This is a genomic window from Bradyrhizobium sp. CCGUVB14 (assembly GCF_024199935.1).
Lineage (GTDB): Bacteria > Pseudomonadota > Alphaproteobacteria > Rhizobiales > Xanthobacteraceae > Bradyrhizobium.
The window spans coordinates 1-115,343 of sequence record NZ_JANADS010000001.1; the positions used below are offsets into that span (position 1 = coordinate 1).

At 65.2% G+C, this 115,343-nt stretch carries 100 protein-coding genes and 1 tRNA gene (1 of these 101 running past the window's edge); 66 read left to right on the top strand and 35 right to left on the bottom strand.

What is annotated here, in order from left to right; translation table 11 throughout:
* From dnaA to NLM32_RS00060, 12 genes are all read left to right on the top strand, one after another.
* Window positions 1-1,413: chromosomal replication initiator protein DnaA (gene dnaA, locus NLM32_RS00005; protein WP_254127079.1), on the top strand; the 1,413-nt coding region annotated here is incomplete at its 5' end.
* Between the two features lie 251 nt (window positions 1,414-1,664).
* The gene (dnaN, locus tag NLM32_RS00010; RefSeq protein ID WP_254127081.1) at window positions 1,665-2,783 is read left to right on the top strand and encodes a DNA polymerase III subunit beta; all 1,119 of its coding nucleotides are present in this window, start codon (window positions 1,665-1,667) and stop codon (window positions 2,781-2,783) included.
* Window positions 2,784-2,859: 76 nt separating this feature from the next.
* Window positions 2,860-3,996 (top strand): DNA replication/repair protein RecF, encoded by a 1,137-nt coding sequence (recF, locus tag NLM32_RS00015; RefSeq protein ID WP_254127082.1) that lies wholly within the window; start codon window positions 2,860-2,862, stop codon window positions 3,994-3,996.
* A 118-nt stretch (window positions 3,997-4,114) separates the two neighbouring features.
* Window positions 4,115-4,858, top strand: a complete 744-nt coding sequence (locus NLM32_RS00020) for a hypothetical protein (protein ID WP_254127083.1) — start codon at window positions 4,115-4,117, stop codon at window positions 4,856-4,858.
* Window positions 4,859-4,976: 118 nt separating this feature from the next.
* On the top strand, window positions 4,977-7,157 hold the full coding sequence (locus NLM32_RS00025) for a hypothetical protein (RefSeq protein ID WP_254127085.1): 2,181 nt from the start codon (window positions 4,977-4,979) through the stop codon (window positions 7,155-7,157).
* 34 nt (window positions 7,158-7,191) lie between these two features.
* A complete protein-coding gene (locus tag NLM32_RS00030) occupies window positions 7,192-7,887 on the top strand; it encodes a hypothetical protein (protein ID WP_254127087.1) in 696 nt (231 codons plus the stop codon).
* Between the two features lie 285 nt (window positions 7,888-8,172).
* Window positions 8,173-10,608: a DNA topoisomerase (ATP-hydrolyzing) subunit B gene (gene gyrB, locus NLM32_RS00035; protein WP_254127089.1), complete on the top strand. Its 2,436-nt coding sequence runs from the start codon at window positions 8,173-8,175 to the stop codon at window positions 10,606-10,608.
* A 142-nt stretch (window positions 10,609-10,750) separates the two neighbouring features.
* The gene (locus NLM32_RS00040) at window positions 10,751-11,215 is read left to right on the top strand and encodes a hypothetical protein (protein WP_254127091.1); all 465 of its coding nucleotides are present in this window, start codon (window positions 10,751-10,753) and stop codon (window positions 11,213-11,215) included.
* Between the two features lie 138 nt (window positions 11,216-11,353).
* Window positions 11,354-12,649 carry a UDP-N-acetylglucosamine 1-carboxyvinyltransferase gene (gene murA, locus NLM32_RS00045; protein ID WP_254127092.1) on the top strand — a complete coding sequence of 432 codons (1,296 nt, stop codon included), beginning with the start codon at window positions 11,354-11,356 and terminating at the stop codon, window positions 12,647-12,649.
* Between the two features lie 200 nt (window positions 12,650-12,849).
* Window positions 12,850-14,241 (top strand): MATE family efflux transporter, encoded by a 1,392-nt coding sequence (locus tag NLM32_RS00050; protein WP_254127093.1) that lies wholly within the window; start codon window positions 12,850-12,852, stop codon window positions 14,239-14,241.
* The gene (locus tag NLM32_RS00055; protein ID WP_254127094.1) at window positions 14,238-14,726 is read left to right on the top strand and encodes a DUF2867 domain-containing protein; all 489 of its coding nucleotides are present in this window, start codon (window positions 14,238-14,240) and stop codon (window positions 14,724-14,726) included. The genes NLM32_RS00050 and NLM32_RS00055 overlap by 4 nt, the downstream gene beginning before the upstream one ends.
* The gene (locus NLM32_RS00060) at window positions 14,723-15,373 is read left to right on the top strand and encodes a 2-hydroxychromene-2-carboxylate isomerase (RefSeq protein ID WP_254127095.1); all 651 of its coding nucleotides are present in this window, start codon (window positions 14,723-14,725) and stop codon (window positions 15,371-15,373) included. Before NLM32_RS00055 ends, NLM32_RS00060 begins: the two co-directional genes overlap by 4 nt.
* Before the next feature lies 1 nt (window position 15,374).
* Here the strand turns inward: NLM32_RS00060 and NLM32_RS00065 are convergent, their stop codons facing one another.
* Window positions 15,375-16,490, bottom strand: coding sequence for an aromatic acid exporter family protein (locus NLM32_RS00065; protein ID WP_254127096.1), 1,116 nt, complete (start codon window positions 16,488-16,490; stop codon window positions 15,375-15,377).
* Window positions 16,491-16,607: 117 nt separating this feature from the next.
* On the opposite strand from NLM32_RS00065, the gene NLM32_RS00070 reads away from it, so the two are divergent.
* The gene (locus NLM32_RS00070) at window positions 16,608-17,978 is read left to right on the top strand and encodes an MmgE/PrpD family protein (protein ID WP_254127097.1); all 1,371 of its coding nucleotides are present in this window, start codon (window positions 16,608-16,610) and stop codon (window positions 17,976-17,978) included.
* A 144-nt stretch (window positions 17,979-18,122) separates the two neighbouring features.
* Here the strand turns inward: NLM32_RS00070 and NLM32_RS00075 are convergent, their stop codons facing one another.
* The 3 genes from NLM32_RS00075 to NLM32_RS00085 all read right to left on the bottom strand — a co-directional run bounded on the left by NLM32_RS00075 (window position 18,123) and on the right by NLM32_RS00085 (window position 21,381).
* Window positions 18,123-19,550 carry a serine hydrolase gene (locus NLM32_RS00075; protein ID WP_254127098.1) on the bottom strand — a complete coding sequence of 476 codons (1,428 nt, stop codon included), beginning with the start codon at window positions 19,548-19,550 and terminating at the stop codon, window positions 18,123-18,125.
* 147 nt (window positions 19,551-19,697) lie between these two features.
* Window positions 19,698-20,759 carry a helix-turn-helix domain-containing protein gene (locus NLM32_RS00080; protein WP_254127099.1) on the bottom strand — a complete coding sequence of 354 codons (1,062 nt, stop codon included), beginning with the start codon at window positions 20,757-20,759 and terminating at the stop codon, window positions 19,698-19,700.
* A 52-nt stretch (window positions 20,760-20,811) separates the two neighbouring features.
* On the bottom strand, window positions 20,812-21,381 hold the full coding sequence (locus NLM32_RS00085; RefSeq protein WP_254127100.1) for a GNAT family N-acetyltransferase: 570 nt from the start codon (window positions 21,379-21,381) through the stop codon (window positions 20,812-20,814).
* 64 nt (window positions 21,382-21,445) lie between these two features.
* Between NLM32_RS00085 and NLM32_RS00090 the strand changes: the two genes are divergently transcribed.
* The 3 genes from NLM32_RS00090 (at window position 21,446) to NLM32_RS00100 (ending at window position 25,894) form a co-directional block, all read left to right on the top strand.
* Window positions 21,446-22,363 carry a pirin family protein gene (locus NLM32_RS00090; protein WP_254127101.1) on the top strand — a complete coding sequence of 306 codons (918 nt, stop codon included), beginning with the start codon at window positions 21,446-21,448 and terminating at the stop codon, window positions 22,361-22,363.
* A gap of 79 nt (window positions 22,364-22,442) precedes the next feature.
* The gene (locus tag NLM32_RS00095; RefSeq protein WP_254127102.1) at window positions 22,443-23,357 is read left to right on the top strand and encodes a phosphoribosylaminoimidazolesuccinocarboxamide synthase; all 915 of its coding nucleotides are present in this window, start codon (window positions 22,443-22,445) and stop codon (window positions 23,355-23,357) included.
* A 320-nt stretch (window positions 23,358-23,677) separates the two neighbouring features.
* Entirely contained in the window at window positions 23,678-25,894 is a 2,217-nt protein-coding gene (locus NLM32_RS00100) for an SLC26A/SulP transporter family protein (protein WP_254127103.1), read from the top strand.
* A gap of 127 nt (window positions 25,895-26,021) precedes the next feature.
* Here NLM32_RS00100 and NLM32_RS00105 read toward each other — a convergent pair whose 3' ends face one another.
* Together NLM32_RS00105 and NLM32_RS00110 are read right to left on the bottom strand one after the other, a co-directional pair.
* Window positions 26,022-26,897: an MBL fold metallo-hydrolase gene (locus tag NLM32_RS00105; RefSeq protein WP_254127104.1), complete on the bottom strand. Its 876-nt coding sequence runs from the start codon at window positions 26,895-26,897 to the stop codon at window positions 26,022-26,024.
* Window positions 26,898-26,907: 10 nt separating this feature from the next.
* On the bottom strand, window positions 26,908-27,789 hold the full coding sequence (locus tag NLM32_RS00110; protein ID WP_254127106.1) for an NAD(P)H-binding protein: 882 nt from the start codon (window positions 27,787-27,789) through the stop codon (window positions 26,908-26,910).
* A 118-nt stretch (window positions 27,790-27,907) separates the two neighbouring features.
* On the opposite strand from NLM32_RS00110, the gene NLM32_RS00115 reads away from it, so the two are divergent.
* Complete coding sequence (locus tag NLM32_RS00115) at window positions 27,908-28,720, top strand: AraC family transcriptional regulator (RefSeq protein WP_254127108.1); 813 nt, start codon at window positions 27,908-27,910, stop codon at window positions 28,718-28,720.
* 9 nt (window positions 28,721-28,729) lie between these two features.
* Here NLM32_RS00115 and NLM32_RS00120 read toward each other — a convergent pair whose 3' ends face one another.
* Window positions 28,730-30,223, bottom strand: coding sequence for an NAD-dependent succinate-semialdehyde dehydrogenase (locus tag NLM32_RS00120; protein ID WP_254127109.1), 1,494 nt, complete (start codon window positions 30,221-30,223; stop codon window positions 28,730-28,732).
* Window positions 30,224-30,344: 121 nt separating this feature from the next.
* Window positions 30,345-30,665, bottom strand: a complete 321-nt coding sequence (locus NLM32_RS00125; RefSeq protein ID WP_200470770.1) for a hypothetical protein — start codon at window positions 30,663-30,665, stop codon at window positions 30,345-30,347.
* Window positions 30,666-31,005: 340 nt separating this feature from the next.
* On the opposite strand from NLM32_RS00125, the gene NLM32_RS00130 reads away from it, so the two are divergent.
* Both NLM32_RS00130 and NLM32_RS00135 read left to right on the top strand, forming a co-directional pair.
* The gene (locus tag NLM32_RS00130; protein ID WP_254127110.1) at window positions 31,006-32,199 is read left to right on the top strand and encodes a serine hydrolase; all 1,194 of its coding nucleotides are present in this window, start codon (window positions 31,006-31,008) and stop codon (window positions 32,197-32,199) included.
* A gap of 107 nt (window positions 32,200-32,306) precedes the next feature.
* Window positions 32,307-34,013: an AMP-binding protein gene (locus NLM32_RS00135; protein ID WP_254127111.1), complete on the top strand. Its 1,707-nt coding sequence runs from the start codon at window positions 32,307-32,309 to the stop codon at window positions 34,011-34,013.
* Between the two features lie 137 nt (window positions 34,014-34,150).
* Here NLM32_RS00135 and NLM32_RS00140 read toward each other — a convergent pair whose 3' ends face one another.
* The gene (locus NLM32_RS00140) at window positions 34,151-35,152 is read right to left on the bottom strand and encodes an adenosine kinase (RefSeq protein ID WP_254127112.1); all 1,002 of its coding nucleotides are present in this window, start codon (window positions 35,150-35,152) and stop codon (window positions 34,151-34,153) included.
* Between the two features lie 5 nt (window positions 35,153-35,157).
* On the opposite strand from NLM32_RS00140, the gene murJ reads away from it, so the two are divergent.
* From murJ to NLM32_RS00160, 4 genes are all read left to right on the top strand, one after another.
* A complete protein-coding gene (murJ, locus tag NLM32_RS00145; RefSeq protein ID WP_375143509.1) occupies window positions 35,158-36,870 on the top strand; it encodes a murein biosynthesis integral membrane protein MurJ in 1,713 nt (570 codons plus the stop codon).
* Window positions 36,871-36,951: 81 nt separating this feature from the next.
* Window positions 36,952-38,004, top strand: coding sequence for a tryptophan--tRNA ligase (trpS, locus tag NLM32_RS00150; protein ID WP_254127115.1), 1,053 nt, complete (start codon window positions 36,952-36,954; stop codon window positions 38,002-38,004).
* A 108-nt stretch (window positions 38,005-38,112) separates the two neighbouring features.
* Window positions 38,113-38,607, top strand: a complete 495-nt coding sequence (locus NLM32_RS00155; RefSeq protein ID WP_254127117.1) for a universal stress protein — start codon at window positions 38,113-38,115, stop codon at window positions 38,605-38,607.
* 302 nt (window positions 38,608-38,909) lie between these two features.
* Window positions 38,910-39,476 (top strand): NifU family protein, encoded by a 567-nt coding sequence (locus NLM32_RS00160; RefSeq protein WP_254127124.1) that lies wholly within the window; start codon window positions 38,910-38,912, stop codon window positions 39,474-39,476.
* Between the two features lie 104 nt (window positions 39,477-39,580).
* Here NLM32_RS00160 and NLM32_RS00165 read toward each other — a convergent pair whose 3' ends face one another.
* Window positions 39,581-41,266, bottom strand: coding sequence for a PAS domain-containing methyl-accepting chemotaxis protein (locus NLM32_RS00165; RefSeq protein WP_254127125.1), 1,686 nt, complete (start codon window positions 41,264-41,266; stop codon window positions 39,581-39,583).
* Window positions 41,267-41,572: 306 nt separating this feature from the next.
* On the opposite strand from NLM32_RS00165, the gene tsaB reads away from it, so the two are divergent.
* The 12 genes from tsaB to trmB all read left to right on the top strand — a co-directional run bounded on the left by tsaB (window position 41,573) and on the right by trmB (window position 52,422).
* Window positions 41,573-42,268 carry a tRNA (adenosine(37)-N6)-threonylcarbamoyltransferase complex dimerization subunit type 1 TsaB gene (gene tsaB, locus NLM32_RS00170; RefSeq protein ID WP_254127126.1) on the top strand — a complete coding sequence of 232 codons (696 nt, stop codon included), beginning with the start codon at window positions 41,573-41,575 and terminating at the stop codon, window positions 42,266-42,268.
* Window positions 42,265-42,750, top strand: a complete 486-nt coding sequence (rimI, locus tag NLM32_RS00175; protein WP_254127127.1) for a ribosomal protein S18-alanine N-acetyltransferase — start codon at window positions 42,265-42,267, stop codon at window positions 42,748-42,750. Before tsaB ends, rimI begins: the two co-directional genes overlap by 4 nt.
* A gap of 38 nt (window positions 42,751-42,788) precedes the next feature.
* Complete coding sequence (locus NLM32_RS00180; RefSeq protein WP_057746941.1) at window positions 42,789-43,244, top strand: Fur family transcriptional regulator; 456 nt, start codon at window positions 42,789-42,791, stop codon at window positions 43,242-43,244.
* A 5-nt stretch (window positions 43,245-43,249) separates the two neighbouring features.
* Window positions 43,250-43,930 (top strand): HAD family hydrolase, encoded by a 681-nt coding sequence (locus NLM32_RS00185; RefSeq protein WP_254127128.1) that lies wholly within the window; start codon window positions 43,250-43,252, stop codon window positions 43,928-43,930.
* A gap of 138 nt (window positions 43,931-44,068) precedes the next feature.
* Window positions 44,069-45,466 carry a tRNA (N6-isopentenyl adenosine(37)-C2)-methylthiotransferase MiaB gene (gene miaB, locus NLM32_RS00190; RefSeq protein WP_254127129.1) on the top strand — a complete coding sequence of 466 codons (1,398 nt, stop codon included), beginning with the start codon at window positions 44,069-44,071 and terminating at the stop codon, window positions 45,464-45,466.
* A gap of 64 nt (window positions 45,467-45,530) precedes the next feature.
* The gene (locus tag NLM32_RS00195; protein WP_254127130.1) at window positions 45,531-46,526 is read left to right on the top strand and encodes a PhoH family protein; all 996 of its coding nucleotides are present in this window, start codon (window positions 45,531-45,533) and stop codon (window positions 46,524-46,526) included.
* 82 nt (window positions 46,527-46,608) lie between these two features.
* Window positions 46,609-47,097: an rRNA maturation RNase YbeY gene (gene ybeY, locus NLM32_RS00200; protein WP_254127131.1), complete on the top strand. Its 489-nt coding sequence runs from the start codon at window positions 46,609-46,611 to the stop codon at window positions 47,095-47,097.
* Window position 47,098: 1 nt separating this feature from the next.
* Window positions 47,099-48,217 (top strand): hemolysin family protein, encoded by a 1,119-nt coding sequence (locus NLM32_RS00205; RefSeq protein ID WP_254127132.1) that lies wholly within the window; start codon window positions 47,099-47,101, stop codon window positions 48,215-48,217.
* On the top strand, window positions 48,214-49,827 hold the full coding sequence (gene lnt, locus NLM32_RS00210) for an apolipoprotein N-acyltransferase (protein WP_254127133.1): 1,614 nt from the start codon (window positions 48,214-48,216) through the stop codon (window positions 49,825-49,827). Before NLM32_RS00205 ends, lnt begins: the two co-directional genes overlap by 4 nt.
* Window positions 49,828-50,058: 231 nt before the next feature.
* Window positions 50,059-50,472, top strand: coding sequence for a helix-turn-helix domain-containing protein (locus NLM32_RS00215; protein ID WP_057746952.1), 414 nt, complete (start codon window positions 50,059-50,061; stop codon window positions 50,470-50,472).
* 85 nt (window positions 50,473-50,557) lie between these two features.
* Window positions 50,558-51,715: a M20 family metallopeptidase gene (locus NLM32_RS00220; protein WP_254127141.1), complete on the top strand. Its 1,158-nt coding sequence runs from the start codon at window positions 50,558-50,560 to the stop codon at window positions 51,713-51,715.
* The gene (gene trmB, locus NLM32_RS00225; protein ID WP_254127143.1) at window positions 51,712-52,422 is read left to right on the top strand and encodes a tRNA (guanosine(46)-N7)-methyltransferase TrmB; all 711 of its coding nucleotides are present in this window, start codon (window positions 51,712-51,714) and stop codon (window positions 52,420-52,422) included. The genes NLM32_RS00220 and trmB overlap by 4 nt, the downstream gene beginning before the upstream one ends.
* Here trmB and NLM32_RS00230 read toward each other — a convergent pair.
* The gene (locus NLM32_RS00230) at window positions 52,419-53,501 is read right to left on the bottom strand and encodes a DUF2336 domain-containing protein (protein ID WP_254127145.1); all 1,083 of its coding nucleotides are present in this window, start codon (window positions 53,499-53,501) and stop codon (window positions 52,419-52,421) included. The genes trmB and NLM32_RS00230 overlap by 4 nt on opposite strands.
* Before the next feature lie 392 nt (window positions 53,502-53,893).
* Between NLM32_RS00230 and rimP the strand changes: the two genes are divergently transcribed.
* The 8 genes from rimP to pnp all read left to right on the top strand — a co-directional run bounded on the left by rimP (window position 53,894) and on the right by pnp (window position 64,242).
* Window positions 53,894-54,655 (top strand): ribosome maturation factor RimP, encoded by a 762-nt coding sequence (gene rimP / locus NLM32_RS00235; protein ID WP_254127147.1) that lies wholly within the window; start codon window positions 53,894-53,896, stop codon window positions 54,653-54,655.
* 2 nt (window positions 54,656-54,657) lie between these two features.
* Window positions 54,658-56,268: a transcription termination factor NusA gene (gene nusA, locus NLM32_RS00240; protein ID WP_254127149.1), complete on the top strand. Its 1,611-nt coding sequence runs from the start codon at window positions 54,658-54,660 to the stop codon at window positions 56,266-56,268.
* Window positions 56,269-56,291: 23 nt separating this feature from the next.
* The gene (locus NLM32_RS00245; RefSeq protein WP_254127151.1) at window positions 56,292-56,975 is read left to right on the top strand and encodes an RNA-binding protein; all 684 of its coding nucleotides are present in this window, start codon (window positions 56,292-56,294) and stop codon (window positions 56,973-56,975) included.
* A gap of 69 nt (window positions 56,976-57,044) precedes the next feature.
* Entirely contained in the window at window positions 57,045-59,726 is a 2,682-nt protein-coding gene (gene infB, locus NLM32_RS00250; RefSeq protein WP_254127153.1) for a translation initiation factor IF-2, read from the top strand.
* A gap of 156 nt (window positions 59,727-59,882) precedes the next feature.
* Window positions 59,883-60,314 carry a 30S ribosome-binding factor RbfA gene (gene rbfA / locus NLM32_RS00255; protein WP_212328080.1) on the top strand — a complete coding sequence of 144 codons (432 nt, stop codon included), beginning with the start codon at window positions 59,883-59,885 and terminating at the stop codon, window positions 60,312-60,314.
* Window positions 60,311-61,429: a tRNA pseudouridine(55) synthase TruB gene (gene truB / locus NLM32_RS00260; RefSeq protein ID WP_254127155.1), complete on the top strand. Its 1,119-nt coding sequence runs from the start codon at window positions 60,311-60,313 to the stop codon at window positions 61,427-61,429. The genes rbfA and truB overlap by 4 nt, the downstream gene beginning before the upstream one ends.
* Window positions 61,430-61,431: 2 nt before the next feature.
* Window positions 61,432-61,701 carry a 30S ribosomal protein S15 gene (gene rpsO / locus NLM32_RS00265; RefSeq protein ID WP_018644188.1) on the top strand — a complete coding sequence of 90 codons (270 nt, stop codon included), beginning with the start codon at window positions 61,432-61,434 and terminating at the stop codon, window positions 61,699-61,701.
* A gap of 378 nt (window positions 61,702-62,079) precedes the next feature.
* Window positions 62,080-64,242 (top strand): polyribonucleotide nucleotidyltransferase, encoded by a 2,163-nt coding sequence (pnp, locus tag NLM32_RS00270; RefSeq protein ID WP_254127157.1) that lies wholly within the window; start codon window positions 62,080-62,082, stop codon window positions 64,240-64,242.
* 113 nt (window positions 64,243-64,355) lie between these two features.
* Here pnp and katG read toward each other — a convergent pair whose 3' ends face one another.
* Window positions 64,356-66,515, bottom strand: a complete 2,160-nt coding sequence (gene katG / locus NLM32_RS00275; protein WP_254127159.1) for a catalase/peroxidase HPI — start codon at window positions 66,513-66,515, stop codon at window positions 64,356-64,358.
* 114 nt (window positions 66,516-66,629) lie between these two features.
* On the opposite strand from katG, the gene NLM32_RS00280 reads away from it, so the two are divergent.
* From NLM32_RS00280 to NLM32_RS00290, 3 genes are all read left to right on the top strand, one after another.
* Window positions 66,630-67,556, top strand: coding sequence for a hydrogen peroxide-inducible genes activator (locus tag NLM32_RS00280; RefSeq protein WP_254127161.1), 927 nt, complete (start codon window positions 66,630-66,632; stop codon window positions 67,554-67,556).
* Between the two features lie 7 nt (window positions 67,557-67,563).
* Window positions 67,564-68,022 carry a GNAT family N-acetyltransferase gene (locus NLM32_RS00285; RefSeq protein ID WP_254127164.1) on the top strand — a complete coding sequence of 153 codons (459 nt, stop codon included), beginning with the start codon at window positions 67,564-67,566 and terminating at the stop codon, window positions 68,020-68,022.
* A gap of 144 nt (window positions 68,023-68,166) precedes the next feature.
* A complete protein-coding gene (locus NLM32_RS00290) occupies window positions 68,167-68,763 on the top strand; it encodes a glutathione S-transferase family protein (protein ID WP_254127166.1) in 597 nt (198 codons plus the stop codon).
* A gap of 113 nt (window positions 68,764-68,876) precedes the next feature.
* Here NLM32_RS00290 and fabI read toward each other — a convergent pair whose 3' ends face one another.
* The 3 genes from fabI to fabA form a co-directional block, all read right to left on the bottom strand.
* On the bottom strand, window positions 68,877-69,677 hold the full coding sequence (fabI, locus tag NLM32_RS00295) for an enoyl-ACP reductase FabI (RefSeq protein WP_254127168.1): 801 nt from the start codon (window positions 69,675-69,677) through the stop codon (window positions 68,877-68,879).
* A 174-nt stretch (window positions 69,678-69,851) separates the two neighbouring features.
* Window positions 69,852-71,075: a beta-ketoacyl-ACP synthase I gene (gene fabB / locus NLM32_RS00300; RefSeq protein ID WP_254127170.1), complete on the bottom strand. Its 1,224-nt coding sequence runs from the start codon at window positions 71,073-71,075 to the stop codon at window positions 69,852-69,854.
* 40 nt (window positions 71,076-71,115) lie between these two features.
* The gene (gene fabA, locus NLM32_RS00305) at window positions 71,116-71,637 is read right to left on the bottom strand and encodes a bifunctional 3-hydroxydecanoyl-ACP dehydratase/trans-2-decenoyl-ACP isomerase (protein WP_254135172.1); all 522 of its coding nucleotides are present in this window, start codon (window positions 71,635-71,637) and stop codon (window positions 71,116-71,118) included.
* Between the two features lie 347 nt (window positions 71,638-71,984).
* Between fabA and irrA the strand changes: the two genes are divergently transcribed.
* A complete protein-coding gene (gene irrA, locus NLM32_RS00310; RefSeq protein ID WP_283047396.1) occupies window positions 71,985-72,476 on the top strand; it encodes an iron response transcriptional regulator IrrA in 492 nt (163 codons plus the stop codon).
* A 68-nt stretch (window positions 72,477-72,544) separates the two neighbouring features.
* Here the strand turns inward: irrA and NLM32_RS00315 are convergent, their stop codons facing one another.
* On the bottom strand, window positions 72,545-73,078 hold the full coding sequence (locus NLM32_RS00315) for an SH3 domain-containing protein (RefSeq protein ID WP_254127171.1): 534 nt from the start codon (window positions 73,076-73,078) through the stop codon (window positions 72,545-72,547).
* Window positions 73,079-73,393: 315 nt separating this feature from the next.
* Here NLM32_RS00315 and NLM32_RS00320 point away from each other — a divergent pair, with 315 nt between their 5' ends.
* The gene (locus NLM32_RS00320; protein ID WP_254127172.1) at window positions 73,394-74,395 is read left to right on the top strand and encodes a D-glycerate dehydrogenase; all 1,002 of its coding nucleotides are present in this window, start codon (window positions 73,394-73,396) and stop codon (window positions 74,393-74,395) included.
* A 135-nt stretch (window positions 74,396-74,530) separates the two neighbouring features.
* Here the strand turns inward: NLM32_RS00320 and NLM32_RS00325 are convergent, their stop codons facing one another.
* Window positions 74,531-75,442, bottom strand: a complete 912-nt coding sequence (locus tag NLM32_RS00325; RefSeq protein WP_254127173.1) for a LysR family transcriptional regulator — start codon at window positions 75,440-75,442, stop codon at window positions 74,531-74,533.
* Window positions 75,443-75,559: 117 nt separating this feature from the next.
* Between NLM32_RS00325 and NLM32_RS00330 the strand changes: the two genes are divergently transcribed.
* On the top strand, window positions 75,560-76,567 hold the full coding sequence (locus tag NLM32_RS00330; protein WP_254127178.1) for an aldo/keto reductase: 1,008 nt from the start codon (window positions 75,560-75,562) through the stop codon (window positions 76,565-76,567).
* A gap of 6 nt (window positions 76,568-76,573) precedes the next feature.
* Here the strand turns inward: NLM32_RS00330 and NLM32_RS00335 are convergent, their stop codons facing one another.
* Entirely contained in the window at window positions 76,574-77,377 is an 804-nt protein-coding gene (locus NLM32_RS00335) for a molybdopterin-synthase adenylyltransferase MoeB (RefSeq protein ID WP_254127180.1), read from the bottom strand.
* Between the two features lie 214 nt (window positions 77,378-77,591).
* Between NLM32_RS00335 and NLM32_RS00340 the strand changes: the two genes are divergently transcribed.
* Entirely contained in the window at window positions 77,592-78,953 is a 1,362-nt protein-coding gene (locus tag NLM32_RS00340; protein WP_254127182.1) for a serine protease, read from the top strand.
* Window positions 78,954-79,115: 162 nt separating this feature from the next.
* On the opposite strand, the gene ggt is transcribed toward NLM32_RS00340, so the two are convergent.
* On the bottom strand, window positions 79,116-80,795 hold the full coding sequence (gene ggt / locus NLM32_RS00345) for a gamma-glutamyltransferase (RefSeq protein ID WP_254127184.1): 1,680 nt from the start codon (window positions 80,793-80,795) through the stop codon (window positions 79,116-79,118).
* A 243-nt stretch (window positions 80,796-81,038) separates the two neighbouring features.
* On the opposite strand from ggt, the gene NLM32_RS00350 reads away from it, so the two are divergent.
* Window positions 81,039-81,776, top strand: a complete 738-nt coding sequence (locus NLM32_RS00350) for a ParA family protein (RefSeq protein ID WP_254127186.1) — start codon at window positions 81,039-81,041, stop codon at window positions 81,774-81,776.
* A 309-nt stretch (window positions 81,777-82,085) separates the two neighbouring features.
* Here the strand turns inward: NLM32_RS00350 and NLM32_RS00355 are convergent, their stop codons facing one another.
* Window positions 82,086-82,643 carry a GNAT family N-acetyltransferase gene (locus NLM32_RS00355; RefSeq protein WP_254127188.1) on the bottom strand — a complete coding sequence of 186 codons (558 nt, stop codon included), beginning with the start codon at window positions 82,641-82,643 and terminating at the stop codon, window positions 82,086-82,088.
* A 6-nt stretch (window positions 82,644-82,649) separates the two neighbouring features.
* Window positions 82,650-83,531, bottom strand: a complete 882-nt coding sequence (gene mutM, locus NLM32_RS00360; RefSeq protein WP_254127192.1) for a bifunctional DNA-formamidopyrimidine glycosylase/DNA-(apurinic or apyrimidinic site) lyase — start codon at window positions 83,529-83,531, stop codon at window positions 82,650-82,652.
* An 81-nt stretch (window positions 83,532-83,612) separates the two neighbouring features.
* Between mutM and ubiE the strand changes: the two genes are divergently transcribed.
* The 11 genes from ubiE (at window position 83,613) to trxA (ending at window position 100,881) form a co-directional block, all read left to right on the top strand.
* Window positions 83,613-84,374 carry a bifunctional demethylmenaquinone methyltransferase/2-methoxy-6-polyprenyl-1,4-benzoquinol methylase UbiE gene (ubiE, locus tag NLM32_RS00365; RefSeq protein ID WP_254127194.1) on the top strand — a complete coding sequence of 254 codons (762 nt, stop codon included), beginning with the start codon at window positions 83,613-83,615 and terminating at the stop codon, window positions 84,372-84,374.
* Entirely contained in the window at window positions 84,371-85,945 is a 1,575-nt protein-coding gene (gene ubiB / locus NLM32_RS00370; RefSeq protein WP_254127202.1) for a 2-polyprenylphenol 6-hydroxylase, read from the top strand. Before ubiE ends, ubiB begins: the two co-directional genes overlap by 4 nt.
* Before the next feature lie 71 nt (window positions 85,946-86,016).
* Window positions 86,017-87,465: a bifunctional phosphopantothenoylcysteine decarboxylase/phosphopantothenate--cysteine ligase CoaBC gene (gene coaBC / locus NLM32_RS00375; RefSeq protein WP_254127205.1), complete on the top strand. Its 1,449-nt coding sequence runs from the start codon at window positions 86,017-86,019 to the stop codon at window positions 87,463-87,465.
* Window positions 87,462-87,920: a dUTP diphosphatase gene (gene dut / locus NLM32_RS00380; RefSeq protein WP_254127207.1), complete on the top strand. Its 459-nt coding sequence runs from the start codon at window positions 87,462-87,464 to the stop codon at window positions 87,918-87,920. Before coaBC ends, dut begins: the two co-directional genes overlap by 4 nt.
* A gap of 406 nt (window positions 87,921-88,326) precedes the next feature.
* A complete protein-coding gene (locus NLM32_RS00385) occupies window positions 88,327-90,831 on the top strand; it encodes a PAS domain-containing sensor histidine kinase (protein ID WP_254127209.1) in 2,505 nt (834 codons plus the stop codon).
* Window positions 90,828-92,348: a tRNA (adenosine(37)-N6)-threonylcarbamoyltransferase complex ATPase subunit type 1 TsaE gene (tsaE, locus tag NLM32_RS00390; RefSeq protein ID WP_254127211.1), complete on the top strand. Its 1,521-nt coding sequence runs from the start codon at window positions 90,828-90,830 to the stop codon at window positions 92,346-92,348. Before NLM32_RS00385 ends, tsaE begins: the two co-directional genes overlap by 4 nt.
* Window positions 92,349-92,435: 87 nt before the next feature.
* Window positions 92,436-92,750, top strand: coding sequence for a PilZ domain-containing protein (locus NLM32_RS00395; protein WP_254127213.1), 315 nt, complete (start codon window positions 92,436-92,438; stop codon window positions 92,748-92,750).
* Between the two features lie 126 nt (window positions 92,751-92,876).
* Window positions 92,877-93,599 carry a nucleotidyltransferase family protein gene (locus tag NLM32_RS00400; protein WP_254127215.1) on the top strand — a complete coding sequence of 241 codons (723 nt, stop codon included), beginning with the start codon at window positions 92,877-92,879 and terminating at the stop codon, window positions 93,597-93,599.
* 242 nt (window positions 93,600-93,841) lie between these two features.
* On the top strand, window positions 93,842-96,988 hold the full coding sequence (addB, locus tag NLM32_RS00405) for a double-strand break repair protein AddB (RefSeq protein WP_254127217.1): 3,147 nt from the start codon (window positions 93,842-93,844) through the stop codon (window positions 96,986-96,988).
* The gene (addA, locus tag NLM32_RS00410) at window positions 96,982-100,491 is read left to right on the top strand and encodes a double-strand break repair helicase AddA (RefSeq protein WP_254127219.1); all 3,510 of its coding nucleotides are present in this window, start codon (window positions 96,982-96,984) and stop codon (window positions 100,489-100,491) included. The genes addB and addA overlap by 7 nt, the downstream gene beginning before the upstream one ends.
* Window positions 100,492-100,560: 69 nt before the next feature.
* On the top strand, window positions 100,561-100,881 hold the full coding sequence (gene trxA / locus NLM32_RS00415; RefSeq protein ID WP_007598398.1) for a thioredoxin: 321 nt from the start codon (window positions 100,561-100,563) through the stop codon (window positions 100,879-100,881).
* An 81-nt stretch (window positions 100,882-100,962) separates the two neighbouring features.
* Here the strand turns inward: trxA and NLM32_RS00420 are convergent, their stop codons facing one another.
* From NLM32_RS00420 to aroA, 13 genes are all read right to left on the bottom strand, one after another.
* A complete protein-coding gene (locus NLM32_RS00420; protein ID WP_254127221.1) occupies window positions 100,963-101,376 on the bottom strand; it encodes an SRPBCC family protein in 414 nt (137 codons plus the stop codon).
* Between the two features lie 60 nt (window positions 101,377-101,436).
* Window positions 101,437-102,177: a metallophosphoesterase gene (locus NLM32_RS00425; protein ID WP_254127223.1), complete on the bottom strand. Its 741-nt coding sequence runs from the start codon at window positions 102,175-102,177 to the stop codon at window positions 101,437-101,439.
* A gap of 135 nt (window positions 102,178-102,312) precedes the next feature.
* Window positions 102,313-103,656, bottom strand: coding sequence for a Mur ligase family protein (locus NLM32_RS00430; RefSeq protein WP_254127225.1), 1,344 nt, complete (start codon window positions 103,654-103,656; stop codon window positions 102,313-102,315).
* A complete protein-coding gene (gene accD / locus NLM32_RS00435; protein WP_254127227.1) occupies window positions 103,653-104,594 on the bottom strand; it encodes an acetyl-CoA carboxylase, carboxyltransferase subunit beta in 942 nt (313 codons plus the stop codon). Before accD ends, NLM32_RS00430 begins: the two co-directional genes overlap by 4 nt.
* A gap of 110 nt (window positions 104,595-104,704) precedes the next feature.
* The gene (gene trpA, locus NLM32_RS00440) at window positions 104,705-105,541 is read right to left on the bottom strand and encodes a tryptophan synthase subunit alpha (RefSeq protein WP_254127230.1); all 837 of its coding nucleotides are present in this window, start codon (window positions 105,539-105,541) and stop codon (window positions 104,705-104,707) included.
* The gene (gene trpB / locus NLM32_RS00445; RefSeq protein WP_254127232.1) at window positions 105,538-106,755 is read right to left on the bottom strand and encodes a tryptophan synthase subunit beta; all 1,218 of its coding nucleotides are present in this window, start codon (window positions 106,753-106,755) and stop codon (window positions 105,538-105,540) included. The genes trpA and trpB overlap by 4 nt, the downstream gene beginning before the upstream one ends.
* Window positions 106,752-107,411, bottom strand: coding sequence for a phosphoribosylanthranilate isomerase (locus NLM32_RS00450; RefSeq protein ID WP_254127241.1), 660 nt, complete (start codon window positions 107,409-107,411; stop codon window positions 106,752-106,754). The genes trpB and NLM32_RS00450 overlap by 4 nt, the downstream gene beginning before the upstream one ends.
* A 65-nt stretch (window positions 107,412-107,476) precedes the next feature.
* Window positions 107,477-107,869, bottom strand: coding sequence for a lipopolysaccharide assembly protein LapA domain-containing protein (locus NLM32_RS00455; RefSeq protein WP_254127243.1), 393 nt, complete (start codon window positions 107,867-107,869; stop codon window positions 107,477-107,479).
* Between the two features lie 71 nt (window positions 107,870-107,940).
* On the bottom strand, window positions 107,941-108,246 hold the full coding sequence (locus NLM32_RS00460; protein ID WP_007598410.1) for an integration host factor subunit beta: 306 nt from the start codon (window positions 108,244-108,246) through the stop codon (window positions 107,941-107,943).
* 183 nt (window positions 108,247-108,429) lie between these two features.
* Window positions 108,430-109,410 (bottom strand): signal peptide peptidase SppA, encoded by a 981-nt coding sequence (gene sppA, locus NLM32_RS00465; protein ID WP_254127245.1) that lies wholly within the window; start codon window positions 109,408-109,410, stop codon window positions 108,430-108,432.
* A 191-nt stretch (window positions 109,411-109,601) separates the two neighbouring features.
* Window positions 109,602-111,308: a 30S ribosomal protein S1 gene (gene rpsA / locus NLM32_RS00470; RefSeq protein ID WP_254127247.1), complete on the bottom strand. Its 1,707-nt coding sequence runs from the start codon at window positions 111,306-111,308 to the stop codon at window positions 109,602-109,604.
* A gap of 266 nt (window positions 111,309-111,574) precedes the next feature.
* On the bottom strand, window positions 111,575-112,213 hold the full coding sequence (cmk, locus tag NLM32_RS00475; protein ID WP_254127249.1) for a (d)CMP kinase: 639 nt from the start codon (window positions 112,211-112,213) through the stop codon (window positions 111,575-111,577).
* Entirely contained in the window at window positions 112,210-113,547 is a 1,338-nt protein-coding gene (gene aroA / locus NLM32_RS00480) for a 3-phosphoshikimate 1-carboxyvinyltransferase (protein WP_254127251.1), read from the bottom strand. The genes cmk and aroA overlap by 4 nt, the downstream gene beginning before the upstream one ends.
* A 159-nt stretch (window positions 113,548-113,706) precedes the next feature.
* On the opposite strand from aroA, the gene NLM32_RS00485 reads away from it, so the two are divergent.
* The 3 genes from NLM32_RS00485 to NLM32_RS00495 all read left to right on the top strand — a co-directional run bounded on the left by NLM32_RS00485 (window position 113,707) and on the right by NLM32_RS00495 (window position 114,663).
* The gene (locus tag NLM32_RS00485) at window positions 113,707-114,114 is read left to right on the top strand and encodes a TIGR02300 family protein (protein WP_234682465.1); all 408 of its coding nucleotides are present in this window, start codon (window positions 113,707-113,709) and stop codon (window positions 114,112-114,114) included.
* Window positions 114,115-114,205: 91 nt separating this feature from the next.
* A tRNA-Ala gene (locus NLM32_RS00490) sits at window positions 114,206-114,281 on the top strand.
* Between the two features lie 139 nt (window positions 114,282-114,420).
* A complete protein-coding gene (locus tag NLM32_RS00495) occupies window positions 114,421-114,663 on the top strand; it encodes a GIY-YIG nuclease family protein (RefSeq protein WP_254127253.1) in 243 nt (80 codons plus the stop codon).
* Window positions 114,664-114,672: 9 nt separating this feature from the next.
* On the opposite strand, the gene NLM32_RS00500 is transcribed toward NLM32_RS00495, so the two are convergent.
* Window positions 114,673-115,131 (bottom strand): MarR family winged helix-turn-helix transcriptional regulator, encoded by a 459-nt coding sequence (locus NLM32_RS00500; RefSeq protein ID WP_254127255.1) that lies wholly within the window; start codon window positions 115,129-115,131, stop codon window positions 114,673-114,675.
* A 157-nt stretch (window positions 115,132-115,288) separates the two neighbouring features.
* Here NLM32_RS00500 and NLM32_RS00505 point away from each other — a divergent pair, with 157 nt between their 5' ends.
* Window positions 115,289-115,343, top strand: partial view of an organic hydroperoxide resistance protein gene (locus tag NLM32_RS00505; protein WP_254127257.1) — the 5' end (the start) only. Its footprint extends 371 nt past the window's final position; 55 of the gene's 426 nt are visible here — the first part of the coding sequence; it begins with the start codon at window positions 115,289-115,291; its stop codon lies beyond the right edge, outside the window.

Genomic DNA, 115,343 nt, shown 5'->3' on the forward strand with positions numbered 1-115,343 from the left:
ATGACGACATCGGAACAGGATCGCTGGTCACGCGTGAAGAGCCGGCTGCGCTCGAACGTCGGCGAAGACGTCTACACGAGCTGGTTTGCGCGCATGGATCTCGAAGGCGTGCAGGAAGAGAGCGTGCGTCTCTCGGTGCCGACCCGCTTCCTGAAGAGCTGGATCCAGGCCCATTATGCCGAGCGCGTGCTGTCGTGCTGGCAGGCCGAGATGCCGGAGGTGCATCGCATCGATCTCACCGTTCGCTCCGCGGTGCGCCCCGTGGTGCAGCCGAAGGAAGCGCCCGCGCCGGTCGAAGCACGCCGCGCGCCGGCACCCGAGCTGCGCTCGACCGCGACCGCGCCGGTCTCGGCCAATCATGATGCGCTCGGCGGCTCGCCGCTCGATCCGCGCCTGACCTTTGCGAGCTTCGTCGTCGGCCGCTCCAACACGCTGGCGCATGCCGCCGCGCGTCAGGTCGCCGAAGGTCGCCGCGGCGACCCCGTGATGTTCAACCCGCTCTACATCCATGCCGGCGTCGGCCTCGGCAAGACGCATCTCTTGCAGGCCGTGACCTGGGCCGGCAATTCCGGCAACGAGCGCAAGGTGCTCTATCTCACTGCGGAAAAATTCATGTACGGCTTCGTCGCCGCGCTGAAGACGCAGACGGCGCTCGCCTTCAAGGAAGCGCTGCGCGGCATCGACGTGCTGGTCATCGACGACCTGCAGTTCCTGCAGGGCAAGTCGACGCAGGCCGAGTTCTGTCACACGCTGAATGCGCTGATCGATGCCGGCCGTCAGGTCGTGATCGCGGCCGACCGTCCGCCGTCCGATCTGGAAAGCCTGGATGACCGCGTCCGCTCGCGCCTGGCCGGCGGCCTCGTGGTCGAGATGGCCTCGCTCGGCGAAGAGCTGCGCCACGGCATTCTCAAGTCGCGCGTCGCAGCCGCCCGTGCCCATCATGCGACCTTCGACGTGCCGGAAGAGGTGCTGCACTATCTGGCGCGCACCATCACCCATAACGGCCGCGACCTCGAAGGCGCGATCAACCGCCTGCTGGCGCACTCGAAGCTCAACAACCAGCCGGTGACGCTGGAGATGGCCGAGCGCGAGGTGCGCGACCTGATCCGGCCGCAGGAGCCGAAGCGGATCAAGATCGAGGACATCCAGCGCGTGGTGGCACGGCAGTATAATGTCAGCCGCTCCGACCTCCTGTCGTCGCGCCGGACCGCCAATGTGGTGCGTCCGCGCCAGGTGGCGATGTACCTCGCCAAGACGCTGACCCTGCGCTCGCTGCCCGAGATCGGCCGGCGCTTCGGGGGCCGCGACCACACCACGGTGCTGCACGCCGTGCGCAAGATCGAGGCACTGGTTTCCAAGGACAATGCGCTGTCCGAGGAGGTCGAGTCGCTCAAGCGCCAGCTTCAGGAATAAACGCCTAGGCGATCTCCTGCCATTCTCCCGCCCCCCGGCCCCGCCCGGGCGGCGGTCGCGTTTCTGCGGGTAAATCGTGGGGAACTGGCTCCCGATCCCTTGAATCCCCCGTCCATCCGCGCCACCTTGCGCGACCCTGACGGCTTTGGTCATATCGGCTGGATGATCCGGCTTTCCGGGGTCTTCGGTGCCGCGGCGCACTTTCCTCCGCCCGGCTTTTTCCATCTTTTGGGGATCGGGCGAGTAGTGCAATGAAGGTTACGGTCGAACGCGCGCAACTCCTGAAGTCGCTGGGCCATGTCCACCGCGTGGTCGAGCGCCGCAACACGATTCCGATCCTGGGCAACGTGCTGGTGCGCGCCGAGAACGCGAAATTGTCGCTGAAGGCGACCGACCTCGACCTCGAGGTGACCGAGACGCTGCCGGCGGAAACCGCCACGGCAGGCTCCACCACCGTGCCGGCGCACATGTTCTACGACATCGTGCGCAAGCTGCCCGACGGATCGCAGATCGTGCTGGAAGCCGACGGCGACCGCGCCGTGCTGGCGATCCGCGCCGGCCGTTCGCGCTTCACGCTGCAGACCCTGCCCGAGAACGATTTCCCGGATCTCGCCGCCGGCGATTTGTCGCATTCGTTCTCGCTCGCCGCCAAGGACGTCAAGCGGCTGATCGACCGCACCCAGTTCGCGATCTCGACCGAAGAGACCCGCTACTACCTCAACGGCATCTATCTGCATGCGGCCGGCACGGCGAAGGCCGCGACGCTACGCGGCGTCGCCACCGACGGCCACCGCCTCGCCCAGCTCGACCTGGTCCAGCCCAAGGGGGCCGAGGGCATGCCCGGCGTGATCGTGCCGCGCAAGACCGTCGGCGAGGTGCAGCGCCTGATCGAGGACAACGAGGCCGAGGTCACGATCGAGCTGTCGCAGGCCAAGATCCGCTTCACCCTCGGCAATGTGGTGCTGACCTCGAAACTGATCGACGGCACCTTCCCCGATTACGGCCGCGTCATTCCGCAAGGCAACGACAAGGAGCTCGTCGTCGACAAGAAGGATTTTGAGAACGCGGTCGACCGCGTCTCGACGATTTCGAGCGAACGCGGCCGCGCGGTAAAACTGTCGCTGTCGCCGGGCAAGCTGGTGCTGTCGGTGACCAATCCGGATTCCGGCAGCGCCACCGAAGAGATCGAGGTCGAGTACGCCTCCGACGCGCTCGATATCGGCTTCAACTCCCGCTACCTGCTCGACATCGCCGCCCAGATCGAAGGCGACGTCGCGACGTTGAAGCTCGCCGACCCCGGCTCGCCGACCCTGGTGCAGGACAAGGACGACAAGAGCGCGCTCTACGTGCTGATGCCGATGCGGGTGTGAGGGGCTACCGGCGTCCCTCCGCATCGACTACATCCGTCCTTGCCGGGCGCAGAGGCCCGGCGATGACAAAGACAGCATGACCCCCTCCCGCATTCACCGCCTGACGCTGACGCATTTTCGGAACTATCGGGCGGCGGGGCTCGAGACGGCGGCTGACATGGTGGCGCTGGTCGGGCCGAACGGGGCGGGCAAGACCAATTGCATCGAGGCGATCTCGTTCCTGTCGCTCGGACGGGGCTTGCGGCGCGCCACGCTGGAGGACGTCGCCGACAACCAGGGCGACGGCTCCTGGGCCGTGTCCGCGCAGGTCGAGGGCGCTTTGGGCTTGGCCACGCTCGGCACCGGCATCGAGCCGCCGCGCGCGGATACCGCCGTCAACCGCCGCTGCCGCATCGACCGCGAGCCGGTGACTTCCGCGGCGGCCTTCGGCGATCACATCCGCATGGTGTGGCTGACGCCGGCGATGGACGGGCTGTTCATGGGCGCGGCCTCCGAGCGGCGGCGCTTCTTCGACCGCCTGGTGCTCGCGATCGACAGCGAGCATTCCAGCCGCATCAACGCGCTCGAACGTTCGCTGCGCTCACGCAACCGCCTGCTCGAGACGCGCAATTACGACGACCATTGGTGCGACGCGATCGAGCGCGAGACCGCCGAGCTCGCGGTGGCCGTCGCCGCCACGCGCGGCCAGACCGCGGCGCGGCTCACCGGCATGCTCAACACGCGCGCACAGCAGTCCGCATTTCCCTCGGCGCAGATCGCGCTCGACGGCTGGATGGAGAACGCGCTGCTGACCGAGACCGCGACCTCGGTCGAGGACCGCTACCGCCAGATCCTGCGTGACAACCGCCCGCGCGATGCCATTGCCGGCCGCACCACCGACGGTCCGCATCTCACCGATCTGCAGGTGATCTACGCGCCGAAGAGCATGCCCGCGCGCGATGCCTCGACCGGCGAGCAGAAGGCGCTCCTGATCGGTCTCGTGCTGGCGCATGCGACGCTGGTCGCCGAGATGACCGGCATCGTGCCGCTGCTGCTGCTCGACGAGGTCGTCGCGCATCTCGATCCGAACAGGCGCGCCGCGTTGTTCGACGAGCTGCGCAAGCTCGGCGCGCAGGTGTGGCTGACCGGCGCGGACCCGGCCGCGTTTGCCGAGATCGGCGCGGGCGGCGAAGTCTTTGACGTCGAGAGCGGACGCGTTTCCGCCCGGCGATAGAGCCGTCGTTGAACCCGGTCATTTCCAGTCGCGACTAGCTCCCTGAGGCCGCGCCGACGGTGTCGCAGCCGTTGCAATCGCGGCGATCTCACATCGCGCGATGTCCTGAGGAGTGACCATGCGGACGGTAAGGCTCGGAGCGAAAGCTCCGGCACGATGGCGAGCGTTTGTGTGCGGCCTCGCCCTCCTCGCAGGCTGCACGCTCGCGGCCACTGCCGGCGTCTGGATGCCGCATCTCGCGACGCTGGTCTCGCCTACGCTGACACCGGATCCGGAGGCAACTCTGCCCGCGCCAACCCGGTACAGCTTCAGAGGGATCCACACCACCATCATCCGCGGCGTTGAAGCGCCGCTCCGCACCACGCTGGAGGCCACCATTCCCGCGGAGCTCAGCGACGTCCTCGCTTTCTATCGCACCGAGCTCGGAAAGCGCGGCTGGCAGGAGACGCCGGATGGTCGCGTGGTCGCCGCCGACCATGCCCACGTCGCCTTCGTCTCCCCGCTGGGGCCGGGAATGCTCGAGCTCGGCCGCAGGAACAGCAGCACCATCGTCAATCTCGTCCAGCGCAACCGCGATGTCGCGATCCAGGGCAACGTCCTGCCCGAGCCCGGCCAGGCGATGCTGGTGTTCTCCAATATCAGCGAGACCGACGCCGCGCTCACGATCAACGATCGAACCATCAAGCGCGCCGCCGGCACCCGTGCCGTGTCGCTGGATCTGCCACCCGGCAAATATTCCTACGAGCTGAGCGTGCCGGGCCATCCGGCCACCACCCATGTCCTTGAGTTCGCCGCCGGCGATACCTGGGAGCTCACGGTCGGGCGCGACGGCGAGGCCTGGTCGCCCCTCCTGCTGTACTGAGCCGATTTGAACCTCACGGGTTCCCGCCGCGACTAGTCGTCTGAGGCCGCGTCGACGGTGTCGCAGCCTGCAATTGCGCGATGGATCAAGGCCCGCGCAAAACCCAGGAGTTTTCACGATGTCGACGATCAAGCGCGGGGCGCAGGTCCCGGCCCGCTGGCGGCTGCTTGCCTGCGGCCTTCTGCTGATGGCGAGCGCTTCGTTGCCCGCGCGCGCCGATGATGGCTACGTCGACGTTCACACCCTGCCGCAGCTCGAGGGCGCGGTGGACGATCCGTCACTCAAAAATCGCGACCGCGTCGAATATCGTATGCCGACGCCGGAAACCGTGACCGCGCCGGCCGTGAAGAAACTCCTCAGCGCGGACGGCTGGGTGCCCTATGTGCGACCGCTGGAGGAAAAGAGCGACACGCTGAATTTCAAGAAGGGCCGGCAAGGCCTGTCCGTCCATTTCACGCAGGCCCTCGGCCGGCCCGACCAATCCGTGGTGTACTACACGCCCGACCGGATCTATGGAAACGTGCCGTTCCCCGACGGCGCGCTCGGCATCGTGTTCGATGGCACCAGGCCCTATCTCGGCTGCATCGCGCCGACGGTGCTCGAGGCGACGCTTGATTTCTACACCAGAGAAATGGCCGCAATCGGCTGGCAGAAGCTCACGCCGGAAACGGCCTCGCGCTGGACCAATGCCGGCCTCGACGATGCCGTTCCGAACGGCGTGCGCGTCTACTACGAGCATCCCGACAGCGAAGTGACCGGCTTCTACAGGCAGAAGCCCGTGATGCTGACGATGACACGCCGCGACGACGGCAAGACCAATGTCGAGATCCGGACGGCCGTCTTCGCCCTGCCCGCCGAGCTCAAGCTCGACGGCGATTCCGCAGGCTTTCCGCGACCGGACGCGACAAAGACGTCCATGGGCAAGGGCAACGCCACCACCGCCAAGCGCGAAATGTCGGCCGCCGTGATGGCCAATCTGCCTGCCGTGCTCGCCTTCTACCATCGCGAGCTCGCCGCACGCGGCTGGCACGAGGATGGCAACGCGCCGCTTGCCGCCGGCGACGAGGTGGCGATCAAGGTTTCCACGGCGGAGGAGACCGGCGTGCTGCGGCTCGGCCGCAAATATGATTTCACCATGGTCAGCCTGGCCACGCAGCTGACGGACACGGCGATCGCGGCACGGATCAAGGCCAAGAAGGATGCCGACGAAAAGTTCATGAAGGACGCCGAGGCGATGGCAAAACAGGTCATCGCCGCCGACGAAACCCGTCGCAAGGTGCAGGCCGCCGCGCTCTCCGATGCGCCGCTGCAGGCGCTCGCCGACAGCAAGACGCCGGTGCCGCTGCCCGAGAACGCGCAGGAGGTGACGTTCAACGGCGACGACGGCCGGCTCGAATTCAATGCCGCCTCCAGCGTCAAGGCGCTGACGGCTTTCTACCGGGCCTCGCTGAAGCCCGCAGGCTGGAAGGAGCAGCCCTCGGTGATCAACCAGCCGAACATGGCGGTGATGGAGTTTTCGAAGGGCGGCAAGTCGATCTCGATGACCGTGATGCAGATGGGTCCGAAGGTGAATGTCAGCGCCGACGGCTCGGGCCTCAAGATGGCTGCGGCCAATCCTGCGTCCAAAGCCAGGCCGGCTGGCAACGATCCTGCCGTCGCCCAGGCCAAAGCGTCCGCCCCGCTGGAAGCGGATCCGGACTCAGCGCTGCCCGTGCCGAAGCAGCGCACATCGACCTCACTTGGCACGGCGAAACTGCCTGGAGTTGAGGCGCCGTTCCGCCGAGAGCTCGAGGCCAGCGTACCTGCCGCACTTAGCGACGTGCTGGCGTTCTATCGCAGCGAGCTGACCAAGCTCGGCTGGCAGGAGAAGCCGGACGGCGCGGCCGTCAGCGCCGATCGCGTCCAGCTCGCCTTCACGTCCGCTCAGGGACCGGCCGTGTTGAAGCTCGGCCGCGCCAATGGCGAGACGTCGGTCAATCTGGTGCAGAAGAACCCGGATGCCGCGACCAAGGCGGACATCATGCCCAAGCCCGGCCAGGCCAAGCTGCTGTTCGGCAACATGGGCTCCCAGGACGCGCAGCTCACGATCAACAAGCAGACCATCAAGGTTGCGGCCGGTGCCGGTGGCCCTCAATCCCCGAAGGGGCCGATGCTCGATCTGCCGCCGGGCAAATACCAGTACTCGCTTAAAATGGCAGGTCGCCCGGCCCGCAACGACACCCTGGACATCGCCGCGGGCGATGCCTGGGGCCTGATGGTGGGGCCGACCGGCGACGTGCTGCCGCTGCAAATGTATTGATCCGATCGCCAAACCCTTGATGCGGAGAGCAAGCATGACGACGGTCAGGCACGGGACGAAGGTCCCGGCACGGTGGTGGCTGCTGGTGTGCGGCCTCACGCTTCTTGCGGGCTGTTCGCAGGAGCCGCTGACCGCAGCGGATCCCCACGCCGATATGCCCGTGCCGACGCGAGCCAGCCACTCGAGCTTCAGCACCTCGCACGCGTCCGGCATCGAAGTCCCGTTCCGGGTCGAGCTCGAAGCCCAGGTGCCCGCAGAGCTCAACGACGTCTTGGCCTTCTACCGTGCGGAACTCGGAAAGCGCGGCTGGCAGGAAAAGGCGGAGGGCGCGACGGTCGCCGCCGATCGCGCGCGGCTCGTGTTCGCTTCCCCGAAGGGACCGGGCACGCTGACGCTCGACCGTGCCAAGGGCGAGACCACGATCGACCTAGTCCAGCGAAACACGGAGGTCGCGGCCAAGGCCAACTTCCTGCCCGCATCAGGACAGGCGCGGCTGATCTTCGGCTATCTTGTACCTGATGTGGCCTCGCTCGCGATCAACGATGAGGTCATCGAGATCGCGGGCGGCGTCAACCATCCACAAATGCTGGATCTGCCGCCCGGCACGTATGCCTATACGCTGCTCGTATCGGGCCGTCGGGTCCGCACCGATAGCATCACCGTGGCCGCCGGCGAGACCTGGGGCCTCAGGTTGGATGACGGCGACAGGAAGTCGGACCGGATTTACTGAACTCGGGACGCCCGTCCCGCAGCCCCACGACGCCTTCCGAACAGGCCGCTGCACCCCCGCAAAATCCACGCCTTCAGGGGTCAAAAACAGGGCCTCGAATCGGGCTTTTCGAGGAGCCCGGAATCGGCCCTCAAAAGCCTTGAAAACTCGTTGAAAAACCCTATCTGCTCAAAGGGTTGCCGGAGGATACTTTGCGCTAGGCGCAAGCGGTCTTTCATGGCACAAATAGCCTGCAAATCAGCGCCTTTTGCGCCGCTGATTCGGGCGACATTTCGAAGGCCTCTCATGACAGAACCTGCTCGGCAGACGCCTGCCGAAAACGAGCCCTCAAATCCGAGCGATTACGGGGCGGAATCGATCCGCGTGCTCAAGGGGCTCGATGCCGTTCGCAAGCGTCCGGGCATGTATATCGGCGACACCGATGACGGCTCGGGCTTGCATCACATGGTGTACGAAGTCGTCGACAACGCGATCGACGAAGCGCTGGCAGGACACGCCTCGCGCGTCGACGTCGTGCTCAACGCCGACAATTCCGTCACCGTGCGCGACGACGGCCGCGGCATTCCCGTCGACATCCACAAGGGCGAAGGCATTTCGGCGGCCGAGGTCATCATGACCCAGCTGCACGCCGGCGGAAAGTTCGACCAGAACTCCTACAAGGTCTCCGGCGGTCTGCACGGCGTCGGCGTCTCCGTCGTCAACGCGCTGTCGAGCAAGCTCGGCTTGCGCATCTGGCGCGACGACAAGGAACATTACATCGAGTTCGCCCATGGCGATGCGGTCGCACCGCTCAAGGTCGTCGGCGATGCGCCGGGCCGGCGTGGCACCGAGGTGACGTTCATGGCGTCCACCGAGACCTTCAAGAACGTCGAATATGATTTCGCCACGCTCGAGCATCGCCTGCGCGAGCTCGCCTTCCTCAATTCCGGCGTCAACATCGCGCTCTCCGACATGCGTCACGCGGTCGAGAAGCGCGAGGAGATGCATTATTCCGGCGGCGTCGAGGAGTTCGTCAAATATCTCGACCGCAACAAGAAAGCCCTGGTGCCCACGCCGATCATGGTGCGTGCCGAAGCCAACGGCATCGGCGTCGAGGCCGCCTTGTGGTGGAACGACAGCTACCATGAGAACGTGCTGTGCTTCACCAACAACATCCCGCAGCGTGACGGCGGCACCCATCTCGCCGGCTTCCGCGGCGCGCTGACGCGCCAGGTCAACGGCTATGCCGAAGCCAATGCGAAGAAGGAAAAGATCGCGCTGACCGGCGACGATTGCCGCGAAGGCTTGACGGCCGTGCTGTCGGTGAAGGTGCCGGACCCGAAGTTTTCGTCGCAGACCAAGGACAAGCTGGTGTCCTCGGAAGTGCGCCCCGTGGTCGAGAACGTGCTCAACGAGGCGCTCCAGGCCTGGTTCGAGGAGCACCCGTCCGAAGCCAAGATGATCGTCGGCAAGGTGATCCAGGCTGCGGCTGCCCGCGAAGCCGCGCGAAAGGCGCGCGAGCTGACGCGCAAGAGCCCGCTGTCGGTCTCCTCGCTGCCCGGCAAGCTCGCCGACTGCCAGGAAAAGGATCCGGCCAAGTCCGAACTCTTCATCGTCGAGGGTGACTCGGCAGGCGGCAGCGCCAAGCAGGGCCGCAACCGCGAATTCCAGGCCGTGCTGCCGCTGCGCGGCAAGATCCTCAACGTCGAACGCGTCCGCCCCGACAAGATGCTGGGCAGCGAGCAGATCGGCACGCTGATCACCGCGCTCGGCACCAGCATCGGCGACGAGTTCTCGGTCGAGAAACTGCGCTATCACAAGATCATCGTGATGACGGACGCCGACGTCGACGGCGCCCACATCCGCACGCTGCTGCTGACCTTCTTCTACCGGCAGATGCGCGACATCATCGACGGCGGCTATCTCTATATCGCCCAGCCGCCGCTCTATAAGGTCTCCCGCGGCAAGTCCGAGCAATATCTGAAGGACGAGCGCGCGCTGGAAGATTACCTGATCGACGCCGGTCTCGACGATTGCGTCTTCATTCCCGGCACCGGTGGCGACCGCACGGGGCGCGATCTGCGCGCGCTGGTCGACGACGCCCGCGTCGTCCGCAGCATCCTGCGCAACCTCCACAGCCGCTATAACCGGAAGGTGGTCGAGCAGGCTGCCATCACCGGCGTGCTGAACAAGTCGGTCTACGGCAACCCCGAGAACGCCGCAGCCGCCGCGCAGTACATCGCGACCCGGCTGGACAACCAGGCCGAGGAGGTCGAGCGCGGCTGGGTCGGACAATTCGTCGAAGGCCAGGGCTTCCTGTTCGAGCGCACCGTGCGCGGCGTCAAGGAAGCGGCAATCATCGACGATGCGCTGCTCGGCTCGGCCGAAGCCCGCAAGCTCGACGAGTACGCGCCCAAACTCCAGGACGTCTACGCCCGCTCCGGCAAGCTGCGCCGCAAGGACAGCGAGCATGTGGTGCACGGTCCGTCCGACCTGTTCGAGGCGGTGACCGAAGCCGGCCGCAAGGGCATCTCGCTGCAGCGCTACAAAGGCCTCGGCGAGATGAACCCGGAGCAGCTCTGGGAGACGACGCTCGACACCGACGTGCGCTCGCTGCTGCAGGTGAAGGTCAAGGAGGTCGACGAGGCCGACGACATCTTCACCAAGCTGATGGGCGACGTGGTCGAACCGCGCCGCGACTTCATCCAGGAGCATTCGCTCAGCGCGACGATCGATATCTAGCACTCGGCCCAAGCCCCGGGCGCAGGTCACCTCTCCCGCTGGGGAGAGGTGCACCGAGACCGAGCCCCTGAACCTCACCACCCATGACCACGACGAAGTAGCGTGAACCCATTGGCCAATTCCGGCCGGGAAACGCGATGCCATGAGTGCGCCTGCATTGAAGCCAGCTATTCCCTCCCGCCGGCTTGGCGTGATCGGGAGCCTCGTCGGCATGCTGGCCTTCATTGCGGCCGTGCTGCCGCACTGGGTCGTGCCGATGGTGTATCCGCCGCCACCGGCTGACCAGGTCATCGTCGACACCGGTCATCGCATCAAGGACCGCATCGTCGCGCGCGTGAAGGGCGTGGAGTATCAGGCCCCCAAGGTCGAAAAATCGGCTGGGAGAAGCTGGAGCGAAATTGCATCGGTCGCCGCAATCTCGCTCGGCCTGCTCGCCATCCTGTTCTCGGTCCTGTCGCTGATCTTCCGGGAAGAGCGCCTCCTGGCCGCCGTCGCCGCCACGCTCGGCACCGGTGCCATTGCGACTGAAATCTCCTTCGTCATGATCGGCGCACTGATCCTGATCGCGATCCTCTATGTGGTGGGAAATATCATCGGACTGTTTTGACGGGCACCTTTGGCAGCCTCCCCGGGACTGAAGGACGAGGCCCGAACGACGGCCAGCGCATTTGCTACCGCGCTCAATTCCCTATAGTTTCCGCCTCCAAAGCAGCCCGCCCCAACCCAACAGGACGGAGAGATCCAAGTGGCGCCCATCCAATACATCGTCGAGGGCGGTCACCGGCTCTCGGGCTCGATCGAGCCGGCCGGCAACAAGAATTCGGCGCTGCCGATCATCGCGGCCGCCCTGCTCACCGAGCATCCGGTGACGCTGGAGAACGTGCCGCGGATCCGCGACACCGAGACGCTGGTCGAGCTGGTCCGCTCCGTTGGTGCGTCCGCGGAATGGACCGCCCGCAACACGCTTCATATTCACGCCAAGAGCATTCGCGCCGCCGATCTCGATCCCGAGCTCTGCGTTCGCATCCGCGCCTCGATCCTGCTCGCCGGGCCCCTGCTCGCGCGCTGCGGCGAGGTGATGCTGCCGCCGCCCGGCGGCGACGTCATCGGCCGGCGCCGGCTCGACACCCATGTGCTCGCGCTGGAGCAACTCGGCGCCAAGGTCACCGCGACCGACCGGCTCGAATTCCGCGCGCCGAAGCTCACCGGCGCCGACGTGTTCCTCGACGAGCCGAGCGTCACCGCGACCGAGAATGCGCTGGTCGCGGCCGTCGCGGCCGACGGCGTCACCTATTTGCGCAACGTGGCCTCCGAGCCGCATGTGCAGGACCTCGCCAATTTCCTGGTCGCGCTGGGTGCCAGGATCGAGGGCATCGGCACCAACACCATGATCGTGCATGGACCGGCGACGCTGGGCGAAACGACCTACCGGATTCAGCCGGACCATATCGAGGTCGGCTCGCTGATCGGTCTCGCCGCCGTGACGCGCTCGCCGCTGCGCATCGTGGGCGCCGGCGTCGAGCATCTGCGCTCGATCCGCATGGGCTTCGAGCGGCTCGGCATCGTCTGTCGCGTCGAGGGCGACGACCTGATCGTGCCCTCGAACCAGACGCTGAAGATCCAGGATGATTTTGGCGGCCACGTGCCGAAGCTGGAAGACCAGCCCTGGCCGGCCTTCCCGGCCGACCTGATGTCGATCGCGATCGTCACTGCCACGCAGTGCGAAGGCGTGATCCTGATGTTCGAGAAGATGTTCGAGTCGCGGATGTTCTTCGTCGACAAGCTGATCGGGATGGGCGCGCGCATCGTGCTGTGCGATCCGCATCGTGCGATCATCGCTGGTCCCAGCCGGCTGCATGGCGCGACGCTGAGCTCGCCCGACATCCGCGCCGGCATGGCGATGCTGCTCGCCGCCGTCTGCGCCGAGGGCACCTCCACCATCAACAACGCCGACCAGATCGAGCGCGGCTACGAGCGCATCGACGAACGGCTGAACGCGCTGGGGGCGAAGATCCGGCGCGTGCCGGAACGGAAGGGGTGATCTTCGCCTCTCCCCGCTCGCGGGGAGAGGCCGGAATGCGCGCCCCGGCGCGCGTTCCGGGTGAGGGGGACTCTCCGCGAGTCCAACTCTCACCGTCCCCGCGGAGACTCCCCCTCACCCCGACCCTCTCCCCGCAAGCGGGGCGAGGGAGAAGACGCCCGAGCCATGTTTTCGTCGCCCTGCGATGATAATGGATAGCCATGCTCGACACCGTCGAACCACATCCGCAGCCGCAAACCGGCGTGCAAAGCCATCTCGCGCAGGAGTTCGGCGAGACGCTGCGGCTGGCCGTGCCGATGATGCTGACGCAGCTCGGGCAGATCGCGATGATCACGAGCGATCTCGCGTTGATCGGCAGGCTCGGCGAGGATTCGGTCGCCGCTGCGGCACTTGCGCACACCGTCTATTTCGTCAGCTTCACCTTCGGGCTTGGATTGATGGCTGCGGTATCGCCGCTGGCAGCCCAGGCATTCGGCGCCGGCGACGTCAGGCGCATCCGCCTGTCCTTGCGCGTCGGCCTCTGGGTCGCGCTGCTGATCTCGCTGCCGATGATGGCTTCGCCCCTCTATGGCGAGCACATCCTGATCGCGCTCGGACAGGCGCCGCATTCGGCCGCGCTCGCCCAGCGCTACCTGAATGGGCTGGCCTGGGGCATCGCGCCGGCGCTCGGCTTCATCGCGTTGCGCAGCATGATGAGCGCCGTGAACCGGCCGCAGGCGCCGCTGTGGATCACGCTCGCGGCGATCCCCGCGAATTTCGTGCTGGTCTACTGCCTGATCCATGGCCTGTTCGGCCTGCCCGAGCTCGGCCTGTTCGGCGCGGGACTGGCGACGACACTGGTCAATCTCGGCACCTTCATCGCTGCGCTCGCCATCGCAGGCCTGCGCAAGCCGTTCGCGGATTATCATCCGCTGGTCCAGCTATGGCGGATCGACTGGCCGTTGACGCGCCAGCTGATCGCGATCGGCGCGCCGATCTCGTTCTCCCTGCTGCTGGAATACGGCCTGTTCTCTTCGGCTGCGCTGTTGATGGGACTGATCTCGACGACCGCACTCGCCGCGCACCAGATCGCGCTCCAGGTCACGGCCATCCTGTTCATGGTCCCGCTCGGCATCGGCATGGCCGCGACGGTGCGGGTCGGCCACGCCTTCGGCCGTAACGACCCGGCGGGCGTCCGACGCGCGGGCCTCGTCGCGACGGTGCTCGGGATCGCGTTTGTCGCCGGCCTGACGGTTGCCATCGTCCTCGGCCGCTACGAGCTCGGACGGCTGTTCTTCGGCCGCAGCGAAGCCAGCGCGCCGACTGTCGAGCTCACCGCAACGCTTCTGCTGGTCGGCGCGACCTTCTTCATCGCCGATGCGCTGCAGACCATCATGGGCGGCGCGCTGCGCGGCATCAATGACACACAGATGACACTGGTGTTCGCCGCGATCGGCTATTGGTGCGTCGGCTTCCCGATCGCCTGGGCGCTGGCCTTCCACGCCGGTCTCGGCGCGGTCGGCGTCTGGATCGGACTGTCGATCGGATCGTTCGTCTATGCCGGACTCTTGATCTTGCGATTCCGGATGCTGACGCGCAAACTGGCGGGATGACCAGCCCAGTCCGTGAAGTCACCCCCAATGTCGATGCCGGCACGGTGCTATCAGGCGCGCAGTTCATCGACGCGTTTCGTGTCGATATCGGCCCAGCGGCGGTGAACGCCCGCGAGGCCTGCACCAGGATGGTGTTGAACGGGCCACGCTGGGTCGAGGCGCTGACACGCCTGCGCAACATTCTCGTGACGCCATTCGGCCTGAAGCAATCGGGCGAAGGCGCGCCTGCGCCCGGCGGCCTGATCGGCCTGTTTCCGGTGTTGAGCGAGACGCCGGAGCGGCTGATCGCCGGCTTCAATGATTCTCACCTCGATTTTCGCATCGTCGTCGACGTGGCCGGGGATGCGGCGAGCCGCCAGGTCACCTTGACCACCCTGGTGAAAACAAACAATTTCCTCGGGCGGACCTACCTCACGCTGATCACGCCGTTCCACAAGCTCGTGGCCCGCGGCATGATGGGGAGGATCGCGGAGCCGGTGCGATGACGCTGTCCGTCGACCTGTTCTTCTCGTTTCGCAGCCCCTTCAGCTATCTGGCGCTGCCGAAGACGCTGAAGCTGGTCGCGGACTATGATCTCGCGGTGAACCTGCGGCCGGTCTATCCGCTCGCGGTGCGCGTGCCAGGCTTCTTCAAGAAAGCGAGCCCGAATTTCATTCGCTATGTGGTGCTCGACAGCACGCGCGTGGCGCAACACGAAGGCATTCCGTTCCGCTTTCCGCGACCGGATCCGATCGTGCAGGACAAGACGACGTTCGATGTCGCGACGGAGCAGCCCTATATCCATCGCCTGACACGGCTCGGCGCCATGGCGCAGCTCGAAGGCCGCTCGCTCGCATTCACGGATGCGATCGCGCGCGTGCTCTGGGACGGTTCGGTCGCCGGCTGGAACGAGGGCGATCATCTCGCGCGCGCTGCGGGGGCTGCCGGCTTCGATCTCGCCGCGATGGACGCTGCGATCAGCGCCGATCCGGATCGCTACGAGCAGGTGATTGCCGAGAATGAGAAGGACCACGCCGCCTCCGGCCATTGGGGCGTGCCGACCTTCACGTTCGAGAACGAGCCGTTCTTCGGCCAGGACCGCATCGATCTGCTGATCTGGCGCCTGCAAAGCAAGGGCCTGACGAAACGATAGCTCACTCCGCGAGCTTCACCGGCCCATCGGCCGCGGCTTCCGACCATTCGCCGACGACGCGATCGAGATCGCAGAGATTCTGGTGCATCTGCTCCAGCGAGAAGCCGAGCGCGAAGAAGCGCTCAGCGGTATCGCCGGGATGGCCGCGGATCACGCCGTCCTGGCGCACGGCCGCGACCGCCTCGGCATAATGCTGAAGCGCGACGTGCACCGGATGGATCGGCGGCGCGCCGGCGCCCGCGCGGATGGCTTCGGCCGCCGACTTCAGGAAGCGCACGATTGCCGCGCTGACCTCCGCGAGAGGGCCGGCGAGCCTGACCTGCACCTCGACCGGCAGCGGCACCACCGTGGCGCGACCGATCATCACGACGTCATGGCGCAACCGCAGGATCGTGCGCAGCAGCGGGCCGGTGTCGGGACCGCTCGACAGCCGCGCCGAACGTTCACGCTCCGCCTCGGCACCGATGGTATTCATGCCCACCATGGCGGTGCCGATCCCATCCTGTATCCGATGCAGCGCATCGTTGTCGCGGCCACGGGTGAGACCCGCAAGCAATTCCGTGAACGCCTCCGCGATCAGCTCGAGCAGTTTCGCCGCGCTGGCGCGGATCTGGCGCACCGCGCGCGACGGCAGCACCAGGAACGAGACCAGGAGCCCGGTGATGGCGCCGACCGAAACCTCGCTGACGCGGTCGATCGCCGACGCCATCGGATCGGCGTGATGCATGCTCGGAAGCACCAGCACGATCACGGCCGTCACTGTTGCAGAGCTCAGGTTCGGATAGATCGACGAGAGAAAGGCAAGCGGCGCGACGGCCAGCACCAGCAAACCCAGAAGACCGAGTTCGCTGGAATAAGGGATCAGGATTGCGATGGCGCCACCATAGACCGCGCCGCCGATCGTGCCGAGCATGTAGTCGCGCGTCGCCTTCAGCGAGCGCCCGACGCTCATCTGGGTCACGATGATGGAGGTGAGGACGGCCCAGAGCGGCAGCAGCAGATGCAGAGCGGTGGCAAGCGCATAGGCCCCGGTGGCCGCGACCGTGACCCGGACCGCCAGCCCCAATTGCGTCTTGCGCGACCAGATCCAGTCGAACAGCTCCCTTGCGCCTGCCATCGTCGAATATCCCGATCCTCACAACCAGCCAAAAGCATAGCTGATGCCCGCGGCCCCAAGGCCGCTTGAAAGGCCAAATCACCCCGCCTAACTTGCCGGCCAAAACGAGGAAACACGATGGCTCACGAAACCGCAACGCTGGCTGCCTATGTCGCCAACCTGAAATTCGCAGATATTCCGGCGGAAGTGCTGGATCGCGCCAAGGTGCTGACGCTGGATTTCCTCGGCAGCGCCATCCGGGCGCGGAGCGAGGCGGAATCGACCCCGTCGCTGCTGAAGATGCTCGAAGCGCTCGCGCTCGACACCAAGGGCGACTCCACCGTGTTCGGCGATGCCAAGACCTGGACACCGGCGGTGGCCGCCCTGCTCAACGGGGCGCTCGGCCATTCCCTCGATTTCGACGACACGCACGCGGATTCCTCGCTGCATCCGAGCGCGCCGGTGGTTCCGGCCGCGTTTGCCGTCGGCGAGATGGTCGGCGCCTCCGGGCGCGACGTGCTGACCGCGATCGTGGCGGGCTATGAGGTGTGCTGCCGGCTCGGCAACGCGCTCGACCCGACCTCGCATTATGCGCGCGGCTTCCATCCGACCGCGACCGCCGGCACCTATGGCGCGGCCGCGGCGGCGGCAAAGCTGTTCGGCCTCTCCGAAGCACAGATCATCGCCGCCTTCGGCGTCGCCGGCAGCCAGGCCGCGGGCTCGCTGCAATTCCTGATGAACGGCGCCTGGAACAAGCGCTACCAGGTCGGCGCGGCCGCGATGAACGGCGTGATCGCCGCGACGCTGGCGCGCAACGATTTCGTCGGCGCGACGGAATCGGTCGAAGGCAAGCACGGCCTGCTCGCCGGCTACACCGACGACGCGCATCCCGACAAGGCGGTCGCCGGGCTCGGCAAGACCTATGAGACCATGAAGATCGGCGTCAAACCGTATCCGAGCTGCCGCTACACCCATGCCGCGATCGACGCGCTGATCGCGATGCGGCGCGAGCACAATCTGACGCCCGACCAGGTCAAGCGCGTCGAGATCGGCCTGCATCGCAACGGCATCACGCTGACGGGCGATGCCGCCACCAAGCGGCATCCGACCTCGATCGTCGGCGGCCAGTTCTCGATGTTCTTCACCGGCGCGCTCGCGCTCGACCAGGGCTCGTTCGGCTGGGACGATTACAACCGCTTGGGTGACGCCGCCATCGACGCGCTCGCCGACAAGTTCGACGTGGTGCAGGACGACCGGCTCGAGGTCGGCCGCACCCATCCGTTCGGCGCACGCGTGAGCATCACCACCGATGACGGCGTGCACGAGCGGCTCTATGCCGATCCCTCGGGCGAGCCGACCTCGTTCCCGGATGCGCAGGCGATGCAGCAGAAATTCCTGACGCTGGCGCGGCCCGTGCTGAACGCCCGGGCCGACAAATTCGCCGACGCGATCATGACGCTGGAGCGCTTCGATCGCGTCGCGAAGGCGACGGAGCTGGGGCGGCAGTAGGCCCTTCTTCTCCCTCTGCCCGTTCGGGGAGAGGGTTGGGGTGAGGGGCCTCTCTCCGCGGGTGAGACGGCCGTGAGACCTGTACCCCCTCACCCGGATCGCAAGGGCGATCCGACCTCTCCCCGCAGGCGGGGAGAGGTAAGACTAATTCGCGCCCGCCAGTTTCCCATTCTCGCGCGTGGTCGCCACGACGTCGCGCACGAGGTCGAACACGCCATCCACTTCCGGCGGCCAATTCAGTGTGCGGCCGAGGCGCACGATCACCAACTTCTCCGACGGGATCACGATCGTGTATTGCCCGATCGTGCCCTTGGCGAAGAAGGCATCGCGCGGCCAACCATGGTCGACGCGAAATTTCGCGCCGAAACTGTTGCCCTGGTTGGTCCAGAAGCCCGCACCGATGCCGACCCACGCGTGAGGCGTGGCCGTCGCGGAGTAGTTCACCCAGCCCTCGGGCAGGATGCGCTTGCCGCCGACGACACCGTCGTTGAGATAGAGCTGGCCGAACCGCGCCCAGTCGCGTGCGGACGCCATCATTTCGCCGGCGCCCTCGATCGTGCCGGCGCCATCAAGCTGAAGCGTGACGTCGTGCATGCCGAGCGGCGCGAACAATTCGCGGCGCGCGAAGGCGAGCGCATCGGCGGGCTTGCCGCCGGCGGCGTCACGCAACAGTTGCGCGAGGATGAGGAAATTGCCGTCGTGATAATTCCACACCGTGCCCGGCGCGGTTGCGAGCGGCGCGCGCTCGGCGAAGCCAGCCATATCGTCCTCGGCATATTTCATGGTGTTGACCGGCTCGAGCACGGAGCCAAGCTTGGCCTCCAGCGAGCTGCCGAGCGCGAGGCCTGCGGTATGACGCAGCAACTGGTCGACGGTGATGGCATGGCGCGGATCGTCCGGATTTTGCCAGGCGGCAATTGGCGCGGGCCCGTCCAGTCTCAACTTGCCCTGACGCACGAGAATGCCCGTCAGCGCTGACATCACCGACTTCGTCATGGAGAAGCCGAGCAGCCGCGTCTCCGGCCCGATACCGTCGGCATAACGCTCGGCGATGATACGGCCGGCCTTCATGACGACGATCGCGCGCGTGCGGCGGTAAGGCGGCTGCGCGGGCTCGGCGAAGGCACGGTCGAGCGCGGCGGACAGCCCCTCGCTTTGCGGAGCCACGAGTCCCGGGCCGGCGATCTCGGGCAACAATGCTGGCTGCTTGTCATCCGGCGGCAACGCGACGTCGGCGATCCCCCGGCCGTGCTCGAGCGAGCAACCGAGACCTTCGCGATAGACGGCATGGCTGCGGCCGATCCCGAACAGGGACACCGTGACATCCTTGCGCGTGCGATCGATCTGCAGATTCATTGCCCAGCTCAAGAGACCTGTGCCCGGCATCGCGTCGATGGTCTCGTTGAGATCGCGCATGGGATCGAGGCCGGAGACGAAGGTCTCCGAGCAGAGCGTGTGGGCGATGAAGCCGGTGGCAACCTTGGGCACGTCACGCGCCCGCGCCGCGCCGAGCGCGAGGCCGGCACAGGCGATGGCGGTGGTGAGGAGGACGATCTTACGGCGACGGGTCACGGGCTTTCTCCGGCTACGGGGCATGTGCGGGAGAGCAAGGCCGGATGCGGGCGAGACACGCTCGCCGGATTTGAAAATCGACCTCGTCGAAACTGATCGGGACTAGTCGATTTCGAAATTCATACGTGATTTCAGGTGCTTAAAAATCTAAGCCGCGTCGGCCTTGAGCCGCCGGTATTCCGTCGGGGTCACACCCGTGACCGCCTTGAAGGCGCGGTTGAACGGACCCAGCGACTGGAAGCCGGCGTCCATCGCGATGGTGATGACGGGAACCTCGGCCTGGGTGGGGTCGGCGAGCGCGGCCTTGGCCTCCTCGATCCGGTGGTTGTTCAGGAACACATTGAAGTTGCGGTAGCCGAGCCGCTGGTTGATCAGCCGACGCAACCGGTATTCCGGAATCTTCAACCGGCCCGCCAGCACGCCGATGGTGATGTTCTCCTGGCGGTAGATGCGCTCGTCCGCCATCAGACGCATCAGCGCATCGATCAGCTTTTGGTCGGCGGCAGCATCGGCCGCAGGCTGGCTGAAAACAGTCGGCGGTGCGGGCGCCACTGCTGCCGGAAACAGATCCGCGCCGTCAACGCGCATCATGGCATAGACGATCGCCGCGACGGTGCCGGTGAGCACACCGGCATTGATGGTTTCGGCGACAGCGCCGACGTGGTGGCCGGCGACGGCGATCTGGAGCACCGCGTTCAGCCCGCCATAGAGCGCGATGGCGCAGACGATGAAGACACGAACGCGGCGGCGGCGCTCGACCAGGTCAGTTGGCCAGGAGGCGATCATCTGCCCGACCGCAAGGGCGATGAAACCGAGCACGATCAGATTGACCACCGTCACCGAGAACCGCACATGGCCGCTGGGTGCAATCCAGACGCAGCCTGCGAAGCTGAAGGCCGCCACCAGCGCCCAGATCAAGCCGTGCCACCAGCGGAGGCGAAACTCGTCGTCGAACAGGGCGCGCGTGAACAGCCAGAACACCACGATGGTCCCGGTCGACAACGCGATCAGCGGTGCATGCCAGAGCGGGATCCGCGACGTGACATCCAACGAATAGCTCACGGCATGCGCAACCGTGCTGAGCACGAAGACGGCACCGAGGCGGGCAGCCAGTACATTGCGAAAATCAGAGAGTAGCGACGCCGCCAGCACCAGCAGCAGCGCGACGCTGGCGGCGCGAAAGGCAAGGTCGAGATTGGTCAGCAGCATCCCATCGATCCGGTCGTCGGCGCCGCGAACTTAAGTCAGATCGTCGATCGATTCAATTTCGCCGCCACGCGGCGCGCGTCGTGATCCAGGCGTCGGCGGGCTTGCCGAACAGATCGATCACGCGATCCTTCCGCGCACCCAGCCTGCGCGCCACCGCCTGCGACGGCGCATTCACGCTTTCGATACAGTGCATGATCTCGTCGACCTCAAAACTGTCGAACGCCCAGTCGATCGACGCGCGGGCCGCCTCCACCGCATAGCCCTTGCCGCGAAATTCCTTGGCAATGCCCCAGCCGACCTCGAAACCGGGCCAGCCCGGCGGACACCACGGGCCGACGCGGCCGACATAGTTGCCGCTCGACTTCTCCTCGACCACGAACATGCCGAAGCCGTAGAGCGCCCAGTGTCCGGAGATCACGGCTGCATTGCGCCAGCCGGCGATCGCGGTGGTGACCGGATTGCCGTCGGCCGCGATGAACCGCGCCGTGCCGGGGTCGCTCAGCATCGCGGCGTTGGGCGCGATGTCGCTGGCGCGCCATGGACGCAGGATAAGACGTTCCGTCTCGATTTCGGGGCCGGTGACCTCGAGCAGCCTGGCGCCTGGCTTGAGCGGCGGAATCATCTGTCTCCTCCCGTTCCCATCGATGTTCTGCTACGATCATACCAGCAAGAAACAGGAGTCCACCATGAGCTGGCAACCCTCCAACGATCCCGTGCTCGGCGATCCCATGTCCTGCGACGCGCTCGATCTCGTCATCGTGCCGCGCACCCGCGATCTCGGCGACGGATTCGTGGTGCGGCGCGCGCTGCCGCATGGCAAGCGGCAGATGGTCGGGCCGTTCATCTTCTTCGATCATTTCGGGCCGGTGCAATTCGTGTCCGGCAAGGGCATGGACGTGCGGCCGCATCCGCATATCGGGCTTGCCACCGTCACCTATCTGTTTGACGGATCGATCATGCATCGCGACAGCGAGGGCAATGTGCAGGAGATCGCGCCCGGCGCGATGAACTTGATGACCGCGGGCCGCGGCATCGCGCATTCCGAGCGCACGCCGGATGCCCAGCGCGCCTCGGGCCAGCAGATGCTCGGCCTGCAAAGCTGGATCGCGCTGCCGGCCGGCTCCGAAGAGATCGATCCCTCGTTCCAGCATTATGCGGCGGGCGATCTGCCGATGATCTCCGAGCGCGATTTCACCGCGCGCGTGATCGCCGGATCCGCCTTCGGCATCGCCTCGCCAGTGAAGATGGTCTCGCCCTGGTTCTACACCGAAGTCACTGCGGTCGCCGGCGCGACCGTGCCGCTCGACCCCGACCATGAGGAGCGTGCGATCTATGTCGTCGATGGCGAGGTCGAGATCGCGAACGAGCGCTACGAAGGGCCGCGGCTCCTGATCTTCCGGCCCGGCGACCGCATCACCGTGAAGGCGCTCAAGGCCACGCGGATGATGTTTCTCGGCGGCGATGCATTGGAGGGCCCGCGCCACATCTGGTGGAATTTCGTCTCCTCGAGCAAGGAGCGGATCGAGCAGGCCAAGCAGGACTGGAAAACCGGCCGCTTCGCCGCGGTTCCGCAGGAACATGAGTTCATTCCGCTGCCGGAATAGGCTAATCCGGCTTCCGGCCCGCGCCATCAGACGCGGCCGGACGCCCTGTCTTGAAGCCTTCTGCCTGAAAGCTCTGCCGATGACCGCCATGCTCTCCAGCGACCTGCCCCTGACCAAGATCGGCCGCGGCAAGGTGCGCGATATCTACGCCGTCGACGACGACCGCCTGCTGCTCCTCACCACCGACCGCATCAGCGCCTTCGACGTCGTGATGGGCGAGACCATCCCGATGAAAGGCGCGGTGCTGACCCAGATCAGCGCGTTCTGGTTCAACAAGCTCGAAGGCGTGGTGCCGCATCACATGATCAGCGCCGACACCGACGAGATCATCGCGGCCGTGCCGGCACTGAAGCCGCATCGCGCCGAGATCCTCGGTCGCGCCATGCTGTCCCGCCGCACCACCGTATTCCCGATCGAATGCGTGATCCGCGGTTATCTCTCGGGCTCGGCCTGGAAGGAATATGCCGGCTCCGGCACGCTGGCGGGCGAGAAACTGAAGGCCGGCCTCGTCGAGAGCGAGAAGCTCGAGCCCTCGATCTTCAGCCCCGCGACCAAGGCCGAGACCGGCCATGACGAGAACATCACCATTGCCAAGATGCGCGCGGTCGTCGGTGACGACGTCGCCTATACGCTTGAGAGCATGACGCGCGCGATCTACACGCTCGGCGAGGAGCTAGCGCGCGAGCAGGGCATCATCATCGCCGACACCAAGTTCGAATTCGGCCGCGACAAGGACGGCCGCATTATCCTGATCGACGAGGTCATGACGCCGGACAGCTCACGCTTCTGGGCCGTCGATGCCTACAAGCCCGGCCAGCCGCAGGCGAGCTTCGACAAGCAGCCCTTGCGCGACTATCTCGACGTCGAGCGCCGCGCCGGCCGCTGGAACGGCGACGCCCCGCCGCCGCCGCTGCCCGCGAGCGTGGTCGATGCGACCAGCAAGCGGTATCTGGAAGCGTATCGGCGCGTCACGGGGACGGAGCTGAAGATTTAGGCTGAGGATTGTCGTCCCGGCGAAGGCCGGGACCCATACCGCGGAATCTATCGTTTGCGGATGATAGGCGTACCGAACTCCTAGTCTTCGCCAAACTGCTCCCTGTGGTTAAGGGTCCCGGCCCCCGTGCGCAATTGCGCACTCGGCCGGGACGACACCGATGAGCGATTTCGGTTTTTCACATCAACCATATGGCTGACCGTTCACACGCGGAGCGCCGCAGAACTGTCGGATACTTCATATTTACAAGAATCCTGTTGCGCTAGGCTCGCACTCGTCTACCTCTCCGGGCGGGTATTTTCATGAGCGAGTGTCACGGCGTGACAGATCCTGCAATTGACTTCGATCCGGTCACCGGGGTCAGCCCGTCCGCCAAGCGTGCGCTGAATGATATGCTGGGTGGAGGTGCTGCGAGCATCCTCACCGTCACGTTCGGGCTGTCCTATTCGCTGCTCATCTTCGCCGGCCCGCTCTCACCCTATTTGTCCTACGGCATCGCTGCGACCTTCATCAGCTCGGCGGTGCTTGCGCTCGTGATCGGGCTCGGCAGCTCGCTTCCCTTTGCGATTGCCGCCCCCGACAGTTCGACGGCTGCGGTCACAGGAATTCTGGCGGCCTCGCTGGTCGAGCACATCGAATCGGCCAATCTTTCGGCGCCGCTGCTCTCGCCCGTTCTGATCACGCTCGGCCTGTCGACCGTGCTCACCGGCATCGTGCTGTGCGGGCTGGGCCTGACACGAATGGGCCGCGCCATCCGTTACGTGCCTTATCCCGTGGTCGGCGGCTTCCTCGGCGCCACCGGACTTCTCATCGCGCTGGGTGCGATCAGGGTCATCACCAATTACCCGGTACAGCTCGCGACATTGCCGCGCTTTGCCAACGGCACCACGCTGCTGGAGCTCGGCGCCGCCTGCGCCATGGCACTGGTGCTCTACCTGACCTGGCACCGCTCGCGGAATCCGTTCGGTCTGCCGATCATCCTGGTCGGCGGCGTGATCACAGCGCACCTGGCGTTCTGGATCTCGGGTGTTTCGCTCGACGAGGCTCGTAGCATGGGCTGGACATTTCAGCCTCCGCCGCAAGCCGCGTTCATGCTGCCCTGGCACACCGACGAACTCGCCCAATATCCCTGGTTTGCCGTGCCGGACCTGCTCGGCAATCTCGTCGCCGTCATCTTCGTCACGGCATCGAGCACGCTGTTCAACACCACCGGCATCGAAGTCGCCGTGCATCGCGAGGCCAATCTGGAGCGCGAGCTGAACGTCACGGGCGCCGCCAACATCCTGACCGGCGTGCTCGGCGGCTACACCGGCTGCAGCTCGATCAGCCGATCGATCCTCAATTTCTCCAGCGGCGGTCGTGGACGGCTGTCAGGCCTCACCGCTTCCGCACTATCGCTGCTGATGCTCGCGATCGCGCCCGAGCTGCTCGGCTTCATTCCAAAGTTCGTGCTCGGCGGCCTGCTGCTCTATCTCGGCGCCGACCAGCTGCACAAATGGATCATCGAGTCGCGCAAGCGGCTTTCGAAGCTCGAATATCTGTCGCTGGTCGCCATCATCGTCATCATCGTGGCCTGGGGGTTCGTGCCGGGCATCTTGATCGGCGTGATCATCGGCTGCGCGACCTTCGCCTTCAGCGCGGCACGGGTCGAATCGATCAAGTACAGTTTTGACGGCTCCGAATATCGCTCCTCGCTCGACCGCTCGCGCGACGACCAGGAGGTGCTGCTGGCTCATGGCGGCAAGATCCAGGGGCTCAATCTGCAGAGCTATCTGTTCTTCGGCTCCGCCAACCGACTCTATCAGCACGTCAAGCGGCTGCTCCAGGAGCGTCCGGAATGCCGCTATCTGCTGTTCGATTTCAAGCTCGTCACCGGCGTCGATTCCTCCGCGGCCTATAGCTTTGCGCAGATCAAGCGCAGCGCCGCCGACCTCGGCGTCGAGCTGATCCTGGTGCATCTGTCGGCGGCGGCCGAGAAGGTGCTGCGCTCCAGCGACTTCGTCGGCGACGGCGTCACCATCATTCCCGAGCTCGATCACGCGCTGGAATGGTGCGAGAACGAACTGATCTCGCAGCATCAGGGTCTGGCGCAGGAAGAAGCCAGCCTGCGCGACTGGTTCGCAAGCATCCTCGCCAGCGAGGACGACGCCGACGAGCTGATCCGCCGCTGCCAGCGCATCGAGGTCGAAGCCGGCGAGGTCATCGTGCAGGCCGGAGACCCCGCCGATTCCATGCACTTCATCCTCGACGGCCGCGTCGGCATCATGGTCCCCGCCGACGACGACCGCACCACGCGCGTCCGCAGCCTCGGCCGCTACACCACGATCGGCGAGATGGGCCTCGTATCGCACACACCGCGCAGCGCCACGATCCAGGCCGAGGTCGACAGCGTGCTCTACGTGCTCAACACGCACCAGTTCGACGAGATCAGGGAAGAAGACCCCGCGCTCAGCCACAAGCTGCTGACGTATTTCGTGTCTGTCATGGCGGAGCGGCTGACGTTTGCGAACAGGACGATCGCGGTGCTGCGGCGGTAGCAAGTCCGTAGCCCGGATGGAGCGCAGCGCAATCCGGGATCGTGCCACAGGCGACGAAGGCCCCGGATTTCGCTTCGCTCCATCCGGGCTACGAAACCCGCGCGACGCTCGCGGCAGAGACACTGCCTTAGACGAGCTCCGCTGACCAGGGCTCATGACGGATCTCGAACGATTGTCCTGTCTTCGACAACCGCGCGAATCCCGGGAAGTTCAGGTGCATTCCGGCGACGAGCTCTCCGGTCGCAGAGACCCTCTCCAGCACTTTCTTACGAGTTTCCGCGGCCGCCTTCTGATCCACGTCGAAGGCAATCGTCACGCCGGGTCTGGGTACCTGGATATCCGGATAGTGAACGATATCACCCCAGATCAGCAGGGACGCATCACCGCCATCGATCCGATAGCCGCTATGTCCCGGAGTGTGGCCGGGCAGGTGTTCGATCCCGATGCCGGGCGCAACTTCTCCCGCGCTGATCGTACGTCGCCGTGCGGCGTAGGCCACGAACGCGCTGCGGGCGCCCTGAAAGAACGGCTTCACCGCGTCTGGAGCCTGACTGAGGTTCGCATCATCCGACCAGAAGACAAATTCGGCGTCGTGCATCACGAGTTCGGCGTTCGGAAACTGGGGCGCCGACAAGGCTCCGACGAGACCTCCGATGTGATCCGGATGCGCATGGGTCAGCAGGATCTGGTCGATTGCGCGCGGGTCGACGTTGGCCGCCGCAAGCGAGGCGTGCAAACGCCCTCCCCAGCCACCGATGCCGCCACTCCCACCATCGACCAGGATGGTGCGGCCTTTCCCCTCGATCAGATAGGTGCTGACAGTTATCGCGGATGATGGACGACGTCCCGCCGCCACCGTCATGCTCATTGCCTCGTCGGGTCCTATTCCAGACAGAAGGTCGAACGGCGCGGCCACGATGCCATCGACAATCGCGGTGACGATGTAGTCGCCGATTTTCCGTCGGTTCAGGCCGGGAGCCTGCCAGTTGTTCGAGTTCGTCATTCCATCCCCATTAAGACAGTGTGTCACGCACCATCGCGTCCAGGCTGCTTGCGGTGACGCCCAGCAGCTTCTCCGTGTCGCCGGCGTCGAGCAGAAGCGGCTTTTCGAACAAGTAGGCCATCTCGACGGCCTCCCCGAAGCCGATGCCGTCGAGATCGGCCGAGGTGAGGCGCTGCAGGTTTGGAACGTCGATCCTCAGCGCGACTGCGAATCTCCGCACCAGCTCGCGCACAGACGCGGACTGCGACGGCACATGAAAGGCGCGGCCCCATTCTCCGGTGTAGCGCGATGCGGCAACCAGCGTCTTCGCGGTGTCCTTGGTGAAGGACCAGGCATGCGCGACGTCGGGATCGCCGAGGAAAGAGACCGGCTCGTTCTTGAGCAGCGATGGCAGCGCCAGCAGCGAGAAATACGCGACCGCACCCTTCCCCAGATAATCGCTTGCGCGAACCTCGATGGCAGGAACGTTCGACCGCAACGCGCGCTGCCACATGATGTGCCGGGTCGTACCCTTTCGACTGGTCGGGTCCGGCTCCATCTCCGGAGTGAGCGGGCTCGCAGCCCCCGCGCCGTAGCCATAGACATTCCCGGCGACGAGCAACCTTGCGCCAACCTGCTCGGCCGCCTTGACCGTTCCATCCATGATGGGAAAGAAATCGGTCGGCCATCGATGATAGGCCGCCATGGCGCACATGAAGATGGCGTCCGCGGCCTTGGCCAGTCCCGCGAGTTGCGCGGCGTCAGTGGCATCCGACGAAACCGCGCGCACGGATCCGGCATCGATCGACCCGGCATTTCTGCTGGTGAGGATGACGCTGTGTCCCTCCTCTGCCAGAAGACGAGCCGTCTCGCGTCCAACGGGACCGGCTCCAACGACCACGTAGTGGCTCACTCTGCACCCTCAAAGTTCAGGAAAACGACAGGTGAGCTCTTTGACGCCCGCGCCGTTGAAAATCGCGCAGGATGCGCCAAATACCGATCACATTCCGCCAAGACCTTGGAGCCCGGCCATGCCTGCGAGATCGAGTTCGGCCTCATCATCGGTCGGCAGCATCGCTGCAGGAACGCGAACGGAATCTGATCCGGTCGCACTCGAACCGATCGGCGATCACCGGATCATCATCCATCTCACACCCACCACGCGCTCACGTTGCCTCGCGACCGGTGAGGAGTTTTTGCGTCGCGCCGGCGATATCGATCTGATCCCCTCGGGCACGGCCGCAGGCTTCGTCGCAGAGACGCCCTATCAATCGTTTCAAATCCGGCTCGCACCCGGCATGCTCGATCATGCGGCGTCGAAAGCCGGACGATTGACGTCAGTCCGGCTTGGTACGCATCACATGCTGCGAAATGACCGCATCGTCCTGCTCGGACAAGCGCTCGAAAGCGACATCAGGGCGGGCTCGCCGCGCGGCCCGCTGTTCGCAGAGAATGTCGGAATGGCCCTGGCGGTCGAACTGCTGGGTCTGGCAGATGATGCGCCGCGTCAAACGACGCGCCTCTCCGACGCGCAACTGCTGAGGATCGCAGCCTATGTCGACGAGAATCTGGATCAGCCGCTCACCGTCGACATTCTCTGCCGCGAGGCCGGCGTCAGCAGCTCGCATTTGAGGACATGGTTCAAGGCGGCGACGGGCGTGACCGTGCACCGCTACGTCCTGCAGCGAAGGCTGGAGCACGCACGCGAGCTGCTCCTCCAGGGCGATCGCAAGCTCAGCGACATCGCCCTGGAGGCAGGTTTCTCGCATCAGTCGCACCTGGCCAAATGGATGCGCCGCGAATTCGGGCGCAGTCCCGGCGAGCTGCGCCGAAGCAGGAACTGATGGGGGGCCTTACACCCCCGCCATCATCACGTATTTGATCTCGACATATTCTTCCATGCCGTGACGCGAGCCTTCACGGCCGAGGCCGCTTTCCTTGACGCCGCCGAAGGGCGCGACTTCGGTGGTGATCAGGCCGGTGTTGACGCCGACCATGCCCGACTCCAGCGCTTCTGCGACACGCCAGACGCGGCCGAGATCGCGGGAGTAGAAGTAGGACGCGAGGCCGAACGGCGAAGCGTTGCACATCGCGATGACGTCGGCTTCGTCCTTGAAGCGGATCACCGGCGCGAGCGGGCCGAAGGTTTCCTCCTGCGACACCAGCGAGTCAGGCTTCACGTCAGAGAGCACGGTCGGCTCGAAGAAGGAGCGTCCGAGTTCGCTGCGCTTGCCCCCGGTGACGACCTTGGCGCCGCGCTTGACGGCATCGGCGATGTGGCGCTCGACCTTGTCGATCGCCTTCATGTTGATCAGCGGGCCCTGCGTGACGCCGCTCTCGGTGCCATCGCCGATCTTCATGGCCGCGACCTTCGCCGACAGCTTCTTGACGAACTCGTCGTAGATCTTGTCCTGGGCGTAGATGCGATTGGCGCAGACGCAGGTCTGGCCCATGTTGCGGTATTTCGAGACGATCGCGCCTTCCACCGCCGCGTCGATATCGGCGTCGTCGAACACCACGAACGGCGCGTTGCCGCCGAGCTCGAGGCCGAGCCGCTTCACGCCGACGGAGGCCTGCTGGTAGAGGATCTTGCCGACCGCGGTCGAACCGGTGAAGCCGACGAAGCGCACGGCCGGATGCTCGCACAGCACCTTGCCGATCGGCGGCGCGTCACCGGTGATGATGTTGAGCACACCCTTGGGGATGCCGGCCTTCTCGGCGAGCACGGCCAGCGCCAAAGCCGAGAGCGGCGTCTCGTTGGCGGGCTTCAGCACCACGGTGCAGCCCGCGGCCAGCGCCGGCGACACCTTGCGCGTGATCATGGAGTTCGGGAAGTTCCACGGGGTGATGGCGCCGCAGACGCCGATCGGCTGCTTGATCGCGAGCAGCCGCGCATCGGGCCGCTGCGACGGAATGGTCTCGCCATAGACGCGGCGGGCTTCCTCCGCAAAGAACTCGATATAGGCGGCGCCGATGTCGACCTCGCCGAGCGCCTCCGTCAGCGGCTTGCCCTGCTCGGAGGTCAGGATCAGCGCGAGGTCCTCGCGGTTGGCGGTGATCAGCTCGAACCATTTGCGCAAAATGTTGGAGCGCTGCTTGGCGGTGTGCTTGGCCCAGGCCGGGAAAGCGCGCTGGGCGGCTTCGACCGCCCTGGTGGTGTCGTCCGCGCCAAGCTGCGGGACCTTTGCAATCTCGACACCGGTCGCGGGATTGTTCACGGCAAAGACCGGCGTGCCGACCCAGGCGCCGTCGATGTAGCAGGCCTCCTTCAGGAGCGAAGGGTCCTTCAACCGGTCACGCAGGGTGGCGGTGGCGTGCTGGGCGCGTGCGGCGGCGGTCGGCGTCATGGCGTTGCTCCTCGGACGATCATTTGGGGGCGATCGGATCGGCCGGAATATAGGGACAGACGGCGCACAATGCACCGTCCCGCAACGCACAGCTGATCGGAATTAAGCTGAGATCGGCGCGTTACGCCGCGCCGCTCATATAGGTCTCGCGCCGGCCGATCATGCGCTCGGCGGCGGCCTTGGCATCGGCCTTCGAGGAGGTCGCACAGGTCCGATATTCGAGATCGGGCGCATCGGAGGTGTCGCGGCGACCGAACCAGGACTTCGAGCCGACCGGCAGCAGCGCCAGCGACTGCGCCAGATTGTCGACCGCACCGAAGGAATAGAGCGCACCGGTGCCGGCGATCCGGACCTCGTAAATGCCGGGCGAGATCGGCGCTTCGAGATTGTCGCCCCGTCCGGGACGGGGATAGCGCTTCCATTCGCTCCAGGTCGAAATCATCTGAGGTCCCCTCGCAGCCGGCTAAGCGGCCGCCAAATTTGTTTCAAGTCTTAACGTCAGCCGCCCACTGGGCCCAATTCCGAACGCCGCAACGCACAAAATGTTTCGAGTGCTTCAAACACTCGAAACATATCGCCTCAGCCCATCCATGGTCACGGCGAAGTGCGGCCATCCACCGCAGATTGTGAAGACGTGTTGCAAATCAGTCGTCCCGCGCCACGCCGGGACCGTCAAGTCACGACATCGCGACCGCAGGGTGCATATGGCCACGCTTGCCGTTCAGCGGATGCAGGAGGACAATCGATCGCTTCCAACAATAATCAAACCGGAGGAAATGCGTATGCAAAGCAAAGCCCAGATCGATGAGACTCTGCGCAAGACAAGCGACGCCAAGGAGATTCCCGGCGTTGTTGCGATCGCCGCCAGCGGCAAAGACGTGATCTATCAAGGTGCGTTCGGCAAGCGCGATCTGTCCAAGCCCGATGCAATGACGATGGATAGCGTGTTCTGGATCGCCTCGATGACGAAGGCGGTGACATCAGCCGGTGCGATGCAGCTGGTCGAGCAGGGCAAGCTGTCGCTCGATGCGCCGATCGGATCGCTGCTGCCCGATCTCGCCAAGCCGCAGGTGCTGGAAGGCTTTGATGCCAAGGGCGAACCAAAATTGCGGCCGGCGAAGAGCGCGATCACGCTGCGCCAACTGATGACCCACACCGCCGGCTTCGCCTACAACATGTGGAACGGCGATCTCGCGGTCTATCTTGAAAAGAAGGGCATCCCCGCGATCACCACCTGCCAGAATGCCGCGCTGAAGACGCCCGTCATGACCGATCCCGGCACGCGCTGGGAATATGGCACCAATATCGATTTCGTCGGCAAGGCCGTCGAAGCCGTCAGCGGCAAGCGGCTCGACGCTTATCTGCGCGACAATCTGTTTACGCCGCTCGGCATGAGCGACACCGGCTTCAAGATCACCGACGATATGCGCAAGCGCCTGGTCGGGATGCATGCGCGCGGCGAGGACGGCCAGCTCGCCGCGATTCCGTTCGAGCTCGAGCAGAACCCGGAATTCCACATGGGTGGCGGCGGCCTGTATTCGACCGCGGCCGACTATATCAGGTTCACCCAGATGATCCTGAACAAGGGCCGTGGCAACGGCAACCAGGTGCTGAAATCAGAGACGATCGCCATGATGGGACAGAACCAGATGGGCGATCTCAAGATGACCAAGATGACGACGGCGGCGCCGCCCTACACCAACGACGTCGATCTCTATCCGGATCAGGTGAAGAAATGGGGCCTCAGCTTCATGATCAACACCGCCAAGACCGCAGAGGGCCGTAGCGCCGGCAGCCTCGCCTGGGCCGGGCTTGCCAACACCTATTACTGGATCGACCCGGCGCGCGACGTCACCGGCGTGATCCTGATGCAGCTGTTGCCGTTTGCCGACGCGAAATGCCTGCAGGCGTTCGCGGGATTCGAGCGTGGCGTCTATGCCGGGCTCGATGCGGGCAGTGGCAAGAAGGCAGCCTAACCCCATAGTATGAGGCGCCCGGCATCGCGCGCCTCTCTGGCAACGGATAACCTCGTGCCGAAAGCCATCGGCTTCAGGCACGAGGCAACAATTTCGAGGAGACGAACTTGGCGGACGATCTTGCAGGCAAAGCCGACAGCTACGTTTGCGGCATTTCGGACACGCCGCTGCTCGGCGACACCATCGGTCGCAGCCTCGATCACGCCGTGCGGCGCTGGGGCAATCGCGAGGCGCTGGTCTCGCCCAGCCACGGCGTGCGATGGACCTGGAGCGAATTCGCCGAACGCGTCGACGCGCTTGCCGCGGGCTTTCTCGCGCTCGGTCTGGAACGCGGTGAGCGCATCGGCATCTGGTCGCTGAACCGGCCGGAATGGACGCTGACGCAGTTTGCGGCGGCCAAGGCCGGCCTGATCCTGGTCACGATCAATCCCGCCTATCGTCTCAGCGAACTGGAGTTCGCGCTGAAGAAAGTCGGCTGCGCCGCGATCGTCACCGCGACCGCGTTCAAGACCAGCCAATACATGGAGATGCTCAACACGCTGCTGCCGGAGCTGGCGAGCGCCACGCCGGGGAAGCTGCAGGCGGCGCGGCTGCCGGCCCTGCGGATGGTGATCCAGATCGGCGGACCTTCTGCGCCCGGGACGATCTCCTTCGAGAACGTCGCGCGCATGGGCGGGCCTGCGCATCGCGAGCAGCTTGCCGTGCTCGGCGCGGCGCTTCAATTCGACGATCCCGTCAACATCCAGTTCACCAGCGGCACCACGGGCTCGCCGAAGGGCGTGACGCTGACGCACCACAACATCCTCAACAACGGCTATTTCACCGGGCGTGCGATGCGCCTGACCGAGCAGGATCGGATCTGCATCCCCGTGCCGCTCTATCATTGCTTCGGCATGGTGATGGGCAACCTCGCTTCCGTCACGCTCGGCACGACCATGGTCTATCCCGGCGAGGGCTTTGATCCACTGGCGACGCTGCGCGCGGTCGAGCAGGAGAAATGCACCGCGCTCTATGGCGTGCCGACCATGTTCATCGCGGAGCTCGATCATCCCGAATTCGCGACGTTCAATCTGAAATCATTGCGCACCGGCATCATGGCGGGCGCGCCCTGCCCGATCGAGGTGATGAAGCGCGTCAACACCGAGATGAACATGCGCGAGGTCACCATCGCCTACGGCATGACCGAAACCAGCCCGGTCAGCTTCCAGAGCGCGACGGACGACCCGCTCGAGCGGCGCGTCTCTACTGTCGGGCGGATCCATCCGCATGTCGAGGTGAAGGTCGTCGACCTCGAAGGCAAGATCGTCAGCCGCGGCGAACGCGGCGAGCTCTGCACCCGCGGCTACAGCGTCATGCTGGGCTATTGGGAGGAGAGGGAAAAGACCGGCGACGTGCTCGACGCCAACGGCTGGATGCACACCGGCGATCTCGCCACCATCGACGACGCGGGCTATTGCAACATCGTCGGCCGCATCAAGGATCTGGTGATCCGCGGCGGCGAGAACCTCTATCCGCGCGAGATCGAGGAATTCCTGTACCGGCACCCCAAGATCCAGGACGTGCAGATTTTCGGCGTCGCCGACACCCGCTATGGCGAAGAGCTCTGCGCCTGGGTCCGCGTCAGGCCCGGCGAGACGCTGACGGCAGAGGAGGTTCGCGCCTTCTGCGACGGCCAGATCGCGCACAACAAGATCCCGCGCTACGTCGAGTTCGTCGACGAGTTCCCGATGACCGTGACCGGCAAGATCCAGAAATTCGTGATGCGCGATGCGGTCGAGCAGCGACTGGGGCTGAAGGCGGCGAAGACGGCGTGAAGCGCTGACGCTCTCACTCCACGACGACTGTCATTCCCGCGAAAGCGGGGAATCAAGTACGCCGTGGCCTCTCGATTAGATCACAATCGTCTCTGGAATACTGGGTCGCCCGGTCAAGCCGGGCGACGACAGCGGAGTTAAACCGTCAGCCCGCGCTGCTGCGCCAATTCCTTCAACGACACCTGCGGCCGCGCGCCGATGTGCTGGATCACTTCGGCGGCCGCGAGCGCGCCGAGCTCGCCGCACTGCTTGTGCGACAGATCACGCGAGAGGCCGTACAGGAAGCCGGCCGCGAACAGGTCGCCGGCGCCCGTGGTGTCGACCAGTTGCTTGATCGGGGAGGCCGGAGCTGCGACGGCGTCGGTCGGCGTCACCACCACGCAACCCTTCTCGCTGCGGGTGACCACGCCGAGCTTGACGTCGTTGCGCAGCTGCTTGAGCGCGGTGTCGAAGTCGGAGGTCTCGTAGAGCGAGTGCAGCTCGGATTCGTTGGCGAACACGATGTCGGCCGTGCCGTTGCGCATCAAGCCCAGGAACTCGTCGCGATAGCGGCCGACGCAGAAGGAGTCCGACAAGGTCAGCGCCACCTTGCGGCCGGCCTCGTGAGCGATCTTGGAGGCCTTCAGGAAGGCTTCCTTGGCGCCCGGCGGATCCCAGAGATAGCCTTCGAGATAGACGATCTTGGCGGCCGCGATCTCGGCCGGATCGATATCGGCGGGCGACAGATCCTGCGCGGCACCGAGATAGGTGTTCATGGTGCGCTCGCCGTCACCGGTCACCAGGATGTAGGAGCAGCCGGTGGCGGGGCCGTCCTTCGCAGGCGGCGTGTTGAAGGCAACGCCGGCGGCGCGGATGTCGTGGACATAGAGTTTGCCGATCTGGTCGTCCTTGACCTTGCCGACATAAGCGGCACGCGCCCCCAAACTGCCGACGCCGACGATGGTGTTGGCGGCCGAGCCACCCGAGACTTCCGTCGCCGGACCCATGTCGTTGTAAATGGCGGCGGCGCGCGCTTCGTCGATCAGGGACATGCTGCCCTTGGCCATGCCGTGCTTGACCAAAAAGGCTTCATCGGTCCGGACCAGCACGTCGAACAGCGCGTTGCCGATGCCGAGAACGTCATATTTCACGTCAGCCATTCACCTTGATCCTGTTTGCCGGATTGCGATTGCCGGGGAAATCAGCTTCCTGTCGGCCTGAAATCTGGCTCGCGGCCTATCACGACCGGGCCGCCACGGGCAAGCAACGAGAGGCTTCTTTTGACGCGTTTTCTTCACGCGAACCGGGACCACTTCGCTCGAAAACGCTATGGTATGTCGACCCGATGATCCGCTCCTTCCTGACAGTTTCGACGGGAACACTGGCCTCGCGGCTGCTGGGCTTTGCCCGCGATTCCCTGATCGCGGCGCTGCTCGGCACCGGCGCCGTGGCGGACGCCTTTCTGGCCGCGTTCCAGCTCGTCAATGTGGTGCGACGCCTGCTCAGCGAAGGGGCATTGAATGCGGCCCTGATCCCGGCCTGGCTGCGCGTCCGCGACCGCGATGGCGAAGCGGCCGCCTCCGCATTTGCGGGGCGCGTGCTCGGCACGGTCAGTGCGGCCTTGATCGTGATCTCGATCGGCATTGCCGTCGCGATGCCGCTGATCATCATGATCATCGCGCCGGGCTTCGTCGGCAGTCCCACGCTCGATCTCGCCGTCCAGAATGCGCGGCTCATGCTGCCCTATCTCGCCTTCGCCGGCCCGGTCACGGTGCTGATGGGGCTGCTGAACGCGCAAGGGCGATTTGCGCTCACGGCGTTCTCGCCGCTGCTGTTCAACATCGCGCTGATCGCAACAATCGCCGCGCTGCTGCTGTGGCACGCCGATGCGTCCTCGGCTGCGTGGATGCTGGCGGCGACCGTCGGCATTGCCGGCCTGCTGCAGCTCCTGATGCTGGTGTCGCAGCGGAGTGCGCATCTCGCGACACCGTTGCGCGCAAGATTCGACAAGGAGATGCGCGGCTTCTTCGCCAAGGCGATCCCCGGCATGATCGCAAGTTCCGGACCGCAATGGCTGATGGTGGCCGGCGCGATCATCGCGTCGGCGACGCCCTCCGCCGTATCCTGGCTCTATTTCGCCAACCGCCTGATCGAGCTGCCGCTCGGCATCGTCGGCGTCGCCATGGGCACGGTGCTGGTGCCGGAGCTGACACGCGCCGTCGGCGGCGGCGACCGCGACGCGGTGGCCCATGCGGAATCGCGCGCGCTCGAGCTTGCGACCGGGCTCGCCCTGCCCGCGACGCTCGGCCTTGCGGTGCTGGCCGAACCGATCGTGCGGCTGTTGTTCGAGCACGGCGCATTCGGCGCGGAAGACAGCACCGCGACTGCGCATGCACTGATGTGGCTGGCATTGGGCCTGCCCGCGCATGTGCTGATCAAGGCGCAGTCGCCGGCCTTCTTTGCCCGCAGCGACACGATGGCGCCGCTGCTCGCGACCGCCAAGGGTTTTATGGTCGCGATCGCCCTCGCCGTCCTGCTCGGCCACTTCTTCGGCGCAAGCGGGATTGCCGCGAGCATCGCGGCGGGCGCCTGGAGCAGCGCGCTCTCGCTGCTTCGGAGAGGCACGCGCGAGTTCGGCTTCTCGGTCGACGCCGCCGCGCGAAAACGGCTGCCGCGGATCGTGCTTGCCGCCGCCGCGATGGGCGCCCTGCTCTGGCTGACGACAGGGCTGATGCCGGTCGAGGCCCACGGCCTGATCCGCTTCGTCGCGCTGGGCCTGCAGATCACAGCCGGCATCGCCGTCTACGGCCTGCTCCTGCAGTTTCTCGGCGTTGTCGCCCTGCGCGAGGCGGTTAACGCCCTGAAACGGCCCGCCTGACCGCAAGGCCCTCGAATTGCCCTTGACGGGGCAGCGCCGCTGTTGGAAACGACGGCCGGCGACTTCTCAGGAAAACTGACCATGCCATTTGTTGAACGGGTTTTTTCGGGCGTCCAGCCGACGGGCAATCTGCACCTCGGCAATTACCTCGGCGCGATCGTCAACTTCGTGAAGATGCAGGAAACCCACAACTGCATTTATTGCGTCGTCGACATGCACGCGATCACGCAGGGCGTGGACGTCTGGGGTGGCCCGGCCGAGCTCGCACGCAACACCCGCGAGGTGACCGCGGCGTTCATCGCGAGCGGCATCGATCCCAAGAAGCACATCGTGTTCAACCAGAGCCAGGTCTCCGGCCACGCCGAGCTCGCCTGGATCTTCAACTGCGTCGCGCGCATGGGCTGGCTCGGCCGCATGACCCAGTTCAAGGAGAAGGCCGGCAAGGATCGCGAGAACGCCTCGGTCGGGCTGTTCGACTATCCCGTGCTGATGGCCGCCGACATTCTGCTCTACCGCGCCACCCACGTGCCGGTCGGCGAGGACCAGAAGCAGCATCTCGAGCTCTCCCGCGACATCGCACAGAAGTTCAACAATGACTTCGGCGATTCCATTCGCGCGCAGGGCGCCAATGACGGCCTGTTCTTCCCGCTGCCGGAACCCTTCATCACGGGGCCGGCGACGCGCGTGATGAGCTTGCGCGACGGCACCAAGAAGATGTCGAAGTCGGACGCTTCAGACAATTCGCGCATCAACCTGACCGACGACGCCGACACCATCGCGCAGAAGATCCGCAAGGCGAAGACCGATCCGGAGCCGCTGCCGAGCGAGGAGAAGGGCCTGGAGCCACGCCCCGAAGCCGACAACCTCGTCGGCATTTTCGCCGCGCTCTCCGACCGCTCCAAAGCCGACGTGCTGCGCGAGTTCGGCGGCGGCCAGTTCTCCAGCTTCAAGAACGCGCTGGCTGAGCTGTGCGTGACGAAGCTCGCCCCGATCGCGGGCGAGATGAAGCGCCTCGTCGCCGACCCCGGCCATATCGATGCGATCCTGAACGATGGTTCCGACCGGGCACGTGCGATCGCCGAGGAGACCATGAACCTCTCCAAGGACATCGTCGGCTTCATCCGCCGTCGCTGACGATTGCGATCGCGAACTTGGGCCTGCGCCACGGCGCGGGCCGCTTCGCCTCTCCCCAAGCGTGAGCGAGTGTGGCAGCATGCGCCCCGTGCACACTCCGGGATAGGCATGACCAGCAAGCGACTTTGCTTCGAGCCGGGTCACAAGCCCAAATGCCTCGTCATCGTCGACGACACCGCCGAATGGGATCGCGCGGTCTATTACGCCAGCCGCTGGGCGATCCGTGCCGGCGGCGGCGTGGTGATGCTGCGCATCATCGAGATCGAGGACCAGAACCAGCAATGGCTGGGTGTCGCCGACATCATGCGCGCCGAGGCGCATGAGGCGGCGGAAGCAGCACTGGACCGCGCCGCCGGCCGCGCCAACGGCATTGCAGCGATCACGCCGGAACGGCTCATCCGCGAGGGCGCCGCGATGGAGCAGCTGCTCGCGGTGATCGATGAAGACCCTGACATCGCCATGCTGGTGCTCGCCGCCAGCCCGGGCGCGGAAGGGCCGGGACCGTGGGTGGCGCTGCTCTCGCATGCGCTCGGCACGTTCCCGGTGCCGGTGACCATCATTTCCGGCGCGCTGAGCGACGGAAGCGTGGATTCGCTGGCGTAGCGACGCCGCCTCTTACCCTCCCCTGGAGGGGGAGGGTCGATCGCGCGCAGCGCGAGCGGGGTGGGGTGATCTCTCCCCACGGGCACTGTTCGAGGCGGATAGACCGTCACCCCACCCCGTCTCATGTCTCGCTTCGCTCAACATGAGCCGACCCTCCCCCTCCAGGGGAGGGTAAACGCAACCCAACCCTCTGAAAATCTTGAACTAATATCCCATTTCCCCTTGACCGTGCGTTCCGCGTCGCCATCTGCTAGTGGATAGCCCACGCGCCGGCCTTGAACCGGCGACGTCTGGAGAAAACCATGTTCATTCAAACCGAAGCCACCCCCAATCCCGCCACGCTGAAGTTCATTCCCGGCCGTGTCGTAGCCGACAGCCCGGTGGAATTTGCGAGCCGCGAATCCGCCACGCGTTCGCCGCTCGCGGAAAAGCTGTTCGAAGTGCCCGGCGTCACCGGCGTGTTCTACGGATCGGATTTCATCACCGTCACCAAGGCGAACGGTGAATGGCAGCAGCTCAAGCCCGCGATCCTCGGCGCCATCATGGAACACTACATGTCCGGCGCGCCGCTGCTCGCCGACGGCGCGGTGCAAGCCGATGCCGATCTCGATGACGAGGACGAGTTCTTCGACGAGGCCGACGCCGAGACGGTCGACATGATCAAGGACCTGATCGAGACGCGCGTGCGTCCGGCGGTCGCCAATGACGGCGGCGACATCACCTTCCGCGGCTTCAAGGACGGTATCGTCTATCTCAACATGAAGGGCGCCTGCTCCGGCTGCCCGTCATCGACCGCGACGCTCCAGCACGGCATTCAGAACCTGCTGAAGCATTTTGTGCCCGACGTGGTTGAAGTCCGGCCGATGTAAAAAGGTGCCGTAGGGTGGGCAAAGGCGCGAAGCGCCGTGCCCACCATACGTTCGCGGCGAGAGGTGGTGGGCACGCTTCGCTTTGCCCACCCTACGAGATCTCGCTACGCCGCCTGCCCGATGCTCGCGGCTTCCTCGGCCGCCTTGCGCATGCTCGCCGACATTTCCTGGGTGACCGTGCTCTGCTCCTCGACGGCGGCGGCCGTTGACGAGACATATTCGCTGACGCCCTGGATCGCGCTCTTGATCGCATCCAGCGCCCCGACGACGTCGACCGAGATGCCGTTGAGATTGCCGATCTCCTGCTCGATCCGGTCAGCCGCCTGCTTGGCCTGATTGGCGAGGTTCTTCACCTCGGATGCGACCACCGCGAAGCCACGACCGGCCTCGCCCGCACGCGCGGATTCGATCGTCGCATTGAGCGCCAGCAGATTGATCTGGCCGGTGATGTTGCCGATCAGCTGCACGATCATGCTCATCGACTCCGCCGCCTGCGTCAGCCGCTGCGCCTGCTGATCCGCCGCCTCGACCCGATCGACCGCGGTCGACGCGGTCTCGCGCGAACGCGTCATCGCTTCGGCGATCTCGCGCACCGAGGCATTCAGTTCCTCGGCCCCGGCGGCGACCGATTCCATCATGTCGCGCACCTTCTCGCTGCGCTTGCGCGCGATCACCTGCGCGGTCGTGTCGGAGGCGTATTTCACGACCTTGAACGGCTTGCCGTTGAGATCGCGGATCGGATTGTAAGAGGCCTGGATCCACACCTGCCGGCCGCCCTTGCCGACGCGCTGATATTCGCCGGACTGGAATTCACCGGCGTTCAGCCTGGCCCAGAAGGCGCGATAGGCGTCGCTGTCGCGCTCGCTGGAGTCCACGAACATGCTGTGATGCTTGCCGACGATCTCGGAGAGCCCATAGCCGAGCGCGCCGAGGAAGTTTTCGTTCGCGGTCAAAACCTTGCCGTCCATGTCGAACTCGATCACGGCCTGCGACTTGCCGATCGCCTCGATCTGGCCGGCGAAATTCGCGTTCGACAGCTTCTGCGCACTGACGTCGGTGGCGAACTTCACCACCTTGAACGGCTTGCCGGCGTCATCGAGGATCGGATTGTAGGACGCGAGGATCCAGACCTCCTTGCCGCCCTTGCCGAAGCGCTTGTATTCGCCGGCCTGGAATTCGCCGCGGCCAAGCCTTGCCCAGAACTCCCGATAGGCCGCGCTGTCGCGCTCGCCTGCGGCCACGAACAACTTGTGATGTTGGCCCTGGATCTCCTCGAGCCGGTAGCCGACGGTATCCAGGAAATTGTCGTTGGCGGTGATGATGGTGCCGTCGAGATTGAACTCGATCACGGCCTGAGCCCGGCCGATCGCGGAGATCTTTCCGGCATCCTCGAGGCTGCGAAACTTGCGCGCGGTGATGTCGGTGGCGAACTTGACGACCTTCACCGGCTTGCCGGCCTCGTCGATGATCGGATTGTAGGACGCCTGGATCCAGATCTCGCGGCCGCCCTTGCCGAGCCGCTTGTATTCGGCGGACTGATATTCGCCGCGGCCGAGGCGGACCCAGAACTCGCGATAGGCCGGGCTGCCGCGCTCTTCCGGCACGACGAACATGCCGTGGTGCTTGCCCGCAATCTCGTCGAGCCGGTAGCCCATCGCGTCGAGGAAATTCTGGTTGGCCGTGAGGATGGTGCCGTCGAGATTGAATTCGATGACCGCTTGCGACTTCCCAAGTGCAATGACCTGCGCCAAAGCCTCCCTAGCCGAAGAACCGCTTCGCCAAAAAGACATAAATGAACCTTTCCAAATGACCGAAACGGGCGCGGCTTGATCTGCCGAAACGCCCCGTCCGAGTCGTCGTTGACTCGCTCTCCCGCTCGTTGACGGTGTCACCGGTTTGCTAATGATTGATTAAAATGGCAATATTTCAAATACTTAGCTATCCGGGAGGTTGCAAATCGATGCACCCGCATCAAAAATGGGGCACGAAAATCCTGCCAGCTCCCGTACACGTAGAATTACGGGGATGATCGTGCGCCTGTCGAGAAATCAAACTTGGACTGGTTCGACCGCGGCGGGACCGACTAAGCTGATTCGATGCTGATCCTTGCCATCGATACCGCGCTGGAGGCGTGCGCGGCCGCCGTTCTCGACACCGACGCCGGCGAGCTCCTCGCGCAGGAGCAACAGCTCATGAAGCGCGGCCATGCCGAGGCGCTGATGCCGATGATCGCGCGCGTGATGCAGTCGGCCGATCTCGCATTCACGGCGCTCGACCGTATCGCGGTTACGGTCGGCCCCGGCAGCTTTACCGGCTTGCGCGTCGGCATTTCGGCGGCCCGCGGTCTTGCGCTCGCGGCCAAGCGGCCGGCCGTTGGCCTCACGACCCTCTCGGCCTATGCGGCCGCCATTGTCGGCCAGAGCGGCGTGGTGCCGGTGATTTCGGCAGTCGATGCGCGGCATGATCACGTCTATTTCCAGATCGTCGCCGGCGACGGCAGTCTGCTGGTACCGCCGGCCGTCGCTTCCATCGACGAGGCGATCGCGGCCTCGCAATTCGGCGCGCCGCATCTGGTCGGCAATGCCGCAAGGATTCTCGCCGAGCGCTGGCCGCAGGATGCGCCACAACCTGTTTCGGTCGACGCGCAGCCCGCGCCTGACATCAGCTGGGTCGCCTGGCTCGGCGCTGCGGCAAATCCCGACACCAATCCGGCGCGACCGTTTTATCTGAAGGCACCCGATGCAAAGCCGGCGGCCCAGCCGCTGTTCGCAGCTCAAGCCGCAACGTCATGATGAGTTGGTTTTCGGAATGGTGGCGCGGCGGCACCGCCGCCGTCGAACCCGCGTCGGCGCGCGACGCGGCACGGCTGGCACAGCTCCACGGCGCCTCCTTCGCACACGGCTGGGGCGAAAACGAGTTCGAGACCATGCTCACCGAGCGCAACACCCTGGTCCACCGCTTGCGGCTCGGTCGCAAGACGATCGGCTTTGCGGTGTCGCGGATCGGCGCGGACGAAGCCGAAATCCTCTCGGTCGCGGTCGACCAGTCCCATCGCGGCCGCGGCCTTTCCCGCACGCTGCTGATGACCCATCTCGGGCACCTCGCGGGGCGAGGCGTGCGCACGATATTTCTGGAGGTCGAGGAGAACAATCAGCCGGCACGGCGGCTCTATGACGGAGGCGGATTCGTGGTGGTCGGGCGCCGCGAACGCTACTATAAGCAGGCAAACGGGGAACAATTGAACGCACTTCTGATGCGGCGTGACTTGTCGTAATATTGATGGCAGAAAGCGCCCCCTCAGGCGGACACAATATGACTGGACTCAAACCTTCTTCCGCATCCAAGGCGACCGGCATCGAGGCGCGCTGTGCCGCCACCGGCATGCGCATGACCGAGCAGCGCCGCGTCATCGCGCGCGTGCTTGCTGAAGCGGTCGATCACCCCGATGTCGAGGAATTGTATCGGCGCTGTGTCGCGGTCGACGACAAGATCTCGATCTCGACCGTCTATCGCACCGTCAAATTGTTCGAGGATGCCGGCATCATCGAGCGTCACGATTTCCGCGAGGGCCGCGCGCGCTACGAGACGATGCGCGACAGCCATCACGACCACCTCATCAATCTGCGCGACGGCAAGGTGATCGAGTTCACCTCCGAGGAGATCGAGAAGCTTCAGGCGGAGATCGCCCGCAAGCTCGGCTACAAGCTGGTCGATCACCGGCTCGAGCTCTATTGCGTTCCGCTCGACGACGACAAGCCGACGTCTTAAGTCTCGTGGCGATAGACCTCATCATCTTCGATTGCGACGGCGTGCTCGTGGACAGCGAGGTAATCTCCTGTCGCGCGCATGCGAATGTGCTGACCCGGCACGGCTATCCGATCACGGCGGAGCAAGTGTCCGCGCGCTTCCTCGGCCGCGCCACGAAACAGGCCAATCTCGAGATCGAGACCGAGCTCGGCCGCAAGCTGCCCGAGGCCTATCACGACGAGCTGCAGGACGAGCTGTTTCGCGCATTCGAAGCCGACCTCGAAGCGATCCGCGGCATCCACGACGTGCTCGACGTCGTGACGCAACGTGTCTGCGTTGCCTCGAGCGGCACGCATCCGCGCATGCAAGTGAGCCTCGGAAGCACGGGGCTCTATGAACGCCTCGCGCCGAACATCTTCTCGTCCTCGCAAGTGACAAACGGCAAGCCCGCACCGGACCTGTTCCTGTTTGCTGCGAAGGAAATGGGCGTGCCGCCCGAGCGCTGTGTCGTGATCGAGGACAGCCTTGCCGGCATCGCCGGCGCGCGCGCGGCCGGAATGAAAGTATTCGGCTTTTACGGTGGTAGCCATTGCGGGGCCGGCCATGCCGAGACCCTGCGCCAGGCCGGTGCCGACCTGACCTTCTCGGACATGCATCAATTGCCTGAGCTGGTCCGGCGGGTCGCAGCCGACGCCCTGACGGGCTGAATCCGGCACCAAACCTCTCGATTCCGCCCTTTGCGGCTGCCTCGCCCCCAGGAACGCTGCTTTTCGGCCCCCAATCGCTGGATTTTCAGCCCCTCAGCCTATATTTGAGGGCCGTCCTCCACCTCAATTCCGGGTTCCATGACGCCGCCGCGCAAGCTGCACATCAAATCATATGGTTGCCAGATGAACGTCTACGATGCCCAGCGCATGGTGGACACGCTGGCTCCGGAAGGATTCGTGGAGACGGCCAACGCCGAGGACGCCGACCTCGTCATCCTCAACACCTGCCACATCCGCGAGAAGGCCTCCGAAAAGGTCTATTCCGAGCTCGGCCGGTTGCGCGTCGCCAAGGACGAGGCCGCGCGCGAGGGCCGCGCCATGCAGATCGCGGTGGCAGGCTGCGTCGCGCAGGCTGAAGGCGAGGAGATCGTGCGTCGCGCGCCCACGGTCGACGTCGTGGTCGGTCCGCAGAGCTATCATCATTTGCCCGAGCTGTTGAAGCGCGCCGGTCATGAAGGCCGCGCGATCGAGACCGAGTTTCCGGCGGCCGACAAATTCGGCTTCCTCGCCCAGCCCAGGCCCGATGCGATTCGCGCACGCGGCATTTCCGCTTTCGTCACGGTGCAGGAAGGCTGCGACAAGTTTTGCACGTTCTGTGTCGTGCCCTACACGCGGGGCTCGGAAGTCTCGCGCCCCGTGACGAAGATCGTCGACGACGTGAAGCGCCTCGCCGACAACGGCGTGCGCGAGCTCACGCTGATCGGCCAGAACGTCAACGCCTATCACGGCGACGGACCGGACGGGAAAAGCTGGGGACTCGGCCGATTGCTGGAGCGCCTGGCGCAGATTCCCGGCGTCGCGCGGTTGCGCTACTCGACCAGCCACCCCCGCGACGTCGACGACGGCCTGATTGCGGCCCATCGCGATCTCGATGCGCTGATGCCGTTCGTGCACCTGCCGGTGCAGTCGGGCTCGGACCGGATCCTGGCCGCCATGAACCGGAAACATACCGCCGATGATTATCGGCGAGTCATCGACCGTTTCCGGTCGGCGCGCCAAGACATTGCTTTTTCATCAGATTTTATCGTCGGCTTCCCCGGCGAGAGCGAGCAAGATTTTCTCGCCACACTCGCGCTTGTCACGCAAATCGGCTACGCTGCAGCATATTCGTTCAAATACTCCGCCCGGCCGGGAACGCCGGCCGCGGATATGCAGGAGACGGTGTCCCCCGCCGAGATGGACCAGCGATTGGAGCGGCTCCAGGAATTGATCGACAGCCAGCAATCGGCCTTCAACAAGGCTGCGATTGGCTCAACGGTCGACGTGCTGTTCGAACGTCCGGCGCGCAAGGACGGCCAGATCGTCGGCCGCACCGCCTTCCTTCAGCCTGCTCATGTAATGGCCTCGCCCGACATCATCGGACAGATCCTTCCGGTGCGGATCGACAGCCTCGAGCGCTACAGTTTCCTCGGTGAGCTCGCGACGCCACGCAGTGCGCGCGAGCCCGCTTTATCATCCATCGCCACCGGAGCCTGAACCCTTGCCCAAAAGCGCATCGGATTCGTCTTCTATCGCTCCCAGCCGCAAATTTGACCGCGACATGCAAGTTCCGCCCGAGACCCAGGTCGTCATAGACTTCGACGACAACCGCGCCGCATCCGCGCTGGTCGGCCCCTATGGCCAGAACCTGGCGCAGATCGAACGGCGGCTCGGCGTCGTGGTGGACTCCAAGGGCAATCACATCACCATCGGCGGCACCCGCGACGGCTGCGACGCGGCGCGTCGCGTGCTGGAGACGCTCTACGCGCACGCCGTGAAGGGACAGGATGTCGACCAGGGCGAGGTCGAAGGCGCGATCCGCGCCGTCATCGCCCAGGGCTCCCTGTTCGAGTTCGACGCCAAGTCGGCGAAGTCGGCCTTCGACAGCATCAATCTGCGCAAACGCCCGGTGCGCGCACGCACGGCCGCGCAGGACTCCTACATCCGCGCGCTGAAGCGCCATGAGCTCGTGTTCGGCATCGGCCCCGCCGGCACCGGCAAGACCTGGCTCGCGGTCGCCCATGCCGCGCAATTGTTCGAGCGCAAGGAGGTCGACAAGATCATCCTGTCGCGTCCGGCGGTCGAAGCCGGCGAGCGGCTCGGCTTCCTGCCCGGCGACCTCCGCGAGAAGGTCGATCCCTATCTGCGCCCGATCTACGACGCGCTTTATGACCTGATGGATGCGCGCATCGTCGAGCGCGCACTGCAGACCGGCGAGATCGAGATCGCGCCGCTCGCCTTCATGCGCGGCCGCACGCTGACCAACGCCGCGATCATCCTCGACGAGGCGCAGAACACGACGTCGATGCAGATGAAGATGTTCCTGACCCGTCTTGGCGAGAACAGCCGCATGATCGTGACAGGCGATCCCTCGCAGATCGATTTGCCGAACGGCCAGACCTCGGGTCTGGCCGAGGCGACGCGCCTGCTCGATGGCGTCGAAGGCATTGCGCAAGTTCATTTCAAAGCCGAGGACGTGATCCGCCACGAGCTCGTGGCGCGGATCGTCTCTGCCTATGAAGGGCAGCCGCAGCGGCCGGCCGCCGGTAAATCCTGACGGGACAACAGCCGGACCCGACGGGCGCGGACGAAGCGCCCTTTCGTTCCGAACAAAGACAATGTCACATCCCAATCTTCCCATGACCGAGGTCCTCGTCGTCGCCGATTGCTGGCAAAGCGAGCCTGACGCCGAAGCCGTGATCCAGCGCGCCGTTGCGGCCGCCGCCGAATCCGTCGACGAAGACGTTGCCGACGCGGAAGTGGCTGTGATGCTGACCGATGATGCCGGCATCCGCACGCTGAACAGCAACTGGCGCGGCATGGACAAGCCGACCAACGTGCTGTCATTCCCCGCGCTCCAGCCGGAGGGCGAATGGAAGCCGGGCGATGCGCCGCGCATGCTCGGCGACATCGCGATCGCCTACGAGACCATGCGGCGCGAGGCGGACGAGGAACACAAGCCGTTCGATCATCATTTGAGCCATCTCGCGGTGCATGGTTTCCTGCATCTGATCGGCTACGATCACGAGAACGACGACGACGCTGAAGAGATGGAAGCGCTCGAAACCGAGATCCTGGCTCACCTCGGCATCCCCGATCCCTATGCAGACCGCGCGGGGACGCACTGAGATGCCGGATTCAGAGCCTACTCACGACAATCCGCGCAACACGGCCAATCTGCCGGCCGTGGTCGCGCCCGGCGAGGTGCTGCGTCCGACGGCGGACGGCTGGCTGCTGCGCGCCATCCGCACGCTGTTCGGCTGGAAGGCCGGATCGGTGCGCGACGATCTCCAGGTCGTGCTCGATGCGACCACGCCCGACGACACCGGCTTCTCCGCGGTCGAGCGCACCATGCTGCGCAACATCCTCGGCCTGCACGAGCGCCGCATCGCCGACGTCATGGTGCATCGTGCCGACATCATCGCGGTGAAGCGCGACATCCCGCTCGGCGAATTGATGGACCGCTTCGAGAGCGCCGGCCACTCGCGCCTCGTGGTCTACAACGAGACGCTCGACGACCCCGTCGGCATCGTCCACATCCGCGACCTGCTCGCCTTCATGACCGTGCGTGCGCGGGTGTCGGAGGCCACCAAGACCAAGCGCAAGAAGCCGCTGCCGGCCGGGCTCGATTTGCGCGCCGTCGATCTCGCACTGCCCCTGCACGACGCGCGCATCATCCGCAAGCTGCTCTATGTGCCGCCGTCGATGCGGGCGATCGACCTGCTCGCGCAGATGCAGGCGACGCGCGTTCACCTGGCGCTGGTCGTCGACGAATATGGCGGCAGCGACGGGCTGGTGTCGCTCGAGGACATCGTCGAGCAGATCGTCGGCGAAATCGACGACGAGCATGACAGCGACGAGCCGCCGTCGATCGTGCGGCTGCCCGACAACGCCTTCATCGCCGATGCCCGCGCCAGCCTCGACGACGTGCGCACCGTGATCGGCGAGGACTTCGTCACCGGCGAGGCCGGCGAGGAAGTCGAGACGCTCGGCGGCTACCTCGTCAGCTTCGTCGGGCGCCTGCCGGTGCGCGGCGAGGTGATCTCGGGCCCGGGCCATTACGAGGTCGAGGTGCTCGATGCCGATCCGCGCCGCGTCAAGCGGCTGCGCATCTCGACGCGGAAGGAACGCCCCGCGCCCCGCACCCAGCGCGAGAGCCGCCGCCGCGAGGCCGCGCCCGAGAGCGGCCAGCCGCCGGCCAGCGACACGCCGACCCCGCCGCCAGCCGACGGGACCGGCCCGCAGTGACGGCATTCCAACGACTTCGACAGATTGCGCTTGCCATCATCCTGACCTGGGGATGGAAGCGCGCGCTGTTGGCCATGGCGTGCGGTGCGCTGTCGGTGCTGGCGCTGGCCCCGTTCAATTTCTTTCCGGTGCTGTTCATCACCTTTCCCGTGATGGTCTGGCTGATCGATGGCGCCGGGGCCGGGCGATATGGCGGCGTCCCCGCTGCCGCGCTGACCGGCTACTGGTTCGGGCTCGGCTATTTCGTCCCCGGCCTCTACTGGATCGGCATCGCCTTCTTCGTCGACGCCGATGTGTTCGCCTGGCTGACGCCGTTCGCCGTGCTGGGCCTGCCGGCCTATCTCTCCATTTTCACCGCGATCGGCTTCGCGCTGGCGCGCCTGCTCTGGACCAAGGATGCCACCCGCATTCTCGCGCTCGCGGCAAGCCTCACCGTCGGCGAATGGTTGCGCGGGCACGTGCTCACGGGCTTCCCCTGGAACGCGTTCGGTTATGCGCTGTCGGAGCCGCTGGCGCTGGCGCAGACCGCCTCGCTGATCGGCCAGTGGGGCATGACGTTCCTCACGGTTGCGATCTTCGCGAGCCCTGCGGTGCTGATCGACCGCACACGCGATCGTCGCCTCGCCTGGCGCGTGCCGGCGGCGGCCGTTGCGCTGCTGGTCGTGATGGGAATCTTCGGCACCATCCGCATGGCGCTGCATCCGACCACGATGGTTGCGGGTACCAAATTGCGCCTGATGCAGCCGAACCTGCAGCAGGACCTGAAGTTCAACTACTCCGCCAAGGCGGAGGTCATGAAGAAATATCTCGCGCTGTCGGACCGCGCCTCCGGACCGCAATCAACCGGCGTGAGCGCGGCCACGATTCTGATCTGGCCGGAATCCGCCTTTCCGTTCTTCCTGACCCGCGAAGCCGACGCGATGGCTGAGATCGCCGAGCTGCTGCCCAAGGGCACGGTGCTGATCACCGGATCGGTTCGCGCCCCCGATGTGCCGCCGGGCACGCCGATCACGCGGGCCTACAATTCGATCTACGTGATCGATCACGACGGCAGCGTGCTCGCGGTCTACGACAAGCTGCACCTCGTTCCGTTCGGCGAATTCCTTCCCTACCAGGGTTTGATGGAGAAGCTCGGCTTCGAGCAACTGACGCGGATGCGCGGCGGCTTCATTCCCGGCACGGTGCGCCACGTGCTGCCGATACCGGGGGCACCCTCCGCGCTGCCGTCGATCTGCTACGAGGCGATTTTTCCCGGCGAGGTCGGCACGCGCGACGAGCGCCCGGGCTGGATGGTGAACCTCACCAACGACGGCTGGTTCGGCATCTCGACCGGTCCGTACCAACATCTGGAGCAGGCGCGGATGCGCGCCATCGAGCTCGGACTGCCGCTGGTCCGCTCCGCCAATACCGGCATCTCGGCCGTGGTCGATCCGGTGGGACGCACGGTGGCCAGCCTCGGTCTCGGCATCGAAGGCATTTTGGATGCAAGCCTGCCGACCGCAATCCCGCCCACCATCTATGCGAGAGTCGGTGACATCCCCGCAGCCATGCTCGTCGCGCTGGCTGTGATTTTGGCGGTGCGACGGCGTGTTGCCAAACGGCACCCCTGATCGCGCGGTCGCTAGCGGTTTCCGGCGAGGCGGCCGGAAACTTTTGACAACCGCAGTCCCACGGTTGACAGACTGCACGCGGGCTCCCCATTCTGCACCGGCTGCACAAGACAGCGGTGCATTGCTAAATTTCTCCGCAATGTTTCCCCAATCAGGGTGAAGTTTTGACGTCGCTGTCACCTGAGGCAATACAATCATTGCGCCGACGGTGGTGTTTGGAGGGCTGAGGAAATGTCGAAAGCGCCCAACCCTGTTGACAAATATGTCGGCAGTCGCGTGCGCATGCGCCGCATCATGTTGGGCATGAGTCAGGAAAAGCTCGGTGAAGCTTTGGGCCTGACTTTCCAGCAGATTCAGAAGTACGAGAAGGGCACGAACCGCGTCGGCGCAAGCCGAATCCAGCAGATCGCCGAGATTCTGCAGGTGCCGGTGTCGTTCCTGTTCGAGGGCGGACCGAGCGGCGTCGCCGGCCCCGACGGCTTCGCGGAAGGTGCATCGCCCTCTTATGTCTCCGACTTCCTCGCGACCTCCGAAGGTCTCGCGCTGACCAAGGCGTTCACCCGAATCACCGATTCGAAGCTGCGCCGTTCGATCGTCGATCTCGTCGAGCAGATCGCCGCCCGCGAAGGTCCGGACAAGCGCTAAGGCGCCAACTCATTCCGATTTGAGACTGCGCCAAATCTGGCCTATGTCGTCATTTGCGGGTGCGCCTTGTGTTGCCTCCGCCAAGATGATGCGATTCGAAGGCACAGATACGTTCATGGCGAACTCCAACTCGTTCGATTCCCAAACTATTCTCGCAGGTATCCGCCGCTGGGTGGAGATCGAGACGCCGACGGAAGTGCCTGACCAGGTCAACCGGCTGGTCTCCGTGGTTGCCGATCATTACCGCGACCTGCCCGTCACGCTCGAACGCGTCGCCGGCGTCGATGGCTGCGGCGATCATCTCGTGGTGCGTTCGACCTGGGGCCAGGACCGGCCCGGTATCCTGGTGCTCAGCCATCTCGATACCGTTCATCCCATGGGCTTCATCGAACGTCTGCCGTTCAAGGTCGACGGCGACAGCGCGTTCGGTCCCGGCATCTACGACATGAAGGGCGGCGCCTACATCGCCTATCACGCCTTTCGCGAGCTTTGCGCAAAGCCCGACCGTCCGCCGCTCGGCATCACCCACATGTTCACCGCCGACGAGGAGATCGGCAGCCCGACCTCGCGCGCGCTCATCGAGGCCGAAGGGCGCAAGGCCAAATACGTGCTGGTGACGGAGCCGGCGCGCGACGGCGGCAAGATCGTCACCGGACGCAAGGGCGTCGGGCGATTCAAGGTTTACATCAAGGGAGTGCCCGCCCATGCCGGCTCGCGGCCCGAAGACGGCCGCAGCGCGGTGCGCGAGCTCGCCAACGTCATCCAGACGCTGGAAGCGATGAACGATCTGAAGCGCGGCGTCACCGTCAATGTCGGCGTGGTGCGCGGCGGCACGCGGCCCAACGTCACGCCGGAAGAGGCCTATGCCGAAGTCGATCTGCGCGTGCCGAGCTCCAACGATGCCGACGAATTCGTCGGCAAGATCCTCGGACTGACATCGAAGACCGACGGCGTGACCGTCACCGTCACCGGCGAGCTCAACCGTCCTCCTTACGAGAAGGGCAATGCGGGCGCCTCACTGTACGAGCACGCCAGGACGCTCGCCGCGGAGCTCGGCTTCGAGCTGATCGACACCCACACCGGCGGCGGTTCGGACGGCAATTTCACCGCGCCGCATACCGGCACGCTCGACGGGCTCGGCGTCGACGGCAAGGGCGCGCACACCCATTATGAGCAGCTCTACGTCTCCTCGCTCGAGCCGCGCGCGCGGCTGCTGCATCGCCTGTACCAGACACTGCGATGAGCGAACGCAAATCAGACCCCGATCGCGCGAACGACGAGCGCGCATTCTTCGGACGGCGCAAGGGCCACAAGCTCAGGCAGCACCAGGCCGAGCTGGTCGATCATCTGCTGCCGCACCTTTCGCTCGACATCACGACGGAGAGGCCGGCGAACGCCGCCGAGATCTTCGATCCCGCGGCCGAAGATTTACGGCTCGAGATCGGCTTCGGCGGCGGCGAACATCTCGCCGCGGAAGCGCAGAACTTCGCGACGACCGGCTTCATCGGCTGCGAGCCCTATGTCAACGGCATGGCCAAGATCCTCGCGCAGATCGAGGCCGCCAACATCGCCAACATCCGCCTGTTCGCCGGCGATGCCGCCGAGCTGCTGGCCTGGCTGCCGGACGCCTCGCTGTCGCGGATCGATCTGATCCACCCCGATCCCTGGCCGAAGCGGCGGCACTGGAAGCGGCGCTTCGTTCAGGACCGCACGATCGTCGCAATGGCACGCGTGCTGAAGTCGGGCGGTGAATTCCGTTTCGTTTGCGACATCGACGATTACTGCGCCTGGACGCTGTCGCATCTTGCGCGCGCGCCGGACTTTCAGTGGCTTGCGGAACGCGCCGATGATTTCCGTCAGCCCTGGGAAGGCTACACCATGACGCGCTACGGCAGGAAGGCCGCGCGCGAGGGACGCAAGGCTGCGTATTTGCGATTTCGCAGAAGCTAGATCGTTCGGCGGTTGCGCCAGAAATTCACGACGCGCTCGGCGGTCGCCGGCATCAGGCGGGTGAAATTCGTGCGCGCCTGCTCGAGATCGGCATCGGCCGGCATGCGATGCGGCCCGTACCACATCAGGATCAGCGCGCGCACCGTGGGCCAGCCGAGATTCAGGACACGGCCGAGGATCAGGATCGGATCGTAGCGGTCGCCCGCGATCAGGCGATCGAGCATCGAAAGCCTGACGCCGGCCATCGCCGAGAGCGTGGCGACCGATTCCTCGTATTTGTGCGCCTTGGCAAAACCGAGCAGCGCGCTTTCGCCGAGATGGCCGCCGCGATGCAGGCCAAGCACCGTGCGTTGCGCGGCGGAGAAATCGCGCCGCGGGCCGGGTGGCAGCGCGGCTTCCTCGATCGAAGCCATGGCGCGCTTGATCTCGACTTGGCGCGCCGGATTGACCACGCTGGACAGGCGACGACGAATGACGTCGAGCGTGCCGTCGAGGAGTTCCTTGAGATGCTCGCCGGAGAGATCTTCGCGCTGGCCGATCTTGAGCGTCAGCACGCCATCCTGGCTCGCGCGCTTGATCAATTCCGAATAGCCGCCGGGGGAGAAGATCGCGCCGGCGTTGCCGGCGGCACGACGCACCACGTCGCGATCGCCGCGCTCGACCAGCACGTCGGTGATCTCGGCGGACAGGGTCGGCCGCTCCGTCATCGCCAGGAGATGGCCCTGGCCCTTGAGCCGGGCGATCTCGACGAGCGCGGCTTCATCGAGCACCGGAGACCGGCGCAGCACCGGGGCCGCCACCAGGATTTCATTTTCACGCGCGAGCTGGCCGACCAGATGACGCGGCGCGTTGTCCAGCCGCGAGAAGCGCTCGGCGAGATCGACGCGCGAGGCGAGCTCCGCATGCGGGACGAGATCGATCAGGAGATTGTCGAAGAGATCGATGAGCTCGGGACGGAGTCTCGAGGCGTCCTGAAAGAACAGCGCGGCGATGGCGTTTGCGATCTCGCCACGACGCCGGGGATCGCCGCGTTTGACGATATCGTCCAGTCCGGGAATGAGCGACGTGGCAACGGTCATGAAACGCAACTCGAAATCTGGCACGCCGTGGGCGCGCCATAGGCTCAAGCCGCCCCACAACCGGGAAATTTAGGCCCGCTTCATGAAAGAAGCGTTGCTCTTTGGGGCGCCTGTCGGCGCTCCCAGGGGGGCCCGCCGGGACGCAAAAAGCCCGCATCCGGCTGCGATGGGCCTTGTCCGGGCAGGCGGAACGGGCTATATGAGCGCCAATTCATCTTCTCATACGATCCGCGTAGTGAGAGTGGGCCCGAAAGGACCCGCTCTTTTTTATTACCTGAACGCGGCTTGGCGGAAGATGCGGCCCGACGGAGTGTCGGGAAAGTTCCGAAGCGGGCTTTGACGTTTTAACCAAGCCTTAACCATCGAGACTATCGAGCGCCTTGACCCCTGCTATGACCGAACCGAACACTGGTTCCACCGATGCCGAGTTGCTTGCCGAGCCGAGGCTCGTGGTCGAGCCGGGCGCGGCGGCGCGGGTGTCTGCGGTCGCCGCTCCCGTGCTCGAGGGCATGGGTTATCGCCTGGTGCGGATCCGCATTTCCGGCGAAGCCGGCTGCACCGTGCAGATCATGGCCGAGCGGCCGGACGGCTCGATGCAGCTCGAGGATTGCGAGGCGATCTCGCGCGCCCTGTCGCCGGTGCTTGACGTCGCCGACCCCATCGATCGCGCCTATCGGCTGGAAATCTCCTCGCCGGGGATCGACCGTCCGCTGGTGCGCCGCTCCGATTTCGAGCGCTATTCCGGCCATCTGGTGAAGATCGACATGGCGGTCGCCCATGAGGGGCGCAAGCGGTTCCGTGGCACCCTCGGTGCCGTCGAAGGCGACCGCGTGCACCTGCATCGCGACGACGCCAAGGCAAGCGACGATGCCGACGTGCTCCTGACGATGGAAGATATCGGCGAGGCACGGTTGGTGCTGACCGATGAGCTGATCGCTGAATCCATGCGCCGCGGCAAGGCCGAGGAGCGCCAGATGCGCAGGGATCTCGGCATTGAGCCGCCGCAGCCGGCGCACGCGAAAATCAGCGAAAAAACCACCAAGAACACCAAGCCGCAAAAGCAAAAGAAGCCGGCCCCGACCAATACCAAGAAACATCGCCTTGCCGCCGAACGCGCGCGACGCGGCGAGATCGAGCCTGACGAAGGAGATTAGCCATGGCAGTCAGCGCCAATCGACTTGAATTGCTCCAGATCGCCGACGCCGTCGCCCGCGAGAAATCGATCGACCGCGGCATCGTCATCGCGGCGATGGAAGATGCCATCGCCAAGGCTGCGCGGGCCCGTTACGGCAGCGAGACTGACGTTCACGCCGAGATCGACCCGAAGAAGGGCGAGCTGCGGCTGTCGCGCCACATGCTGGTGGTCGACAAGGTCGAAAATCATTCCAACCAGATTTCGCTGGTCGACGCACAGCGCGCCAATCCCGGCGCCCAGGTCGGCGACACCATTGCCGACACCCTGCCGCCGCTCGAATACGGCCGCATCGCCGCGCAGTCGGCCAAGCAGGTGATCGTGCAGAAGGTGCGCGAGGCCGAGCGTGACCGGCAGTATCAGGAATTCAAGGACCGCATCGGCGACATCGTCAACGGCGTCGTCAAGCGCGTCGAATATGGCAGCGTGATCGTCGATCTCGGCCGCGGCGAAGCCATCATCCGCCGCGACGAGATGCTGCCGCGCGAAGTGTTCCGCAACGGCGACCGCGTCCGCGCCTACATCTTCGACGTCCGCCGCGAGACCCGCGGTCCGCAGATCTTCCTGTCCCGCACCCATCCGCAGTTCATGGCGAAGCTGTTCGCGCAGGAAGTGCCGGAGATCTATGACGGCATCGTCGAGATCAAGGCGGTTGCCCGCGATCCGGGCTCGCGCGCGAAAATCGGCGTGATTTCCCGCGATTCCTCGGTCGATCCGGTCGGCGCCTGCGTCGGTATGCGCGGCTCGCGCGTGCAGGCCGTCGTGAACGAACTGCAGGGCGAGAAGATCGACATCATTCCCTGGTCGCCCGACATCGCGACCTTCGTGGTCAACGCGCTGGCGCCGGCCGAAGTCTCCAAGGTCGTCATCGACGAGGACCGCGAGCGCATCGAGGTCGTGGTGCCCGACACCAACAACCAGCTTTCGCTGGCGATCGGCCGCCGCGGCCAGAACGTCCGTCTCGCCTCGCAGCTCACCGGTTGGGACATCGACATCCTGACCGAGCAGGAGGAATCGGAGCGCCGCCAGGCCGACTTCGAGAACTCCACCCGCGTCTTCATGGAATCGCTCAATGTCGACGAGGTGGTTGGCCAGCTGCTCGCCTCCGAAGGCTTCACCTCGGTCGAGGAACTCGCGATGGTGGACCTCAAGGAGCTCGCCGGGATCGAGGGTTTCGACGAGGAGACCGCACAGGAACTCCAGAACCGCGCCCGCGAATATCTCGATCAGCAGGAAGCCGAGATCGAGGCCCGCCGCAAGGAACTCGGCGTCGAGGACGCCGTGAAGGACGTGCCCGGCGTCACCTCGAAGATGCTGGTGAAGTTCGGCGAGAACGACATCAAGACGGTCGAGGACCTCGCGGGCTGCGCCACCGACGATCTGGTCGGCTGGACCGAGCGCAAGGAAGGCGGCGAGCAGACCAAGTTCGCCGGCGCGCTCGACGGCCTCGGCATCTCGCGCGACGATGCGGAAGCCATGATCATGCAGGCCCGCGTCAAGGCCGGCTGGATCACCGAGGCTGACCTCGCCAAGCCGGCCGAAGAGGCCGACGCGACCGAAGATCAGCCGGCTTAAGGGCAAAGGAGAATGTCGCCCGGATGCTTGCCAGCACTGACACCGACCTTGACCATGGACCGCGGGCCGAAAGGTCCGCGACCATGCGCATGTGCGCTGTCAGCCGCGAGATCCGGCCGATCGACGAGCTGATCCGCTTCGTCGTATCGCCGCAAGGCGACATAGTTCCCGATCTCAAGCGCAAACTGCCCGGACGGGGCATGTGGGTCACGGCATCGCGACGGGTGGTTGCGGAAGCCGTCCGTCGTCACCAATTTACCAAAGCCTTCAAGCGCGACCTGCGCATTCCCCCGACGCTTCCCGACGACATCGATGCGCTCCTGGTTCGGAGCGTGACCGAGGCCCTTGGGATTGCCGCCAAGGCGGGCCAGATCGTTGCCGGCTTCGGCAAGGTCGAGAGCGCCCTGCGGGAAGGTACGGTCGAGGTCCTGATCCACGCCAGCGACGGGGCCGCGGACGGAATCCGCAAATTGGACATGCTGGCGCGTCAAAATGCCGGAAATCGCGGTGCCGAGCCGCAGATTCCCGTCGTTACGGCCCTGAAATCGATAGAATTGGATTTGGCACTTACCCGGTCAAATGTGATACATGCTGCCCTGCTCGCGGGCCCGGCGAGCAAGTCATTCCTGTCACGTAGCCAGATGCTGGTCCGATACCGGATGGCGGACGCTGACAAGACTGCCGAAAAGCCCGGCCAGGATTTCTGAAGATAACGACGACCCGATAAGACGGTGCGGCAACGCACAACACTGATAAATCAGGATTAGGACTGCTGAATGGTTGATACCAAGACCCCTGACGACAAGAAGCTGAGCGTTCCGAGCAAGACGCTATCGCTCAAGCCGCGCGTCGAAACGGGCACTGTGCGCCAGAGCTTCAGCCATGGCCGCAGCAAGCAGGTCGTGGTCGAGAAGCGTGGCAAGCGCCGTATCGACGGCACCCCTGAGCCACAGGCACCGACGGTTGTTGCAAAGCCGGCGCCCGCTGCCCCTGCGCCCGCCCCGTCGCGCCCGGCGCCGCCGCGCAACGCCGGCTCCGGCGTCGTGCTGCGCACGCTGACCGAGGATGAACGTTCCGCTCGCGCCAGCGCGCTCGCGGACGCCAAGGTGCGCGAAGTCGAAGAGCGCCGCCAGGCCGAGGAAGAGGCCCAGCGCCGCTCGGTTCGCGAGGCCGCCGAACGTGCCGAGCGCGAAGCCGCCGAATCCCGCCGCAAGGCCGAGGAGGAGCGTCACCGTCACGAGGACGAAGCCAAGCGCAAAGCCGAGACCGAAGCCAAGAAGCGCTTTGGCGAAGGCGAGCAGCCGGCTGCCGCGCGTCCCGCTGCAGCGGCCGCCCCGGCGACCAGCGCTCCGCGCCCCGCGCCGACCACGGCGCGGCCTGCGGCAACGACGACCGCCCGTCCGGCAACTACCGCGCCGCGGCAGGGTGTCCCAGCGGCTCGTGCGCCCGGCGTCGCAGCCGGCCCCGACGAAGATGACGGTCCGCGCCAGATCCGTCGCGGTCCCGGCGGCGCCGCGCGTCCTGTGGTCGCGCCCAAGCCGACCCATAAGCCTGGCCCGCAGAAGGAGCGCGGCCGACTGACCGTCGTCACCGCGCTCAATGCCGACGAGGTGCGCGAGCGCTCGATCGCCTCGTTCCGCCGACGCACCCAGCGCCTGAAGGGCCACGTCTCGAACGAGCCGAAGGAAAAGCTGATCCGCGAGGTGATCATTCCGGAAGCGATCACCATTCAGGAACTCGCCAACCGCATGGCCGAGCGCGCGGTCGACGTCATCCGCATGCTGATGAAGCAGGGCGCGATGCACAAGATCACCGACGTGATCGATGCCGACACCGCGCAGCTGATCGCCGAAGAGCTCGGCCACACCGTCAAGCGCGTTGCCGCGTCCGACGTTGAAGAAGGCCTGTTCGACGCCGTCGACGATTCCACCGACACCGAGACCCGCTCTCCGGTCGTCACCGTCATGGGCCACGTCGACCACGGCAAGACCTCGCTGCTCGACGCGCTCCGCCATGCCAACGTGGTGTCCGGCGAAGCCGGCGGCATCACCCAGCATATCGGCGCCTATCAGGTCGTCTCGCCCGAGAGCGGCAAGAAGATCACCTTCATCGACACGCCCGGCCACGCCGCGTTCACCGCGATGCGCGCCCGCGGCGCCAAGGTCACCGACATCGTCGTGCTGGTGGTCGCGGCCGATGACGGCGTGATGCCGCAGACGATCGAAGCCATCAACCACGCCAAGGCGGCGCGGGTGCCGATCATCGTTGCCATCAACAAGATCGACAAGCCCGATGCCAAGCCCGAGCGCGTGCGCACCGAGCTGCTCCAGCACGAGGTGCAGGTGGAATCGTTCGGCGGCGATGTCGTCGACGTCGAAGTATCCGCCAAGAACAAGACCAATCTCGACAAGCTGCTCGAGATGATCGCGCTCCAGGCCGAAATCCTCGACCTCAAGACCAATTCGGAGCGTCCGGCCGAAGGCACCGTGATCGAAGCCAAGCTCGATCGCGGCCGTGGCCCGGTCGCGACCGTGCTGGTCCAGCGCGGCACGCTGCGTGTCGGTGACATCATCGTCGCCGGCGCCGAAATGGGCCGTGTCCGCGCGCTGATCTCCGATCAGGGCGAGACGGTGCAGGAAGCCGGTCCCTCAGTGCCGGTCGAAGTGCTCGGCTTCAACGGTCCGCCGGAAGCCGGCGATCGTCTCGCGGTGGTCGAGAACGAAGCCCGCGCCCGTCAGGTCACCAGCTACCGAGCGCACCAGAAGCGCGAGAACGCGGCTGCCTCGATCTCCGGCATGCGCGGCTCGCTCGAGCAGATGATGTCGCAGTTGAAGACGGCGGGCCGCAAGGAATTCCCGCTGATCGTCAAGGCCGACGTGCAGGGCTCGCTGGAAGCGATCCTCGGCTCGCTCGAGAAGCTCGGCACCGACGAAGTCGCCGCCCGCATCCTGCATGCCGGCGTCGGCGGCATCTCGGAATCCGACGTGACGCTCGCAGAAGGCTTCAACGCCGCGATCATCGGCTTCTCGGTCCGTGCGAACAAGGAAGCCGCCGCGGCAGCCAAGCGCAACGGCATCGAGATCCGCTACTACAACATCATCTACGACCTCGTGGACGACGTGAAGAAGGCGATGAGCGGTCTGCTCGCGCCGACCTTGCGCGAAACCATGCTGGGCAACGCCGAGATCCTGGAGATCTTCAACATCTCCAAGGTCGGCAAGGTTGCCGGCTGCCGCGTCACCGACGGCACCGTGGAACGCGGCGCCAATGTGCGCCTGATCCGCGACAACGTCGTCGTGCACGAAGGCAAGCTGTCGACGCTGAAGCGCTTCAAGGACGAAGTGAAGGAAGTCCAGTCCGGTCAGGAATGCGGCATGGCCTTCGAGAACTATCACGACATGCGTGCCGGTGACGTGATCGAGTGTTATCGCGTGGAGACGATCCAGCGCTCCCTGTAAGTCCAAATCTTACCGAAGCGCCCGGATCTTTTTGAACTGAAATAGCGGGAGTGAGATGGCCGGATTTTTTCCGGCCATCCACGCCCCATTCGTTCCAGCAGGACAAATGACAATGCTCGTGTCCCATACGCGGGCACGACGAGGTGATTTTCGACTATGCCGCGCCATCATCAGAAGAAAAGTTCCGCGCCCGGCGGCTCGCAGCGTCAGCTGCGCGTCGGCGAGCAGGTTCGCCACGCGATAGCCGAGATTCTGGCGCAAGGCAGCGTGCATGATGCGGACCTCGAAGGTCACATCATCACCGTGCCGGAGGTGCGGATGTCGCCCGACCTGAAGCTCGCGACAATCTACGTGATGCCGCTTGGTGGCCGCGATACCGAGCTCGTCATCACTGCGCTCGATCGCAACAAGAAATTCCTGCGCGGCGAAGTCGCGCGGCGCGTTAACCTGAAATTTGCACCTGATATTCGTTTCCGCGTCGACGAACGATTCGACGAAGCGGAACGGATCGAGAAGCTTTTGCGAACGCCTGCGGTGCAAAAGGATTTGGAACAGGATCCGGATTCGGATCGGGAAGAAGAGCAATGATGATGGACCCGGCTCACGGCACGATCGGCAGCGACGAGGCCGATACCCGCGACATGCAGCAAAATAATTTTGCAGATGTCGGCGGCAATGCTCAGCCGCATCAGGAGGCGCGTCGGGTCAACAACGATCCGCGCGCGGGCAAGCAGAAGGGCAATCAGCCGCGCCGCGACCGGCGCGACGTGCACGGCTGGGTCGTGCTCGACAAGCCGATCGGGATGACCTCGACGCAGGCCGTTGCCGTGCTCAAGCGTCTGTTCAACGCCAAGCGTGCGGGCCACGCCGGCACGCTCGACCCGCTCGCCTCTGGCGGCCTGCCGATTGCGCTCGGCGAAGCCACCAAGACGGTTCCCTTCGTCATGGACGGCCGCAAGCGCTACCGCTTCACGGTGTGCTGGGGCGCGGAGCGCGACACCGACGACATCGAAGGCCAGGTCACTGCGACCTCGGACCAGCGCCCGACCCGCGAGGCCATCGAAGCCCTGCTGCCCCGTTTCACCGGGGTGATCGAGCAGGTTCCGCCGCGCTATTCGGCGATCAAGGTCCAGGGCGAGCGGGCCTATGACCTCGCACGCGACGGCGAGGTCGTGGAGCTGGCGCCCCGCCCGGTCGAGATTCATCATTTAACCCTTGTAGATCAACCAGATAACGACCGAGCCGTGTTCGAGGCCGAATGCGGCAAGGGAACCTATGTCAGGGCATTGGCCCGCGATATGGGCCGGATTCTCGGCACTTTCGGCCATATCTGCGCGCTGCGGCGGACCCTGGTCGGCCCATTTGGCGAAAATGACATGATTCCGCTGGATCAGCTGGAGGCTTTGTGCGATAGAGCCGCGTCCGGTGAGGGAAGCCTCGCCGACGCGCTGATGCCCGTTGAGACCGCGCTGGACGACATCCCGGCACTGGCCGTCACTCGGGCTGATGCGGCAAGGCTCCACCGGGGCCAGGCCGTTTTGTTGCGCGGACGGGATGCGCCCACAAGTAGCGGCACAGTCTATGTCACGGTAGCAGGCCGTCTTTTGGCGCTTGCTGAAGTCGGCAACGGCGAAATCATCCCCAAGCGTGTGTTCAACCTGACCGGCTTGACTGCCTCAACCGGTCGCAACGAGAGAAATTGACGATGTCGATTGCCGCAGAACGTAAAGCGGAAGTCATCAAGACGAATGCCACCAAAGCCGGCGACACCGGCTCGCCGGAGGTTCAGGTCGCGATCCTGTCGGAACGCATCAACAACCTGACCAACCATTTCAAGACCCACGTGAAGGACAACCATTCGCGTCGTGGCCTCTTGAAGCTGGTCTCGACCCGCCGCTCGCTCCTCGACTACCTCAAGAAGCGGGACGAAGCGCGGTACAAGGCGCTGCTCGAGAAGCACAACATTCGTCGTTAAGAGCTCTTGCGCGCGCCACCGGCGCGCGTTTTTGCGCGTGAGTTCGAGCCAAAGCGTTTGCTTTTAGGTTTTTGATCGAGGCTCACGCGTGCGTCCGGTGCGGGCCAATGATGCTTCGCATCCGGGGCACGATCAGCGAAGACCGCGGTTCGGTGTTCGCGTTCGTGCTGACTGACAGTCCAGCAGCAATCCGGCGGCTGGGCGCAACGGGCAAGGTGCCCGTATGACCCCGAAAGGATGGACGCCATCCGACATCCAAAAACCATGGCAGGATCGCAGGACGCTGATCGCCCGCTCCGATCAGCGTCCTGCAATCTTGACATGGTTTTTGTTTTTCGAGCCGTCCCTTCTTTCGAGAACCCATGAAAGAAGACCTCTATGTTCAATAAGCATTCAGTCGAGATCGACTGGGGCGGACGCCCTCTCAAGCTCGAAACCGGCAAGATCGCTCGCCAGGCCGACGGCGCCGTCATCGCCACCTATGGCGAGACCGTGGTGCTCGCCACCGTCGTCGCCGCGAAGTCGCCGCGTGAAGGCGTCGACTTCCTGCCGCTGACCGTCGACTACCAGGAAAAGACCTACGCAGCCGGCCGCATTCCCGGCGGCTATTTCAAGCGCGAGGGCCGTCCCACCGAGAAGGAGACGCTGGTCTCCCGCCTGATCGACCGTCCGATCCGTCCGCTGTTCGTCGACGGCTGGCGCAACGAGACCCAGGTGATCGCCACCGTGCTGTCGCACGACATGGAGAACGATCCTGATATCGTCGCACTGGTGGCCTCCTCGGCTGCGCTGACCCTGTCCGGCGCGCCCTTCAAGGGCCCGATCGGTGCCGCCCGCGTCGGCTTCGCCAATGACGAGTTCATCCTCAACCCGACGCTCGACGAGATGGTCGACACCCAGCTCGACCTGGTCGTCGCCGGCACCGCCGACGCCGTCCTGATGGTGGAATCGGAAGCCAAGGAGCTGAACGAAGACATCATGCTCGGCGCCGTGATGTTCGGTCACCGCCACTTCCAGCCGGTCATCAACGCGATCATCGAGCTCGCCGAGAAGGCCGCCAAGGAGCCGCGCGAAGTCACCGTCATCGACAATGCCGCGCTCGAGAAGGAAATGCTCGGCCTCGTCGAGCAGGAGCTGCGCTCCGCCTACGCCATTCCGGTCAAGCAGGATCGCTACGCCGCGGTCGGCAAGGTCAAGGAAAAGGTGATCGCCCACTATTTCCCCGAAGGGCAGGAGCCGAAATACGACAAGCTGCGCATCAGCGCGGTGTTCAAGGAGCTCGAGGCGAAGATCGTTCGCTGGAACATCCTCGACACCGGCAAGCGCATCGACGGCCGTGACAGCAAGACCGTTCGCAACATCGTCGCCGAAGTCGGCGTGCTGCCCCGCGCTCACGGTTCGGCGCTGTTCACCCGCGGCGAGACCCAGGCGATGGTCGTGACCACGCTCGGCACCGGCGAGGACGAGCAGTACATCGACGCGCTGTCGGGAACGTACAAAGAGACGTTCCTGCTGCACTACAACTTCCCTCCCTACTCGGTCGGTGAGACCGGTCGCCTCGGCGGCACCAAGCGCCGCGAGATCGGCCACGGCAAGCTTGCCTGGCGCGCGATCCATCCGGTGCTGCCGCCGCATCACGAGTTCCCCTACACCACGCGCGTGGTGTCGGAGATCACCGAATCGAACGGTTCGTCCTCGATGGCTTCGGTCTGCGGCGCTTCGCTCGCGCTGATGGATGCCGGCGTGCCGTTGAAGCGGCCGACCGCGGGCATCGCGATGGGCCTGATCCTCGAAGACAAGCGCTTCGCGGTTCTCTCGGACATCCTCGGTGACGAAGACCATCTCGGCGACATGGACTTCAAGGTCGCCGGCACGGAAGCGGGCATCACCTCGCTCCAGATGGACATCAAGATCGAGGGCATCACCGAAGAGATCATGAAGGTCGCCCTGGCCCAGGCCAAGGACGGACGCATCCACATCCTCGGCGAGATGGCCAAGGCGCTGACCAACGCCCGCGCCGAGCTCGGCGAATACGCGCCGCGCATCGAGACCTTCAAGATCGCCACCGACAAGATCCGCGAAGTGATCGGCACCGGCGGCAAGGTGATCCGCGAGATCGTCGAGAAGACCGGCGCCAAGGTCAACATCGAGGACGACGGCACCGTGAAGGTCGCCTCCTCCGACGGCGAGGCGATGAAGGCCGCGATCAAGTGGATCAAGTCGATCGCGTCCGATCCGGAAGTCGGCCAGATCTATGACGGCACCGTCGTCAAGGTGATGGAGTTCGGCGCCTTCGTGAACTTCTTCGGTTCGAAGGACGGCCTGGTTCACATCAGCCAGCTCGCCTCGGCCCGCGTGCAGAAGACCTCCGACGTCGTCAAGGAAGGCGACAAGGTCAAGGTCAAGCTGCTCGGCTTCGACGATCGCGGCAAGACCCGCCTGTCGATGAAGGTCGTCGACCAGACCACCGGCGAAGACCTCGAAGGCAAGGACAAGGGCGGCGAGGGCGAGAAGGCCCCGCGCGAAGCGGCCGGCGAGTAATCGCTCCGCGACCCCAAAACACGAAGGGCGGCCTCGCGGCCGCCCTTTTTGTTTGTGTTCAAATCTGTCCGCTTGGCTCTTCACCTCTCCCCAGCGGGGAGAGGTGTTAAACCTCAGGCCGTGAGGTCGAACCGGTCGAGGTTCATCACCTTGGTCCAGGCCTTGGCAAAGTCCTGCACGAACTGCTGCTTGGAATCCGACGAGGCATAGACCTCGGCGAAGGCGCGGAGCTGCGAGTGCGAGCCGAAGATCAGATCGGCGCGCGTGCCGGTCCACTTCACCGCATTGGTCTTGCGGTCACGGGCCTCGTAGGAACCGTCGGCAACCGGCGTCCACTGCGCGCTCATGTCGAGCAGGTTGACGAAGTAGTCGTTGGACAGCGTGCCCACCTTGGCGGTGAAGACGCCGGCCTTCGAACCGTTCGCATTGGCACCGAGCACGCGCAGGCCGCCGACGAGCACCGTCAATTCGGGGCCCGAGAGCTTCAGAAGCTGCGCGCGATCGACGAGCGCCTCTTCCTGCTTCAGGAACTGATGCTTCTTGCTGACATAGTTGCGGAAGCCATCGGCCCGCGGCTCCAGCGGTGCGAAGGAGGCGGCATCGGTCTGCTCCTGCGAAGCATCCATGCGGCCCGGCGTGAAGCCAACCTTCACATCGACGCCGGCATCCTTCGCAGCCTTCTCGACCGCGGCAGAACCGCCGAGGACGATCAGGTCGGCGAGCGAGACCTTCTTCGCGCCCGCGTTGAAGTCCTTCTGGATCGCTTCGAGCTTGCCGAGCACCTTGGAGAGCTGGGCCGGCTGGTTCACTTCCCAGTCCTTCTGCGGAGCAAGACGGATGCGCGCACCGTTGGCGCCGCCGCGCTTGTCCGAGCCGCGGAACGTCGAGGCCGACGCCCAGGCGGTCGAGACCAGCTCCGACACCGAGAGGCCCGAAGCCAGGATCTTGGTCTTCAGCGCAGCGATGTCCTGATCGCTGACGACCTCGTGGTTCAACGCCGGAATCGGATCCTGCCAGATCAGCGTCTCCTTCGGCACCAGCGGGCCGAGGTAACGCACGATCGGACCCATGTCGCGGTGCGTGAGCTTGAACCAGGCGCGGGCGAAGGCGTCCGCGAACTGATCGGGGTTTTGGAGGAAGCGGCGCGAGATCTTCTCATAGGCCGGATCCATGCGCAGCGACAGGTCGGTCGTCAGCATCGTCGGGCGATGCTTCTTCGACTTGTCGAACGGATCCGGAATGATCGCGTCGGCACCCTTGGCGGTCCACTGGTTCGCACCGCCCGGGCTCTTCGTCAGCTCCCATTCGTAGTTGAACAGGTTCTCGAAGAAATTGTTGCTCCACTTCGTCGGCGTCGTCGTCCAGGTCACCTCGAGACCGCTGGTGATGGAATCACCGGCCAGACCCGACGCGTGCTTGCTCTTCCAGCCGAGGCCCTGATCTTCCAGCGCGCCCGCTTCCGGCTCCGGACCGACCAGCGACGGATCGCCCGCGCCGTGGGTCTTGCCGAAGGAGTGGCCGCCCGCGATCAGCGCGACGGTCTCTTCGTCGTTCATCGCCATGCGGAAGAAGGTCTCGCGGATGTCCTTGGCCGCGGCGACCGGATCCGGCTTGCCGTTCGGACCTTCCGGGTTGACGTAGATGAGGCCCATCTGCACGGCGCCAAGCGGCTCGGCGAGCTGGCGTTCGCCGCTGTAGCGCTCATCGCCCAGCCACGTGCCTTCGGGACCCCAATAGAGCTCTTCCGGCTCCCAAACGTCGGCGCGACCACCGGCGAAACCGAAGGTCTTGAAGCCCATCGACTCCAGCGCGACGTTGCCGGCGAGCACCATCAGATCGGCCCAGGAAATCTTGCGGCCGTATTTCTGCTTGATCGGCCAGAGCAGCCGGCGCGCCTTGTCGAGGTTGGCGTTGTCGGGCCAGCTGTTGAGCGGAGCGAAACGCTGCTGACCGGCACCGGCGCCGCCACGACCGTCGGTGATGCGGTAGGTGCCCGCGCTGTGCCAGGCCATGCGGATCATGAGGCCGCCATAGTGACCGAAGTCGGCCGGCCACCATTCCTGCGAATCCGTCATCAGGGCGGTCAGGTCCTTGATGACCGCGTTCAGGTCGAGCGTCTTGAATTCCTTGGCATAGTCGAACGCCTCGCCCATCGGATCGGACAGGCCTGAATTCTTGTGCAGCATGTCGATGCTGAGATTGGTGGGCCACCAGTCGCGGTTCACCGGCGTGGGTTTTCCGCCCGAAAACGGGCACTTCGATGAGTCGTCCATGAATACCTCCTCTGGTGGCGTCGAACTCGCGCCTTTGACCAGGTAGAACCACTCTAAGCGTCGCCTTCGATCAGGGGAAGTTGACTTTAATGATCGCTGCGATAGGTTTTTCTGATGATCAATCTGACGCTGCGCCAGCTGCGATATTTCGACGCGCTGGCGCGTCATGGCCATTTCGGCCGCGCCGCGGAGGCCTGTTCCATCTCGCAGCCCGCGCTGTCGATGCAGATCAAGGAACTGGAGGAGGCGCTCGGCGGGCTGCTGCTGGAGCGCAGTGCGCGTCAGGTCGCGCTGACCCGGTTCGGCGAGGAACTCGCGCAGCGCGTCCGCGACATCCTGCGCTCGGTCGATGAGCTCGGCGATTTCGCCCGCGCCTCGCAGGACCGTTTTGCCGGCCGTCTGCGCATCGGCATGATCCCGACGATCGCGCCTTATCTCTTGCCCAAGATCACCAAGAACCTCACGCGCATGCATCCGGAGCTCGACATCCGCGTGCGCGAGACGATGACGCCGCGGCTGATCCAGGAACTGGTCGAAGGCCGGCTCGACACCGCCATCGTCGCGCTGCCGGTCTCCGAACCCTCGCTCACCGAGGTCGCCCTGTTCGAGGAAAAATTCCTGCTGGTACGTCCGGGCACGGATGCGGGCACCCCAGCGCCGTCGCGCGAGATGATGCGGGAGATGCGGCTGCTGCTGTTAGAGGAGGGCCATTGTTTCCGCGACCAGGCCCTATCGTTCTGCAACATGCAATCAGCGCCGCCGCGCGAGATGCTTGATGCGAATTCGCTGTCGACATTGGTCCAGATGGTCAGCGCCGGCATCGGCGTGACCCTGATCCCGGAGATGGCGGTGTCGGTGGAAACGCGATCGGCCTCGGTCTCGCTGTCGCGATTCCGCGACCCCGAGCCCTCGCGCACCATCGGCATGGTCTGGCGCAAGACCAGCCCGCTGGCGCGGCAGCTGCTCCAGATCTCCGAGGTGGTGTGCCTGTCGGCCGGCAAGGCGCGCCCGCGGCAGGCCACGCGCAACCAGAGGGCTTGAGGCACCAATGTCCGATCCGATCATTCGTCCCGCTCGCAGTGAGGAATATGACGAGATCGGACGCGTCTGGATGGAAAGCTGGGTCTCGACCGGGCTCGCCGAGGCGAGCGAATTCCTGCTGGCAAACCTGCGCGCGCGCATCCGCCGCGAGATCGAGGACGGCTGGAGCCTGTTCGTCGCCGACGACAACGGCACCATCGCCGCAATGCTCGCGCTGCATCTGCCAAAGCTCTATCTCGATATGCTGTTCGTCGGCCCCGCCTATCAGGGGCAATCGCTCGGGCGGAAGCTGCTCGCCTTTACGCGCACGCAGATGCCGGATGAAATGTATCTGCGCTGCATTCGCGAGAACGAGAAGGCGTGGCGCTGGTACGAACGCGAGGGCTTTGTGTTCGAGAAGGAAGAGCTCGAGCCATCGAACGGCTTCATGATGAAATACTACCGGTGGAAGCGGCCCAGTTCGTGAAAACACTGTCGTCAACCTAGCGCGTTGACCAAGATGTCGGCTTCCGGGCGTGGCATTCGCCTAGACGTAGTGCGTTGCGATTTCGGGGCGAACACGCAATGAATGAGCCCTCACCCGCCTCTCGCCCACGGAAGGTTCCCCGCCATGATCAAGCTCTATTGGTCGCCCCGCTCGCGCTCGTTCTCGACGCTCTGGCTGATGGAAGAGAGCGGACTACCCTATGAGCGCGTGCTGACCGATATCTCGACGGGCGCGCAGAAGGCGCCGGACTATCTGAAGGTCAATCCGATGGGCAAGGTGCCGGCGCTCAGCGACGGCGACGCCGCGCTCGGTGAAGCCGCCGCGATTTGCGCCTATATCGCCGACCGATATCCCGAGACGAAGCTCGCGCCTGGTGTGACCGATCCGCGCCGCGCACGCTATCTGCAATGGCTGTTCTTCTCGCCGAGCTGCATCGAGCCCGCGATCATCCAGATCTTCACCAAGATCGAGGTACCGACCTCGACCGCCGCCTGGGGCAGCGCGACACAGGTGTTCGACGTGCTGGAAGCGGCGCTCGACAAGGGCCCGTGGATTCTCGGCGAGGACTTTTCCGCGGCCGACATCACGATCGGCGCGGGCCTGAACTTTGCGGTGCGCCTGTTCAAGATGGTGCCGACGCGCCCGGCCTTCGACGCCTACATCGCGCGCTGCATGGCGCGGCCGGCGTTCCAGCGCGCGGAGAAGATCGCGGCGGGTTAGACCAACTGTCGTAGGGTGGGCAAAGGCGCAACGCGCCCTGCCCACGTTCTGTGCGCAATGATTGAGAAATGGTGGGCACGTCGCTTGCGCTCCTTTGCCCACCCTGCGGAGTTCTACTCCGGGGCCTTCAAATCGTCCGGTCGCGGCATCAGGACGATGTTGTAGCCGGAATCGACATAGTGGATTTCGCCGGTCACGCCGCCGGAGAGATCCGACAACAGATACAGCGCCGAGCCGCCGAGCTCATCGAGCGTGACGCCGCGGCGGAGCGGCGAGTGCTTCTGCATGAACGCGAACATCGCGCGCGCTTCGCCGATGCCGGAGCCGGCGAGCGTGCGGATCGGGCCCGCCGAGATCGCGTTGACGCGGATGCCGCGCGGTCCGAAATCGGAGGCGAGATAGCGCACTGAAGCTTCCAGTGCCGCCTTGGCCACGCCCATCACGTTGTAGTTCGGCATCGAGCGCTCGGAGGCGCCGAAGGTCAGCGTGATCATGCTGCCGCCGTCCGTCATCAGATCGGCCGCACGCTTTGCCACCTCCGTGAACGAGAAACAGGAGATCACCATGGTACGCGAAAAATTCTCGCGGCTGGTGTCGGCGTAGCGGCCCTTCAGCTCGTTCTTGTCGGCAAAGCCGATCGCGTGGATGACGAAGTCGAGCTTGCCCCATTTTTCGCGCAGCACGTCGAAGGTGGCATCGACGCTGGCGATGTCCTCGACGTCACAGGGGAGCACGAGTTCGACACCGAGAGATTCCGCCAGCGGCTTGACGCGCTTGCCGAGCGCTTCGCCCTGGAAGGTGAAGGCGAGCTCGGCGCCGTGAGCATGCAGCATCTTCGCCATGCCCCAGGCGATCGAATGATCATTGGCGATGCCCATGATCAGACCGCGCTTGCCTTGCATCAAACCTTCCATGTCTCAATTACTCTCCGCTCTCCGTTACCCGGGCATAGCCGTCTGAAGGACGGCGTCGCTTCGCTCGCCTATGTCCCGGGCATCCGCGTTCTGTCGAAGCCAGTAGCCAACACGTGGATGGCCGGGACGAGCCCGGCCATGACGAAAACTACCAGCAATTCCGCAACAACGTCGTCACACATCCAGCCGGCTGAACACCAGCGTGGCGTTGGTGCCGCCGAAGCCGAACGAGTTCGACAGCACGGTGCCGATTTTGACGTTGTCGATCCGCTTGCGCACGATCGGCATGTCGGCAAACACAGGATCGAGCTCCTGGATGTGCGCGCTCTCGCAGATGAAGCCGTTGTTCATCATCAGCAGCGAGTAGATCGCCTCCTGCACGCCGGTCGCGCCGAGCGAGTGGCCGGTCAGCGCCTTGGTGGCCGAGATCGGCGGGCACTTCTCGCCGGCGCCGAACACGCGGCGGAGCGCGTCGATTTCCGGCGGATCGCCTGCCGGCGTCGAGGTGGCGTGCGGGTTGATGTAGTCGACCTTGGTCTTCACCGTCGACATCGCCATGCGCATGCAGCGCTCGGCGCCTTCACCCGACGGCGCGACCATGTCGTAGCCGTCCGAGGTCGCGCCATAGCCGACGATCTCGCCGTAGATGCGTGCGCCGCGCGCCTTGGCGTGCTCGAGCTCTTCCAGCACGAGGACCCCCGCGCCACCGGCGATGACAAAACCGTCGCGATTGAGGTCGTAGGGCCGCGAAGCGGTGGCGGGCGTGTCGTTGTATTTCGAGGACATCGCGCCCATGGCGTCGAACAGCACCGACAGCGACCAGTCGAGCTCCTCGCAACCGCCGGCGAAGACGACGTCCTGCTTGCCGATCTGGATCGTCTCGTAGGCGTTGCCGACGCAGTGGTTCGACGTCGCGCAGGCAGAGGAGATCGAATAGTTCACGCCCTTGATCTTGAACCAGGTCGCGAGCGTCGCCGATGCCGTGGACGACATCGCCTTCGGCACGGCGAACGGACCGACGCGCTTCGGTCCCTTGGTGCGGGTGATGTCGGCGGACTCGACGATGGTGCGCGCCGAGGGACCGCCGGAGCCCATGATGATGCCGGTGCGGATGTTGGAGACCTCGTCAGGCGACAGACCGGAGTCCTGGATCGCCTGCTCCATCGCAACATGATTCCACGCCGCGCCCTGACCGAGGAAGCGCATCGCGCGGCGGTCGACCACCGTCGAAGGATCGAGCGTCGGCGCGCCCGCGACCTGCGACCGGAAGCCGAGCTCGGCGTATTTCTCAGCCCGCGAAATGCCCGACTTCGCCTCGTGAAGGCTCGAAAGCACTTCCTGGGTGTTGTTTCCGATCGACGAGACGATACCCATCCCGGTGACCACAACCCGCCTCATGACAGCCTCGCCTCTATCGTTGTCTTCTTGATGATGCGCGTTAGCCCAGGTTCACGCCCTGCTTGAACAGGCCGACCTTCAGATCCTTGGCGCGATAAATAATCTGGTCGTCGACCGAAAGCCATCCGTCGGCAATGCCGAGCACGAGCTTTGAACGCATCACGCGTTTGATATCGACGTTGTACACAACCTTGCGGGCCTCGGGCAGCACCTGGCCGCTGAACTTCAATTCGTTCAGGCCGAGCGCGCGGCCACGGCCTTCGCCTCCGGTCCAGCCCAGATAAAAGCCGACCATTTGCCACAGCGCATCAAGGCCGAGGCAGCCGGGCATCACGGGGTCGTTCTTGAAGTGGCAGCCGAAGAACCAGAGGTCGGGTTTCACGTCGAGCTCGGCGCGCACCACGCCCTTGCCGAACTCGCCGCCATTGTCGCTGATTTCCGTGATGCGATCGAACATGAGCATCGGCGGCAGCGGCAGCTGGGCATTGCCCGGGCCGAACATCTCACCGCGGGCACATGCCAGCAGATCTTCGTATTCGTAACCATTGCGCCTGTTCAGCATGCGGAAGCCTCTGTTTGAACCCCGATTGAGCGGCGTTTCTGGCAAAAATGGGCCCCGTTTCGTTCGGAATGCAACGCCAATTGCCATCGTCAGGCGCAAATCCGAGCCGGATGGACTGCCGGCCGGGCCTCAATGCCCGGCTGCGCCAAAATCGGTTAAGCGGAACCGCGCGCTCTCTAACACAGGCCTTTCGGGTGGCAAAGCGGTCCCATGAAGGTAAAATGACGGTGGCGCGGCCCGGTTCCTCGGCTGATTAGAACCACTCTAGTTGCGAGAAACTTGCATCTGCATCTATCTGTCCATATATTGCAGATAGATAAGTGTTCACGCGTGCCCGAATTCTGGAAATGAGCGAAAACAACGCCACCCATCACGACGAGGACGCCCAGGTGGCGGCCCTTCTGTCCGGCCGTCAGCCGGCCCTGACCGGCTGCCCCTGGCACGACGTCAATGAAATGCTCCAGTCCGCCGGCCTGCGCCCCACGCGCCAGCGCATGGCTCTCGGCTGGCTGCTGTTCGGCAAGGGTGCGCGCCACCTCACGGCCGAAATGCTCTACGAGGAAGCGACGCTGGCCAAGGTCCCGGTCTCGCTCGCGACCGTCTATAACACGCTGAACCAGCTGACCGATGCCGGCCTGCTGCGTCAGGTCAGCGTCGACGGTACCAAGACCTATTTCGATACCAACGTCACCACGCACCACCATTATTACCTCGAGAACAGCCACGAGCTGGTCGATATCGAGGATCCGCATCTGGCGCTGTCCAAGATGCCGGAGGTGCCGGAAGGTTACGAGATCGCGCGCATCGACATGGTCGTGCGCCTGCGCAAGAAGCGCTGAGGTCGTCCTCAGCTGCTGATCTGATCGTCATGGCCGGGCTTCGTCCCGGCCATTGTCGTTTCAGGCCGTCAGTTCACCTGCTCGTCCGCATAGACGCCCCAGAGGCGCTCCTGCTGGATCCAGCCGTCAAAGCCGTTGCCGGTGACGTGGCACCAGCTTGTGGTGCACTTTTTCACGGTCGTGACGACGCCGGCCTGGAGTTTCGCGGCCACCGCACTATCGGGATCGGCGCGGTCATAGATCGGCGCGAGGTCGTCCTTGTTCTTCATGGTGACCACCGCAGTGCGGCGGCCCGACAGCAGCGAATGATAGACCCAGCCCTCGGCGCCCTCGGAATCGCGCACCCGACGCCAGTTCTCGAACTCGGCGGTGATTTCGACCGGCAGACCGGAACGGGTGTAGACCCAGGCCACGTCATTGTCCTTGGTCGGGCCGGCGCGGACGTTGACGTGATCGGATTTGAGGCTGACATAGCGCGGCACCGGAAGGCCGCTGGCGGTCTGGGGCGTCGCGGCATCCTTCGCCGAATGCCCGGGGCTGACCGAAGCGCTCAACCAGGTGCAAACGAGCGCCATCACCGAACAAAAACGCCCCAACGCCATCAACCCGTCTCCTGTCGAGGAACCGGCTCAACCGGGCCCTCACCCCAAACTCCAAACATTGCCGCGCAATCCCCTCTCCCGCCCCATGCGGGGTGCTCCTGAAGCCAACTTGTCTTGGCCCGGCCTTCTGCTAGAGAGGACGGACATCTGAACAACCAGTTTGCCCCGATTTTCCGGCCGGAAAGTGGGGGAACAGCTTGAAGGAAACGCCGGGGACGACACGGCCAAGGCAGTGTCGAACAACCGGGTTAATGAGGCCTCAACAGCGAGCCTTTGGCGACAAAGGCGGCCTGCAACGCCTCATGAGGGCAGGACATGTCGGTGAAGAAAAAGCCCCTCGTCGTGGTGACGCGCAAGCTGCCGGACTCGATCGAGACCCGGATGCGCGAACTGTTCGACGCACGCATCAATCTCGACGACACACCGATGTCGGCCGAGCAGATTGCGGAAGCCGCGCGCACCGCCGACATTCTGGTTCCGACGGTCACCGATCACATCAGCGCCGACATCGTTAATCAGCCCGACTGCAAGGTGAAGCTGATCGCCAATTTCGGCAACGGCGTCGACAATATCGACGTCGAGGCTGCGCATGCCCGCGGCATCACGGTCACCAACACGCCGAAGGTTCTGACCGAAGACACCGCCGACATGACCATGGCGCTGATCCTGGCCGTGCCGCGCCGGATGATCGAGGGCGCCTCGGTGCTGACGGAGGGAAAACCCTGGGCGGGCTGGTCACCGACCTGGATGCTCGGCCACCGCATCGGCGGTAAGCGCCTCGGCATCATCGGCATGGGCCGCATCGGCCAGGCGGTCGCGCGCCGCGCCCGCGCGTTCGGCCTGCAGATCCACTATCACAACCGCCGTCCCGTCGCGCCGAAGATCGCCGAAGAGCTTGGTGCGACCTATTGGGAAAGCCTCGACCAGATGCTGGCGCGGATGGACATCATCTCGGTGAACTGTCCGCACACGCCGGCGACCTATCACCTGCTCTCGGCGCGCCGGCTGAAGCTGATCCGCAAGGACGCCTACATCGTCAACACCGCGCGCGGTGAAGTCACCGACGAGGACACGCTGATCAAGCTGATCGAAGGTGGCGAGATCGGCGGCGCCGGCCTCGACGTCTATGAGCACGAGCCGGCGGTCAATCCCAAGCTGGTGCGGCTTGCGAAGGCCGGCAAGGTGACGCTGATGCCGCATATGGGCTCGGCCACGATCGAAGGCCGCGTCGAGATGGGCGAGAAGGTGATCATCAACATCCGCACCTTCCTCGACGCCCACAAGCCGCCGGATCGCGTGCTGCCGAGCATGCTGTGAAGCAGCTTTACTGCGCAGCAAGCCCTCGCTCCTCATCCTGAGGAGCGCGGAACGCGCGTCTCGAAGGATGGCCGCGGGCGAGAGTTCGGCCTGCATGGTTCGAGACGGCGCTTCGCGCCTCCTCACCATGAGGGTCTAAGAGCGCAGCCCATTTCGCTTGCGCCAATCCGCGACGAAATCGATAAACGCACGTAGCGCCGGCGGCACCTGGCGCCGGCTGGGATAATACAGGAACGGGCCGGGGAACGGCTCGCACCAATCTTCCATCAGGCTGACGAGTGCGCCGGACTTGACGGCATCGCCGACATAGCCATTGAGGCTAGCCCAGATGCCGGCGCCGCCAAGCGCGGCACGCATCGCAAGACCCATGTTCGTCGAAATCAGTTTTGCAGGCGGATCGACCTTCACGATCTGGCCGGCTTTTTCGAATTCCCAATCATGCATGACGCCGCTCGAATAGCGCGCGCGAATGCAATCATGATCGAGCAGATCTTTCGGATGTTTTGGCCTGCCACGCCGCGCGACATAATCGGGCGATGCGACGACGACATAGTGCTGCGGGCCGCTGAGCGGGATCGCCACCATGTCCTGCGCGAGATGCTCGCCATAGCGCACGCCGGCATCGTAGCCGCCGCTGACGATGTCGACGAAGCCGCTCTCGGAGACGATATCGAGGTCGACCTGCGGATGGGCCTGCAGGAATGGAACGACCATCGGCGCCAGCACGAGATCAACCGCCGGCGGCGGCGCGTTGATGCGCAGGCGGCCCGAGGCGACCTCGCGCAGGCCACGCACCTGATCCAGGGCATCGCCGACGTCGCGCAGCGCCGGCGCCACCCGCGATAGCAACAGCTCGCCCGCCTCGGTCAGCGCGACGCTGCGGGTGGTGCGGTTCATCAGGCGGACGCCGAGGCGCTCCTCAAGATCCCGCAATCTCTGGCTAAGGCTCGACACCGACACGCGGATTTCAACCGCCGCGCGCCGGAAATTGCGGGTGCGGGCGACCGCCACGAAGGCGTCGAGATCGCGCAGGTCGGGATCAGCCATTGTTCGCTAATGTGAACAAGCTATTCCGCATTGTCCAGCTTATCGCGGCAATCGACCAGGCGCATATCTGGCGTCGTCACGCGGCGCCATCGGCCGCCGCTCTTGAGGAGAGCCATCATGGAACAGCGCAAACTCGGTTCGACCGGCCCCAACGTCTCCGCCCTCGGCCTCGGCTGCATGGGTATGTCCGAGGTTTACGGCCCCGCCGATCGCGGCGAGGCCATCGCCACGGTTCATGCCGCGATCGATGCAGGGATCACACTGCTCGACACCGGCGATTTCTACGCCATGGGTCACAACGAGATGCTGCTGCGCGAAGCACTGGCGAACGTGCCGCGCGAAAAAGTGCAGATCAGCGTGAAGTATGGCGCGCTGCGCGGGCCCGCCGGTGATTTCATCGGCATGGACACGCGGCCGGCCGCGACCAAGAATTTTCTGGCCTATTCATTGCCACGCCTCGGCACCGACTACATCGACGTCTACCGGCCGGCGCGGCTCGATCCCAGCATTCCGATCGAGGAGACGATCGGTGGTCTCGCCGATCTCGTGAAGGCTGGCTACGTCAGGCATATCGGCCTGTCCGAGGTCGGCTCCGACACCATCCGCCGCGCGCACGCGGTGCATCCGATCGTCGATCTCCAGATCGAATATTCGCTGATCGAGCGCGGCATTGAGCGCGACATCCTGGAAACCTGCCGTGAGCTCGGCATCGCCATCACCGCCTATGGTGTGCTGGCGCGCGGCCTCATCAGCGGTCATTGGTCGAAAGAATCAGGCAAGACCGGCCGCGACTACCGGCTGATGACGCCGCGCTTTCAGGGCGCGAACCTCGTCGCCAATCTCGCGCTGGTGGAACAGCTGCGGACGATCGCCGGCGAGATCGGTGCAACGCCGGCGCAGGTCGCAATCGCCTGGGTCGCAGCCCAGGGCAGGGAGATCGTGCCGCTGGTCGGCGCGCGTACCCGCAACCGCCTCAGCGAAGCGCTTGGATCGACCAAGGTGACGTTGACGCCGGCGCATCTGGCCGCATTGGCAAAGGCCTTCCCGCCGAATGTCGCCGCCGGCACGCGCTATGCGGCCGAGCAGATGGCGCATCTCGATAGCGAGAAGCCGGCCGGCAAATAACGGCGATCAGGTGCGATGGGTGCTGAGATCGGTGATCACAGGCCCGTCGCCATTGAGCGGATTGGCCGGATCGCGCGCGTAACGCAGCGTCTCGAAGCGCATCGCGCGCGCATCGATCATCAGGAGGCGGCCGACCAGGCCGTCGCCGAAGCCGACGATCTCGCGGATCGCCTCCAGCGCCATCATCGAGCCCATCACGCCCGCGAGCGCGCCCATGACGCCGGCCTCGGCACAGGCCGGCACGGTGCCGGGCGGCGGCGCCTCCGGAAACAGGCAGCGATAGGTCGGATTGAATTCGCCCCGCTCGTTCGTCTCGTGCGCGCGGATGGTGGTGAGCGAGCCGTCGAAGGTGCCGAGCGCCGCCGTGATCAGCGGTCGCTTCGCGAAGAAGCAGGCATCCGAGACCAGATAGCGCGTCGAGAAATTGTCGGACCCATCGAGCACGAGGTCATAGTCGCCGATCAGGCTCAGCGCATTGTCGGCATTGAGCCAGGTGGCATGGCCGACGAAGCGGACATGCGGATTGAGCGCCGCGATCCGTTCCGCCGCGCTCTCGACCTTGTGCCGGCCGATGTCGGGCGTCGTGTGGATCACCTGGCGCTGGAGATTCGACAGCGACACGACGTCGCAATCGACCACGCCGAGCGTTCCGATACCGGCGGCAGCCAGATACATCAGAGCCGGCGCGCCGAGCCCGCCGGCGCCGATCACCAGCGCAGAGGCGCGCTTCAGCGCGGCCTGGCCGGGGCCGCCGACATCGCGCAGCACGATATGGCGGGCATAGCGTTCGAGTTCGTCCGGGCTCAGCATCGTCGTACGTTCCTCTCAACCCTCATGGTGAGGAGGCGCGCTGCGCCGTCTCGAACCATGCAGGCCCCGCTGCGGCAGCCCGGCCTTCATCCTTCGAGACGCCGCTTCGCGGCTCCTCAGGATGAGGGTCAACACCTGAACCACCTCAACATTGTTCGCGACCAACGAGATGTGCTTCAATGGCAGCGCGTTCAATGGGCTGGCTGGATTTGTCATGAGATCGATGCTTGCGGCAACACTGATGTTGGCGTCTGCCACAGGCGCCGGCGCCCAGATGACGACGCCACAGGTCCCCGGCACCAAGCCGAAAGTGGTCCAGACCGTTCCGATCAGGCCGCCCGCCCTGCAAACGCCGTCGGAAACCGCGGACGGGATGGCGCAGGCCGAGCGGCTGTCGCTCCAGTCCGACCTCGCATGGGTCGGCGAATATAACGGCGCCATCACCGGCGACGTCAGCTCGCGCATGGTCGACGCCATCAAGGGGTACCAGAAGGCCAAGGGCGGCAAGCCCACCGGCGTGCTCAATCCGCAGGAGCGCGCCGCGCTCGCCGAAACCGCACGGCGCAAGCAGGACAGCGTCGGCTGGAAAATCGTGACAGAAATGACCAGCGGTGCGCGGCTCGGCATTCCCTCGAAGCTGGTGCCGCAGCAGGCCACGGACGCCAACGGCTCGAAATGGAGCTCGCCGACCGGAACGGTGCAGGTGCTGCTCAGCCGCCGCAAGGAGGCGAACCCGACGACCGCAAAACTCGCGGACGCCGAGAAGAAGGAGCCGGCCGGACGCAAGGTCGACTACACCGTGGTGAAGCCTGACTTCTTCGTGCTGTCGGGATTGCAGGGCCTGAAGAAGTTTTACGTGCGCGGCACCTTCAAGGGCGACGAAGTCCGCATCATGACGATCTTGTACGACCAGGCGACCGAGAACACGGTCGAGCCGGTCGTGATCGCGATGTCGAGCGCGTTCAACGCGTTTCCAACGGGACCGCAAGCCGGACCGCCACCACGCAAGACCGTCGAATACGGCACCGGCATCGTCGTCAGCGACGACGGCGCGATTCTGGCCGACCGTCTCGTCACCGATAGTTGCCTCGCGATCACCATCGGCGGCTACGGCAATGCCGATCGTCTCGCCGAGGACAAGGAACACGATCTCGCACTGCTGCACATCTATGGCGCGCGCGGCCTAAAGCCGCTCAGCCTCGCGACCGGCGCAGCGAAGACGAGCGTCGATGTCGTCGGCATCGCCGATCCGCAGAGCCAAGGCGGCGCGACCGGTGTGTCGAGCGTCAAGGGCGCGCTGGCATCGCTTGGCGGCGGCGATTCTGTGCTGTCCCCACCACCCGCCGTCGGCTTCTCCGGCAGCCCGGCCATCGACGGCGACGGCAAGTTTGCAGGCGTCGCACTGCTGAAGCCGGCGATGGTCGCAGGACCTGCAGCATCCGTGCCCGCGTCGCAATCGGTCATGGTCGCTGCGGAGACGGTGCGCGATTTCCTGAAGGCGAACGCCGTCACCGCCAACGGCACGTCGACCGATGCGAAAGCCGCCGTCGTGCGCGTGATCTGCGTGCGGAAGTAAGCCGGGCGACAATCACAACTCTCGTGTCCCGGACGCGGTGCGGCATGAAATGCCGCTCCGCTGAGCCGGGACCCATGCATTCACAAATTCCGTTCGTCCGGCTTTCTGGGCCCCGGCTCTGCAGCGCACCGCTGCGTGATGCGCTGCGTCCGGGACACGAGACTAGGCGAGCCTGAACCTGATCCCGGCCTTCGCGAGCCCGCCCGAAATCCCGACCGGCGTGCCATCGGCGCGCCAGCAGGCCGCACCGGTCATGGTGCCGTCATCGTGGAAGGCGATGCCGTTCATGCCGCCGGCGACCGTGGCAACGGGCTGCACCTGGTGGCCGAGCGCTGCAAGCCTGGTTCGCACGGCCTCCGGCACGGCCTGCTCCACCTCCAGCGCATTGCCCTCGGTCCAGACCCGCGGCGCTTCGACCGCTTCCTGCAGGCTCATGCCATGGTCGATCAGATTGACCAGCGCCTGCATCGCGCTCGGGAAGATGCGCTTGCCGCCGGGCAAGCCGAGCGCGTAGCGCAGCTTGCCGTCGCGGAGCGCCATCATCGGCGACATCGAGGTCGTCACACGCTTGCCAGGCGCGAGCGATAACGCATGGCCGGGGCGCGGATCGAACAGGTTCATGTAATTGTTGGCGATGGCCCCCAGCCCCGGGATCATGATCTTGGCGCCGAACAGATTGTTGATGGTCTGCGTGGTCGCGACCACGTTGCCGAAACTATCCGCCGCCGTCATGTGCGTGGTGTGCGCGCTTTCGAGCTGAGTCACGCCCGCGCCAAAAGCCTGCGCCCGCGCCGGATCGATCGTGCGGCGGCGCTCCTCCGCATAGGCCTTTGACGTCAGCTTCTCCACGGGCACGCCGACATAGTCAGGGTCGCCGCTGGCGGCGGCGCGGTCGGCGAAGGCGATCTTCAGGACCTCGGCCAGGCAATGGATGGTCTCCGGTGTGCCGAAGCCGAGGCCACCGATGTCGTAGCCTTCAAGGATGTTCAGCATCTGCGCTATATGCACGCCGGAGGCGGCGGGCGGCGGCGGCCCGAAAATGGTCCAGCCGCGATAGTCGGCGCGGATCGGCCGCCGCTCGACAGTCTTGTAGTTGGTCAGATCGTTGCGGCGGATGAAGCCGCCGGCTTTCTCCATGTAGTCGGCGAGGATGTCGCCGAGCGGCCCCTCGTAGAGAGCCTTCTCTCCGTGGTCGGCGATGTAACGCAGCGTCTCGGCATATTCAGCCTGTACGACGCGCTCGCCGACCTTCAAGGGCTCTCCGTCAGGCAGAAAAATCGCCGCGATCGGCTTGTCCTTGCGCATCGCGGCGGCGCTCTCGCTGATGCATTCGTGCAAGTAAGGCGTCGCCGCATAGCCGCGCGCGGCGTGCTTGATCGCGGGCTGCATGACGTCGGCGAGCGACATGGTGCCGAACCTTTGCTGCGTCTCGCACCAGGCTTTCAGCGAGCCCGGCGTGGCGACGGCCTTCGGGCCATTGAGGTTCTCGTTGCCGACGGTGTCGAACACGTCATGGGCCGAGCCCGGCCTGGAGGTGTAGGTGGTGTCGCGCACCGAAGCGGGCACCGTGCTCTGGCCGTCGATGAAGCGGTGGCTGCCGTCGGCCAGCCGGATATGCGCCATGCCGCCGCCGATGATGCCGACCATCATCGGCTCGACCACGGTCAGCGTGAACAGGGTCGCGATCGCGGCATCGACGGCGTTGCCGCCGGCCGCGAGCATCTCGGCCCCGGCGCTGGAGGCCAGGGGATGGTTGCTCACCACCATGCCGCGGCTCGAGACCGCCGGCATCTTCTGGCATTCAAAGGTGGTTGCCGTCCGGTCGCGCCAATTGCCGCTCATCCCACTCACCCTTCCGATGCAAGGCGGCGAGCACACCATGCGCGCGATAATGGGTCCAGTGTTGGTACGGATTGGCTGGCATTCCCGATTCTGCCATCATTGTTACCGTTGATTCGGACATCCGCGGTCCCCTTTGGATCGGGCAGGGCACGTCCTGAGCGAGAAGAGCTCAGCATCGAGAAGCGATGCACGTTCGCGTGGCGTTACTCCCAGACCCTGGCAATCCAAAGGAATCCTCTTCCAATGCATACGATCGTACTGGCCACCCAAAAGGGCGGCAGCGGCAAGAGCACGCTTGCCATCGGCCTCGCGCTGGCTGCCAAGCAGGCCGGCTTCACCGTTCGCCTGATCGAGACCGACCCGCAGGGCACCCTGTCGAACTGGGCCCGCCGCCGCAACAACGACGATGTCGTCGTCGAGCCGATCTATCACGCCGCCGATTTCGAGCCGCGGCTAAAGATGCTGGCCGGGAGCGGCCTCCAGCTCGCAATCGTCGACACCGCGGCCGGCCTCAGCGCCGTGACCACCGCTGCGATCCGCTATTCCGACCTCTGCCTGATCCCGGCCCGCCCCAGCGTCGCCGACATCGAGGCCACCGTCTCCACCCTCAGCGTCGCGCGCGCCTGGAAGCGTCCCTACAGCTTCGTGCTGAACCAGACGCCGATCCGCGGCCAGCGCATCGACAACTCCGCCAACGCGCTCGGCGAGGAAGCCGCGCTCGATCTCACCGAGGTGCTCGCGCGCCCCATGATCGTGATGCGCAACGACCACCAGGACTCACTCGCCTCGGGCCTCGCCGTCAGCGAGTTCGCGCCGAACGGCAAGTCGACCGAGGAAATCCGCGGCCTCTGGCGCTGGGTCGAGACCCGTCTCGACCTCTCCGCCGGCAGTCTGCTGATCGATCAGGTCATGTCGGCGGCGAACGGAATGCTGCATGCCGCGGCCGAGATTTCGGCGGACGAAACTGTTCTGGCGTCCTGAGCGGGGCGATCGCTCAAGGCCCGGACGGGCTCTTCGCCATCCAGTGAATGAGCCCAGGCGACGAAGCAATCCGACCACCAGCCCGGCCGGATTGCTTCGCGTCGCGTTTTGTTGAAAACAACCCCATGCACAGTAGAACCGCTCGCGGCCGAGCTATCCCGGCGGCGGCGCGTAGACGTTTGAATCATCGGGGAAAACGGAGCTACGCCAGCTTTCGTAGCCCGGATGGAGCGCAGCCCAATCCGGGGCACCTGCATCCGCCGCGCGAAGATCCCGGATTTCGCTGCGCTCCATCCGGGCTACGGCACTTCAATCAAGCCGCCGGCCGAGCCAGGCCTCACGCCGCACGATCCACTTCTCCGACTTCGTCTGCCCATCGTGATGCGCAAGCTCGATGAGGCCGACGAATTCCGCGCCGGTCTTCTGCTTGACCCGGCGCGAGCCTTCGTTGGTCGCGGCGTTGCAGACGTAGAAATGATCGAGGCCGAGCGTGAGAAAAGCGAAATCGTTCATCGCGGCGATCGCCTCCGTCATCAATCCCCGTCGCCAGTAAGGCTCGGCCAACCAGAAACCGCGATTGCCTTTCAGACCTTTGGCGCGAGGCCGCAGATGAATAATTCCGATCGCCTCGCCATCGCTGCCCTTCAGCACCAGCACCCAGAGATGGATCTCCTCGCCGGCTGCGATCTTGTCGAGCTGTGTTCTGACGAATGTCTCCGCACCATCGGCAGGATATGGCCAGGGCACGACAGTCGAGAGATGCCGGATGATATTCCAATTGTCGAAATGACGCTGGATCGCCGGCGCGTCCGACATTGCGAGCGGGCGCAGGATCAGGCGTTCGGTCTCAAGCTGCGGCGTCGGCATGACCTGCTACTTCTGGCACTTCGGACACCAGAAGGTCGAACGGCCGTTCTGGGTGAAGCGCTTGATCGTGCCGCCACAGCGCGGGGTGGCGCATTTCTCATCCTCGCGATCGTAGACCTTGAACGAGTGCTGGAAATAGCCGAGCTCGCCCGAGGTCTGGCGATGGTCGCGCAATGACGAGCCGCCGGCCTTGATGGCGTCGTTCAGCACGGTGTGGATGGCGCCGACCAATCGCTTCGCATGATCCGTCGCCTCGCCCTTCTTGGTCGACAGGGTCGCTGCGATCCGGCGCGGCGACAGATGCGAGCGGTGCAGGGCTTCGCAGACATAGATGTTGCCGAGGCCGGCCACGACGCGCTGGTCGAGCAGCGCGGCCTTCAGGCTGGTGGTCTTGTCCTGGCAGGAGCGCGCCAGCATCGCGGCATCGAACGCATTGCCGAGCGGCTCGGGGCCAAGGTCGCGCAGCAGCGGCTCGTCGTCGAGTGCGTTGCGCGCGATCACTTTCATGTAACCGAAGCGGCGCGGATCATTGAAGACGATGTCGGCGCCCGAGGACATCCGAAACAGCACGTGGTCGTGCGCGGAATCCTTACCCTTGGGATAGTGAAACTCGCCGGGCGCGGCCTCGTTGTCCGGCTTGATGACGCGGAACGAGCCCGACATGCCCAGATGCATCAGCAGCACGTCGCCGGAGGCGAGATCGGCCATGAGATATTTTGCACGGCGGCCGAGGCCCGTGACGACCTGTCCCTGGAGCCGGGCCACGAAGTCCGGCTGGAACGGAAAGCGCAAATCGGGCCGGCGGGCCTCCGCAACGACGATTTTCGCACCCTCCATGACGGGCTGAAGGCCGCGGCGGACAGTCTCGACTTCGGGCAATTCAGGCATGGTCAGGCATTCACCTTATGAGGGCGGTGTGATAGCGCCATTGCGGCGGCCGCGCTATGGTCGGCGCCGTGGAGTAGAGTAATGGATCGGCCGGGCGAAACCACGCATTTTGGCTTCAAAGACGTTCCCCTGGGGGACAAGCAGACGCTGGTGAACGATGTGTTTCACAGCGTGGCGTCGCGCTATGACCTGATGAACGATTTGATGTCCGGTGGCCTGCACCGGGTCTGGAAGGACATCATGATCAACGCACTCGCCCCGCCCCGCGGCGACCGGCCGTTTGCGTTGCTCGACGTCGCCGGCGGCACCGGCGACATCTCGTTCCGGGCCGCCAAGGCGGCAGGTCCGGGCTTCCATGCCACCGTCTGCGACATCAATTCCGACATGCTGGCGGTGGGCCGCGAGCGCGCCGCCAAGCGCCATCTCGAAACCCAGGTCGATTTCGTCGAGGGCAATGCCGAAGCGCTCGCCTTCGCCGACCGCAGCTTCGATGCATATACGATCGCTTTCGGCATCCGCAACGTGCCCCAGATCGACAAGGCCCTGCGCGAGGCCTATCGCGTGTTGAAACCCGGCAGCCGCTTCCTGTGCCTGGAATTCTCCACCGTCGAGATGCCCGGCCTCGACAAGATCTATGATCTGTTCTCGTTCAAGGTGATCCCGCCGCTCGGCCGCATGGTCACGGGCGACGCCGAATCCTACCAGTATCTCGTCGAGTCGATCCGCAAGTTTCCGAAGCCGAATGCGTTCGCCGACATGATCCGCGACGCCGGCTTTTCCCGCGTCAGCTTTCAGACCCTGACCGGCGGCATCGTCGCACTGCATTCGGGCTGGCGTTTGTGATTTCTGCCATCACCCACATTTCGCGCCTGATCCGCGCCGCGTTCGTCTTTGCGCGCGAGGGCGTGTTCGGCTCCGTCGATCCGAGCCTGGTGCCGCCGCCCGGACAGCTCGCGCTGAAGCTTGCGCGTATCGTCGAGCGGCGCGGCCCGAAGGATAGTCCGCGCTTGTCGCGCGCACTGACCCGGATGGGCCCGGCCTATCTCAAGCTCGGACAATTTTTGGCGACACGGCCCGACGTCGTCGGCGTCGGAATGGCGCGCGACCTCGAAAGCCTGCAGGACCGCCTGCCGCCATTCTCGCAGGCCGAAGCAGAAGCTGCGATCGCAACGTCGCTGGAACGGCCGCTCAAGGACGTGTTCGTGAGCTTCGGCCCGCCAGTCGCGGCTGCCTCGATCGCGCAGGTGCATCGCGGCGAGATCGAGCGCGATGGCATGCGCAAGCCGGTCGCGGTCAAGGTGCTCAGGCCGAACGTGTCCGCGCGCTTCCGCCGCGATCTTTCCGACTTTTTCTACGTCGCGCACAAGGCCGAGGCCTACTCGGCCGAAGCGCGACGGCTCCGCCTGATCGAAGTCATCAACACGATGTCCCGCTCGGTCGCGATGGAGATGGATCTGCGGCTGGAGGCGGCTGCGCTGTCGGAGATGGCGGAGAACACGCAGAACGATCCCGACTTCCGCGTCCCGACCGTCGACTGGGACCGCACCACACACAACGTGCTGACGATGGAGTGGATCGACGGCATCGCGCTGAACGACCACAAGCGCCTCGCGGAAGCGCAGGTCGATCTGCCCGATCTCGGCCGCAAGGTGATCCAGAGCTTCCTGCGCCACGCGCTGCGCGACGGCTTCTTCCACGCCGACATGCATCCGGGCAATCTGTTCCTGGACGACGCCGGCCGCCTCGTCGCGGTCGATTTCGGCATCATGGGCCGGCTCGGCATGAAGGAGCGGCGCTTCCTCGCGGAAATCCTGCTCGGCTTCATCACGCGCGATTACCGCCGCGTCGCCGAGGTGCATTTCGAGGCGGGCTATGTGCCCGCGCATCATTCGGTCGAAAATTTTGCGCAAGCCATCCGCGCCATCGGCGAGCCCATTCATAACCGCACCGCCGAGGAAATCTCGATGGCGCGGCTATTGACGCTGCTGCTCGAGGTCACCGGCCTGTTCGACATGACGACGCGGCCCGAGCTGATCCTGCTGCAAAAGACCATGGTGGTGGTCGAGGGCGTGGCGCGCGGTTTCGATCCCAAGCTCGACATCTGGAAGGTCGCCGATCCCGTGGTGCGCGAATGGATCGAGCGCAATCTCGGGCCGATCGGCCGGGTTCAGAGTGCGCTGGCCGGCGGCGGCGACCTCACCAAAGTGCTGATGCGCCTGCCTGACATCGCCCAGCGCTCGGTCGCGGTGCTGGAGCAGCTCGAGACCATGACGCGGGAGGGCCTTCGGCTGTCGCCGGAGAGCATCGCCGCGATGGGGCGCAGCGAGGGCCGCAAGAACCGCTGGCGCACCGTGGCGCTCTGGATCATCGCCGCGACCTTCATCGGCATCCTGATCGCCGTCCGGAATCTGTGATTGCCAAAAGCGTGATTGCACTGCAATCACACGAGTGATAGCATCGCTATCATCCCGTGCTGGAGGGCGTCATGGCAAGCCTGACCATCCGTAAGCTCGACGACACCGTCAAAGCCTATTTGCGGCTGCGCTCGGCCAGAAACCGCAGATCGGTCGAGGAAGAGGTCCGGGTCATCCTGCGGGAGCTGATCGAGGGCCGCGAGGAGCCGCTGACGCCGTTTGCGGTACCGCCCGAAGCGTCACCTGCAGCCGCGTCAGCCCGCACCAGCGCCGTCCCCGAGGCCAGCGTCACCCTGATTATCGGCGGCGGGATCGCGGCGTTCAAATCGCTCGACCTGATCCGCAGGCTGAAGGAGCGGCGCATCGAGGTCCGCTGCGTGCTGACCAAGGCGGCAGAGCAGTTCGTCACGCCGCTCTCGGTCAGCGCCCTCTCCCATGAGCGCGTCTACACCGACTTGTTCGATCCCCAGAGCGAGTTCGACGCCGGCCATATCCGCCTCGCGCGCGACTGCGATCTGATCGTGGTGGCGCCGGCGACCGCCGATTTGATGGCGAAGATGGCCAACGGCCATGCCGATGACCTCGCCAGCGCCATCCTGCTCGCGACCAACCGCAAGGTGCTGCTGGCGCCCGCGATGAATCCGCTGATGTGGAACAACCCGGCAACCCGCCGCAACGTCGCGCAGCTTCAGCGCGACGGCATCCTGCTGGTCGGTCCCAACTCCGGCGAAATGGCCGAAGCGGGCGAAGCCGGGGTCGGACGCATGTCGGAAGCCATCGAGATCGCCACTGCTGCCGAGAAACTGCTGCGGCCGCCGGTGCCGCGGCCGCTCGCCGGCAAGCGCGTGCTGATCACGGCGGGTCCGACCCACGAGCCGATCGATCCGGTGCGCTACATCGCCAACCGTTCCTCCGGCAAGCAAGGGTTTGCGATTGCCGCCGCCGCGCAAGCTGCCGGCGCCGAGGTGATTTTGGTCAGCGGCCCGGTGGACCTCGACGATCCCGCCGGCGTGACGGTGAAGCATGTGGAATCGGCGCGGCAGATGCTGGAGCAGGTGCAGGCTGCACTTCCCGCCGACATCGCGATCTTTGCCGCCGCCGTCGCCGACTGGCGCGTCGCCAATGAAGGCGAGCAGAAGCTGAAGAAGACTTCGGCCGGCATGCCGCCGCTTCAACTGGTCGAGAATCCCGACATCCTCGCCACGATCTCCAAGCTCACGGACAAGCGTCCGCCGCTGGTGATCGGCTTTGCCGCCGAGACCGAGCATCTCATCGACAACGCCAAGACGAAGCTCGCCCGCAAGGGCTGCGACTGGATCGTCGCCAACGACGTCTCGCCCGCCACCGGCGTGATGGGCGGCGATCGCAACACCGTGCACCTCATCAGCAAGAATGCTGAGAACAACGGCGAGATCATTGTTGATTCCTGGCCGGTGATGACCAAGGAACAGGTCGCCATCGAACTGGTCGCGCATATCGCCAAAAGCGTGACCGACAAATCCCTGGAGCCGGCATCTTGAGCACGAAGGTCACCGTCGAACTGCAGCAACTGGCCCACGCCGAAGGCCTGCCGCTGCCGGCCTACCAGACCGCGGACGCCGCCGGCCTCGATTTGATGGCGGCGGTGGCGGACAGCGAGCCGATGACGCTCGCGCCCGGCCAATATGCGCTGGTGCCGACGGGGCTTGCGATTGCGCTGCCGCCCGGGCACGAGGCCCAGGTGCGGCCACGCTCGGGGCTTGCGGCCAAGCACGGCATCACCGTGCTGAATTCGCCCGGCACGATCGACGCCGACTACCGCGGCGAGATCAAGGTGATCCTGATCAACCACGGCGCCGCGTCGTTCGTGATCAAGCGCGGCGAGCGCATTGCGCAGATGGTGATCGCACCAATGGTCCAGGCCGCCTTGGTTCCCGTGACCACGCTGTCGTCGACCGATCGCGGCGCCGGCGGCTTCGGGTCGACGGGCCGCTGAGCCGACAACAAAGGTCTCTCCGTTCCCTCCCCCCTTGTGGGGGAGGGGGGGGGTGCCGCACGGGGATTCTTTCCGTCGTCCTCTCAACCGCGATGCATCATCAACAAATGAGCACCTTTTCCTTGGCTACCCCTCTCCCTAACCCTCCCCCACAAGGGGGGAGGGAACGCACCTTCATTGGAGCGCCAATCGAGTCTCATCTCTTCACCCGCTAACACGCGGCAATCTCAACCGAATCACCCGCAGAATTACGTGCGACTGGAACTCAACGCCCCGCATTTTTTTGGGACCGCCTTTGCGTTCACGGTCTGGACTCTTACCGGTGGAGTCGCGGTGGGGGTATTGTCGTTTGATTCGCGCGCGACGGGGGTTGCCGCGCGTCAATTCGTGCGGTCTTGGGGCAACTATGTCAGGCGTGATCGTGTCGATGCGTCGGACGCTGTTGTCGTGCACTTCGTTGGTGCGCAACGGCTTGTTGGGAGGCGCTCTCGCAGCGCTGCTGCCGGCTGCGCCGGCTGAGGCCGCCGACCTCGTCGACACACTCTCGATATTGCTGGACTTCAACCGGCAGGAACTCGCGGTGCTGGCCACCGCGCTGGCTCTGCTCGGCTTCTCGGTCGTGGCCGCGATCCTGCTGATGCGCACACGCGTCGGCAAGGCCAAGACCGAGGCGGCGTTGCGCGCGCGAATCAGGGACCTCCAGCTGCAAACCGACCGTTTCGGCGCGCTGCTGTTTGCCGAGCCGCAGATCCTGATCTCCTGGCCGGCCGGCGACGATCGCGCGCAGATCTCGGGCGACATCGCGATGGTGCTGCCGCGCGATTCGTCGCCGCAGCGCGTGCTCGCCTTCGGAACCTGGCTGCCGCCGGAACCGGCGCTGCAGATGGATCACGCCGTCGATGCGCTGCGCGAGCGCGGTGACGGCTTCCAGCTTACGCTGACGACCGCCAACGGCCACACGCTGGAAGCGATCGGCCGCGCCATCGGCGGCCAGGCCATTGTCCGGATTCGCGAACTCTCCGGCCTGCGGCGCGAACTGGCCGAGACCCATCTGCGCTACCGGGCACTCGCCGACGAAACCGAGATGCTGCGCGGCTTCGCCGCCGCCGCGCCGTGGCCGATCTGGGCCAAGGGCGAGAACGGCGCGCTGACCTTCGCCAATCCGGCCTATGTGCGCGCGACCGAAGCGACCAGCATCATTGACGCCCAGGCACGCAAGCTCGAGCTGCTCGACAGCGCCGACCGCACCGCCATGGAGCGGGGCCTGAAAGACGCAGCTCACTTCACCTCGCGGCTGCCGATCGTGATCGGCGGCGAGCGGCGCATGTACGACGTGCGGGCCGTCAATGTCGGCCATGGCAGCGTCGGCGTCGCGATCGACGCGAGCGAAGCCGATGCGCTGAGCGCGGCCCTGGTGCGGATGGCTGAGGCGCATCGCCGCACGCTCGATCAGCTCTCTTCCGGCGTGGCCGTGTTCGACGGCCAGCGCCGGCTCGCCTTCTACAACGATTCCTACCGGCGGCTGTGGGATCTCGATCGCACCTTCCTCGACGCCCATCCCGATGATTCCAGCGTGCTCGACCAGCTCCGCGCCGCGCGCAAATTGCAGGAGCAGCCGGACTTCCGCGCCTGGAAGGCCAAGCTGCACGAGGCCTATCGCGCGGTCGAGGCGGCCAAGGACACCTGGTACCTGCCCGACGGCCGCGCGCTGTCCGTCGTCACCACGCCGAATCCCGAAGGCGGCGTCACCTATCTGTTCGACGACGTCACCGAGAGCCTCGAGCTCGCCCGCCGCTTCGACGGCATGATCCGGGTCCAGCGCGAGACGCTGGACAGCCTCGCCGAGGGCGTTGCCGTGTTCGGCAGCAACGGCAGGGCGCAGCTGTTCAATCCGGCCTTCCTGCGGATGTGGAAGCTGTCGAACGATGCCATGCGCGAGGAGCCGCATATCCAGACCGTCGAGGGCTGGTGCCATCAGCTGTTCGACGATCCCGTGGTCTGGCGCCAGATCCGCGAAGCCATCACCTCGATCGAGAACCGCGCCGACGTGCCGCTCAAGCTCGAGCGCAAGGACGGCAGCGTGCTCGACGGCATGATCCGTCCGATGCATGACGGCGCGACCATGCTGACCTTCCTCGACATCACCGACACCGAGAATGTCGAGCGCGCGCTGCGCGAGCGCAACGAGGCGCTGGAGACCGCCGACCAGATGAAGGTGGATTTCGTCCACCACGTCTCCTACGAGCTGCGCTCGCCGCTCACCACCATCATCGGCTTCGCGCATTTCCTCAGCGATCCCTCGACCGGACCGCTGACGCCGAAGCAGGCCGAATATCTCGACTACGTCACCAAATCGACCAATGCGCTGCTGGCGCTGACCAACAACATCCTGGATCTCGCCACCATCGACGCCGGCGCCATGAAGCTGGAGCTCGGCCCGGTCGATGTCAGCAAGACCATCGAGCTCGCCGCCGAAGGTATCCAGGACCGGCTCGCCACCGACCGCATCCGTCTCAAGGTCGAGATCGCGCCCGATGTCGGCAGCTTCGTCGGCGACGAGAAGCGCGTGGTGCAGGTGCTCTACAATCTGCTTGCCAACGCCGTCGGCTTCTCGCCGCAGGATTCCACCGTCGGGATCAGCGCGCGCCGCACCGAGCGCAGCGTGGTCTTTATTGTGACAGATTCCGGACCTGGAATACCCGCCGACATGAAGGACAAGGTGTTCAACTGGTTCGAAAGCCGCTCGCAGGGCTCGCGTCATCGCGGCGCCGGGCTCGGGCTTTCGCTGGTGCGCTCCTTCGTCGAGCTGCATGGCGGCAAGGTGCAGGTGGATTCGGTCGTGGGCAAAGGCACGGTCGTGATCTGCGACTTCCCGACCGACCAGGCGGCGCATCGCGACGCCGCCGAATGACAGAACCGACCACATTCTCCGTCGCGCTTCATAACGAGACGGCCACCGCGCAATTGATGGCCGACCTCGCGCTGCTGATCGGTCCCGGCGATACCATCACCCTCACCGGTGATCTCGGCGCCGGCAAGACAGCAGCCGCCCGCAGCCTGATCCGCTACCTCGCCGGCGACGACGAGCTGGAAGTGCCGAGCCCGACCTTCACGCTGGTGCAGGCCTATGAGCTGCCGGCATTTGCGGTGATGCATGCCGACCTCTATCGCGTCGAGGATGAGAGCGAGCTCGAGGAGATCGGGCTGTCGCCGCTGCCGGAGGCGACGCTGGTGCTGATCGAATGGCCCGAGCGCGCGCCCTCGGCCATGCCCGCGGACCGCATCGACATCGCGCTGACGCATCGTCCCGCACTGGGATCGAATGCGCGCGCCGCCGACGTCACGGGGTATGGCAGGAGCGCAGCGACCGTTGCTCGGTTGAAGACGTTGCGCCAATTCCTCGATGCGTCCGGCTATCTCGACGCAGGCCGCAGGCACATGGCCGGCGACGCCTCGACGCGTTCCTACGCACGGCTGGTCCGCGACGATGGTGTCGTCATTCTCATGAACTCGCCGCAGCGCCCCGATGGTGCAGCGATCTACAACGGCAAATCCTACAGTGCCGTGGTGCATCTTGCGGAGAACATCAAGCCATTCGTCGCTATCGACGAAGGTTTGCGCGCGGTCGGAATCTCGGCACCGAAGATCCACCATATCGATCTCGACCACGGCTTCCTGATCTCGGAAGACCTTGGCAGCGAAGGCGTGATCGAAGGCGATCCGCCCCGGCCGATCACCGAGCGCTATGAAGCCGCGACCGACGTGCTGGCCGTGCTGCATGGCAAGGCACTGCCGGAAACGTTGCCGGTGGACGGGCAAACCCATGCCATTCCCGCCTGGGACACCGAGGCATTGCTGATTGAAATCGGCTTGATGCCGGAATGGTATCTGCCCGATCGCAATGCGCCGTTGAGCGAAGAGAAGCGCGCGGAATTCTTTGCGATGTGGCGCGAGCTGCTGAAGAAGCCGCTGGCCGCGCCAAAAACCTGGATCATCCGCGACTACCATTCGCCGAATCTGATCTGGCTCGCGGACCGCACAGGCATGGCGCGCGTCGGGGTGATCGACTTCCAGGACACCGTGCTCGGACCGCGCTCCTACGACGTGGTGTCGCTGCTGCAGGACGCCCGCATCGACGTGCCCGAAGCCCTCGAGCTGACGCTGCTGTCGCGCTACATCAAGGCGCGCCGCGCTGAGGATGCGAGCTTCGATCCGGCCGGCTTTGCCGAGCTCTATGCCATCATGTCGGCGCAGCGCAACACGCGCCTGCTCGGCACTTTTGCGCGACTCAACCGCCGCGACGGCAAGCCGCATTATCTGCGTCACCAGCCGCGGATCTGGACCTATCTGCAGCGTTCGCTGGCGCATCCGGCCCTCGCGCATTTGCGCGAATGGTATCTCGCTAACGTCCCGCCGCCCCAATCCTGAGCTGGAACCGATTTACCGGCTGTTAGCCATCGCGCCGGTATCATCGCCCGCAGGCCGCCGGAGAAATAGGGGCTGGAGCAAGGGCAGATGGCGGTCAAGACGGACCATCGCGGCAATAGTCGGGTTGTTTTCGAACGCGGAATTCCGGCCCAGATGATGGGGATCGACGGCACCTGGCGGCGCGAATGCACCATGGAGGACGTCTCCGAAAGCGGCGCCAAGCTGACGATCGACGGCTCGGTCGAAGGTCTGCATCTGAAGGAATTTTTTCTCGTCCTGTCGTCCACCGGCCTGGCGTACCGGCGCTGCGAACTGGCCTGGGTCAATGGCGATCAGATCGGGGTCAATTTTCTCAAGCTCGGCGACAAGAAGAAAGCGCGTTCCACAGCCGCCGGGGCGTGAGAGCAACACACGTCGTACAACCGTCACGGCGGGTGGCTAAGGCCGTTGAGATGCGGTGCAGCTGACCGGGGCTCGTGCTAGGCTTGCCGCGAACGTAGAGATTCCAGAGGTTCGAGAAAGCGAAGGATGTCCGTCAAACCGACCAAAGCCATGGTGCTCGCCGCAGGGTTCGGCCTGCGCATGCGTCCGCTGACGGATAAGATGCCGAAGCCGATGGTGCCCGTGGCCGGCCAGCCGCTGCTCGACCACGTGCTCGACAAGCTCGCCTCGGCCGGCGTGACCGAGGCGGTGGTCAACGTGCATTATCTGCCCGACCAGATCATCGAGCACACCGCGACGCGCCAACATCCGCGCGTGACCATCTCGGACGAGCGCGACCAGGTGCTCGGCACCGGCGGCGGCGTGGTCAAGGCGCTGCCGCTGCTCGGCGATGCGCCGTTCTACCACGTCAATTCCGACACGCTGTGGATCGACGGCGTGCGCTCCAATCTGACGCGGCTTGCCGAAAATTTCGATCCCGAGCGCATGGACATCCTGCTGCTGATGGCGCCCACCGCGACCAGCATCGGCTATAGCGGCCGCGGCGATTACGGCATGCTGCCCGACGGCGCACTGCGCAAGCGCAAGGAAAAGGAGATCGTCCCGTTCGTCTATGCGGGCGCGGCGATCCTGTCGCCGACGATCTTCGCCGATGCGCCCGAGGGCGAATTCTCGCTGACGAAAATGTTCGACCGTGCCAACGAGCAGGAGCGCCTGTTCGGCCTGCGCCTCGATGGCGTCTGGATGCATGTCGGCACGCCGGATGCGGTCCACGCCGCGGAAGAGGCGTTTTTGGAGAGCGTGGCGTAGGCCGCGCTACTCTTGTCCCGGACGCGGTGCGGCGCGAAGTGCCGCTCCGCAGAGCCGGGACCCACACTGTCCTTCGCGGAACGAAGTAACTGGGCCCCGGCTCAGCGGCGCATCACTGCGTGCTGCGCCGCGTCCGGGGCACGAGCGTGGTGCCAGACGAACAGCGGGGACGATTCCTCCCCGCCCCATGACCAATCCAGCCTGCGTCCCTATATTGCCGTGATCCCCGAATCAGGCAGCCCATGCGCGTTTTCAGCGTTCCCCTCTCAGTTCCGTTCCTGCGCACCATCGTCACGGCCCTGCTCGACGGCCGGCTGGTCGATGGATTCGAGGCGCGCAAGGAACCGGCGCGACTCGCGGACGCCACGCTGTACCTGCCGACGCGGCGCGCCATGCGCGTGGTCCGCGAGATCTTCCTCGACGAGATGAAGGCGGACGCGGTGGTGCTGCCGCGCATCGTCGCGCTCGGCGACATCGACGAGGACGAGCTCGCCTTCGCAGATGAAGGTGAACAGCAATTTTCCGGCGCAACGCCGCTCGAGATTCCACCACGGCTCGGCGAGCTCGAACGCCGCTTGACGCTGGCCCAGCTCGTCGCCGCCTGGGCCAAGGGCCCGGTGCTGGCGCCGCTGGTGGTCGGAGGGCCCGCCTCGACACTGGCGCTGGCCGGCGACCTCGCCCGCCTGATCGACGACATGGTCACGCGCGGTGTCGACTGGAGCGCGCTCGACGGGCTCGTGCCGGATATGCTCGATCGCTACTGGCAGCATTCGCTCGAATTCCTGCGTATCGCCCGCATCGCCTGGCCGAGCCATCTCGCCGAGATCAACCGCATCGAGCCGGCGGCGCGGCGCGATCTCCTGATCGCGGCCGAAGCAAAGCGGCTGACCGCGCATCCGCATGGACCCGTGATCGCGGCCGGCTCGACCGGTTCGATGCCGGCCACCGCGAAGTTCCTGCATGCGGTCGCGGCGCTGCCGCACGGCGCCGTCGTGCTGCCGGGTCTCGATACCGATCTCGATGACGAGGCCTGGCGCAGCATCGGCGGCAGCAGGGACCTGCTGGGCATCACCGAGAATCCTACCTCGAACCATCCGCAATATGCGATGCATGCGCTGCTGGATCGCTTCGGCATCAAGCGCAGCGACGTCGAGATCCTTCATCCGCCGGCCGAAGGTGGCCGCGATCTGCTCGCATCCGAATCGATGCGGCCCTCCGCCAAGACGGAGGTCTGGCACGACCGGCTGAAGCAGCCTGATGTTGCCGCGAAGATCGCCGGCGGCATGAGGAACCTTGCCGTCGTCGAAGCCCCCAATCCGGAAATGGAGGCGCTCGCGATCGCCATTGCGATGCGCGAGGCGCGGCATCTCGACAAGTCGGCGGCACTGGTGACGCCCGATCGCGCGCTGGCGCGGCGGGTGATGGCGGCGCTGACGCGATGGGATCTCGCTTTTGACGATTCCGGCGGCGACGTGCTGATGGAAACCTCCGCCGGCGTCTTTGCCCGGCTGGCAGCCGAGGCTGCGACCAGGGGATTGGAGCCGCCGACGCTGCTGGCGATGCTGAAGCATCCGCTGTGCCGGCTCGGCCGGCCGCCTGGCGCATGGAAGACGGCGATCGAGGGATTGGAGCTTGCCGTGTTGCGCGGCACGCGCCCGCCTTCGGGCACGGGCGGGCTGCTGCGCGAATTCAATCGCTTTCGCGAGGAGCTGGCAAAGCTGTGGCGCAGCGAAGTCTCCGCGTTGCACCACGCCGAACCCCGCGCGCGCCTCAAGCCGGAAGACCTCGATCGCATCCAGGCCCTGATCGATGCGTTGCAGAAAGCCCTGGCGCCGATCGAGAGCCTGGCGTCATCGAAACCGTTTGACTTCGCCGAGCTCGCGCATCGCCATCGCGAGATCATGATCGAGCTGTCGCGCGACGAACTGGGCATTCCGCTCGCCTTCGAGGAGCGTGAAGGCCTCGCGCTCGCCGGCGCCTTCGACGATCTCCTGCGCGGCGGCACGACCAGCGGATTGATGGTGACGCTGCCGGACTATGCCGACTTGTTCCAGACCGCGTTCGGCGATCGCGCGGTGCGGCGGCGCGACAAGCCCGGCGCGCGCCTGCAGATCTACGGCCCGCTGGAATCGCGCCTGATGCAGACCGACCGCGTCATCATCGGCGGGCTCATTGAGGGCGTCTGGCCGCCCGCGCCGCGGATCGATCCCTGGCTCAGCCGCCCGATGCGGCACGAGCTTGGTCTCGATCTGCCGGAGCGGCGCATCGGCCTCTCCGCGCACGACTTCGCGCAGCTACTCGGGGGCGACGAGGTGATCCTCACCCATTCCGCCAAAGCCGGCGGCGCACCGGCGGTGGCGTCGCGCTTCCTGCATCGGCTAGAGGCGGTCGCGGGCGACGAGCTCTGGAAGGCTGCGATTCGCGCCGGCGAGAAATACGTGCAGTTCGCGGGCGCGCTGGACCAGCCCACCCAAGTCACGCCGATCAAGCAGCCGGAGCCGCGACCGCCGCGCGCGACGCGGCCGCTGAAGATGTCGGTGACCGCGATCGAGGATTGGCTGCGCGATCCCTACACGATCTACGCCAAACACATCCTGCGGCTGGACGCGCTCGATCCGGTCGACATGCCGCTCTCGGCCGCCGACCGCGGCTCGGCGATCCACGATGCGCTCGGCGAGTTCACCGAGACCTACGCCGCACAGCTCCCGCCGGATCCCGCGCGGGTCTTGCGCGCGATCGGCGAAAAGTATTTTGCCCCGCTGATGGAGCGGCCCGAGGCGCGGGCGCTGTGGTGGCCGCGCTTCCAGCGCATCGCGCGCTGGTTCGGCGAATGGGAGACGGTACGGCGCGACGCGATCGAGGCCATCACCGCGGAGACCCGTGGCGAGATCTCGATCCGGCTCGACAACGAGCGCAGCTTCCACCTCTCCGCCCGCGCCGACCGCATCGAGCGGCGCCAGGGCGGCGGCTACGCCATCCTCGACTACAAGACCGGCCAGCCGCCCACGGGCAAGCAGGTCCGCATGGGCCTGTCGCCGCAACTCACCTTGGAAGCCGCGATCCTGCGTGAGGGCGGCTTTCCCGACATCGACGCCGGCGCGTCCGTGAGCCAGCTCGTCTATGTCCGCCTCAGCGGCAACAATCCGCCGGGCGAGGAGCGCATTCTCGAGCTCAAGTACAAGCAGGGCGACGAGCCGCAACCGCCGGACACGGCCGCCGCGGAAGCGCGCGCCAAGCTGGAGGCGCTGATCCGCGCCTTCGACGACGAGAACCAGCCCTACACCTCGCTGAACCTGCCGATGTGGACCAACCGCTACGGTGCCTATGACGATCTCGCCCGGATCAAGGAATGGTCCGCGGCTGGCGGCCTGGGGATCGAGGAATGGTAAAGGTGCCGCGCCCCATCCCGGATGAAGTGCGTGCCCGGCAGGCGCGTGCATCGGACCCGACCGCGTCGGCGTTCGTGTCGGCCAATGCCGGCTCGGGCAAGACTCACGTGCTGGTGCAGCGCGTGATCCGTCTGCTGCTCTCGGGCGTGCCGCCGGAAAAGATCCTCTGCATCACCTTCACCAAGGCCGCTGCCGCCAACATGGCCGAGCGCGTGTTCACCACGCTTGGCCATTGGGTGACGCTCGACGACACCGGGCTCGACGCCGCGATCCGCGCCGTCGGCATCCCGCATCCGGATCGAAAACTGCGCCGCGAAGCGCGAAAACTGTTCGCCTGCGCGCTGGAGACGCCGGGCGGATTGAAAGTGCAGACCATCCACGCGCTCTGTACCCGCCTGCTCCAGCAGTTTCCGTTCGAGGCCAACGTGCCGGCGCGTTTCGCCGTGATGGACGACCGCGACCAGACCGACATGATGGAGCGCGCCAATCTGAAAGTATTTTTGGAGGCCGCGCGCGATCCTGACAGCGTCACCGGCCGTGCGTTGCTGACCGCGATGGCGAGCGCCGCCGACGTCACCTTCAAGGAAGTGATCCGCGAGGCCTGCCTGAGCCGCGATCACTTCATGGCCTGGACCGATGAGGCCGGGAACGCCGGCACGGCAGCCGAGCAGATGGCGACCGTGCTGGGCGTCGATGCCGGCGATCGCATCGAGGACGTCGAGACCGAGATTCTCGATGGCCCGTTCCTGCCCCGCTCGCGCTGGGACGACATCGCTTTCGCACTGGAGGATGGCAGCAAGTCCGACAACGACCAGGCCGGTCGCCTTCGTGAGGCGAAGGTGTTTTCCGGCGCGGCGCAGGTCGATGCCTATCTCGGCGTTTTTCTCACCGACGAAAAACTGCCGCGCAAGGCCGTGCTGACCAAGAAGTTCGGCGAGCAAAATCCGTCCGTCGCGCGCCTGTTCGAGAACGAGGCGCTTCGCCTAGGTGGATTGATCGAGAAGCGCCGCGCGGTGACCATGCGCGACCGCACCGCGGCGCTCCTGCACATCGCCACAGCCGCCGCCGCAAACTACCGCCGCGAGAAGCAGGAACGCGGGCTGCTCGACTACGACGACCTCATCGACAAGACGCTGGCGATGCTCAACCGCATCTCCGCAGGCTGGGTGCATTACAAGCTCGACCGCGGCGTCGATCACGTCCTGATCGACGAGGCCCAGGACACCAGCCCGCGGCAATGGGACATCGTCGCGCACATCATCTCGGAATTCACGGCCGGTGAAGGCGCGCGCGAGGGGTTGAACCGCACGGTCTTCGCCGTCGGCGACGAGAAGCAGTCGATCTTCTCGTTCCAGGGTGCGGCTCCCCACGAATTCGACGCACGCCGGCGCGAGCTGCACCGCAAGTTCACCGCGGCCGGGCTGAAATTCGATCCGGTCGCCTTCACCTATTCGTTCCGTTCGGGCGCTGCGATCCTGCATTCGGTCGACCACGTCTTCCGCGATCCCCAGATCTACAAGAGCATCCATTCGGTCGAGATCGGTCATCCCCTGCACAATGCGCTCGCCGATGCCGGCCCGAGCGTGATCGAGCTGTGGGATCTTGCCGAGGCCGATGACCGGCAGGAGATCGAGGGCTGGCGCGCGCCGTTCGACGGCGTCGCCGTCACCAGTCCCGAGGTCAAGCTCGCCCGCCGCATCCAGACCGAGATCAAGCGGCTGGTCGAGAGCGGCACGCTGACGGGGCACGAGGGCGAGCGCCGTCCGCTGCGCTACGGCGACATGCTGATCCTGGTGCGCCGGCGCGGCAACGCGTTCGACGCGGTGATCCAGGCGCTGAAGCACGCCAACGTTCCCGTCGCCGGTGCCGACCGGCTTAAGTTGACCGAGCACATCGCGATCATCGATCTGATGAATCTCGCGGATGCGCTGCTGCTGCCGCAGGACGATCTCGCGCTGGCGGTGGCGCTGAAGAGCCCGCTGTTCGGTCTCGACGACGACGATCTGTTCCAGCTCGCGCATGGCCGCAAGGGATCACTGCGCCGCGCGCTCGGCGAACAGGCGCCGACAAGCGAGAAGTTCGCGACAGTGCTGCGACGCCTCGAAGCCTGCGAGATCCGTGCGCGCGAGGAGACGCCGTTCGCCTTCTATGCCTGGCTGCTCGGCGGTGACGGCGGCCGCGCGCGCATGTTGCGCCGGCTCGGCCATGAGGCCAACGACGCGCTCGACGAATTTCTGGAACTGGCGCTGAATTGCGAGCGCAAGGCACCGGCTTCGCTGCAGGGCTTCATGGCCTGGCTGCGCTCGGCAGACACCGAGGTGAAGCGCGACATGGAAATCACCCGCGACGAGGTGCGGGTGATGACGGTGCACGGCGCCAAGGGCCTGGAAGCGTCGGTCGTGTTCATGGTCGACACCACGTCGTCGCCCGCGGACTCGCAACGGGTCCGGCTGATTCACGTGCCGCGGGGCAATGGCGGCGAGGTCGTGGTCTGGGCCGGGCGCAAGGCGGACGATCCCAAGCCCGTCGCCGATGCCCGCAAGGCGATGCTGGAGGAGACCGAGGACGAATATCGCCGCCTGCTCTATGTCGCGATGACGCGCGCGGCGGATCGGCTGATCGTCGGCGGCTGCCTGCCCGGCAACATGCGGACGGTCCGCAAGCTGAGCTGGTACGACCTGATCGACACCGGGCTCACCGGCTCCGGCCTGGACAAGCAGACGATCGAGACGCCGCTCGGCAAGGTGACCCGATTCGCCCGTCCCGAGGATGTCGCGGCGCTGGGCACACCGGCGACCAGCGTGGACCAGACGATCACCCTGCCCGACTGGCTGCGGATGCCGGTGCCGCGTGAGAGCCTCGACGACGATCCGGTGCGCCCCTCCGGCCAGCCGGCCGAGGAAGGCCGGGCGGTGCGATCAGGCGAATCGGTCCAGTCGCGCGCATTGGCGCTCCAGCGCGGCACGCTGGTGCACCGGCTGCTGCAGTCCCTGCCCGACATCGCCACCGAGCGCCGGCGTGAGGCCGCGCTTGGCTTCATGACCCGCAATGCCGGCGACTGGTCCGAAGCCGACCGCGTGTTGCTGGCCGACAAGGTGCTCGGTTTGATCGCCGAACCACGCTTTGTCCCGGTGTTTACCGAGGGCAGCCGGGCGGAGGTCGCCATCGTCGGGAAACTCGACCGGCCGGGCCGCCCGCCGGCGCTGGTGTCGGGGCAGATCGACCGGCTGGTGGTTCGCCCAGACGAGGTTTTGATCGTTGATTTCAAGACCAACCAGACCGCCCCGAAAAGCGCCGCGGAAGCCCCCGCCGCCTATGTCCGGCAGCTTGCGCTGTACCGGGCGGTGCTGACGCGGCTTTATCCCCAAAAGCCGATCCGCGCCGTCCTGCTCTGGACCGAGGCCCTTGAATATATGGAGATTTCAGCCCCCGCGCTGGACGCGGCGCTGGCATCCCTTCATGTCGGCGTGAGCGTCCTTGACCCGGCAAGGGGCCGTTCATAGGTTGAGGCCATGATCCCGGGCGCGATTCCACGTCGCGCCGATTCTCTTTCAAACGAGTGAGGTACTCCAATGGCCGTTGGCAAGGTTTCCGATACCGATTTCGAAGCCGAAGTGCTCAAGGCGAACGGTCCGGTCGTCGTCGATTTCTGGGCCGAATGGTGCGGCCCCTGCCGCATGATCGCACCCGCCCTCGATGAGATCGCCGGCGCGATGGGCGACAAGGTCAAGATCGTCAAGCTCAACGTCGACGAGAGCCCGAAGACCGCGTCGAAGTATGGCGTGATGTCGATCCCCACCCTGATGATCTTCAAGGGCGGCGAGATGGCCTCCCGCCAGGTCGGCGCGGCGCCGAAGGCGAAGCTCCAGCAGTGGATCACCTCGGCGGTCTGATCCACCTCGCGACACGATGATTTTCGAAAACGGCCGGCCAATCGCCGGCCGTTTTATTTTGTCCGTGGCTCGGCGAGCGACCTATTTCTGCTCCGCGAGCTTCGCCAGGCTTGCGAGAACCTCGGGAAAATCTGCGGAAACAGCCGGACCGATGTCGGAGGCCTCCGGGCCTTGCGCATCAACGGCGTAAATGATTCGCGTGCGCGCCGATCCGAGCGGCTCGATGCGATGGGCGACCTTGATGACGAGATCGCCGACCCGCGTTTCGTCGACGAAGTGGACGTTCTCGCGCACATCGATGAGTTGCGACCGCAGCGCCTCCTCACCGGGCGGCTTCATCGTGAACCAGGTGCCGGCCGCGAATGGCCCGTCAATGTCGATCTGCTCGATGCCCGCGTTCCAGTTTTTCCAGCCAGGTACGTCGCAAAAAATGCTCCAGATCGTCTCTGGGGTTGCCGACGTCTCGATGGCATATTCGGTTCGCCAGGCATCCATCACGCGTTCCCCCCTTGATATCGACGAATATAGCAAGGGTAGCACGGATGGAGCGCGGCGCTACTTGATCCACCCCGTTGCCAGCGCGTTCGCGAGCTCCGGCTGATTGTTGCGGCGGGCGAGCGCGGCCATCGTTTCATGATCATAGGCGATCTGGCGGAACGTCACCCGCCAGGCGGCGTCGACGAACTCGAGGATCGCATAGCGCGCGTGGGGCGTGCCGGCTTCGACCAGATGCGGGAACGGATGCACGTCGCGATAGCCGGGGCTGCCGACGCTGCCGGGATTGACGATCAGGCGGCCGTCGCGAAGCTGCACGGCGCGGGCAAGATGCGTGTGGGCGCAGAGGATCAGCGGCTGCGTCACGCCTTGCGCAAACGGCTCGATCCGGTCGAGCGGCGACAGCGCCACCGTGCCGTCGGGAAGCACGGTGTCGAGCCAGTAGATCTCGTCATCCTCGGGCGTGGCGTGGCAGAGAAAGACCTGATCGCGAAACACCCGCGTCATCGGCTGCGCGCGCAGCCAGTCGAGCTGCGCCGCAGTGAGCTGCGCATGCGCGGGACGGTCCCACGAACCCATCTTCTCCGGGGGACGATCGAGCAGATAGCGGTCGTGATTTCCGAGCACATGCACGGCGTCGAGCTTCATCAGGATCTCGATGGTGCGCCGTGCATCGAGCGGACCGCTGAGCATGTCACCGAGATTGACGATGTCGGAGATGCCTTGCGCGCGGATGTCGGCAAGAACCGCCTCCAGCGCGAGATAGTTTCCGTGGACGTCGGCAATCGCGGCAAAACGCATTGTTGGTCTCTCCTGCCCCGGACGCAGCGCAGCGCTTCTTCAGCGGTGCGCTGCAGAGCCGGGGCCCATGTGGTGGCACTCTGGGTCCCGGCTCTGCGCTCCGCTTTGCTGCGCTTGTCCGGGACACGAGACCATCTATGCAGGAGGCGTGCCGTTGAGCCCCAGCACATGGCCGGCGAGATAGAGCGAGCCGGTGATGAGGATGCGCGGCGGCACCTCGTAGGCGAGCTTCGACAGAGCGCACAGCGCCGCCTCGATGCCGGGGGCGATCTCCACGCGCATGCCGAGGCTGCGGACCGCGTCCGCGAGACGATCCACCGGCATCGCGTTCTCGGTGTCCGGAATCGGCACCGCAATGATGTGGCGGGTGAGGCCTGCGAAATTGGCCAGAAACGCCTGCGCATCCTTGTTGGCCATCATGCCGGCGATGACGACCAGCGGCCGCGACACCCGCTCCTCGAGGTCGCCGAGCGCGGCAGCCGCGACGCGGCCGCCTTCGGCATTGTGCCCGCCGTCGAGCCAGATCTCGCTGCCTCGCGGCGCGAGAGCGAGCAGTTCGCCCGAGGTGAGACGCTGCATCCGTGCCGGCCATTCGGCACCGACGATGCCGGCCTCGAACGCTGCGTGGTTGACCTTGAACGTCGGAATCGCCCGCAGCGTCGCGATCGCAAGACCGGCATTGTCGAACTGGTGGCGGCCGAACAGCCGCGGCGCCGCGAGATCCATCAGGCCGCGCTCGTCGGAATAGACCAGACGCCCATGCTCGACATTGACGTGCCAGCTTTCATTCGCGGCAAACAGCGGCGCGCGCATGCGCTTGGCCTGCGCCTCGATCACCGCCATCGCTTCCGGCAACTGCTCCGCGCACACCACGGGCACGCCGTGCTTGATGATCGCGGCCTTCTCGCCGGCGATCGATGCCAGGGTATCGCCGAGGAAATCCATGTGGTCCATGCTGACAGGCGTGATCACGCAGGCCGCGGGCGTATCGACCACATTGGTCGAATCGAGCCGGCCGCCGAGGCCGACTTCGAGCAGCACCGCGTCGGCAGGATTTTGCGCGAACAGGTGGAAGGCGGCCGCGGTCTTCAGCTCAAAGACGGTCGCAGGCTCGCCGGCATTGACGCGCTCGACCTCTTCCAACGCCGCGCGCAATTCGTCGTCAGAGACGAGCACGCCACCACCGGCGCGGCCGAGGCGAAAACATTCGTTGATGCGGACGAGATAAGGCGAGGTGTAGGCGTGGACGCGCAGGCCGGCGGCCTCCAGCGTGGCGCGCAAGTATGCGACCGTCGAGCCCTTGCCGTTGGTGCCGGCGACATGGATCACCGGCGGCAGCTTGCGTTCGGGATGACCGAGCCGCTCGAGCAGGCGATGCATCCGCTCGAGCCCGAGATCGATGCGCTTCTGATGCAGGGCCGACAGCCGCCCGATCAATTCACCGAGCGGCGGCTTTGCACTGTCAGCGGAGGCGTTCACGCGTGGGGCGCTGCCGGCGCCGTCTCGGGAGCCGATACGATCTGTGCCGGGCTGACGACTGGCTGCACCGATTTCGACGCCCCTTCCTGCGCCGGCGCCCTGGTCAGCAGGCGGCAGAGCCGCGCCAAGGTCGGACGCAGCTCGTGGCGATGCACGACCATGTCGACCATGCCGTGCTCTTTCAGATATTCGGCGCGCTGGAAACCTTCCGGCAGCTTCTCGCGGATGGTCTGCTCGATCACGCGTGCACCGGCAAAGCCGATCAGCGCGCCGGGCTCGGCGATCTGCACGTCGCCGAGCATCGCATAGGATGCGGTGACGCCGCCGGTGGTCGGGTTGGTCAGCACGACGATGTAGGGCTGTTTTGCCTCACGCAGCATCTGCACCGCGACGGTGGTGCGCGGCATCTGCATCAGCGACAGGATGCCTTCCTGCATGCGCGCGCCGCCGGATGCCGCAAACACGATGAACGGCGATTTCTTCTCGACCGCAAGCTCGAGCCCGCGCACGAGGGCTTCACCGGCAGCCATGCCGAGCGAGCCACCCATGAAATCGAAGTCCTGCACGGCGACGACGACGCCGGCGCCTTCGAGCTTGCCGTAGCCGACCTTGACCGCATCGTTCAGATTGGTGCGCGCCCGCGCATCCTTGATGCGGTCGGCATACTTCTTCTCGTCGCGAAACTTCAGCGGATCCGGCGTGACCTCGGGCAGGGCAACATCGAACCAGGTTTCGTTGTCGAAGATCGACTTCAACCGCGCCACCGCGCCCATGCGCATGTGATAGTTCGAGCCGGGGATGACGAACTGATTGGCCTCGACGTCCTTGTAGAACACAAGCTGTCCGGAATCCGGGCACTTGATCCACAGATTCTCCGGCGTCTCCCGCCGCAGCATGTTGCGGATCTTCGGCCGGACCACATTGGTAAGCCAGTTCATGGTTTGCTCCGATGTGCGAGCCCGCAGGGGATCGCCTGAAGAGATATATGGCGGCCGGGCCTTTACCCGGCAAGCGGCTGTGTCACCCGCCCGAGCAGCGGAATTATGGCCTACTCGGCCGCCTGTTTCGCACCCTTGACGCCCTGGGCCAAGGCGGCCGTCAGCTCGGCCACGGCATTAACGGTTTTGGCGGTTGCGCGCCCCTCGGCATCGAGACTGTTCTTGAGCGCATCGACCAGCGCGGTGCCGACCACCGAACCATCGGCCTTCTCGGCAATGGCGCGCGCCGCTTCCGGCGTACGGATGCCAAAACCAACGCAGATCGGCAGCTTGGTGTGCCGCTTGATGCGCGCGACGGCTTCCCCGACGACATTCGCGTCCGCGGCCGCAGCGCCGGTGATGCCGGCGATGGAGACGTAATAGACAAAGCCTGACGTGTTCGCGAGCACCGCAGGCAGGCGCTTGTCGTCGGTGGTCGGGGTCGCCAAGCGAATGAAGTTCAGCCCCGCCTTCAGCGCGGGAATGCAGAGCTCGTCGTCTTCCTCCGGCGGCAGATCGACGATGATGAGGCCGTCGACGCCGGCCGTCTTGGCATCAGCCAAGAACTTGTCGACGCCGTAAATGTAGATCGGATTGTAATAGCCCATCAGCACGAGCGGCGTGGCGTTGTCGGCCTTACGGAAGTCGCGCACGAGATCGAGCGTCTTCTTCAAGGTCATGCCGACCTTGAGCGCGCGGAGCCCGGCGGCCTGGATCGAGGGACCATCCGCCATCGGATCGGTGAAGGGAATGCCGAGCTCGATGACGTCGGCGCCTGATGTCGAGAGCGCCTTGACGATCTCGAGCGACGTCGCCGGATCGGGGTCGCCGGCCATCACATAGGTGACGAAGGCCGCGCGGCCCTGCTTCTTCAGCTCGGCGAAACGGGTGTCGATACGCGTGGTCACTTGCTCTTGCCCTTCAGGATGTCGCCGACCTGCGGGACGTCCTTGTCGCCGCGGCCGGAGAGATTGACGACCATCAGGTGGTCTTTCGGTCGCTTCGGCGCGAGCTCCATCACCTTGGCGATGGCGTGCGCGGGCTCGAGTGCGGGAATGATGCCTTCGAGCTTCGAGAGCAGCTGGAACGCGGCGAGCGCCTCGTCATCGGTCGCGGAGAGATAATTGACGCGGCCGATCTCATGCAGCCAGGAATGCTCCGGGCCGATGCCGGGATAGTCGAGGCCGGCCGAGATCGAATGCGCGTCCTGGATCTGGCCGTCGGCATCCATCAAGAGATAGGTGCGGTTGCCGTGCAGCACGCCGGGGCGGCCGCCCGCGATCGAGGCTGCATGCAGCTGCGTGAGCCCGTGGCCCGCGGCTTCGACGCCGAAGATTTCGACGGAGGGATCGTCGAGGAACGGATGGAACAGGCCCATCGCGTTCGAGCCGCCGCCGATGCAGGCGACCAGCGAATCCGGCAGGCGGCCTTCGACCTCCTGCATCTGCGTCTTGGTCTCGTTGCCGATGATCGACTGGAAGTCCCGCACCAGCGTCGGATAGGGATGCGGCCCCGCCACCGTGCCGATGCAATAGAACGTGTTGTGCACGTTGGTGACCCAATCGCGCAGCGCCTCGTTCATCGCGTCCTTCAGCGTGCGCGTGCCCGACTGCACCGGATGCACCGTTGCGCCCAGCATCTCCATGCGGATCACGTTGGGCTGCTGCCGCTCGACGTCGACGGCGCCCATATAGACCACGCATTCGAGGCCGAAGCGCGCGCACAGCGTCGCCGTGGCGACGCCATGCTGGCCGGCGCCGGTCTCGGCGATGATGCGCTTCTTGCCCATGCGCCGCGCCAGCATGATCTGGCCGAGCACGTTGTTCACCTTGTGCGAGCCGGTGTGGTTGAGCTCTTCGCGCTTGAGATAGATCTTGGCGCCGCCGAGATGTTCGGTGAGACGTTCGGCGAAATAGAGCGGCGAGGGCCGGCCGACATAGTTCTTGAGATAGCCGTTCATCTCGGCCTGGAAGGCCGGATCGGCCTTGGCCGCGGTGTAGGCCTTCTCCAGATCGAGGATCAGCGGCATCAGGGTTTCGGCGACGAAGCGTCCGCCGAAAATGCCGAAATGGCCGCGCTCGTCGGGCCCGCTGCGATAGGAATTTGGTTTGGCGATGTTCATCGAACGCTCAACTCTTGAGTGGCGCGCGCGGCGCGAATGAAGGCCTTCATCAGCTCGGGGTCCTTGACGCCGGGCGTGCTCTCGACACCGGAGGACACATCGACGCCGCCGGCGCCGGTGACGCGAAGGGCTTCGGCGACGTTGTCGGCGTGAAGTCCGCCCGAGACCATGTAGGGCAGTTTGAGATCGAGATTTTCGAGCAGGTGCCAGTCGAAGGGGGCACCGAGACCGCCAGGCCGCGTCGCATCCTTCGGCGCGCGTGCGTCGAACAGGATGCGGTCGGCGACCGCGGCATAGCCGGGCAGCACGGCGAGATCACCAGCGGTTGCGACCGGCACCGCCTTCATCACCGGGCGGCCGAATTTCTGCTTGATGTCGCGCAGCCGCGCCACGCTTTCCTTGCCGTGGAGCTGAAAAATGTCCGGCGACAGCGCGTCCATGATGTTGTCGAGCGTGGCATCGTCGGCATCGACCGTGAGCGCGACCTTGAGCGCGCGCTGCTTCGCCTGGCGGCCGAGGTCGCGCCCCGTCTCCAGCGAGACATGCCGCGGCGACGGCGGAAAGAACACGAACCCCACCATGTCGGCGCCCGCGTCGAGCGCGACGTCGAGCGTCTCACGCGTGGACAGACCGCAGATTTTGACGAGCAGGGACATGGTCTCAAAGCGGGTGAAGGCCGCAAGCGGCGGCCGGAAAACAGGGTTTTCGGTCGGGGCCGCTTCTACAACGTCGCGCGCTGCTTGTCTCGCCCGATGGCCCCGTAAAGGCCGACCCCGGAGGGCACCGGAAGGTGCCGGGGCTCGGGCTTGGCCGGGGCCGTCTGGGCCCGCAGATCGGCCAGCTCGACCCGGGCGGCCCGTGCATCCGCCTCATGGCGGCGCGCGGCACGGCGCCAGTGCCGCTGGCCGAACCAGACGGCGCAACCGCCGGCGATGACGCCCACGGCAGCGACCAGGATCAGCAGCAGGAACAGCGGCAGCGTGATCGACAGGGCCGGATCGGCCGCCATAAAGGGATCGAAGGAGACGGTGACGAAGTGCCGGTTGGCGACCGCAAAGGTCACCAGGATCAGGGCCAGCGGAATCAGGATCAGCGCGGTCAGGAACTTTCGCATCGCGAGCGCCCGTCTTGAATCAAGCTTGCTGCCGCATCATGCGGCCATCAGGTAAAACCCGGACGACAGCGCTAGTCCGGTGCGCCCGGATCCGGATGATCGCGGTTGAGCCGCTCGCGCATTTCCTTGCCGGTCTTGAAGAACGGAACGCTCTTCTGATCGACGGGGACATGGGCGCCGGTGCGCGGATTGCGGCCGGCGCGTGCGGGGCGATGCTTGACCGAGAAGGCACCAAAACCGCGCAGCTCGACGCGGTCGCCGCGTGCGAGTGCTGCGACGATTTCCTCGAGAATCGCATTCACAATGTTCTCGACATCCCGCTGGTACAGATGCGGGTTGTGCTCGGCGATACGCTGAACAAGTTCGGATTTGATCATCGAGGAATAGGACCCGGAAGCGTGCGGATGACCATTTCCGTGAAAATACTGTGATCTGTCAAGACGCTAAATGAAGGTTGAGCGTCGTGAAAATGCGTGACATTTGCCGAAAAAGCGGGCTGCACCGCTACCCGCGGGACGGGAAAAAGCTCTCGAGCTCGCGTTGTTCCCACTTATTCCCGGTCAATTCGACGCAGCCGGCTGCCACAGGGCCAGCATCCCGTCCAAGCCGACGCGATCGACCGCCTGCACGACGCCGGTTTGCGCGATTTGGTGCGCAATCGCGCTGAATCCAAGCGCTTCCAGCGTGACGGAGGCGGCTGTCTTGAGGAACGGCAGGTCGCCAAAGCGCGGCTCGAGCTTGTAATCGCGCACCGAAAGACCCTTCTTGACGCCCTTCTGCTCCTCGAGCCAAGTCACGGCGGTTTTCTCGTCACCGAGCTGATCGATCAGCTTGAGATCGATCGCCTGGCGGCCGGTAAAGACGCGGCCATCGACCACTTTTTCGAGCTGCGTGTCATCCATGCCACGCCGCTGCTTCACCAGATCCTTGAACCAGGCATAGGAATCCTTCACCAGCGCGTCCAGCGCGGCCCGGGCCTCGGGGCTGGTCGGCTCAAAACCGTTGGGGGCGGCCTTCAGCGGCGTGGACTTCACTTCCTCGACCTTGACGCCGATCGTCTTCAGAAGCTCCGAGACGTTGGGAAACTGGAACAGCACGCCGATCGAGCCCACCAGCGAGCTCTGCTGCGCGATGATGTGGTCGCTCGCAATCGCAGTGATGTAGCCGCCCGATGCCGCAAGACCCTCGACCACGACGACCAGCGGCTTCTTTGCCTTCAGGCGCGTCAGGGAATCGTAGAGCTGCTCGGAGCCGGCGGTGGTGCCGCCCGGCGAGTTGATGTGAACGATCACAGCGGCGGCCTGCGAATTCTCCAGCCGCTCCAGCGCCCGCGTCCGCTCGGCATCGCTGCGGATCAGACCGTCGATCTGCACGCGCGCGATCGCGCCGGCGGAGGCGAAGGTGCCGCGCGCGCCCGGCGTCGCGACCAGCGCAAAGCCCGCGATCGCAGCGATCGCGATCAGCGCGGCCACCACGCGCCAGAACGTCAGCTTGCGGCGGATCCTGCGGCGATCGACGATGATGTCAGAATCGAGCGACATCGGAATATCTCCAAATGAAGGGCCGCTGGCGTTGTGCCGTCACAACGTGACCAATGGCTTGTCTGGATACATCAATTGCGGCGCAATTTGAAGAAAACAAGGCTGTGAGCGGGGTACCGGGGACGACGACGGCAACAAAAAAGCCCCGGCTCGCGCCGGGGCTCTGATGTCTGCAAAAGCAAGCGTTTCGCTTACTTGCTGTCGCGGTTCTTGAGCGCGGTGCCCAGGATGTCGCCGAGCGTCGCACCCGAATCCGAGGAGCCGTACTGCGCGATGGCTTCCTTCTCTTCGGCGACTTCGAGCGCCTTGATCGACACCTGGACCTTGCGGGCCTTCTTGTCGAACTGGATCACGCGGGCATCGACCTTCTCGCCGACGGCGAAGCGTTCGGCGCGCTGGTCGTTGCGGTCACGCGCGAGCTCCGAGCGCTTGATGAAGGTCGAGAAGTCGGTACCGGCGATCTTCACCTCGATACCGCTTTCCTTCACTTCGAGCACTTCGCAGGTCACGACCGCGCCCTTCTTGACATCGCCCGGCTCGGCGAAGGGGTCGCCTTCGAGCTGCTTGATGCCGAGCGAGATACGCTCCTTCTCGACGTCCACATCGAGCACCACGGCCTTCACCATGTCGCCCTTCTTGTAGTTGTCGATCACCTGCTCGCCCGGAAGCTTCCAGTCGAGGTCGGAGAGATGGACCATGCCGTCGACGTCGCCCTCGAGGCCCAGGAACAGACCGAACTCGGTCTTGTTCTTGACTTCGCCCTCGACCACCGAACCGGTCGGGTGACCTTCGACGAAGACCTCCCACGGGTTGCGCATGGTCTGCTTGAGGCCGAGCGAGATGCGGCGCTTGACGGAATCGACTTCCAGCACCTGCACATCGACTTCCTGCGAGGTCGACACGATCTTGCCGGGGTGCATGTTCTTCTTGGTCCACGACATCTCGGAGACGTGGATCAGGCCTTCGATGCCCGGCTCGAGCTCGACGAACGCACCGTAGTCGGTGATGTTGGTGACACGGCCGGTGAAGCGGGCACCCAGCGGGTACTTGGCTTCGATGCCCTGCCACGGATCGTCCAGCAGCTGCTTCATGCCCAGCGAGATGCGGTGCGTCTCGTGGTTGATCTTGATGATCTTGACCTTCACGGTCTGGCCGATCGAGAGCACCTCGGTCGGGTGGTTGACGCGGCGCCACGCGATGTCGGTGACGTGCAGCAGGCCGTCGATGCCGCCGAGGTCAACGAACGCACCGTAATCGGTGATGTTCTTGACCACGCCGTCGATGACCTGACCCTCTTCGAGGTTCTGCACCAGCTCCTGACGCTGCTCGGCGCGGGTCTCTTCGAGAACCGTGCGGCGGGAGACGACGATGTTGCCGCGGCGGCGGTCCATCTTGAGGATCTGGAACGGCTGCGCGTTGTTCATCAGCGGCGCAACGTCGCGGATCGGACGGATGTCGACCTGCGAGCGCGGCAGGAAGGCAACGGCACCGTCGAGGTCGACGGTGAAGCCGCCCTTGACCTGGTTGAAGATGACGCCCGTGACCTTCTCGTTGTTCTGGAACGCCTTCTCCAGCTTGCCCCAGCTCTCCTCGCGGCGCGCCTTGTCGCGCGACAGCACGGCTTCGCCGAGGGCGTTCTCGATGCGATCGAGGAACACTTCCACCTCGTCGCCAACCTTGATCTCGCTCTCACGGCCGGGGCCGGAAAATTCGCGCAGCGCAACGCGGCCTTCGGTCTTCAGGCCGACGTCGATGACGGCCATGTCCTTTTCAATTGCAACCACCTTGCCCTTGACGACCGAGCTCTCCTGCAGGTTGCCACCTGCGAAGGACTCGTCGAGCATCGCGGCGAAATCGTCACGCGACGGGCTATAGGTATCAGCGGAAGTCGAAGCCATTTGTTCTCCAGTTGCGGATGTCTTGCCGGCCGTTGGGTTGTTGGGCGTATCGGACGCGCAGTGTCGGAAGGTCCACAAAACCTTCGAGCGACCGCTCGTTGCTCCGGTTTTGCGACCGGAACAGCGGAAGCGGGCCGGCTGGGCCCGCACGTTCGATACGTGAAAATCTGTTGTCCGGAGCCTGGATCGCGTCGGCCCCAAACAGGGACCGAGAGTATCGACCTCAAAGAGCGGGAGCGGGCGCTTCCTCCAATGACGGCAGCGGCTTAACCCCGCGACCGGCCCGCTCGGACGGCCTCGATAATGTCGATGGCGGCCCGGACGCCGCCTTCTATATCCAGTTGGGAGTTATCTAGCAAGTAAGCATCCGCGGCCGGTTTCAAAGGCGCAATCGGCCTGTTCTTGTCCCGCTCGTCGCGCTGGATGATGTCGGCGAGCACCGCCGCCTCATCCGCCTCCTCGCCCCTGGCCCTCGCCTCCATGGTGCGGCGGCGGGCGCGGACTTTCGGGTCGGCCACGACGAAAATCTTCACGTCGGCGTCGGGGCAGATCACGGTTCCAATGTCGCGGCCGTCCAGGACGGCACCGGGCGGACCGGCGGCGAATTGCCGCTGGAAAGTGAGCAGGACCTCGCGAACCCGGGGGATTGCCGAAACGATCGAAGCGCCCTCGCCGGCCGTCTGGGTCTTGAGGGCGGGATTGCCGAACTTTTCGGGATCGAGTTCCAGCGCGGCCTGCACCGCAGCCGCCTCGTCCCGGAGATCATGACCGGACTGCATCAGGGCGTAGGCGACCGCACGATAGATCACGCCGGTATCGAGGTGACGATAGCCATAGTGATGGGCGAGGCGCTTGCCGAGCGTGCCCTTGCCCGAGGCCGCGGGTCCATCGATGGCGATGATCATGAAAACTCGGCCCCCAGCGACCGCATCATCGGAATGAAGTCCGGGAAACTGGTGGCGATGAAGCCGGTGTCGTCGACGGTCACCGGCTGATCGGACGCGCAGCCCATCACCAGCGCGGACATCGCGATACGGTGGTCCATATGCGTGGCGACAGTGCCGCCGCCGGGCACATGGCCACGGCCCTCGACGATCAGGTCGTCGCCGGAGACGGTGACCTTCACGCCGTTGACGCGGAGCATGTCCGCGGTGGCCTCGAGCCGGTCGGATTCCTTGACGCGTAGTTCCTGCAGGCCGCGCATGATGGTCGTGCCTTCGGCGAAGGACGCCGCGACCGCCAGCACGAGATATTCGTCGATCATCGAGGGCGCGCGTTCCGGCGGCACCTCGACGCCACGCAGTTTCGACGCGCGCACGCGCAACTGCGCCATCGGTTCACCGGCGTCACCGCGCACGTCGCTTTCCTCGATCGAAGCGCCCATCTCGCGCAGCGTCGTGAAAAGGCCGGTGCGCAGCGGGTTGGTCATCACGTCCGACAGAACGACATCGGAGCCTTCGACGATCAGTGCCGCGACGACCGGAAAGGCCGCTGAGGACGGATCGGCGGGCACGATGACGGTCGCGCCATGCAGCTCGGGCTGGCCGACCAGCGTGATGCGGCGGCCGTGAGCGCCCTCGGCCACCGAGGTGATATCCGCGCCAAAATGCTTCAGCATCAGTTCGGTGTGGTCGCGGCTGGCCTCGTTCTCGATCACCGTCGTGGTGCCCGGCGCAGACAAGCCCGCCAGCAGCACCGCCGATTTGATCTGGGCCGAGGCAACCGGGGTCTTGTAGGTGATCGGCAGCGGATCGCGCGCGCCATGGACGGTCAGCGGCAGCCGGCCGCCCTCGGCTGCAGAAGCAACCTTGGCGCCCATCTTTTCCAAGGGATCGAGGATCCGGCGCATCGGGCGGCTGCGCAGCGAGGCATCGCCGTCAAAAATCGCCGAGATCGGGCAGCCGGCGACGGCGCCCATCACGAGCCGGCAGCCGGTGCCGGAGTTGCCGAAATCCAGCGCGGCCTTGGGCTGCGCAAAGCCTCCGACGCCGACGCCCTGCACTTTCCAGGCGAAATCGCCGGTGCGTTCGACCTTGGCGCCGAGCGCCTGCATCGATTTGGCGGTGTTGAGGACGTCCTCGCCCTCGAGAAGGCCCGTAATGCGGGTTTCGCCGACCGCGAGCGCGCCCAGGATGAGGGCCCGGTGCGAGATCGACTTGTCCCCGGGCACCCGTACTTTCCCGGTCAGGGGGCCGCTCGAGCGCGACTTCAGCGGCGTCGGCTTGTCGGAATGGGTCAAGATTGTGTCCTTGGATGCGCCTCAGAGGCTCGCGGGCACCTACCACATGGTCTCCCCGCCGTCACGAGCATGTCTTTCTCTCGTAATGCGCTATTGACAGCGGGCCGCCAACTAGCCAAGTGAAACACCGCTTTTCAGACATCCCAGGATTCCTCTGCCGTGGCCAAGTCCGAACTCGGAACCAAACGTATTTGCCCGACCACGGGCAAGAAGTTCTACGACCTCAACAAGAATCCGGTGATCTCGCCCTATACCGGCGAGGTTGTGCCGATCGCGCCCGTGGCGCCGGCCCGCGCGACCCGCGGCGCCGAAGCTCGTCATGCGGCTGCCGCGGATACCACGCCGGAGCCGGCAGAGGTCGAAGAGGTCTCGCTCGAGGAGGCCGATGCCGAAGAGAACACCGGCAAGGTGAAGGCCGTCGTCCCCGAATCCGAGGATGATATCGAGGTCGACGAGACCCTCGATGACGACGATGACGATGATTCGACCTTCATTGCCGACGAAGAAGAGGGCGATGAGGACGTTACCGACATCATTGGTGATGTCGGAGGTGATGAAGAGACTTGAGATCAGTCCTGATCTGTGAAAAAGGGTGCACCGCGCGAGTCGGAAGGCTCGCCGGTCGGGAGTGATCCCCCAGGATCATACCAAGAGTTAAGGGGCCATAGCTCAGCTGGGAGAGCGCTTGCATGGCATGCAAGAGGTCGGCGGTTCGATCCCGCCTGGCTCCACCACGCTTCGCCCTTCGGGCTACGCGTGGCGCAGCCGCGCAGAGCCTGAAGGCCGAAGCGTGGTGTCCGGCGAAGCCCGCAGGGCGAAGACGGACTGACAATTGGTTGGCTCGCTCACGATGACCCAGGCGATAGCCCGTCAATGTGGTACGTCTACATCATTCAAAGCATCGAATTTCCCGACCAGGAATACATCGGCGCCACGGAAGATCTGAAGCGACGACTGCCTGAACATGATGCCGGCAAATCCACCCACACGGCGAAGTTCAAGCCATGGAAGCTGGTCTGGTACTGCGCCTTCCCTGACAAGCTGAAAGCGCTGGCGTTCGAGAAATATCTCAAGTCGCACTCGGGTCGCGCCTTCTCGAAAAAGCGGCTCTGCTAGCTCCGCCCCCTACTCCCCAATCACCGCATTCAACCGATCCCTCAACGCAACGATCTCGTCCTTCATTGCGACCAGCTCCGACACGGAGCAGTCCGACGCGGCCAGGATCGACTGCGGGACGCTGCGCGCCTTGTCCTTGAGCGCGTGCCCCTGCGGCGTCAGCGCGATCAGGACCTGACGCTCGTCCTCGCTGGAGCGCGTGCGCTTGACGAGGTGCGCGGCCTCTAACCGCTTGAGCAGCGGCGTCAACGTGCCGGAATCAAGAAACAGCTTCTCGCCGATGTCCTTGAGCGGCACGTCGTCGCGCTCCCACAGCACCAGCATCACCAGATATTGCGGATAGGTCAGGCCAAGCCGGTCGAGCAGCGGCTTGTAGACGCGGTTAAAGGCATGCGCGGCCGAATAGACGGCGAAGCAGATCTGGTTGTCGAGACGTTGCGGATCCGGGGTCGATAATTTCCGGGCCATAGGGAATCTCACGAGATTGACCCGCATTGTGGGACCGGGCGGGGCGACATTCAATTGCGAACAATTAAATGTGAGGCATGCAAATTTCAATTGCGCACAATCTAATTGTTTGCGATATAGATTCCACCCCAACCCGAAGACCCCAAGGGAGACGAAAATGTCCGTGAACGTCCTCTACAAGACCAGCGCAAAAGCCACCGGTGGCCGTGACG

Excerpts from the sequence above, each read along its gene's own strand:
- recF (WP_254127082.1), top strand. The coding sequence starts at position 2,860 with ATGACCCCCTCCCGCATTCACCGCCTGACGCTGACGCATTTTCGGAAC.
- NLM32_RS00115 (WP_254127108.1), top strand. The coding sequence starts at position 27,908 with ATGCCTGCGAGATCGAGTTCGGCCTCATCATCGGTCGGCAGCATCGCT.
- fabI (WP_254127168.1), bottom strand. The coding sequence starts at position 69,677 with ATGGAAGGTTTGATGCAAGGCAAGCGCGGTCTGATCATGGGCATCGCC.
- irrA (WP_283047396.1), top strand. The coding sequence starts at position 71,985 with ATGAGCGAAAACAACGCCACCCATCACGACGAGGACGCCCAGGTGGCG.
- NLM32_RS00085 (WP_254127100.1), bottom strand. The coding sequence starts at position 21,381 with ATGATTCCGCCGCTCAAGCCAGGCGCCAGGCTGCTCGAGGTCACCGGC.
- NLM32_RS00215 (WP_057746952.1), top strand. The coding sequence starts at position 50,059 with ATGTCGAAAGCGCCCAACCCTGTTGACAAATATGTCGGCAGTCGCGTG.
- NLM32_RS00425 (WP_254127223.1), bottom strand. The coding sequence starts at position 102,177 with ATGCGTTTTGCCGCGATTGCCGACGTCCACGGAAACTATCTCGCGCTG.
- NLM32_RS00450 (WP_254127241.1), bottom strand. The coding sequence starts at position 107,411 with ATGTCCCTGCTCGTCAAAATCTGCGGTCTGTCCACGCGTGAGACGCTC.
- gyrB (WP_254127089.1), top strand. The coding sequence starts at position 8,173 with ATGACAGAACCTGCTCGGCAGACGCCTGCCGAAAACGAGCCCTCAAAT.
- NLM32_RS00230 (WP_254127145.1), bottom strand. The coding sequence starts at position 53,501 with ATGACCGTTGCCACGTCGCTCATTCCCGGACTGGACGATATCGTCAAA.
- mutM (WP_254127192.1), bottom strand. The coding sequence starts at position 83,531 with ATGCCTGAATTGCCCGAAGTCGAGACTGTCCGCCGCGGCCTTCAGCCC.
- NLM32_RS00385 (WP_254127209.1), top strand. The coding sequence starts at position 88,327 with ATGTCAGGCGTGATCGTGTCGATGCGTCGGACGCTGTTGTCGTGCACT.
- addB (WP_254127217.1), top strand. The coding sequence starts at position 93,842 with ATGCGCGTTTTCAGCGTTCCCCTCTCAGTTCCGTTCCTGCGCACCATC.
- NLM32_RS00455 (WP_254127243.1), bottom strand. The coding sequence starts at position 107,869 with ATGCGAAAGTTCCTGACCGCGCTGATCCTGATTCCGCTGGCCCTGATC.
- NLM32_RS00220 (WP_254127141.1), top strand. The coding sequence starts at position 50,558 with ATGATGCGATTCGAAGGCACAGATACGTTCATGGCGAACTCCAACTCG.
- NLM32_RS00065 (WP_254127096.1), bottom strand. The coding sequence starts at position 16,490 with ATGGCAGGCGCAAGGGAGCTGTTCGACTGGATCTGGTCGCGCAAGACG.
- pnp (WP_254127157.1), top strand. The coding sequence starts at position 62,080 with ATGTTCAATAAGCATTCAGTCGAGATCGACTGGGGCGGACGCCCTCTC.
- NLM32_RS00395 (WP_254127213.1), top strand. The coding sequence starts at position 92,436 with ATGGCGGTCAAGACGGACCATCGCGGCAATAGTCGGGTTGTTTTCGAA.
- NLM32_RS00320 (WP_254127172.1), top strand. The coding sequence starts at position 73,394 with ATGTCGGTGAAGAAAAAGCCCCTCGTCGTGGTGACGCGCAAGCTGCCG.
- NLM32_RS00495 (WP_254127253.1), top strand. The coding sequence starts at position 114,421 with ATGTGGTACGTCTACATCATTCAAAGCATCGAATTTCCCGACCAGGAA.
- trmB (WP_254127143.1), top strand. The coding sequence starts at position 51,712 with ATGAGCGAACGCAAATCAGACCCCGATCGCGCGAACGACGAGCGCGCA.
- NLM32_RS00095 (WP_254127102.1), top strand. The coding sequence starts at position 22,443 with ATGACCGCCATGCTCTCCAGCGACCTGCCCCTGACCAAGATCGGCCGC.
- NLM32_RS00350 (WP_254127186.1), top strand. The coding sequence starts at position 81,039 with ATGCATACGATCGTACTGGCCACCCAAAAGGGCGGCAGCGGCAAGAGC.
- NLM32_RS00070 (WP_254127097.1), top strand. The coding sequence starts at position 16,608 with ATGGCTCACGAAACCGCAACGCTGGCTGCCTATGTCGCCAACCTGAAA.
- NLM32_RS00020 (WP_254127083.1), top strand. The coding sequence starts at position 4,115 with ATGCGGACGGTAAGGCTCGGAGCGAAAGCTCCGGCACGATGGCGAGCG.
- NLM32_RS00245 (WP_254127151.1), top strand. The coding sequence starts at position 56,292 with ATGCTTGCCAGCACTGACACCGACCTTGACCATGGACCGCGGGCCGAA.
- NLM32_RS00165 (WP_254127125.1), bottom strand. The coding sequence starts at position 41,266 with ATGTCTTTTTGGCGAAGCGGTTCTTCGGCTAGGGAGGCTTTGGCGCAG.
- NLM32_RS00280 (WP_254127161.1), top strand. The coding sequence starts at position 66,630 with ATGATCAATCTGACGCTGCGCCAGCTGCGATATTTCGACGCGCTGGCG.
- NLM32_RS00500 (WP_254127255.1), bottom strand. The coding sequence starts at position 115,131 with ATGGCCCGGAAATTATCGACCCCGGATCCGCAACGTCTCGACAACCAG.
- NLM32_RS00030 (WP_254127087.1), top strand. The coding sequence starts at position 7,192 with ATGACGACGGTCAGGCACGGGACGAAGGTCCCGGCACGGTGGTGGCTG.
- rimI (WP_254127127.1), top strand. The coding sequence starts at position 42,265 with ATGATGAGTTGGTTTTCGGAATGGTGGCGCGGCGGCACCGCCGCCGTC.
- tsaB (WP_254127126.1), top strand. The coding sequence starts at position 41,573 with ATGCTGATCCTTGCCATCGATACCGCGCTGGAGGCGTGCGCGGCCGCC.
- dnaN (WP_254127081.1), top strand. The coding sequence starts at position 1,665 with ATGAAGGTTACGGTCGAACGCGCGCAACTCCTGAAGTCGCTGGGCCAT.
- addA (WP_254127219.1), top strand. The coding sequence starts at position 96,982 with ATGGTAAAGGTGCCGCGCCCCATCCCGGATGAAGTGCGTGCCCGGCAG.
- ubiE (WP_254127194.1), top strand. The coding sequence starts at position 83,613 with ATGGATCGGCCGGGCGAAACCACGCATTTTGGCTTCAAAGACGTTCCC.
- fabB (WP_254127170.1), bottom strand. The coding sequence starts at position 71,075 with ATGAGGCGGGTTGTGGTCACCGGGATGGGTATCGTCTCGTCGATCGGA.
- NLM32_RS00195 (WP_254127130.1), top strand. The coding sequence starts at position 45,531 with ATGCAAGTTCCGCCCGAGACCCAGGTCGTCATAGACTTCGACGACAAC.
- infB (WP_254127153.1), top strand. The coding sequence starts at position 57,045 with ATGGTTGATACCAAGACCCCTGACGACAAGAAGCTGAGCGTTCCGAGC.
- NLM32_RS00315 (WP_254127171.1), bottom strand. The coding sequence starts at position 73,078 with ATGGCGTTGGGGCGTTTTTGTTCGGTGATGGCGCTCGTTTGCACCTGG.
- rbfA (WP_212328080.1), top strand. The coding sequence starts at position 59,883 with ATGCCGCGCCATCATCAGAAGAAAAGTTCCGCGCCCGGCGGCTCGCAG.
- NLM32_RS00285 (WP_254127164.1), top strand. The coding sequence starts at position 67,564 with ATGTCCGATCCGATCATTCGTCCCGCTCGCAGTGAGGAATATGACGAG.
- NLM32_RS00205 (WP_254127132.1), top strand. The coding sequence starts at position 47,099 with ATGCCGGATTCAGAGCCTACTCACGACAATCCGCGCAACACGGCCAAT.
- NLM32_RS00125 (WP_200470770.1), bottom strand. The coding sequence starts at position 30,665 with ATGATTTCGACCTGGAGCGAATGGAAGCGCTATCCCCGTCCCGGACGG.
- cmk (WP_254127249.1), bottom strand. The coding sequence starts at position 112,213 with ATGATCATCGCCATCGATGGACCCGCGGCCTCGGGCAAGGGCACGCTC.
- rimP (WP_254127147.1), top strand. The coding sequence starts at position 53,894 with ATGACCGAACCGAACACTGGTTCCACCGATGCCGAGTTGCTTGCCGAG.
- NLM32_RS00325 (WP_254127173.1), bottom strand. The coding sequence starts at position 75,442 with ATGGCTGATCCCGACCTGCGCGATCTCGACGCCTTCGTGGCGGTCGCC.
- NLM32_RS00025 (WP_254127085.1), top strand. The coding sequence starts at position 4,977 with ATGTCGACGATCAAGCGCGGGGCGCAGGTCCCGGCCCGCTGGCGGCTG.
- ybeY (WP_254127131.1), top strand. The coding sequence starts at position 46,609 with ATGACCGAGGTCCTCGTCGTCGCCGATTGCTGGCAAAGCGAGCCTGAC.
- trpB (WP_254127232.1), bottom strand. The coding sequence starts at position 106,755 with ATGAACATCGCCAAACCAAATTCCTATCGCAGCGGGCCCGACGAGCGC.
- NLM32_RS00040 (WP_254127091.1), top strand. The coding sequence starts at position 10,751 with ATGAGTGCGCCTGCATTGAAGCCAGCTATTCCCTCCCGCCGGCTTGGC.
- tsaE (WP_254127211.1), top strand. The coding sequence starts at position 90,828 with ATGACAGAACCGACCACATTCTCCGTCGCGCTTCATAACGAGACGGCC.
- NLM32_RS00160 (WP_254127124.1), top strand. The coding sequence starts at position 38,910 with ATGTTCATTCAAACCGAAGCCACCCCCAATCCCGCCACGCTGAAGTTC.
- NLM32_RS00355 (WP_254127188.1), bottom strand. The coding sequence starts at position 82,643 with ATGCCGACGCCGCAGCTTGAGACCGAACGCCTGATCCTGCGCCCGCTC.
- accD (WP_254127227.1), bottom strand. The coding sequence starts at position 104,594 with ATGAACTGGCTTACCAATGTGGTCCGGCCGAAGATCCGCAACATGCTG.
- katG (WP_254127159.1), bottom strand. The coding sequence starts at position 66,515 with ATGGACGACTCATCGAAGTGCCCGTTTTCGGGCGGAAAACCCACGCCG.
- trxA (WP_007598398.1), top strand. The coding sequence starts at position 100,561 with ATGGCCGTTGGCAAGGTTTCCGATACCGATTTCGAAGCCGAAGTGCTC.
- NLM32_RS00080 (WP_254127099.1), bottom strand. The coding sequence starts at position 20,759 with ATGCTGCTGACCAATCTCGACCTTGCCTTTCGCGCCGCCAGCGTCGCG.
- NLM32_RS00180 (WP_057746941.1), top strand. The coding sequence starts at position 42,789 with ATGACTGGACTCAAACCTTCTTCCGCATCCAAGGCGACCGGCATCGAG.
- rpsO (WP_018644188.1), top strand. The coding sequence starts at position 61,432 with ATGTCGATTGCCGCAGAACGTAAAGCGGAAGTCATCAAGACGAATGCC.
- NLM32_RS00400 (WP_254127215.1), top strand. The coding sequence starts at position 92,877 with ATGTCCGTCAAACCGACCAAAGCCATGGTGCTCGCCGCAGGGTTCGGC.
- NLM32_RS00090 (WP_254127101.1), top strand. The coding sequence starts at position 21,446 with ATGAGCTGGCAACCCTCCAACGATCCCGTGCTCGGCGATCCCATGTCC.
- NLM32_RS00120 (WP_254127109.1), bottom strand. The coding sequence starts at position 30,223 with ATGACGCCGACCGCCGCCGCACGCGCCCAGCACGCCACCGCCACCCTG.
- trpS (WP_254127115.1), top strand. The coding sequence starts at position 36,952 with ATGCCATTTGTTGAACGGGTTTTTTCGGGCGTCCAGCCGACGGGCAAT.
- NLM32_RS00420 (WP_254127221.1), bottom strand. The coding sequence starts at position 101,376 with ATGGATGCCTGGCGAACCGAATATGCCATCGAGACGTCGGCAACCCCA.
- NLM32_RS00340 (WP_254127182.1), top strand. The coding sequence starts at position 77,592 with ATGAGATCGATGCTTGCGGCAACACTGATGTTGGCGTCTGCCACAGGC.
- rpsA (WP_254127247.1), bottom strand. The coding sequence starts at position 111,308 with ATGGCTTCGACTTCCGCTGATACCTATAGCCCGTCGCGTGACGATTTC.
- truB (WP_254127155.1), top strand. The coding sequence starts at position 60,311 with ATGATGATGGACCCGGCTCACGGCACGATCGGCAGCGACGAGGCCGAT.
- nusA (WP_254127149.1), top strand. The coding sequence starts at position 54,658 with ATGGCAGTCAGCGCCAATCGACTTGAATTGCTCCAGATCGCCGACGCC.
- NLM32_RS00290 (WP_254127166.1), top strand. The coding sequence starts at position 68,167 with ATGATCAAGCTCTATTGGTCGCCCCGCTCGCGCTCGTTCTCGACGCTC.
- NLM32_RS00130 (WP_254127110.1), top strand. The coding sequence starts at position 31,006 with ATGCAAAGCAAAGCCCAGATCGATGAGACTCTGCGCAAGACAAGCGAC.
- NLM32_RS00105 (WP_254127104.1), bottom strand. The coding sequence starts at position 26,897 with ATGACGAACTCGAACAACTGGCAGGCTCCCGGCCTGAACCGACGGAAA.
- NLM32_RS00155 (WP_254127117.1), top strand. The coding sequence starts at position 38,113 with ATGACCAGCAAGCGACTTTGCTTCGAGCCGGGTCACAAGCCCAAATGC.
- NLM32_RS00335 (WP_254127180.1), bottom strand. The coding sequence starts at position 77,377 with ATGCTGAGCCCGGACGAACTCGAACGCTATGCCCGCCATATCGTGCTG.
- NLM32_RS00055 (WP_254127094.1), top strand. The coding sequence starts at position 14,238 with ATGACCAGCCCAGTCCGTGAAGTCACCCCCAATGTCGATGCCGGCACG.
- fabA (WP_254135172.1), bottom strand. The coding sequence starts at position 71,637 with ATGCTGAACAGGCGCAATGGTTACGAATACGAAGATCTGCTGGCATGT.
- coaBC (WP_254127205.1), top strand. The coding sequence starts at position 86,017 with ATGGCAAGCCTGACCATCCGTAAGCTCGACGACACCGTCAAAGCCTAT.
- sppA (WP_254127245.1), bottom strand. The coding sequence starts at position 109,410 with ATGTCGCTCGATTCTGACATCATCGTCGATCGCCGCAGGATCCGCCGC.
- NLM32_RS00460 (WP_007598410.1), bottom strand. The coding sequence starts at position 108,246 with ATGATCAAATCCGAACTTGTTCAGCGTATCGCCGAGCACAACCCGCAT.
- NLM32_RS00050 (WP_254127093.1), top strand. The coding sequence starts at position 12,850 with ATGCTCGACACCGTCGAACCACATCCGCAGCCGCAAACCGGCGTGCAA.
- NLM32_RS00140 (WP_254127112.1), bottom strand. The coding sequence starts at position 35,152 with ATGGCTGACGTGAAATATGACGTTCTCGGCATCGGCAACGCGCTGTTC.
- NLM32_RS00060 (WP_254127095.1), top strand. The coding sequence starts at position 14,723 with ATGACGCTGTCCGTCGACCTGTTCTTCTCGTTTCGCAGCCCCTTCAGC.
- ggt (WP_254127184.1), bottom strand. The coding sequence starts at position 80,795 with ATGAGCGGCAATTGGCGCGACCGGACGGCAACCACCTTTGAATGCCAG.
- miaB (WP_254127129.1), top strand. The coding sequence starts at position 44,069 with ATGACGCCGCCGCGCAAGCTGCACATCAAATCATATGGTTGCCAGATG.
- NLM32_RS00330 (WP_254127178.1), top strand. The coding sequence starts at position 75,560 with ATGGAACAGCGCAAACTCGGTTCGACCGGCCCCAACGTCTCCGCCCTC.